General features: G+C 61.7%; 78 protein-coding genes, 3 tRNA genes, 3 rRNA genes and 4 pseudogenes (1 of these 88 running past the window's edge). 43 read left to right on the top strand and 45 right to left on the bottom strand.

The genetic code is table 11. The annotated features are described in order from the left end of the window. Positions 1–12: 12 nt before the first annotated feature. The gene (gene cpaB / locus ACLH0J_RS31310) at positions 13–945 is read right to left on the bottom strand and encodes a Flp pilus assembly protein CpaB (RefSeq protein WP_411390379.1); all 933 of its coding nucleotides are present in this window, start codon (positions 943–945) and stop codon (positions 13–15) included. 330 nt (positions 946–1,275) lie between these two features. On the opposite strand from cpaB, the gene ACLH0J_RS31305 reads away from it, so the two are divergent. After that, positions 1,276–1,473, top strand: coding sequence for a Flp family type IVb pilin (locus ACLH0J_RS31305; RefSeq protein ID WP_411390378.1), 198 nt, complete (start codon positions 1,276–1,278; stop codon positions 1,471–1,473). A gap of 49 nt (positions 1,474–1,522) precedes the next feature. Next, entirely contained in the window at positions 1,523–1,924 is a 402-nt protein-coding gene (locus ACLH0J_RS31300) for a response regulator (protein WP_411390377.1), read from the top strand. 29 nt (positions 1,925–1,953) lie between these two features. On the opposite strand, the gene ACLH0J_RS31295 is transcribed toward ACLH0J_RS31300, so the two are convergent. The 4 genes from ACLH0J_RS31295 to ACLH0J_RS31280 all read right to left on the bottom strand — a co-directional run bounded on the left by ACLH0J_RS31295 (position 1,954) and on the right by ACLH0J_RS31280 (position 7,535). Further along, positions 1,954–3,636, bottom strand: a complete 1,683-nt coding sequence (locus ACLH0J_RS31295; protein ID WP_411390376.1) for a ShlB/FhaC/HecB family hemolysin secretion/activation protein — start codon at positions 3,634–3,636, stop codon at positions 1,954–1,956. 183 nt (positions 3,637–3,819) lie between these two features. Then, positions 3,820–5,040, bottom strand: a complete 1,221-nt coding sequence (locus ACLH0J_RS31290) for a collagen-like triple helix repeat-containing protein (RefSeq protein WP_411390375.1) — start codon at positions 5,038–5,040, stop codon at positions 3,820–3,822. A gap of 300 nt (positions 5,041–5,340) precedes the next feature. Then, positions 5,341–6,189 (bottom strand): MaoC family dehydratase, encoded by an 849-nt coding sequence (locus ACLH0J_RS31285; protein WP_411390374.1) that lies wholly within the window; start codon positions 6,187–6,189, stop codon positions 5,341–5,343. Positions 6,190–6,191: 2 nt separating this feature from the next. Beyond that, a complete protein-coding gene (locus ACLH0J_RS31280) occupies positions 6,192–7,535 on the bottom strand; it encodes a 3-oxoacyl-ACP reductase (RefSeq protein WP_411390373.1) in 1,344 nt (447 codons plus the stop codon). Between the two features lie 103 nt (positions 7,536–7,638). Between ACLH0J_RS31280 and ACLH0J_RS31275 the strand changes: the two genes are divergently transcribed. Both ACLH0J_RS31275 and ACLH0J_RS31270 read left to right on the top strand, forming a co-directional pair. Beyond that, entirely contained in the window at positions 7,639–8,916 is a 1,278-nt protein-coding gene (locus ACLH0J_RS31275) for an acetyl-CoA C-acetyltransferase (protein WP_411390372.1), read from the top strand. Positions 8,917–9,050: 134 nt separating this feature from the next. Continuing rightward, positions 9,051–9,950 carry a PA4780 family RIO1-like protein kinase gene (locus tag ACLH0J_RS31270; RefSeq protein WP_010567652.1) on the top strand — a complete coding sequence of 300 codons (900 nt, stop codon included), beginning with the start codon at positions 9,051–9,053 and terminating at the stop codon, positions 9,948–9,950. 81 nt (positions 9,951–10,031) lie between these two features. Here the strand turns inward: ACLH0J_RS31270 and cueR are convergent, their stop codons facing one another. The 3 genes from cueR to ACLH0J_RS31255 all read right to left on the bottom strand — a co-directional run bounded on the left by cueR (position 10,032) and on the right by ACLH0J_RS31255 (position 13,081). Continuing rightward, positions 10,032–10,436, bottom strand: coding sequence for a Cu(I)-responsive transcriptional regulator (cueR, locus tag ACLH0J_RS31265; RefSeq protein WP_411390371.1), 405 nt, complete (start codon positions 10,434–10,436; stop codon positions 10,032–10,034). Continuing rightward, complete coding sequence (locus ACLH0J_RS31260) at positions 10,433–12,634, bottom strand: heavy metal translocating P-type ATPase (protein ID WP_411390370.1); 2,202 nt, start codon at positions 12,632–12,634, stop codon at positions 10,433–10,435. Before ACLH0J_RS31260 ends, cueR begins: the two co-directional genes overlap by 4 nt. Before the next feature lie 66 nt (positions 12,635–12,700). Further along, a complete protein-coding gene (locus ACLH0J_RS31255; protein WP_411390369.1) occupies positions 12,701–13,081 on the bottom strand; it encodes a hypothetical protein in 381 nt (126 codons plus the stop codon). A 148-nt stretch (positions 13,082–13,229) separates the two neighbouring features. Between ACLH0J_RS31255 and ACLH0J_RS31250 the strand changes: the two genes are divergently transcribed. Next, the gene (locus ACLH0J_RS31250) at positions 13,230–13,421 is read left to right on the top strand and encodes a heavy-metal-associated domain-containing protein (RefSeq protein WP_411390368.1); all 192 of its coding nucleotides are present in this window, start codon (positions 13,230–13,232) and stop codon (positions 13,419–13,421) included. An 85-nt stretch (positions 13,422–13,506) separates the two neighbouring features. Continuing rightward, positions 13,507–14,700, top strand: coding sequence for a multidrug effflux MFS transporter (locus ACLH0J_RS31245; protein ID WP_411390367.1), 1,194 nt, complete (start codon positions 13,507–13,509; stop codon positions 14,698–14,700). Between the two features lie 8 nt (positions 14,701–14,708). On the opposite strand, the gene ACLH0J_RS31240 is transcribed toward ACLH0J_RS31245, so the two are convergent. The 3 genes from ACLH0J_RS31240 to ACLH0J_RS31230 form a co-directional block, all read right to left on the bottom strand. Continuing rightward, positions 14,709–14,891, bottom strand: a complete 183-nt coding sequence (locus ACLH0J_RS31240; RefSeq protein WP_078835590.1) for a hypothetical protein — start codon at positions 14,889–14,891, stop codon at positions 14,709–14,711. 145 nt (positions 14,892–15,036) lie between these two features. Continuing rightward, complete coding sequence (locus ACLH0J_RS31235) at positions 15,037–16,050, bottom strand: zinc-binding alcohol dehydrogenase family protein (protein ID WP_411390366.1); 1,014 nt, start codon at positions 16,048–16,050, stop codon at positions 15,037–15,039. Positions 16,051–16,195: 145 nt separating this feature from the next. Beyond that, positions 16,196–16,489, bottom strand: a complete 294-nt coding sequence (locus ACLH0J_RS31230) for a putative quinol monooxygenase (protein WP_411390365.1) — start codon at positions 16,487–16,489, stop codon at positions 16,196–16,198. Positions 16,490–16,607: 118 nt separating this feature from the next. Here ACLH0J_RS31230 and ACLH0J_RS31225 point away from each other — a divergent pair, with 118 nt between their 5' ends. From ACLH0J_RS31225 to ACLH0J_RS31215, 3 genes are all read left to right on the top strand, one after another. Further along, positions 16,608–17,534, top strand: a complete 927-nt coding sequence (locus ACLH0J_RS31225; protein ID WP_411390364.1) for a LysR family transcriptional regulator — start codon at positions 16,608–16,610, stop codon at positions 17,532–17,534. Positions 17,535–17,671: 137 nt separating this feature from the next. Next, entirely contained in the window at positions 17,672–18,367 is a 696-nt protein-coding gene (locus ACLH0J_RS31220) for an ArsR/SmtB family transcription factor (protein ID WP_411390363.1), read from the top strand. Positions 18,368–18,484: 117 nt separating this feature from the next. Continuing rightward, positions 18,485–19,852 carry an MFS transporter gene (locus ACLH0J_RS31215; protein WP_411390362.1) on the top strand — a complete coding sequence of 456 codons (1,368 nt, stop codon included), beginning with the start codon at positions 18,485–18,487 and terminating at the stop codon, positions 19,850–19,852. 100 nt (positions 19,853–19,952) lie between these two features. On the opposite strand, the gene ACLH0J_RS31210 is transcribed toward ACLH0J_RS31215, so the two are convergent. Continuing rightward, positions 19,953–20,906: an adenosine deaminase gene (locus ACLH0J_RS31210; protein ID WP_321142506.1), complete on the bottom strand. Its 954-nt coding sequence runs from the start codon at positions 20,904–20,906 to the stop codon at positions 19,953–19,955. Positions 20,907–21,099: 193 nt separating this feature from the next. Between ACLH0J_RS31210 and ACLH0J_RS31205 the strand changes: the two genes are divergently transcribed. Continuing rightward, positions 21,100–22,191: a calcium:proton antiporter gene (locus ACLH0J_RS31205; RefSeq protein WP_411390361.1), complete on the top strand. Its 1,092-nt coding sequence runs from the start codon at positions 21,100–21,102 to the stop codon at positions 22,189–22,191. Here ACLH0J_RS31205 and ACLH0J_RS31200 read toward each other — a convergent pair whose 3' ends face one another. The 6 genes from ACLH0J_RS31200 to ACLH0J_RS31175 form a co-directional block, all read right to left on the bottom strand. Beyond that, positions 22,192–23,547: an 8-oxoguanine deaminase gene (locus tag ACLH0J_RS31200; RefSeq protein ID WP_411390360.1), complete on the bottom strand. Its 1,356-nt coding sequence runs from the start codon at positions 23,545–23,547 to the stop codon at positions 22,192–22,194. A 146-nt stretch (positions 23,548–23,693) separates the two neighbouring features. Next, positions 23,694–24,380, bottom strand: coding sequence for an SDR family oxidoreductase (locus tag ACLH0J_RS31195; RefSeq protein WP_411390359.1), 687 nt, complete (start codon positions 24,378–24,380; stop codon positions 23,694–23,696). Positions 24,381–24,436: 56 nt separating this feature from the next. After that, positions 24,437–25,018 (bottom strand): IMPACT family protein, encoded by a 582-nt coding sequence (locus ACLH0J_RS31190; protein ID WP_411390358.1) that lies wholly within the window; start codon positions 25,016–25,018, stop codon positions 24,437–24,439. 11 nt (positions 25,019–25,029) lie between these two features. Next, entirely contained in the window at positions 25,030–25,689 is a 660-nt protein-coding gene (locus ACLH0J_RS31185; RefSeq protein WP_010567635.1) for a TetR/AcrR family transcriptional regulator, read from the bottom strand. A gap of 87 nt (positions 25,690–25,776) precedes the next feature. Beyond that, a complete protein-coding gene (locus ACLH0J_RS31180) occupies positions 25,777–27,171 on the bottom strand; it encodes a uracil-xanthine permease family protein (RefSeq protein ID WP_411390357.1) in 1,395 nt (464 codons plus the stop codon). 88 nt (positions 27,172–27,259) lie between these two features. Beyond that, a complete protein-coding gene (locus tag ACLH0J_RS31175) occupies positions 27,260–28,180 on the bottom strand; it encodes a LysR family transcriptional regulator (protein ID WP_411390356.1) in 921 nt (306 codons plus the stop codon). Positions 28,181–28,305: 125 nt separating this feature from the next. Here ACLH0J_RS31175 and ACLH0J_RS31170 point away from each other — a divergent pair, with 125 nt between their 5' ends. The 10 genes from ACLH0J_RS31170 to ACLH0J_RS31125 all read left to right on the top strand — a co-directional run bounded on the left by ACLH0J_RS31170 (position 28,306) and on the right by ACLH0J_RS31125 (position 40,759). Then, on the top strand, positions 28,306–29,655 hold the full coding sequence (locus tag ACLH0J_RS31170; RefSeq protein ID WP_411390355.1) for an aspartate aminotransferase family protein: 1,350 nt from the start codon (positions 28,306–28,308) through the stop codon (positions 29,653–29,655). A gap of 39 nt (positions 29,656–29,694) precedes the next feature. Next, positions 29,695–31,188, top strand: a complete 1,494-nt coding sequence (locus tag ACLH0J_RS31165; protein WP_411390354.1) for a CoA-acylating methylmalonate-semialdehyde dehydrogenase — start codon at positions 29,695–29,697, stop codon at positions 31,186–31,188. Between the two features lie 628 nt (positions 31,189–31,816). Next, positions 31,817–33,353, top strand: a 16S ribosomal RNA gene (locus ACLH0J_RS31160). An 82-nt stretch (positions 33,354–33,435) separates the two neighbouring features. After that, positions 33,436–33,512: transfer RNA gene (locus ACLH0J_RS31155), tRNA-Ile, on the top strand. A 30-nt stretch (positions 33,513–33,542) separates the two neighbouring features. Continuing rightward, positions 33,543–33,618, top strand: a tRNA-Ala gene (locus tag ACLH0J_RS31150). A 247-nt stretch (positions 33,619–33,865) separates the two neighbouring features. Beyond that, positions 33,866–36,757 (top strand): 23S ribosomal RNA (locus ACLH0J_RS31145). Between the two features lie 151 nt (positions 36,758–36,908). After that, positions 36,909–37,024: ribosomal RNA gene (rrf, locus tag ACLH0J_RS31140) — 5S ribosomal RNA — on the top strand. Together the 16S, 23S and 5S rRNA genes with 2 tRNA genes alongside form the textbook arrangement of a ribosomal RNA operon. A gap of 169 nt (positions 37,025–37,193) precedes the next feature. Then, positions 37,194–37,853 (top strand): paraquat-inducible protein A, encoded by a 660-nt coding sequence (locus ACLH0J_RS31135; RefSeq protein ID WP_411390353.1) that lies wholly within the window; start codon positions 37,194–37,196, stop codon positions 37,851–37,853. Then, entirely contained in the window at positions 37,840–38,463 is a 624-nt protein-coding gene (locus ACLH0J_RS31130) for a paraquat-inducible protein A (protein WP_046384829.1), read from the top strand. The genes ACLH0J_RS31135 and ACLH0J_RS31130 overlap by 14 nt, the downstream gene beginning before the upstream one ends. Next, the gene (locus ACLH0J_RS31125; protein ID WP_411390352.1) at positions 38,456–40,759 is read left to right on the top strand and encodes an MlaD family protein; all 2,304 of its coding nucleotides are present in this window, start codon (positions 38,456–38,458) and stop codon (positions 40,757–40,759) included. The genes ACLH0J_RS31130 and ACLH0J_RS31125 overlap by 8 nt, the downstream gene beginning before the upstream one ends. A 92-nt stretch (positions 40,760–40,851) precedes the next feature. On the opposite strand, the gene mksF is transcribed toward ACLH0J_RS31125, so the two are convergent. From mksF to mksB, 3 genes are read right to left on the bottom strand one after another with little or no spacing between them, the layout of a single operon-like run. Next, a complete protein-coding gene (gene mksF, locus ACLH0J_RS31120) occupies positions 40,852–43,692 on the bottom strand; it encodes an Mks condensin complex protein MksF (RefSeq protein ID WP_411390351.1) in 2,841 nt (946 codons plus the stop codon). Continuing rightward, on the bottom strand, positions 43,689–44,396 hold the full coding sequence (gene mksE / locus ACLH0J_RS31115) for an Mks condensin complex protein MksE (RefSeq protein ID WP_411390350.1): 708 nt from the start codon (positions 44,394–44,396) through the stop codon (positions 43,689–43,691). Before mksE ends, mksF begins: the two co-directional genes overlap by 4 nt. Further along, a complete protein-coding gene (gene mksB / locus ACLH0J_RS31110) occupies positions 44,386–45,663 on the bottom strand; it encodes an Mks condensin complex protein MksB (RefSeq protein WP_411390349.1) in 1,278 nt (425 codons plus the stop codon). The genes mksE and mksB overlap by 11 nt, the downstream gene beginning before the upstream one ends. A gap of 187 nt (positions 45,664–45,850) precedes the next feature. Between mksB and ACLH0J_RS31105 the strand changes: the two genes are divergently transcribed. Together ACLH0J_RS31105 and rimI are read left to right on the top strand one after the other, a co-directional pair. Continuing rightward, positions 45,851–46,594, top strand: coding sequence for an energy transducer TonB (locus ACLH0J_RS31105; protein WP_411392918.1), 744 nt, complete (start codon positions 45,851–45,853; stop codon positions 46,592–46,594). Then, a complete protein-coding gene (gene rimI, locus ACLH0J_RS31100; RefSeq protein WP_010566758.1) occupies positions 46,587–47,039 on the top strand; it encodes a ribosomal protein S18-alanine N-acetyltransferase in 453 nt (150 codons plus the stop codon). The genes ACLH0J_RS31105 and rimI overlap by 8 nt, the downstream gene beginning before the upstream one ends. Positions 47,040–47,096: 57 nt before the next feature. Here rimI and ACLH0J_RS31095 read toward each other — a convergent pair whose 3' ends face one another. Then, positions 47,097–47,483, bottom strand: coding sequence for a serine kinase/phosphatase (locus ACLH0J_RS31095; protein WP_411390348.1), 387 nt, complete (start codon positions 47,481–47,483; stop codon positions 47,097–47,099). Positions 47,484–47,620: 137 nt separating this feature from the next. Here ACLH0J_RS31095 and can point away from each other — a divergent pair, with 137 nt between their 5' ends. Continuing rightward, the gene (gene can, locus ACLH0J_RS31090) at positions 47,621–48,265 is read left to right on the top strand and encodes a carbonate dehydratase (RefSeq protein ID WP_010566760.1); all 645 of its coding nucleotides are present in this window, start codon (positions 47,621–47,623) and stop codon (positions 48,263–48,265) included. On the opposite strand, the gene ACLH0J_RS31085 is transcribed toward can, so the two are convergent. The 5 genes from ACLH0J_RS31085 to ACLH0J_RS31065 all read right to left on the bottom strand — a co-directional run bounded on the left by ACLH0J_RS31085 (position 48,262) and on the right by ACLH0J_RS31065 (position 53,906). After that, entirely contained in the window at positions 48,262–48,786 is a 525-nt protein-coding gene (locus tag ACLH0J_RS31085) for an SET domain-containing protein-lysine N-methyltransferase (protein ID WP_411390347.1), read from the bottom strand. The two genes, can and ACLH0J_RS31085, sit on opposite strands and share 4 nt — an antisense overlap. Positions 48,787–48,932: 146 nt before the next feature. Beyond that, positions 48,933–50,102, bottom strand: coding sequence for a hypothetical protein (locus tag ACLH0J_RS31080; protein ID WP_411390346.1), 1,170 nt, complete (start codon positions 50,100–50,102; stop codon positions 48,933–48,935). A 122-nt stretch (positions 50,103–50,224) separates the two neighbouring features. Next, positions 50,225–51,925 carry an acid phosphatase gene (gene acpA, locus ACLH0J_RS31075; protein ID WP_411390345.1) on the bottom strand — a complete coding sequence of 567 codons (1,701 nt, stop codon included), beginning with the start codon at positions 51,923–51,925 and terminating at the stop codon, positions 50,225–50,227. A gap of 91 nt (positions 51,926–52,016) precedes the next feature. After that, positions 52,017–52,337, bottom strand: a complete 321-nt coding sequence (locus ACLH0J_RS31070; protein ID WP_010566764.1) for a hypothetical protein — start codon at positions 52,335–52,337, stop codon at positions 52,017–52,019. A gap of 150 nt (positions 52,338–52,487) precedes the next feature. Continuing rightward, on the bottom strand, positions 52,488–53,906 hold the full coding sequence (locus tag ACLH0J_RS31065; protein ID WP_411390344.1) for a short-chain fatty acid transporter: 1,419 nt from the start codon (positions 53,904–53,906) through the stop codon (positions 52,488–52,490). A 185-nt stretch (positions 53,907–54,091) separates the two neighbouring features. On the opposite strand from ACLH0J_RS31065, the gene ACLH0J_RS31060 reads away from it, so the two are divergent. The 3 genes and pseudogenes from ACLH0J_RS31060 (at position 54,092) to ACLH0J_RS31050 (ending at position 56,914) form a co-directional block, all read left to right on the top strand. Then, entirely contained in the window at positions 54,092–55,396 is a 1,305-nt protein-coding gene (locus ACLH0J_RS31060; protein WP_411390343.1) for an MFS transporter, read from the top strand. A gap of 201 nt (positions 55,397–55,597) precedes the next feature. Continuing rightward, positions 55,598–56,374, top strand: a pseudogene (locus ACLH0J_RS31055) (PAS domain-containing protein); the annotation flags it as partial. 108 nt (positions 56,375–56,482) lie between these two features. Continuing rightward, the gene (locus ACLH0J_RS31050) at positions 56,483–56,914 is read left to right on the top strand and encodes a methyl-accepting chemotaxis protein (RefSeq protein ID WP_411392917.1); all 432 of its coding nucleotides are present in this window, start codon (positions 56,483–56,485) and stop codon (positions 56,912–56,914) included. A gap of 29 nt (positions 56,915–56,943) precedes the next feature. On the opposite strand, the gene ACLH0J_RS31045 is transcribed toward ACLH0J_RS31050, so the two are convergent. Beyond that, on the bottom strand, positions 56,944–57,753 hold the full coding sequence (locus ACLH0J_RS31045) for an AraC family transcriptional regulator (RefSeq protein WP_411390342.1): 810 nt from the start codon (positions 57,751–57,753) through the stop codon (positions 56,944–56,946). 173 nt (positions 57,754–57,926) lie between these two features. Between ACLH0J_RS31045 and ddlA the strand changes: the two genes are divergently transcribed. Further along, the gene (gene ddlA, locus ACLH0J_RS31040) at positions 57,927–59,021 is read left to right on the top strand and encodes a D-alanine--D-alanine ligase (RefSeq protein ID WP_411390341.1); all 1,095 of its coding nucleotides are present in this window, start codon (positions 57,927–57,929) and stop codon (positions 59,019–59,021) included. 124 nt (positions 59,022–59,145) lie between these two features. On the opposite strand, the gene ACLH0J_RS31035 is transcribed toward ddlA, so the two are convergent. The 7 genes and pseudogenes from ACLH0J_RS31035 to ssuD form a co-directional block, all read right to left on the bottom strand. Beyond that, positions 59,146–60,975 (bottom strand): gamma-glutamyltransferase family protein, encoded by a 1,830-nt coding sequence (locus ACLH0J_RS31035; protein WP_411390340.1) that lies wholly within the window; start codon positions 60,973–60,975, stop codon positions 59,146–59,148. 36 nt (positions 60,976–61,011) lie between these two features. Beyond that, positions 61,012–61,791, bottom strand: coding sequence for a PhzF family phenazine biosynthesis protein (locus tag ACLH0J_RS31030; protein ID WP_411390339.1), 780 nt, complete (start codon positions 61,789–61,791; stop codon positions 61,012–61,014). Between the two features lie 172 nt (positions 61,792–61,963). Beyond that, the gene (locus ACLH0J_RS31025; RefSeq protein ID WP_411390338.1) at positions 61,964–63,229 is read right to left on the bottom strand and encodes an acyl-CoA dehydrogenase family protein; all 1,266 of its coding nucleotides are present in this window, start codon (positions 63,227–63,229) and stop codon (positions 61,964–61,966) included. Positions 63,230–63,260: 31 nt separating this feature from the next. Further along, a complete protein-coding gene (locus ACLH0J_RS31020) occupies positions 63,261–64,688 on the bottom strand; it encodes an LLM class flavin-dependent oxidoreductase (RefSeq protein ID WP_411390337.1) in 1,428 nt (475 codons plus the stop codon). A 198-nt stretch (positions 64,689–64,886) separates the two neighbouring features. Beyond that, positions 64,887–66,059 carry an acyl-CoA dehydrogenase family protein gene (locus tag ACLH0J_RS31015; protein ID WP_411390336.1) on the bottom strand — a complete coding sequence of 391 codons (1,173 nt, stop codon included), beginning with the start codon at positions 66,057–66,059 and terminating at the stop codon, positions 64,887–64,889. A gap of 70 nt (positions 66,060–66,129) precedes the next feature. Next, a complete protein-coding gene (locus ACLH0J_RS31010; RefSeq protein WP_411390335.1) occupies positions 66,130–66,975 on the bottom strand; it encodes an amidohydrolase family protein in 846 nt (281 codons plus the stop codon). Next, a pseudogene (gene ssuD / locus ACLH0J_RS31005) lies at positions 66,972–68,116 on the bottom strand (FMNH2-dependent alkanesulfonate monooxygenase). Before ssuD ends, ACLH0J_RS31010 begins: the two are co-directional and overlap by 4 nt. 461 nt (positions 68,117–68,577) lie before the next feature. Here ssuD and ACLH0J_RS31000 point away from each other — a divergent pair. After that, on the top strand, positions 68,578–69,930 hold the full coding sequence (locus ACLH0J_RS31000) for an OprD family porin (protein WP_411390334.1): 1,353 nt from the start codon (positions 68,578–68,580) through the stop codon (positions 69,928–69,930). An 83-nt stretch (positions 69,931–70,013) separates the two neighbouring features. On the opposite strand, the gene ACLH0J_RS30995 is transcribed toward ACLH0J_RS31000, so the two are convergent. Then, the gene (locus ACLH0J_RS30995; RefSeq protein ID WP_411390333.1) at positions 70,014–71,414 is read right to left on the bottom strand and encodes a PLP-dependent aminotransferase family protein; all 1,401 of its coding nucleotides are present in this window, start codon (positions 71,412–71,414) and stop codon (positions 70,014–70,016) included. 87 nt (positions 71,415–71,501) lie between these two features. Here ACLH0J_RS30995 and ACLH0J_RS30990 point away from each other — a divergent pair, with 87 nt between their 5' ends. From ACLH0J_RS30990 to ACLH0J_RS30980, 3 genes are read left to right on the top strand one after another with little or no spacing between them, the layout of a single operon-like run. Further along, positions 71,502–71,948, top strand: coding sequence for a GNAT family N-acetyltransferase (locus tag ACLH0J_RS30990; protein ID WP_411390332.1), 447 nt, complete (start codon positions 71,502–71,504; stop codon positions 71,946–71,948). Then, the gene (locus ACLH0J_RS30985; RefSeq protein ID WP_411390331.1) at positions 71,945–72,565 is read left to right on the top strand and encodes an FMN-dependent NADH-azoreductase; all 621 of its coding nucleotides are present in this window, start codon (positions 71,945–71,947) and stop codon (positions 72,563–72,565) included. The genes ACLH0J_RS30990 and ACLH0J_RS30985 overlap by 4 nt, the downstream gene beginning before the upstream one ends. 28 nt (positions 72,566–72,593) lie before the next feature. Continuing rightward, a complete protein-coding gene (locus ACLH0J_RS30980; RefSeq protein WP_411390330.1) occupies positions 72,594–73,025 on the top strand; it encodes a carboxymuconolactone decarboxylase family protein in 432 nt (143 codons plus the stop codon). A gap of 107 nt (positions 73,026–73,132) precedes the next feature. Here the strand turns inward: ACLH0J_RS30980 and ACLH0J_RS30975 are convergent, their stop codons facing one another. The 4 genes and pseudogenes from ACLH0J_RS30975 to ACLH0J_RS30960 all read right to left on the bottom strand — a co-directional run bounded on the left by ACLH0J_RS30975 (position 73,133) and on the right by ACLH0J_RS30960 (position 75,673). After that, positions 73,133–73,897, bottom strand: coding sequence for a methyl-accepting chemotaxis protein (locus ACLH0J_RS30975; RefSeq protein WP_411392916.1), 765 nt, complete (start codon positions 73,895–73,897; stop codon positions 73,133–73,135). Between the two features lie 93 nt (positions 73,898–73,990). Continuing rightward, a pseudogene (locus ACLH0J_RS30970) lies at positions 73,991–74,950 on the bottom strand (cache domain-containing protein); the annotation flags it as partial. Between the two features lie 241 nt (positions 74,951–75,191). Next, a tRNA-Met gene (locus tag ACLH0J_RS30965) sits at positions 75,192–75,268 on the bottom strand. 162 nt (positions 75,269–75,430) lie between these two features. Further along, positions 75,431–75,673: a DUF6124 family protein gene (locus ACLH0J_RS30960; RefSeq protein WP_411390329.1), complete on the bottom strand. Its 243-nt coding sequence runs from the start codon at positions 75,671–75,673 to the stop codon at positions 75,431–75,433. A 409-nt stretch (positions 75,674–76,082) separates the two neighbouring features. Between ACLH0J_RS30960 and ACLH0J_RS30955 the strand changes: the two genes are divergently transcribed. After that, complete coding sequence (locus ACLH0J_RS30955) at positions 76,083–77,279, top strand: MFS transporter (protein WP_411390328.1); 1,197 nt, start codon at positions 76,083–76,085, stop codon at positions 77,277–77,279. Positions 77,280–77,322: 43 nt separating this feature from the next. On the opposite strand, the gene ACLH0J_RS30950 is transcribed toward ACLH0J_RS30955, so the two are convergent. Further along, entirely contained in the window at positions 77,323–77,874 is a 552-nt protein-coding gene (locus ACLH0J_RS30950) for an RNA polymerase sigma factor (protein WP_411390327.1), read from the bottom strand. Positions 77,875–78,136: 262 nt separating this feature from the next. Here ACLH0J_RS30950 and sctW point away from each other — a divergent pair, with 262 nt between their 5' ends. The 11 genes and pseudogenes from sctW to sctU all read left to right on the top strand — a co-directional run bounded on the left by sctW (position 78,137) and on the right by sctU (position 88,273). Continuing rightward, on the top strand, positions 78,137–79,201 hold the full coding sequence (sctW, locus tag ACLH0J_RS30945; protein WP_411390326.1) for a type III secretion system gatekeeper subunit SctW: 1,065 nt from the start codon (positions 78,137–78,139) through the stop codon (positions 79,199–79,201). Continuing rightward, a complete protein-coding gene (gene sctV / locus ACLH0J_RS30940) occupies positions 79,198–81,291 on the top strand; it encodes a type III secretion system export apparatus subunit SctV (protein ID WP_411390325.1) in 2,094 nt (697 codons plus the stop codon). Before sctW ends, sctV begins: the two co-directional genes overlap by 4 nt. A 34-nt stretch (positions 81,292–81,325) precedes the next feature. Beyond that, positions 81,326–82,225 carry an FHA domain-containing protein gene (locus tag ACLH0J_RS30935; protein ID WP_411392915.1) on the top strand — a complete coding sequence of 300 codons (900 nt, stop codon included), beginning with the start codon at positions 81,326–81,328 and terminating at the stop codon, positions 82,223–82,225. Beyond that, positions 82,222–83,580: a FliI/YscN family ATPase gene (locus ACLH0J_RS30930; RefSeq protein WP_411390324.1), complete on the top strand. Its 1,359-nt coding sequence runs from the start codon at positions 82,222–82,224 to the stop codon at positions 83,578–83,580. The genes ACLH0J_RS30935 and ACLH0J_RS30930 overlap by 4 nt, the downstream gene beginning before the upstream one ends. Further along, positions 83,567–83,995, top strand: coding sequence for a type III secretion system stalk subunit SctO (sctO, locus tag ACLH0J_RS30925; protein ID WP_411390323.1), 429 nt, complete (start codon positions 83,567–83,569; stop codon positions 83,993–83,995). Before ACLH0J_RS30930 ends, sctO begins: the two co-directional genes overlap by 14 nt. Continuing rightward, a complete protein-coding gene (locus ACLH0J_RS30920) occupies positions 83,992–84,450 on the top strand; it encodes a type III secretion system HrpP C-terminal domain-containing protein (RefSeq protein ID WP_411390322.1) in 459 nt (152 codons plus the stop codon). Before sctO ends, ACLH0J_RS30920 begins: the two co-directional genes overlap by 4 nt. Then, positions 84,447–85,460, top strand: a complete 1,014-nt coding sequence (locus ACLH0J_RS30915) for a FliM/FliN family flagellar motor switch protein (RefSeq protein WP_411390321.1) — start codon at positions 84,447–84,449, stop codon at positions 85,458–85,460. The genes ACLH0J_RS30920 and ACLH0J_RS30915 overlap by 4 nt, the downstream gene beginning before the upstream one ends. Then, positions 85,457–86,110, top strand: a complete 654-nt coding sequence (gene sctR / locus ACLH0J_RS30910) for a type III secretion system export apparatus subunit SctR (protein ID WP_411390320.1) — start codon at positions 85,457–85,459, stop codon at positions 86,108–86,110. Before ACLH0J_RS30915 ends, sctR begins: the two co-directional genes overlap by 4 nt. Positions 86,111–86,117: 7 nt before the next feature. After that, the gene (sctS, locus tag ACLH0J_RS30905) at positions 86,118–86,381 is read left to right on the top strand and encodes a type III secretion system export apparatus subunit SctS (protein ID WP_010566799.1); all 264 of its coding nucleotides are present in this window, start codon (positions 86,118–86,120) and stop codon (positions 86,379–86,381) included. 10 nt (positions 86,382–86,391) lie between these two features. Then, positions 86,392–87,180 carry a type III secretion system export apparatus subunit SctT gene (sctT, locus tag ACLH0J_RS30900; RefSeq protein WP_411390319.1) on the top strand — a complete coding sequence of 263 codons (789 nt, stop codon included), beginning with the start codon at positions 86,392–86,394 and terminating at the stop codon, positions 87,178–87,180. Next, a pseudogene (gene sctU / locus ACLH0J_RS30895) lies at positions 87,177–88,273 on the top strand (type III secretion system export apparatus subunit SctU). Before sctT ends, sctU begins: the two are co-directional and overlap by 4 nt. On the opposite strand, the gene ACLH0J_RS30890 reads toward sctU, so the two are convergent. The 4 genes in view from ACLH0J_RS30890 to ACLH0J_RS30875 are tightly spaced (at most 14 nt apart) and all read right to left on the bottom strand, a layout consistent with a single transcriptional unit that may run on beyond the window. Continuing rightward, the gene (locus ACLH0J_RS30890; protein WP_411390318.1) at positions 88,274–88,624 is read right to left on the bottom strand and encodes a transcriptional regulator; all 351 of its coding nucleotides are present in this window, start codon (positions 88,622–88,624) and stop codon (positions 88,274–88,276) included. An 11-nt stretch (positions 88,625–88,635) separates the two neighbouring features. Then, on the bottom strand, positions 88,636–88,839 hold the full coding sequence (gene hrpT, locus ACLH0J_RS30885) for an HrpT family type III secretion system protein (protein WP_411390317.1): 204 nt from the start codon (positions 88,837–88,839) through the stop codon (positions 88,636–88,638). Further along, positions 88,836–90,971 carry a type III secretion system outer membrane ring subunit SctC gene (sctC, locus tag ACLH0J_RS30880; RefSeq protein WP_411390316.1) on the bottom strand — a complete coding sequence of 712 codons (2,136 nt, stop codon included), beginning with the start codon at positions 90,969–90,971 and terminating at the stop codon, positions 88,836–88,838. The genes hrpT and sctC overlap by 4 nt, the downstream gene beginning before the upstream one ends. 14 nt (positions 90,972–90,985) lie before the next feature. Continuing rightward, positions 90,986–91,218, bottom strand: partial view of a type III secretion protein gene (locus tag ACLH0J_RS30875; protein WP_411390315.1) — the 3' portion only. 160 nt of this gene lie beyond the right edge of the window; 233 of the gene's 393 nt are visible here — the last part of the coding sequence; the start codon falls outside the window, past its right edge — the gene reads right to left on this strand; the stop codon is at positions 90,986–90,988.

Raw genomic sequence — 91,218 nt, 5'->3', positions numbered from 1 at the left:
ATCCTTGCTCGATTACGGGGTTTGGGGCGCCGCCTGGGCGCCGCGAATCACTTCAATGCCACGTCGTACGCCAGGCTCGCCGCCGGCTGCCGCGAGTCTTTTCGGTGGGCCGATCAGGGCCAGTTGGGTGAATTGGTAGAGGTCGCGGTTGGTGCTTGCCAGTTTGTCCGGCGCCGCGTTTTCCCCGGCCCAGTAGCGGCTGAGCAATTGCTCCTCGGCGCTGCGTACGGCCAGGCGCAAGGTGCCGGCTTGAGCCGCGAGCATCAGGCGACTCAATAACGGTTCCGGCACCGCCAGCACCACGGTGCGCGCCGCAGCACGCCGCTGGGCGGCCTGGGCGCGTTCTTCGGCGGTGACGGGGGGCGGCACGGCCGGCTGGCCATCGTTGGCCAGGCCCATTTGGTCGCCGACGCTGAGCAGGCGCATGGCCGGGAGGACGACCTGGGCCGACTGTTCGGCATTGACCGCGTCCTGGCGCAGAAACAGCAGCACATCCACGTAATCGCCGGGGCTCAGCTGCCCGCCGGCGCCGATCACCTCGTCCACGGCGACGGCCAGCGCGCGTTCGCCAGGGCGGATCATGCGGGCCAGCGGGCCGCCGGCGCTGAAGCTGTCTTCGTTGAGCCAGGTGCCGGCGCCCAGCGTGCGCAGCGGCATGCGGCCGATGGCCTGGTCGAGTCGGGTCAGGCTGCCGGCGGGGACCGTGCGCAGTGTTTCCACCGCGAGGTCGGCGGCGGTGAGCGGGACGAACGCCGGGGCATCCTTGACCAGCACCACGACGGGTTGACGGCTCTGGTCTTCGACGGTGGCAACGGTGTTTGCAACGGAAACGACAGGTGCTGCGACAGGTTCCGTTGGGCGACTCAACACCAGCCCCCAATACCCGGCGATCAATGCCCCAATAAGCAGCACGCCCGCCAGGACCATGCTGATACGACTGTTCATGACGGCTCTCCCTTTCCCTGTTGCACTACGCATTCGTTTAATCCAAACGAATTAATCTGCAACTTGGCTGTAATGAACATCTAACGATTTGGCTATTGGACGGTAGCTCAGCTAGGACAAAATGCCATTACCTGCAAAAAATATAGCTAAACGAAAAAAGATACCCTTATAGATACGCCGGTTTTACGCGTTAACGTTGCGACTAATACTTTATGACTAATCAGTTCTTACAGTTGTGAGGCCGCGGTTTGTTGACAATGCTCAAGTCGCACGCCGCGATCACGTGCCAGAGCCGTGCCGGCTTTCCGTGGCGTTTTAGGGAGAAGTCTTATGTTCCTTGACCTGATGTTGAAACTGTATGTTCAGACACAACTATTCTTCAAACGCAAAGACGGTGCCTCGGGTATTGAATACGCCATTATTGTCGCGCTGGTTGCGCTTGTTATTGTCGGTGCCGGTACAGGGCTTGGAACCAAGATCAGTACAATCTTCACGAACATGGCTACCAAGATGCCGACCGGGACGTGATCCTAAGTTGGCGTAGCGATTACCGATACTTCCTCTTGCAGGGGCGGCCATGAGCGCATCGTCTTCACGTCAACAACTCTTATTGGTGGACGATGAAGAGGACGCTCTGATCGAACTTGCCGAATCCCTCACCCATGAGGGATTTGTCTGTTTCACCGCCAATTCCGTGACCTTCGCCCTGCAAGAATTGACACTTCACCCTGATATCGCCCTGGTCATCACCGACCTGCGCATGCCCGAGGAAAGCGGTATGTCCTTGATCACGCGCTTGCGCGAATACAGCTCATGCCCGCACCTGCCGGTGATGGTGATGTCGGGTCATGCCGAGATGGATGACGTCAGCGACATGCTGCGCCTGCAGGTGCTCGACCTGTTCCGCAAACCGATCTACCTGGTGCGGTTGATTGAAACGTTGAACCACCTTTTTCCCCGTGCAAAAAGCCACCTGTAGGCGCGAGCTCGCGCCGCCAGGTTTTTCAATCAGAGTTGATAACTGAAACTCAGCGTATAGCGCGCACGCCGGTTGAAATTGTCCAGCGCCACGTCGGACATCGGCTTGGCCGCTTCCAGGGCGACGTTGTAGTACTTGGCGTCGCCAAAACGCAGGCCCACGGCCGCCGACGACATGTCGTTGCCCTTGACCGGCAGGTCGTTGAACCAGGTCTTGGCGCGGTCGAACACCACATAGGGCTGCAGGATGCGCACCCAGTCGCCGGCGCGGTTGTAGCTGTAGTTGACCTCATAAGCCACGCCCCAGCCTTTGTCGCCCGAGCCCTGGTCGTCGGGGTAACCACGGCCGAAGTTCTGCCCGCCGAAGGTGGCGCGTTCGCTGTCGGGCAGGGTGGCATCGCTCCAGTACAGCGCGCCGGACAGCACGCCCTGCCAGTGCTCGAACAGACTGTTGCTCTGCACGCCGGACAGGCGCAGGCGCAAGAAATCGAGGTCCGGTTTGAGGCCGCCGAAGTCGCTGCGGGTTTTGGCGCCCAGGCCGTTGATGCCCTGGTACAGCCCGGCGCTGAGGATGCGCAGTTGGGTGGTGTCGGCCTTGCGCCAGTCGCCCTCGAACGCCACGGCGCGCAGGTCGGTTTCCAGCGTCAGGCGTTGTGGGAAACCGACCAGTTGGTAGCGGGTGGCCTGGTCGACGGCGTAGTAGCGCGCGCCGAGGTTCAACGACTCCGTGGGCGAGGCGATCAGCGGATGGCTGACGCCGATGGCATAGCGGTCGATTTGCTGGTGCGGCTTGAGTTCGAAACCGTCGCCCAGTTGCAGGTTGCTGCGCGGGTCGGCGCGGTAGCGTTCGCCCGACAACGCCAATTGGGTGCCCTCGGCATTGATGAACTGGCTGTAGGCTGCGCGGTAGTAGTGTTCTTTGTCCTCGCCGGGCGGGAACAGGCCGCTGACGCTCAGTTGTTCGCCCATGGCGGTCCATGAGTTGCTGGTGGCGGTCAGCAGCGCTTGGGTGCCGCCGCGGCTGGCTTCGTTCAGGCTCATGCTGGTGGTGAAGGGTTTGCGGCTGGCGCTGATGTGCATGCGGGTGCCGCCATCGGTGGTGCCGGGTGGCGGCACCTGGGCCTGCAAGGTCACGCCCGGGATGGCGCTCATCAGGGTGGTGTAGCGCTCGAAGGTCTTGCGCGTGAGTGGGCGTTCGGCCTGAAGTTTTGCCGCGAGTTTGTCGACGTAGGACGACACCGCGCCGATGTCGCCTTGCACCTGGTAATCGCGGATATAACCCTCGACCAGCACCACCTGCACCAGACCGTCTTCGAAGCGTTGTTGCGGCAGGAAGGCGTAGGACAGCAGGTAACCGTCTTGCTGGTAGCGCCGGGTGATGCTGCGGGTGGCTTCGATCAATTGCGCCAGGTTGGTTTCATGGCCGATCAGCGGCGCGAAAGCCTGGGCGACCTCCTTGAGTGGATACACCGTACCGCCGTCGATCTGCAGTTTGCGGATGGTCACTTGGGTGTCCATCTGCAACGGCTGCGCCTCGGTGGCAGCGGGCGCCGGCAGTTGGGTTTGCGGGGTGGCTGGTCGGTAGGCGTCGGCGGGCAGGTTGGGTACCGGCAGGTTGCGGATGGTGTCGTTGCTGTTGAGGAAGCTGGGAAGGGTATCGGCGTGGGCGTAAGCATTGAGGGTGAGCACTAACAACGGTGTCAAAGCGCGCATAGGACACTCCATGGTCAAAACTGCTGCAGCGTTTGGCTGGTTTTCGCCGGGCTCTGGGGCGCGGTTCGGGGGCTTTCGGGATCACTCATTGATCCCAAAAAAAGACGAGAGACTTAGTGGGTCTCTCGTCTCAACCAAGCGTAGGCGCTGTAGGGGAGGCCGTCTAACCGGCCAGGTGCAATTCTATTGTTTGCCGCTCAGGCCACCCAGCAGCCCGCCGAGCAGACCACCGTTTGCACTTGCCCCGGCACCGGCCGAAGCCCCGGCGCCGACGCTCAGGCCGCCAGCGAGCAAGCCACCGCCGGTGCTGGTGCCGCCGCTGACCAGGCCACCGACCGACGCCACGGTGTTACCGACTGCGCTCACCGTACCGCCCACGGCGTTGGTGATCGGGTTGGCATGGGTGCCGCTGATCTGACCGCCCAGGCTGCTGACGGCGCTGCCCACATTCGTCACCAAGCCGTTGACGGGCGCACCCAGGCCGACGGTTTGGGTCAGGTTGCTCACGCCGCTGGTGCCTGCACCGGGATCGACATAACCGCCGGCCTTGCCGACCGCGCTGCCTACACCGTTGAGTACATTGCCCACGGCGCCGGTCAGCGGGTTGCCGGTACCGCCGGTGCTGGCGACTTTATCGCCCAGGCCATCGACGGTAGCGCCGACTTTTTGCAGCAGGCCGCCGACCGGGGAGTCGAGGCCCGTGGTGGTGCCGACTTTACCGGTGGTGTTTTCCACCAGGGACACCACCGGCACCAGGACTTTCGCGCCCAGCGTATTCGTGACCGAACCCAGCGGGCCGGAGGTGCTCGCGGTGCTCAGGGTGTCGCCGAGCATGGTCACGGCATTGCCGACCTTGCCGACGACGTCGCCCACCACCGGTGCCGCCGTGCCCACTACCGGCACTTGCCCCAGCAGGGTGGCGACGTTGCTGCCGGTGACGGTTACGCCATCGCCCAGGTCGGCGACGCCGTTGGCCACGCCGGCGACGGTCTTGCCCAGGGCATTGCTGTCGGTACCCAGCGAGCCGAGGCCGTCCGACAGCCCGGTGCCGATGCGGCTGACCGCCGTGCCGGTAGCCGTCACCAGGCCATCAGCGGTTTCGCCGACGATCGGCAGGCTGCCCAGGGTCGTACCCAGGCTGCTGACGGTGCCACCGAGGTCGGTCACGGTGCTGCCGAGGGTATCGACCACATCGGCCGTGACCAGGGTGCTGGTGGTGCCGGTACCGCCGCCGGTACCGCCCGTGCCGCCACCGCCGGTGCTCCCGCCGGCTGCGGCGGTATCCGAGGAGGAGGAATCGCTACTGTGATGCCCGCCACCACCGCTGCTGCAACCGCCGAGCGTCAGTGCAATGGCCAGGGCCAGCGCGGTACTTGTTTTCCACAACACGACTTGAGTTTGCATGATTGAGTTCCTTGCACCTGTACAACCTGGGTTGTCTCAAACACTCGCTATTTCTTGGGATAGTGATGTGTTTGTCCGTGGGGCTATAACAGGCCTGGGTGCTCTTTCTCACAATGCTCTACTTGGTATTAACGATTTATATACAGCGCGGGTGTACCGGTTAAGTCATTAATACCAACGGTATAACGGTCGGATGTAGCAAGATATATATGCTTTATGAATCAAAAGCTTGAATAAAATAGCGGACGTTAAAACGTCCGCTATATCGTAGGGTGTATATATACAATTAATCAGTGTGTTTCAGGCGATCGGCCGCCATCGGCCGACCATATGTTCAATCTCCCCGGCGCCTTTCAACAGCCACTCACCGCTGGAACCGGCGGCGCTGGCCAATAACGTTACTTCACTGGGCAGGCGCACGGGCTTGCTGAATTCGACGTCTATTTCGATAGGGGCGGCAGGCAGGTGTTCGCCCAACGCGGCGAGGCTGCGCGCCGTGTTCCACAACCCGTGGGCGATGGCCTGGGGGAAGCCGAACAGCTTGGCGGTCAGGGCGCTGAGGTGGATGGGGTTGTAGTCGCCACTGACCCGCGCATAACGGCGGCCGATATCGGCGGGCGCCGTCCAGCGCGTCAGTTCGCGGACATGAGTGGGCGTGGGCAATGCCGCGTCAGTCGCTGCGCCTTCGAGCTTCACGCCGCGACACAGCATGCGGCTCTGCGCTTCCCACAGCAGGCCGAGGGCATCTTCGGCGGTGGTCACGATGTCAAAGGTCGCGCCCTTGTGATGGGGCTTGAGGTTCTGCGCGTGCACACTTATCCACAGGTGGCTGACACCGCCCAGAGGGCGATGGCGGCGGATGCGGTTGCTCAGGTGAATCAACCCCAGCAGCGGGAAGGGGAACGAGGGGTCAGTGAGCAACTGCATCTGCACACCGAACGCCAGGATGTGCGGATACGTCGCCGGCAGCAGGGGGCTGTCGGCAAACCCGCAGACCTTGCGATACGCCGCCACATCCCGCGGGTTGATGCTCACCTGACAGCGCAAGCCGTGGGCGGGCAAGGTGCTGCCGCTGATCTTGCGCTTGAGCGCCGCGCGCCAATACAGCGGCGGCAGAAACGGTGTTGTGTCTAAGGTTTGCCAGTGCATGCTTACGCTCCCAATAGACTTTGCCCACACACCCGCAGCGCTTGCCCGCTGACCGCACCGGAGCCCGGCTGGCCGAGCCAGGCCACGGCTTCGGCGACGTCCTGTGGCAAGCCGCCCTGGCCCAGGGAACTCATGCGCCGCCCGGCTTCGCGCAGGGCGAAGGGGATATGTGCGGTCATCTGGGTTTCGATAAACCCAGGAGCCACGGCGTTGATGCTGATGCCGCGCGCCTTGAGCAACGGTGCCCAGGCCTGGGCCAGGCCGATCAGCCCGGCCTTGCTCGCCGCGTAGTTGGTTTGCCCACGGTTGCCGGCGATTCCGCTGATGGAGGCCAGCAACACCACGCGCGCGTTGTCGTGCAGGGTGCCGCTGTCGAGCAGGGCCTTGGTCAGCACCTGCGGTGCGTTGAGGTTGACCGCGAGCACCGCGTCCCAGTATTCCGGGGTCATGTTGGCCAGGGTCTTGTCGCGGGTGATGCCGGCGTTGTGCACCAGGATGTCGAGGCCGTCGGGCAGTTGTTCGATGAGCTGGCTGGCAGCGTCTTCGGCGCAGATATCCAGTGCCACGGTGCGCGCACCCAGGCGCGCGGCCAGGGCGTCGAGGTCGGCCTTGGCCTGGGGCACGTCGAGCAGGATCACCTCGGCACCGTCGCGGGCGAGGGTTTCGGCGATGGACGCGCCGATGCCCCGGGCGGCGCCGGTCACCAGCGCCTTGCGCCCGGCCAGTGGGCGGGTCCAGTCCTCGACCGGCGTGGCGCAGGCGTCCAGGCGGATCACCTGGCCGCAGATGTAGGCACTTTTCGGCGACAGGAAAAACCGCAGCGCACCTTCCAGTTGGTCTTCGGCGCCGTCGCCGACGTAGAGCAATTGCAGGACGCCGCCGTTGCGCAGTTCTTTGGCCAGGGAGCGGCTGAAGCCTTCAAGGGCGCGCTGGGCGCTGGCGGCAAACGGGTCGTCGAGGCTTTCCGGGGCGCGGCCGAGGATCACCAGGTGCGCGCTGTTCTGCAGGTTTTTCAGCAGCGGCTGGAAAAATTCGCGCAGTTGCTTGAGTTGATCGGTGTGCCGCAGGTCGCTGGCGTCGAACACCACCGCCTTGAGCTTGGGGCCGTGGCCGGGAATCCAGGTCGAGGACTCGCAGCCGTACGTGTAGATGGCGTCGGTGAGCTTGTGGGCAAACGCCTGTACATGAGTTGTCAGCGTGCCACTACTCAACAGCAGCGCGCCTTCCACCGGGCGCAGGCGCCCGGCTTGCCAGCGTTCCAGGCGTACCGGTGACGGCAGGCCAAGGGCGGCGACCAGGCGATGGCCGAGGCTTGAGTTGGCGAAGTCGATATAACGGTCAGACATGGAACGCTCTCCGAAGGCTGGGGTTCAAAGGGTTGACCACCCCAGGGTAGCAGTCGTTCGACTAGGCTCAGATATCCAGCCCACAACAGACAGGGAGCTTTCCATGACTCAATTGCGCCGTGTAGCGATCATTGGCGGTAACCGCATTCCTTTCGCCCGCTCCAATGGCCCCTATGCCACCGCGAGCAATCAGGCGATGCTCACCGCCGCCCTGGAAGGCCTGATCGAACGCTACAACCTGCACGGCCTGCGCATGGGCGAGGTGGCCGCCGGCGCGGTGCTCAAGCATTCGCGCGACTTCAACCTGACCCGCGAATGTGTGCTGGGCTCGCGCCTGTCACCGCAAACCCCGGCCTACGACATTCAGCAGGCGTGCGGTACCGGGCTTGAGGCAGCGCTGCTGGTGGCCAACAAAATCGCCCTGGGCCAGATCGAATGCGGCATCGCTGGCGGCGTGGACACCACCTCCGACGCGCCGATCGGCGTGAATGAAGGCCTGCGCCAGATTCTGCTGCAGGCCAACCGCAGCAAGTCCATGGCGGATAAATTAAAACTCCTGTTACAACTTCGGCCCCATCACCTCAAACCTGAGCTGCCGCGCAACGGCGAGCCGCGTACCGGTCTGTCCATGGGCCAGCATTGCGAACGGATGGCCCAGACCTGGCAGATTCCCCGCGCCGAGCAAGACCAGTTGGCCCTGGAAAGCCATCAGAAAATGGCCGCCGCCTACGCCGAAGGCTGGCACAACGACCTGCTCACGCCGTTTCTGGGCCTGACCCGCGACAACAACCTGCGCCCCGACCTGACCCTGGAAAAACTCGCCGCGCTCAAGCCCGCCTTCGAGCGCAGCGAAAAGGGCACGCTCACCGCCGGCAACTCCACGCCGCTCACCGACGGTGCCTCCCTGGTGTTGCTGGGCAGCGAAGCCTGGGCCCGGGAACGCGGCCTGCCGATCCTGGCGTATTTGCGCGATGGCGAGGCGGCGGCGGTGGATTTCGTCAACGGCGCCGAAGGCCTGCTGATGGCGCCGGTGTATGCGGTGCCGCGCTTGCTGGCCAGGAATGGTCTGACGCTGCAGGATTTCGATTACTACGAGATCCACGAAGCGTTCGCTGCCCAGGTGTTGTGCACGCTCAAGGCGTGGGAGGATGCGGATTACTGCAAGACCCGCCTCGGGCTGGACGCGCCGCTGGGGTCCATCGACCGCAGCCGGCTCAATGTGAAGGGCAGCTCCCTGGCCGCCGGCCACCCGTTTGCCGCCACCGGCGGGCGCATCGTCGCCAACCTCGCCAAGTTGCTCGATGCGGCGGGCAAGGGGCGCGGGTTGATTTCGATCTGTGCGGCCGGCGGCCAAGGTGTCACTGCGATCATCGAGCGTTGATTGCCGGCGAAACTGGCATATTGGATGCATTCTTGAGTGGTCAGAGGTCGGTAGCCTCTCCCACCGGCGAGCCGATTGCCGTATAACGAGTGCCATACGCGTATTTGGTAATAAAGGACCCACAATAAAAGCTGATGAAGACTCCTAAACGCATTGAACCCCTGATCGAAGACGGTCTGGTCGACGAAGTGCTGCGCCCACTCATGAGTGGTAAAGAAGCAGCTGTTTATGTGGTGCGCTGCGGCAACGAATTGCGTTGCGCCAAGGTTTACAAGGAGGCGAATAAACGAAGTTTTCGTCAAGCGTCCGAATACCAGGAAGGCCGTAAGGTCCGTAACAGCCGCCAGGCCCGGGCCATGGCCAAGGGCTCCAAGTTCGGCAAGAAAGAAACCGAAGATGCCTGGCAGAACGCTGAAGTGGCGGCACTGTTCCGCCTGGCCGGTGCGGGCGTTCGCGTGCCTCAGCCGTACGACTTCCTCGAAGGCGTGCTGTTGATGGAACTGGTGGCCGACGAATACGGCGATGCGGCGCCGCGTCTGAATGACGTGACGCTGGAGCCGGACCAGGCGCGTGAATACCACGCCTTCCTGATTTCCCAGATCGTGCTGATGCTGTGTACCGGCCTGGTGCACGGTGACCTGTCCGAGTTCAACGTACTGCTCACGCCCACGGGCCCGGTGATCATCGACCTGCCCCAAGCGGTGGATGCGGCGGGCAACAACCACGCGTTCAGCATGCTGGAGCGGGATGTGGGCAACATGGCCTCCTACTTCGGGCGCTTTGCCCCGGAGTTGAAAAAGACCAAGTACGCCAAGGAAATGTGGGCCTTGTACGAAGCCGGCACCTTGCACCCGGCCAGCGTCCTGACCGGCGAGTTCGACGAGCCGGAAGAGTTGGCGGACGTGGGCGGTGTGATCCGCGAGATCGAAGCCGCGCGGCTGGATGAAGAGCGTCGCCAGGCGATTCGGGCGGCGGATGATGCGCCACCGAGCAAAACACCTGACGAGCCACCGCCGCCGCCGTGGATGCAGTGATCCCCCGGCAAGTGGCAATCTGAAAAGTGTGGGAGGGGGTAAGCCCCCTCCCACATTGGATTGTGTGTGCCGTCAGTTACATCATCCGGCGCAGCAGCTTCCGGACGCCAACTCCTTGAGAATCGGGCAGTCCGGGCGATGATCGCCCTGGCAGTGATCGACCAGGTCCTGCAAGGTATCGCGCAGTTGCCCCAGCTCCAGAATCTTTTGGTTCAACTCTTCTATGTGCTGGCGCGCCAAGGCCTTCACATCGGCGCTGGCGCGGTGCCGGTCCTGCCACAACGTCAGCAGCTTGCCGACTTCTTCCAATGAAAACCCCAGGTCCCGCGAGCGTTTGATGAACGCCAGGGTGTGCAAGTCGTCGTCACCGTACACGCGATAGCCGCTGTCGGCGCGATGGGCGGCTTTGAGCAGACCGATGGATTCGTAGTAGCGAATCATCTTCGCGCTCAACCCGCTGTGGCGGGCGGCCTGGCCGATGTTCATGGGTGTCGATCCTCCAGATCCTTGGGTTTCCAGGTTTTCAACAGCAGCGCATTGCTCACCACGCTGACGCTGGACAAGGCCATGGCCGCGCCGGCGAGGACCGGGTTGAGCAGGCCGAACGCCGCGAGGGGAATGCCGATCAGGTTATACACAAAGGCCCAGAACAGGTTCTGGCGGATTTTGGCGTAGGTCTTGCGGCTGATTTCCAGGGCGGCGGGCACCAGGCGTGGGTCGCCGCGCATCAGGGTGATGCCGGCCGCGTGCATCGCCACGTCGGTGCCGCCCCCCATGGCGATACCGATATCGGCAGCGGCCAGGGCCGGGGCGTCGTTGATGCCGTCGCCGACCATCGCCACCACGCCGGTTTTTTTCAGCTCGGCGACGGTGGCGGCTTTTTCGGCGGGCAGCACTTCGGCGTGCACATCGTCGATGCCCAGCGCCTCGGCGACCACGCGTGCGCTACCGCGATTGTCGCCGGTAAGCAAATGGCTGCTGATGTGCTGCGCCTTGAGCTGCTGCACGGCCTCGAGCGCACCGGGCTTGAGGGTGTCTCCGAAGGCGAACAGTCCCAGCACGCGCGGCTGCGCACCTTGTTCGATCAACCAGGACAAGGTCCGGCCTTCGGCTTCCCAGGCGGTGGCGGAGTTGGCCAGGTCGCCTTCGCTCAGGCCGCTTTCTGCCAGCAGACGGCGGTTGCCCAGGGCGAGCGCCTGGCCATCAAGCGTGCCGGCAATGCCGCGTCCGGTCAGGGACTGGCTGGCGCTCACATCCGCGACGCTCAGCCCTTGCTCGGCGCAGGCATCCAGCACGGCCTTGGCCAGCGGATGTTCGCTGCCGCGCTGCAAGGCGCCGGCTTGTTGCAGCACGTGGGATTCATTGCCGTCCACTGCGGCCAGATGGGCGATTTTCGGCGTGCCGGAGGTGAGGGTGCCGGTTTTGTCGAACACCACGACGCTGACGGCATGGGCACGTTCCAGGGCGTCGGCGTCCTTGATCAGAATGCCATGGCGCGCGGCGACGCCGGTGCCGGCCATGATCGCGGTCGGTGTGGCCAGGCCCAGGGCACATGGGCAGGCGATCACCAGCACGGCGACCGCATTGATGATCGCGGTCTCCAGCGCGGCGCCATAGAGCCACCAGCCCAGCAGCGTGATCACTGCCAGCACCAGCACCGTCGGCACGAACACCTGGCTGACTTTATCCACCAGTTTCTGGATCGGCGCCTTGGCCGCCTGGGCGTCTTCCACCAGGCGGATGATTCGCGCCAGCACGCTTTCCGCGCCCAGGGCCAGGGTGCGCACCAGCAGGCGGCCTTCACCGTTGATGGCGCCGCCGGTGACCTTGTCGCCCGGTTGTTTCGGTACCGGCAGGCTTTCGCCGCTGATCAGCGCTTCGTCGGCATGGCTTTGGCCGTCCACCACTTCCCCGTCCACCGGGAAGCGTTCGCCGGGTTTGACCAGCACCTGGTCGCCGAGCTGCAGCGCGCTGATGGCGACGTCTTCTTCGCGGCCGTCGACCACGCGAACCGCCCGCTCCGGCCGCAAGGCTTCCAGGGCCCGGATGGCGCTGGCGGTCTGGCGTTTGGCGCGGCTTTCCAGGTATTTGCCGAGCAGCACCAGGGCGATCACCACCGCCGAGGCTTCGAAGTACAGATGGGGCATGCTGCCCGCCGGGGCGGTGAGCCATTCGTAAATACTCAGGCCGTAGCCGGCGCTGGTGCCGATGGCCACCAGCAGGTCCATATTGCCGGCGCCGGCGCGCACAGCTTTCCAGGCGGCGATATAGAAGCGTGCACCGAAGATGAATTGCACTGGTGTCGCCAGGGCGAATTGCACCCAGGCGGGCAGCATCCAGTGCACGCCGAAGGGTTGTGCCAGCATCGGCAGCACCAGCGGCAACGCGAGCAGAATGGCCAGCAGCAGCGCCCAGCGTTCGTGGTGCAGGTGCTGGGCCTGACTGGCCTCGGTGGCCGTTTCGCTCTGGGGCAGGGTGGCGGTGTAGCCGGCCTTGTCGACGGCGGCGATCAGCACGGCGGGGTCCATCTGGCCGAGCACTTCGATGTGGGCGCGCTCGTTGGCCAGGTTCACGCTGACGCTTTGCACCCCCGGCACCTTGCCCAGCGCGCGCTCGACCCGTCCGGCGCAGCTGGCGCAGGTCATGCCGCCGATGGGCAGGTCAAAGGTGGTGGTTCCATTCATGGGGCAGTCCTCCTGAAGACGTTGCCCCTAGGATCAACCTTGACCTGTGGGGAAGGTCAAGCGTCTTTAGTATCCCAATGCCGCAGGCTTGAGGTACATGCCTTCCGGGCCTTGGGCGATGCGTAATTTGCGCACGTCACCGACCTTCAACGTAATGTTCTGCGCGGGGGGCGCCAGCAGGCTCGGCAGGCAGCCCGGCGCTTGCCCGGGCAACAGTTTCAGGCGCAGAGACACATTGCCCGCCGGCAAGTTGAACGAGGTGGCTTGTTCCTGGAACAGCCGGCCCGACAACTGGTCATTGATGTACAGGCCGATCTCGCAATTGGTCGGCACTTCCAGGCGTTCCCGGGAAATGATCAGCACTGCATAGTCTTCTGCGGCCTGGGCCGGGGGCGCAGCGGCAGACAAGCACATCAGGCCGACAAGGCCAAAAAACGACCAGCGCATGGCGAATGCTCCGTGGTTCACATCTAAGAAAGGCCCAAGCTTGGCCGACGTTGCCGCCGAATACCAGCCCGGCAGAGATTCTTGGAACTTGACCTTGCCATCGTGGCAAGGTCGACACTGCGTCCAACCTCATCAAAGGAGTCATGTCATGCAAGTATTCAGCGTTGAAGGAATGACCTGCGGCCACTGCGTCAAGGCCGTGACCCAGGCGATAAAGAGCCAGGACCCGGCGGCCGAAGTGACGGTGGACCTCGCGGCCAAGCAAGTCAGCGTGCAAAGCCAGCTCAGCCACGAAGTGATCGCCGGGTTGATCCGCGAAGAGGGCTACAGCGTCGTCTGAATTTTAATAGATAGCGAGCTAACTTAATGTTCAAGGCACTCAAGCGCGGCTAGACTGTTCGGCTGCCGACACACTTGGGTGCCTGATGAACCTCCGCATACTCCTGATTCTGGGTGCCTTGAGCGCCTTCGCGCCGCTGGCGATCGATTTTTACCTGCCGGGCTTTCCGGCCATGGCCACGGCGTTTGCCACCGATGAAAAGCACATCCAACTGACCCTGGCGGTGTATTTCGGTGGCCTGGCCATCGGTCAATTGATCTACGGCCCGCTCGCCGACCGGTTTGGCCGACGCGGGCCGCTGCTCAGCGGCGTCACCCTGTTTACATTGGCGTCCTTTGCCTGTGCCTTTGCACCGTCCCTGGAATGGCTGATCGCTGCGCGCTTCGTGCAGGCCCTGGGCGGCTGCGCGGGCATGGTGATTTCCCGGGCGGTGGTCAGCGACAAATGTGATGCGGTGGGCTCGGCCAAGGTCTATTCGCAATTGATGCTGGTGACCGGCCTGGCACCGATCCTCGCGCCGTTGGCGGGCGGGTTGATGGTCGGGTTGTGGGGCTGGCAGTCGATCTTCCTGACGCTTTCGCTGTTCAGCGTGATGGCCGCCGTCGCTGTGGCGGTCGGTTTGCCGGAAACCTTCCCGGCCCATCAGCCACGTCAGCCGTTGTCCGGGTCGCTGCGCCGCTATGGCGCGTTGTTGTCCGACCGGGTTTACCTCGGCTATGCCTTGACCGGCGGTATTTCGATTGCCGGGATGTTTGCCTACATCGCCGGTTCGCCCTTTGTATTTATCAAACTGTACGGCGTACCCGCCGAGCATTACGGCTGGTTGTTCGGCTCCAACGCTGCGGGATTCATTCTGGTGGCGCAGGTCAATGCGCGCTTGCTGGCCCGGCGCGGTCCGGCGTTTTTGCTGTCGCGCACGGTGTGGGTCTACCTGCTGGCGGCGTTGGCGCTGTTGGGCATTGCCGCTTTGCGCACCGAGGCTTTGTGGCCGTTGTTGGTGCCGCTGTTTATCTGCATCGCCAGCCTGGGCTGTATTTTGCCCAACACCTCGGCCTGTGCCATGAGCGGGCAGGGCGCGCGGGCCGGCAGCGCTTCGGCGTTGCTCGGCTGCATTCAGTTTGGCGTGGCGGCGGGCGCGGCATCGTTGGTGGGCGTGCTGCACGACGGCACCGCCATGCCGATGGCCATGGTCATCTGCTTGTGCGGTGTGTTGGCGGTGACGATTGCGATGGCGACCCAGCGCCTGCAACGGGCGAGGGCCGCGCAGGCGCAGGTCTGAGGTGCGGGTCAGCCAGCGGCGGAGCGTTGCTGGCTGATCGGAAAGCGGTGAGGGGCCTGGATCCGGGCTTGCAGGGTCTCGGCGAACTCGCGGGCCTCGGCCTCGGTGCGGAAGGTGAACGCGTCCTTATTGAGACGGACCTGCCATTTATGGCCGGGGGATTTTGCTAACGCTTTTATCAGGATTTTCATTGCTGACTTCCTCACGTAAAAGAATCGTGGCAAAGGCCGCCAATATAAACCCGAATACGCTCACAAATATGACAGAGGTCAACTCTCGGACTAATGGCGCCGTCCATCAATCGGATGAATAACAGACGGCACCGATGCGGCCCCTTCAGAAGCCTTCCAACACGATTTTGCCCTTGGCCTTGCCGCTTTCCAGCAGCGCATGGGCACGGCGCAGGTTCGCCGCGTTGATCACGCCGAAGTGCTCGCCCACCGTGGTTTCCAGGATGCCGGCGTCTATCAGCTCGGCCACGCGGTTGAGCAGGTTGTGTTGCTCGATCATGTCCGGCGTCTCGAACATCGAGCGGGTGTACATGAACTCCCAATGCAGCGACAGGCTCTTGCGCTTGAGTTTGCTCACGTCCAGCGCCTTGGGATCGTCGATCAGCGCCAGCTTGCCCTGGGGTTGCAGGGCTTCCACCAGTTGATCCAGGTGATGCTCGGTCTGGGTCAGGCTGGCGACGTGGGTCACGTGCGGATGGCCAGCGGTTTTCAGCGCTTCGCTCAGCGGCTGGCTATGGTCGATCACCAAGTCAGCGCCGAGGGCCTTGGCCCACGCCTGGGTCTCCGGGCGCGAGGCGGTGCCGATGACTTTCAATGCGGTGAGCTGGCGAGCCAGTTGGGTCAGGATCGAACCCACGCCACCGGCGGCGCCGACGATCAGCAGGCTCTGGCCTTGATCTTCTTTACCTTCACGCACCTGCAGGCGCTCGAACAACAATTCCCAGGCGGTGATGGCTGTCAGCGGTAAGGCGGCGGCGTCGGCGAAACCCAGGCTCTTGGGCATATGGCCGACGATGCGCTCGTCCACGGTGTGCAACTCACTGTTGCCGCCCGGACGCACCAGCGAGCCGGCGTAGAACACCTTGTCGCCGGCCTTGAACAGCGTCACTTCGCTGCCGACGGCCTTGACCACGCCCGCCACGTCCCAGCCCAGCACCTTGGCGGCGCCGTTTTCCGGGGCGACGTTCTGGCGCACCTTGGTGTCTACCGGGTTGACCGAGATGGCTTTGACTTCCACCAGCAGATCGCGCGGGCCGGCGACGGGGGCTGGCAGTTCGATGTCTTGCAGCGCGTTTGGATCGGTGATCGGCAGTGATGCGTAGTAGGCGATGGCTTTCATGGTGTCTCCGGGAAAATACGCTGATTGACTGTAGGAGCGAGCTTGCTCGCGAAAATCGTTAACGATGACGCAGTGTCTCTATGGCGAATCGCGGTGCTCTTGAGTTGTTCGCGAGCAAGCTCGCTCCTACAGAAAAATGGGGCGGTCAGGCGAGAAACTTCAGGCGCTTGAGTTCAAAGTGTTCGATCACATCGGCAGCCTTGGTGCGGAAACTCTGGATATGCGCGCTCTGGTCATGGGCGGCCAGTGCGGCGTCGTCGGCCCAGCGTTCGAGCATGTAGAAGGTCTCGGGGTGTTGCAGGTCCTGGTGCAGGTCGTATTGCTCGCAACCGGCTTCCAGGCGCGTCGGCGCCAGCAGGCCACGCAGCAAAGGTTCGAGGATGGCCTGTTGGCCGGGCTTGGCGATCAGCGTGGCGATGACGTTAAAAGCAGTGGACATGTTCAACTCCAGACACGTGATGAGCGGGATGGGCAGATGATTGGCTATTTCTCTTGCAGATAAAAGCGGCTAAAACAGCAGTCTGTTTCAATAAAATTTTGATAATGGGTAGGAATGCATGCTGCGCTTTGATGATTTGCAGTTGTTTGTGCGTGCGGCCGACCTGGGCAGCCTGTCGGCGGCGGCGCGGGGGATGGACCTGTCCCCGGCGGTGGCCAGTGCGGCGCTTAAACGCATCGAACAGCAACTGGGCGCGCGCTTGCTGGCGCGTTCGACCCGCAGCCTGCGGTTAACCGCCGAGGGCGAGGGTTTCCTCGAATATGCCCGCGCGGCGCTCAGTTCCCTGGATGAAGGACGGCGCTTGTTGGCCAGTGGCCAGGATCACGTCAGCGGGGTCCTGCAACTGTCCGCACCTTCGGATTTCGGCCGCAACCAACTGCTGCCGTGGCTGGATGAGTTCCAGCGTGAGTACCCCCAACTCAGCGTGCGTCTGCTATTGGGCGATCGCATTGCCGATCTGTTCCGCCAACCGGTGGACATCGCCCTGCGCTACGGCGAGCCCGAAGATTCCAGCCTGATCGCGCTGCCCGTCGCGCCGCAGAATGTGCGTGTGCTGTGTGCCGCGCCCAGCTATCTCGCACGCCACGGCGAGCCCCGACACTTGGAGCAACTGGCCCAGCACAATTGCCTGCTGTACATGCTCGGCAGCCGGGTTCATGACCATTGGAGTTTCCATGACGGCAAACGCGACGTCAGCCTGACGGTCAGCGGTGACCGCTTCAGCGACGATGCCGATGTGGTGCGGCGCTGGGCGGTGGCGGGCGTGGGCATTGCCTATAAATCCTGGCTGGATGTGAGCGCCGATGTGCTGGCCGGACGCTTGCGCGTGATCCTGCCGGAGTTGCGTGGCGAGCGGACACCGCTGAATCTGTTGTGCGCCCACCGTGCGCAACTGAGTAAACCCATCAATCTACTGCGGGAAATGCTCGTGTCCCGCTGTGCGACTTTGACCGCTCAGTGGCCGGATCGAGCAAGCTTTACGTAATAGCCTCCATCACATAAGGAAATTTCACTCAAAACCTGTCCCTATCTGTGCTGTCAGACGCCGCGGAACCGGCGGCGTGCGCACCTATACTTTGGCGCCAACAGCAGCAGACAAATGATTTAACAGGGAGTGAACAGATGGAACAGGCACCTTGCATCAGTCAAATCGCCAGCTTGCTCGCCGATCCCAAACGCACCGCCATGCTCTGGGCATTGATGGACGGCTCGGCCAAGTCCTCGGCGGAATTGGCCGCGCTCGCCGAGCTGTCGCCCGCGTCGGCCAATGCGCACCTGGCGCGGCTGACCGGCAGCGGTTTGCTGCGGGTCGAGGCCCGGCGTGGCACACGGGTGTTTCGGATGGCGGCGGCCGATGTCAGCACCGCCATCGACGCCTTGGCCAGCACCACATTGGCCAGTGCGGTACGCAGCGCCCCCAATGCCTCGGCGGTGGCCCTGGTGGCGCCGCCGCAGTTGCGCCGCGCCCGGCTGTGCCAGGGCCACCTTGGCGGCGAGCTGGCGGCGGGCCTGTATCAGCGAATGATGTCGGCGGGCTGGGTCGAACGTTGTGACCCGCGCATCGACGTCACCCCCAAAGGCGCACGACAGCTGGCGAACCTGGGCATTTTTACCCAGGCACTGGCGTCGCCGGTGGTGTGTGATTGTTCCGACTGGAGCCAGCAGCAACCGCACCTGGGGGGCGCGCTGGGGGCGGGGTTGTTGCAACTGTTCTTACAGTTGAACTGGGTCAGCATCCACAACGAGTCCCGCGCCTTGCTGGTCAGCGATACCGGGCTGGAGGAAATCGGCCGGTTGGCGGCATCGGACGCGCCCTAGCCGCCGATTTGCCGGTAGGCGCGTCGTTTAGAGTTTCAGTCGGGTCGCATCCAGCAATAACCCGGAAAACCCATGCCGCACACTCGATGAGGGGATTTTTCACAGAGGGGATGCGGCATGGGTAGGCAAGGCTATAGCGCAGCGGAACGGCTTGAACGGTTGCCCATCAGCGGCTATCACCGTGTGATCTTTATCATCATTGCCCTGGCGTTTTTCTTCGACTCCATGGACCTGGCCATGATGACGTTCCTGTTGGGCTCGATCAAAACCGAGTTCGGCCTGAGTTCGGCCCAGGCCGGGTTGCTCGCCAGTTCGAGTTTTTTCGGCATGGTGGTGGGCGCGTCGTTGTCCGGGATGCTCGCCGACCGCTTCGGTCGCAAGCCGGTGTTCCAGTGGAGCATCGTGTTATGGGGACTCGCCAGCTACCTGTGCTCCACGGCGCAAACTGTGGAAACGCTGACGCTGTTTCGCATCCTGTTGGGCATCGGCATGGGCATGGAATTTCCGATAGCGCAGTCGATGCTGTCGGAGTTGATTCCCGCCAACAAGCGCGGGCGCTATATCGCCTTGATGGACGGATTCTGGCCCCTGGGCTTTGTGGCGGCGGGTGTGCTGTCTTACTTTTTGTTGCCGGTGATTGGCTGGCGCGACATCTTCCTGGTGTTGGCGGTGCCGGCGGTGTTTGTGCTGGCGATCCGCTTTTTCATCCCGGAGTCGCCACGCTGGTTGGAACAGGCGGGCCGGCATGAAACGGCGGACACGGTGTTGTCGGGCATCGAGCAGAAAGTCCGCGACTCGCTGGGCCGGGCCGATTTGCCGGAACCGATCCGCCTGCCTCGGGTGCAGACCACGCCGGGAGATTTTTTCTCGGCGTTCAAGCAGTTGTGGTCGGTGCAATATCGCCAGCGCACGATGATGATCTGGAGCGTGTGGTTCTTCGCGTTGCTCGGCTTTTATGGGCTCACTTCCTGGCTGAGCGCCTTGCTGCAGCAGTCGGGTTTTGCGGTGACCCAATCGGTGTATTACACGGTGATCATTTCCCTGGGCGGGATTCCGGGCTTCCTGATGGCGGCGTGGCTGGTGGAACGCTGGGGGCGTAAACCGGTGTGCGTCGTGACCTTGCTGGGCGGCGGGGTGATGGCGTTTCTGTATGGGCAGAGTGCTGTGTTCGGCGGCAATGTCGGTCTGCTGATTACCTCTGGCCTGCTGATGCAGTTCTTTTTGTTTGGCATGTGGGCGGTGCTGTACACCTACACACCGGAGCTGTACCCCACCTCGGCGCGGGCGACGGGCTCGGGGTTTGCCTCGGCGATTGGCCGGGTCGGCTCGCTGCTCGGGCCGATGGTGACCGGGCTGGTGTTTCCGATTACCGGGCAGGGCGGGGTGTTTGCCCTAGGCGCGCTGTGTTTTGCCGTGGCGGCGCTGGTGGTGTGGGTGTTCGGGATGGAAACGAAGGGCAAGACGCTGGAAGAGTTGAGTTCCTAACAAATGTGGGAACGGGCTTGCTCGCGATTGCGGTGGCTCAGTCAAATATTTAGCGACTGACACCGCGCAATCGCGAGCAAGCCCGCTCCCACATTTTCAGTTACGGCTTGACCAGTCGCGCATCCAGGCTGTTTTGCGCCAGGCGTTTGGCCTGGTCCTGGGTCATGCCCAGGGCGGTGTACAGCGCATGGAAGTTTTCGGTGACGTAGCCGCCGAAGTACGCCGGGTCATCCGAGTTCACCGTCACCTTCACGCCACGCTCGAGCATGTCGAGGATGTTGTGCTGGGCCATGTCGTCGAACACACACAGCTTGGTGTTGGACAACGGGCACACGGTCAGCGGGATCTGCTCGTCGATGATGCGCTGCATCAGGCGCTCGTCTTCGATGGCGCGTACGCCATGGTCGATGCGCTGGACTTTCAGCAGGTCAATGGCTTCCCAGATGTACTCGGGCGGGCCTTCTTCGCCGGCGTGGGCCACGGTGAGGAAGCCTTCGTGACGGGCACGATCGAACACGCGCTGGAACTTACTCGGCGGGTGCCCCATTTCCGAACTGTCCAGGCCCACGGCCACGAACGCATCACGGAACGGTAGCGCCTGGTCGAGGGTCTTCTCGGCTTCGGCTTCGCTCAGGTGGCGCAGGAAACTGAGGATCAAACCGCTGGTGATGCCCAGTTGCTGCTCGCCATCTTTGAGTGCGGCGGCGATGCCGTTGAGCACCACTTCGAACGGCACGCCACGGTCGGTGTGGGTTTGCGGGTCGAAGAAGGGTTCGGTGTGGATCACGTTCTGTTCTTTGCAGCGCAGCAGGTAGGCCCAGGTCAGGTCGTAGAAATCCTGGGAGGTGCGCAGCACGTCGGCGCCTTGGTAATACAGGTCGAGAAACTCTTGCAGGTTGTTGAAGGCGTAGGCCTTGCGCAGGGTTTCGACGTCGTTCCACGGCAGCGCGATCTTGTTGCGCTCGGCCAGCGCGAACAGCAACTCAGGCTCCAGCGAGCCCTCCAGGTGCAGGTGCAGTTCCGCCTTGGGCAGGGCGTTGAGCCAGTCGTACATGTCTAAAATCTCATCAGGTGCAATGGCGGCATTCTACAGGCCATGGCTGAAATATTTGGCAAAACCTGACCAGCAGGAGAGGATTCACTTTATTCACGCAAGCGCTGTGTGAACTAAGGTGTAACGAAACGTTAGCAGCGCAACGCAGTCTGTACCCCATCACTGACTGATTCACCGTTTGATAAGGCCCGGAATGCTCACTTCCCTCAAGCAAGAAAAATACATGCTACTGGCGCTGATTGCCGCCATCGTCGCCTACCCGCTGGAACACTGGATGCTGCACAGCGGGCAATCGGTGGCGCTGCTGGCCGGTTTGGCGCTGATCGGCTTTATCGTGATGGCTTCCATGCGTGTCGCCCATCATGCCGAGCAACTGGCAGAAAAAGTCGGCGACCCCTACGGCACCATGATCCTGACCCTGGCCGCCGTGCTGGTGGAGGTGGTGATCCTGGCGATCATGATGAGCAACGAGGCGTCGCCCACCTTGGTGCGCGACACCATCTACTCGGCGGTGATGCTCGACATCAACGGCATCCTCGGCCTGGCCGCGCTGATGGGCGGCATCAAGCATGGTGAACAGTCCTACAACGATGATTCGGCGCGCACCTACAGCGTGATGATCCTCACCGCGATGGGGGTGTCGATGGTGGTGCCGGAATTTATCCCCAAAGCCGATTGGAAAATTTACTCGGCCTTCACCATCGGCGCGATGGTGGTGCTCTACACCTTGTTCCTGAGGATGCAGGTGGGGCCCCACAGTTACTTCTTCAGCTACCGCTACCCGGAAAAACGCCGCAAGAAACTACCGGAAGACGAGATCGAGCCGCCGGTGAACCTGGCGTTCTCCGTCGGTACGTTGGTGTTTGGCGTGATTGTGATCGGTGCGCTGGCCGAGGTGATGTCCAAGACCCTCGACCTGGGACTGGAAGGTACAGGCGCGCCGCCGGTGGTCACGGCGATTGTGGTGGCAGCCATTTCCGCGGCGCCGGAGATTCTGACCGCCTTGCGCGCGGCCCTGGCCAACCGCATGCAGTCGGTGGTCAACATCGCGCTGGGTGCCTCGTTATCGACGGTGATTCTGACGGTGCCGGTGATGGAAGCCATGGCGCTTTACACCGGCCAGCCGTTTCAGATGGCAATGACACCGGTGCAGACCGTCATGGTGCTCATCACGTTGATCGTCAGCGCGATCAACCTCAACGATGGCGAAACCAACGCCATCGAAGGGATGACCCATTTCGTGCTGTTTGCGACGTTTATCATGCTGTCGCTGCTGGGGGTGTAGTCAGCCGGCGATCAACTGTCGCGCGGCCTGGCTGTGATCGGCGATCAAGCCTTTGAGGTCCAGGCCTTCAACCTGACCGTCAATCACGCGCCATGTGCCGCCGATCATCACCCGATCAGCCCGGTCCGCGCCGCACAGCAGCAGTGCGGCAATCGGATCATGGCTGCCGGAGAAGCGCAGTTCATCGAGTTTGAACAGCGCCAGATCAGCCTGTTTGCCTACGGCCAATTCGCCGATATCCGTACGCCCGAGTAACTGTGCCGACCCCCGGGTCGCCCAGCCCAGTACCCCTTCGGGGGTGATTTTTTCCGCGCCATAGCGCAGGCGCTGGATATACAGGGCCTGGCGCGTTTCGAGAATCATGTTCGACGCATCGTTGGAGGCCGAACCGTCGACGCCGAGGCCGATCGGTGCGCCAGCGGCGAGCAGGTCCAGGGTCGGGCAGATACCGGAAGCCAGGCGCATGTTCGAGCTTGGGCAATGGCAGATACCGGTGCCGGCGGCGCCCAGGCGTGCAATTTCATCCGGGTTGAAGTGAATGCCATGGGCCAGCCAGGTACGTGGGCCGAGCCAGCCAACGCTGTCGAGGTAGTCCACGGTGCGCAGGCCGAAGCGTTGCAGGCAGAAGTCTTCTTCGTCGAGGGTTTCCGCCAGATGGGTGTGCAGGCGCACGTCGAGGCTGTTGGCCAGTTCGGCGCTGGCTTGCATGATCTGCGGCGTGACGGAAAACGGCGAGCAGGGCGCCAGGGCAATCTGGATCTGCGCGCCGTCGCCGCGCTGGTGGTATTCGCGGATCAGGCGTTGGCTGTCGTCGAGGATTACCTGGCCTTGTTGCACGGTCTGCTGCGGTGGCAGGCCGCCGTCCGCTTCGCCCAGGCTCATCGAACCGCGGGTGAGCATGGCGCGCATGCCCAGTTCGCGCACGCATTGCACCTGCATATCAATCGCCTGTTCCAACCCATCGGGGAACAAATAGTGGTGATCGGCCGCCGTGGTGCAACCCGAGAGCAACAGTTCGGCCAGTGCGACTTTGGTGGCCAGGGCGAGTTTTTCCGGGGTGAGCCGTGCCCACACCGGGTACAGGGTTTTCAGCCAGGGGAATAAGGGTTGGTTGACCACCGGCGCCCAGGCGCGGGTCAGGGTTTGGTAGAAATGATGGTGGGTGTTGATCAGGCCGGGAAGGACGACATGCTCGCGAGCATCGAACACCTCGGCGCAAGGCTGTGCGGGTACTTGCCCCAGGGCCAGCACTTCGGCGATCACACCGTCTTGCAGCACCAGGCCGCCACGGGCATCGAGGCCGTTGGCAGTGAAAATCGCGAGAGGGGTTTTTAACCAGATACGGGTCGCAGGCATGGGCCGGCTCCTCTGAATGATGGGTTCAGGTTTGCCAGCTCAGTGTTGCCCTGTCTGCTGATCCAGGGTCGCCGGTGAGGGCGAGGTGCGCAGTCTACGCGCGGAGCGTTATCGACGGCAATCGGCCGATAACGCTCCTGTGGGCCTTACCAGGCGATGGTGTTGCCTTTGTAGTCGATGAAGTGATGGCCGCCCTTGCCGGTATAGGCATTCACCTGGTCCACCAGGCCGCGCACGCTGGTCTCGACATCAATGTGGGCGTTTTCGCCGCCCATGTCGGTCTTCACCCAGCCAGGGTGCAGCGACAACACGGTGGGTTTGTGGTCGCCGAGTTGGTTGATGAAGCTGTTGGTCATGGAGTTGAGCGCGGCCTTGCTCGCTTTGTACAGCGCCAGGTCGGAGCCGTCGGGAATGGTCACGCTGCCCAGTACCGAACTCATGAAGGCCAGCACGCCGCTATCCTTGCGGATCTGCCCGACAAAACGCTGGGCCAGGTTGATCGGTGCCACGGCGTTGGTGAAGAACAGTTGGCCGACTTCGGCCAGGGTGGCGTGGCCGGGCTCTTGATTGGCCGGGCCCTTGACGCCTGCGTTGACGAACAGCAGGTCGAAGGTGCGCGCCTTGAGACGCTGGCTCAGGGCGATCACGGCTTGCTGATCGTCCATGTCGAGTTTCTCGATCTGCACCGGGCCCACGGCCTTGAGGGCGTCGGCCTTGCTCGGATCACGCACGGTGGCGGTCACTTCCCAGCCGTCCTTGAGCAATTGCTTGACCAGGCCAAGGCCCAGCCCGCGTGAGGCGCCGATGATCAGAGCGGTTTTTGGCGTAGACATGAAGGGCTTCCTTTGACATCGCGGTTCAGGGAATTCGGTGGACAACAGTAGCAGCTTCAACGTTGCAGCAGGATGCGCCCGCGGCTCAAGTCGGCGAGCTGGGTTTGCAGGGTCTGGATCTGGGCTTCGCCCATCGCCAGTTGCAGCTCCACACCGTTGGCGGTGAAGTTTTCCTCGACGACCAGCCCGCCGTGTTCGGCCACGCGCAGTTTGACCAGGTTCAATTCGGAGAACCCGCAGGCGCAGCTCAGCGGCACGCGGCTGATCAGCTCGATGCGCTCCGCGGTTTGCAGGCATTTATTCGCGCCACCCCCATACGCGCGCGCGAGACCGCCGGTGCCCAGTTGGATACCGCCGTACCAGCGAATGATCAGCACGGCGACCTGATCAAAACCTTGTGCCTCGATGGCCGCAAGGATCGGCCGCCCAGCGGTACCGCCGGGTTCGCCGTCGTCACTGCTGCGGTATTGATCGCCAAGTTTCCAGGCCCAGCAGTTGTGCGTGGCGTTCAGGTCGCTGTGCTGCTCGAAGAACGCCTGGGCTTCCTGCGGGCTGGTGATCGGTGCCGCGAGGGTAATAAAGCGGCTTTTGCGTATTTCTTCACGAAATTCGCAAAGGCCTGTGAGCGTGAAAGGCATAAGTCGTGTCTTCAGTAGGCTGGCTTGATGCCACAGCCCTTGAGAATGATGTGGATCAGGTTGGTGCCGGCATCGTCCATGTCCTGCTTGGTCAGCTTGGTGCGACCGGTGACGCGGCAGATCTGGGTGGCAAAGTCTGCGTAGTGCTGGGTACTGCCCCATAACAGGAAGATCAGGTGCACGGGGTCGATGGGGTCCATCTTGCCGGCGTCGATCCAGGCCTGGAACACCGCCGCCCGGCCGCTGAACCAGGCGCGATAATCCTGGCTGAAATATTCGGTGAGGCATTCGCCGCCGCTGATGATCTCCATGGCGAATATCCGCGAGGCCTGGGGCTGGCGCCGCGAGAACTCCATCTTGGTACGGATATAGCGGGTCAGCGCTTCGGCCGGGTCATCCTCGGCGGTCAGCGCGTTGAAGGTACTGTCCCACAACTCCAGGATATTGCTGAGCACGGCGATATACAGGCCCAGCTTGTTGGTGAAGTAGTAGTGCAAGTTGGCCTTCGGCAGCCCGGCACTGGCGGCGATGGTGTTCATGCTGGTGCCTTTGTAGCCATGACGCGCGAACTCATCTTCAGCAGCCTGGAGAATCGCCTGTTCGTTCTTTTGACGAATGCGGCTGGCGGGCTTACCGGCGTGGATGCTGTGGGCAGGAACTTCGAGGCTCATGGAGGTTTCCGTGCTGATCGATAGAGACGACGTGTGCACAGATTACTCACCCTCAAGCCTCAGACAAGTCCTGATGCAATAAAACCGTCAAAGCGGTTCCAGTGTGTCGCTCTCCGGCGCGTGCTTTGCCGCCGTGGCGGTCACTTTGGCTTCCGGTAACAGGAGGCACAACGCAATCGCAGTCAACCCGCCGCTGGTGATGGCCGAGTCGAACAGGTTCTGCACCAGGGTTGGCATCAAATGCAACAAATTGGGCTGTGCGGCGATGCCCAGGCCCACGCCAAACGATGTCGCGATGATCAGCATGCTGCGTCGGTCCAACGGCACCTGGGCGAGGATGCGCACGCCGGCGGCGGCCACGCTGCCGAACATCACCAGGGTCGCGCCGCCCAATACCGGTTTGGGGATTTGCTGCAGCACCGCGCCAATCAGAGGGAACAGGCCCAGGCAAAACAGCACCACGCTGATATACAGGCCGACGTAACGGCTGGCCACGCCGGTGAGTTGGATCACGCCGTTGTTCTGGGCAAAGGTGGTATTGGGAAAGGCGCTGAAGGTGGCGGCGATCATGCAACTGACGCCATCGCCCAGCACGCCGCCCTTGAGCCGACTTATATAAGAAGGGCCGCTGATGGGCTGGCGGGCGATCATGCAGTTGGCGGTGAGATCGCCCACGGTTTCGATGCTGCTGATCAGATAAATCAGCGCGATCGGCAGGAAAGCGCTCCAGTCGAAGTTGAAACCGAAGCGGAAGGGGATTGGCACGCTGATCAACGGCAAGTCGGGCAGGGCGTGGGGCACCAGTTTGCCGCTGAACCAGGCCGCGAGGCTGCCGAGGGCCAGGCCGATGATGATCGCCGAGAGGCGCACCCACGGTGTGTTGGAGCGGTTGAGCAGAATAATCGTCAGGACCACGAACACGCCCAGTGCCAGGTTGATGGGCGCGCCGAAGTCAGGGGCGTTGAAGCCGCCGCCCAGATCGGTGATGCCCACTTTGATCAGGCTGATACCGATCAGGGTAATCACAATCCCGGTCACCAGCGGTGTGATCACCCGGCGCAGTTGGCCGATAAAGCGGCTCAGCACGATTTGCACCGCGGCACCGAAAAAGCACACGCCGAAGATCATCGCCATGATGTCCTCAGGGCTGCCGCCGCGTTGCTTCACCAGGAAACCCGCCGACAGCACCGCACCGAGAAACGCGAAGCTGGTGCCTTGCAGGCAGATCATCCCTGCGCCGATACCAAACGGCCTACGCGCCTGGATGAACGTGCCGACGCCGGACACCATCAGCGCCATGCTGATCAGGTAGGGCAAATGGGCGGTGAGGCCCAGGGTGGAACCGATGATCAGCGGCGGGGTGATGATGCCGACGAACGCGGCCAGCACATGTTGCAGTGCGGCCAGCAGTGCCGGGGCGGGTTTGGGGCGGTCGTTGAGGCCATAGATCAGGTCGCTGGGGCTGGAGGATTCTGGTGGCATGGTGGGCAAACTCGAGGCGGACGGTTCTAGGTCCCCGTGTCCTTGCAAAAAGCTGTCCAGTTGCTCAGCTTTTTGCGCAAGGCCCGAGTTAGCGCGTTGCCGCCAGGCTTTCCAGGAAGCTTTCCAGCACCAAATGAGGGCGACGGCCCTTGCGCGTGACCGATGCCAGGCTTAAATCGTAAAAACGCGTAGCCGATTTCAGAGCACGTAGTCGGCCTTGTTGTACCCACAGGCTGGCGTAGTGATCGGGCAAGTAGCCGATATAGCGGCCGGTTAGGATCAGGAAGGCCATGCCTTCGCGGTCCGAAGCGCTGGCGGTGCAATTGAGTGCCTGGTAATGGGCCTGGATCTCGGCGGGCAATCGAAAGGTCGGGGCGATCGCGTCCTGGGCGTTGATGCGCTCGTCGTCCAGTTGCTTGTCGTCGGCATAAAACAGCGGGTGGCCAACCGCGCAATAGAGCAACGAGCGTTCGCTGTACAGCGGTTGGTACTCAAGCCCGGACAGGGCGCTGGCCTGAGGCACTACGCCGACATGCAGGCGGCCGTCGAGTACACCTTGTTCGACTTCGTTGGGGGCGATCATGCGGATCTGGATCTGCACGTCCGGACCACGCTCCTTCAATTGGGCCAGGGCATGGGTGATGCGCATGTGGGGCAGGGTGACCAGGTTGTCGGTCAGGCCAATGATCAACTCGCCGCGCAAATGCTGGTGCAGGCCGTTTACCTCAGTGCGGAAACTTTCCAGCGCACTTAATAGTTGCAGTGCCGATTGATAGACCTCGCGGCCTTCTTCGGTGAGGGAGAAACCGGCACGGCCCCGTTGGCACAGGCGCAGGCCCAAGCGTTGTTCAAGGTCGCTCATCTGCTGGCTGATGGCCGAGCGGCCGATGCCTAGTACGGTTTCCGCCGCGGAGAAGCCACCGCATTCCACGACGCTGCGAAAGATGCGCAACAGGCGGATATCGAAGTCGCTGACTTGGGCCAGGGGATCGTGTCGACGGCTGCTCATAGTTTAGTGAAGGCCTGACTGAAGGTTAGAAGAGTTGGATTTCATCGACTTTATCCCCGTGGCAATTTAGCTGCAAGAACGCTTTTCAATCCCGACGCTGCCTTTTGCCCTGCGAGGTTTTGCTGATGAACATGCCCGAAAACGCCCCATCGTCCCTGGCCAGCCAACTGAAGTTGGACGCTCACTGGATGCCTTACACCGCCAACCGTAACTTCCAGCGCGACCCGCGCCTGATCGTGGCCGCCGAAGGCAGTTGGTTGACCGATGACAAGGGCCGCAAGGTCTATGATTCGTTGTCGGGGTTGTGGACGTGCGGCGCCGGGCACACGCGCAAGGAAATCCAGGAAGCGGTTGCCAAACAATTGGGCACCTTGGACTACTCCCCAGGCTTCCAATATGGTCATCCGTTGTCCTTCCAACTGGCGGAAAAGATTACCGACTTGACCCCGGGCAACCTGAACCACGTATTTTTCACCGACTCCGGCTCCGAGTGCGCCGATACAGCGGTGAAAATGGTGCGTGCCTACTGGCGTCTGAAAGGCCAGGCCACCAAGACCAAGATGATCGGCCGCGCCCGTGGGTATCACGGTGTGAACATCGCCGGCACCAGCCTGGGCGGCGTCAACGGCAACCGTAAGATGTTTGGGCAGGCGATGATGGACGTTGATCATCTGCCTCACACCTTGCTGGCAAGTAATGCTTTCTCCCGTGGTATGCCGGAGCAGGGCGGTATCGCGTTGGCCGATGAGCTGCTCAAGCTGATCGAACTGCATGATGCCTCGAACATCGCCGCTGTATTTGTCGAGCCAATGGCCGGCTCCGCAGGCGTACTGGTGCCGCCACAGGGCTACCTCAAGCGTCTGCGTGAAATCTGCGACCAGCACAACATCCTGTTGGTATTCGACGAAGTGATCACCGGTTTCGGCCGCACCGGTTCGATGTTCGGTGCCGACAGCTTCGGTGTGACGCCGGACCTGATGTGCATCGCCAAGCAAGTCACCAACGGCGCGATCCCAATGGGCGCGGTGATTGCCAGCAGCGAGATCTATCAGACCTTCATGAACCAGGCGACGCCTGAGTACGCGGTGGAATTCCCCCACGGCTACACCTACTCGGCGCATCCGGTGGCTTGCGCGGCGGGCTTGGCTGCATTGGACCTGTTGCAGAAGGAAAACCTGGTGCAGAGCGTAGCCGAAATCGCCCCGCACTTTGAGAATGTGCTGCACGGTGTGAAGGGCAGCAAGAACGTGATCGACATCCGTAACTACGGCCTGGCTGGTGCGATCCAGATTGCCCCGCGTGATGGTGATGCGATCGTACGTCCATTCGAGGCCGGTATGGCTTTGTGGAAGGCCGGGTTCTATGTGCGCTTCGGCGGCGACACCCTGCAGTTCGGGCCAACCTTCAACAGCAAGCCGCAGGACCTGGATCGTCTGTTCGACGCGGTCGGCGAAGTGCTGAACAAGATCGACTGATTTCTCCTTCTATATAGAACAATTTTTCAGGAGCCCTGCATGAGCCTCATCCAGCATTTGATCAACGGCCAGTTGGTCAGCGAGTCCGGTCGTACTGCCGATGTGTACAACCCATCCACCGGCCAGGTGATCCACCAGGTGCCGCTGGCCAGTCGTGAGACCATTCAGAGTGCGATTGACTCGGCCAAGGCTGCGTTTCCGGCATGGCGTAATACCCCGGCGGCCAGGCGCGCTCAGGTAATGTTCCGCTTCAAGCAATTGCTGGAGCAGAACGAAGCGCGTATCTCGCAGTTGATCAGCGAAGAGCACGGCAAGACGCTCGAAGACGCGGCCGGCGAACTCAAGCGCGGGATCGAGAACGTGGAATACGCGTGCTCGGCACCGGAGATTCTCAAAGGCGAGTACAGCCGCAACGTGGGGCCGAACATTGATGCCTGGTCGGACTTTCAGCCATTGGGCGTAGTGGCGGGTATTACCCCGTTCAATTTCCCGGCGATGGTACCGCTGTGGATGTACCCGCTGGCGATCGTCTGCGGTAACTGCTTCATCCTCAAACCGTCGGAGCGCGATCCGAGTTCGACGCTGCTGATTGCGCAACTGCTGCAGGAAGCGGGTCTGCCTAAAGGCGTGCTGAGCGTGGTGCACGGCGACAAAGGCGCGGTGGATGCATTGATCGAAGCGCCTGAAGTCAAAGCGCTGAGCTTTGTGGGCTCGACGCCGATTGCCGAGTACATCTATGCCGAGGCGACCAAGCGCGGTAAACGCGTGCAGGCGCTGGGCGGAGCGAAGAACCATGCGGTGTTGATGCCGGATGCCGATCTGGATAACGCGGTCAGTGCGCTGATGGGCGCGGCCTATGGTTCCTGCGGTGAGCGTTGCATGGCGATCTCGGTTGCCGTGTGCGTGGGTGATCAGGTGGCGGATGCGTTGATTGCCAAGCTGGTGCCGCAGATCAAGGCGTTGAAGATTGGCGCAGGCACCACCTGTGGGCTAGACATGGGTCCCTTGGTGACAGGGCAGGCGCGCGACAAAGTCAGCGGCTACATCGAAGACGGTGTGGCTTCCGGTGCGGAGCTGGTGGTTGATGGTCGAGGGCTGAGCATTGCCGGGCACGAAGAAGGCTTCTTCCTGGGCGGCAGCTTGTTCGACCGTGTTACGCCTGAGATGCGCATCTATAAGGAAGAGATCTTCGGGCCAGTGCTGTGTGTCGTGCGAGTGAACAGCCTGGAAGCGGCGATGCAACTGATCAACGATCATGAATACGGCAACGGCACCTGCATTTTCACCCGTGACGGTGAGGCGGCGCGTTTGTTCTGTGATGAGATTGAAGTGGGCATGGTTGGCGTGAACGTTCCACTGCCGGTACCGGTGGCGTACCACAGCTTCGGTGGTTGGAAGCGCTCGCTGTTTGGCGACTTGCATGCCTATGGGCCGGATGGGGTGCGTTTCTATACCCGGCGCAAGGCAATCACCCAGCGCTGGCCGCAACGGGCCAGCCATGAAGCGTCGCAGTTCGCGTTTCCCAGCTTGTAAGGTTGAATGAACAAAAGCCGGCCCCTAGGGGCCGGCTTTTGTATTTTAGAGCCCCTTTTGACTGATATGACAGAAATGTGAAAAAAGGAGTTGACGGCAGATTCTGGAAGTCTATAATTCGCCCCACTTCCGGCGCAGTCGAAACGGAAAACTCCTTGGTAAACAAAGAGTTATGCAAGATTCGACAGCGACCTGCTTCAGTTCATCGAAGCCCAGAAGGAGTTGGTAGGGCAGCGTAGTTTGGCTCTATTAACGTTTCGATCCTCTCGGTCGAAAGCGGAGAAAAAGAGGTGTTGACAGCAGCGTGTAACGCTGTAGAATTCGCCTCCCGCTAACGAGAGATCGGAAGCGCAAGTGGTTGAAGTTGTTGAGGAAGCCCTCGAAAACTTCTGAAAATAATCACTTGACAGCAAATGAGGCTGCTGTAGAATGCGCGCCTCGGTTGAGACGAAAGATCTTAACCAACCGCTCTTTAACAACTGAGTCAAGCAATTCGTGTGGGTGCTTGTGGAGTCAGACTGATAGTCAACAAGATTATCAGCATCGCAAGTTACTCCGCGAGAAATCAAAGATGTAACCAACGATTGCTGAGCCAAGTTTAGGGTTTCTTAAAAACCCAAAGATGTTTGAACTGAAGAGTTTGATCATGGCTCAGATTGAACGCTGGCGGCAGGCCTAACACATGCAAGTCGAGCGGTAGAGAGAAGCTTGCTTCTCTTGAGAGCGGCGGACGGGTGAGTAATGCCTAGGAATCTGCCTGGTAGTGGGGGATAACGTTCGGAAACGGACGCTAATACCGCATACGTCCTACGGGAGAAAGCAGGGGACCTTCGGGCCTTGCGCTATCAGATGAGCCTAGGTCGGATTAGCTAGTTGGTGGGGTAATGGCTCACCAAGGCGACGATCCGTAACTGGTCTGAGAGGATGATCAGTCACACTGGAACTGAGACACGGTCCAGACTCCTACGGGAGGCAGCAGTGGGGAATATTGGACAATGGGCGAAAGCCTGATCCAGCCATGCCGCGTGTGTGAAGAAGGTCTTCGGATTGTAAAGCACTTTAAGTTGGGAGGAAGGGCAGTTACCTAATACGTGATTGTTTTGACGTTACCGACAGAATAAGCACCGGCTAACTCTGTGCCAGCAGCCGCGGTAATACAGAGGGTGCAAGCGTTAATCGGAATTACTGGGCGTAAAGCGCGCGTAGGTGGTTTGTTAAGTTGGATGTGAAATCCCCGGGCTCAACCTGGGAACTGCATTCAAAACTGACTGACTAGAGTATGGTAGAGGGTGGTGGAATTTCCTGTGTAGCGGTGAAATGCGTAGATATAGGAAGGAACACCAGTGGCGAAGGCGACCACCTGGACTAATACTGACACTGAGGTGCGAAAGCGTGGGGAGCAAACAGGATTAGATACCCTGGTAGTCCACGCCGTAAACGATGTCAACTAGCCGTTGGGAGCCTTGAGCTCTTAGTGGCGCAGCTAACGCATTAAGTTGACCGCCTGGGGAGTACGGCCGCAAGGTTAAAACTCAAATGAATTGACGGGGGCCCGCACAAGCGGTGGAGCATGTGGTTTAATTCGAAGCAACGCGAAGAACCTTACCAGGCCTTGACATCCAATGAACTTTCTAGAGATAGATTGGTGCCTTCGGGAACATTGAGACAGGTGCTGCATGGCTGTCGTCAGCTCGTGTCGTGAGATGTTGGGTTAAGTCCCGTAACGAGCGCAACCCTTGTCCTTAGTTACCAGCACGTTATGGTGGGCACTCTAAGGAGACTGCCGGTGACAAACCGGAGGAAGGTGGGGATGACGTCAAGTCATCATGGCCCTTACGGCCTGGGCTACACACGTGCTACAATGGTCGGTACAGAGGGTTGCCAAGCCGCGAGGTGGAGCTAATCCCAGAAAACCGATCGTAGTCCGGATCGCAGTCTGCAACTCGACTGCGTGAAGTCGGAATCGCTAGTAATCGCGAATCAGAATGTCGCGGTGAATACGTTCCCGGGCCTTGTACACACCGCCCGTCACACCATGGGAGTGGGTTGCACCAGAAGTAGCTAGTCTAACCCTCGGGAGGACGGTTACCACGGTGTGATTCATGACTGGGGTGAAGTCGTAACAAGGTAGCCGTAGGGGAACCTGCGGCTGGATCACCTCCTTAATCGACGACATCAGCTGATCCATAAGTTCCCACACGAATTGCTTGATTCATTGAAGAAGACGATAAGAAGCAGCCCGAAATTGGGTCTGTAGCTCAGTTGGTTAGAGCGCACCCCTGATAAGGGTGAGGTCGGCAGTTCGAATCTGCCCAGACCCACCAATTTTGTGTGGGAAACGCCTGTAGAAATACGGGGCCATAGCTCAGCTGGGAGAGCGCCTGCCTTGCACGCAGGAGGTCAACGGTTCGATCCCGTTTGGCTCCACCACTACTGCTTCTGGAAGTTGAAAGCTTAGAAATGAGCATTCCATCGTGATGATGGTGAATGTTGATTTCTAGTCTTTGATTAGATCGTTCTTTAAAAATTTGGGTATGTGATAGAAAGATAGACTGAACGTTACTTTCACTGGTAACGGATCAGGCTAAGGTAAAATTTGTGAGTTCTCTTAATTGAGAGTATCGAATTTTCGGCGAATGTCGTCTTCACAGTATAACCAGATTGCTTGGGGTTATATGGTCAAGTGAAGAAGCGCATACGGTGGATGCCTTGGCAGTCAGAGGCGATGAAAGACGTGGTAGCCTGCGAAAAGCTTCGGGGAGTCGGCAAACAGACTTTGATCCGGAGATGTCTGAATGGGGGAACCCAGCCATCATAAGATGGTTACCTTACACTGAATACATAGGTGTAAGGGGCGAACCAGGGGAACTGAAACATCTAAGTACCCTGAGGAAAAGAAATCAACCGAGATTCCCTTAGTAGTGGCGAGCGAACGGGGACTAGCCCTTAAGTGGCTTTGAGATTAGCGGAACGCTCTGGAAAGTGCGGCCATAGTGGGTGATAGCCCTGTACGCGAAAATCTCTTAGTCATGAAATCGAGTAGGACGGAGCACGAGAAACTTTGTCTGAATATGGGGGGACCATCCTCCAAGGCTAAATACTACTGACTGACCGATAGTGAACTAGTACCGTGAGGGAAAGGCGAAAAGAACCCCGGAGAGGGGAGTGAAATAGATCCTGAAACCGTATGCGTACAAGCAGTGGGAGCAGACTTTGTTCTGTGACTGCGTACCTTTTGTATAATGGGTCAGCGACTTATTTTCAGTGGCGAGCTTAACCGAATAGGGGAGGCGTAGCGAAAGCGAGTCTTAATAGGGCGTCTAGTCGCTGGGAATAGACCCGAAACCGGGCGATCTATCCATGGGCAGGTTGAAGGTTGGGTAACACTAACTGGAGGACCGAACCGACTACCGTTGAAAAGTTAGCGGATGACCTGTGGATCGGAGTGAAAGGCTAATCAAGCTCGGAGATAGCTGGTTCTCCTCGAAAGCTATTTAGGTAGCGCCTCATGTATCACTGTAGGGGGTAGAGCACTGTTTCGGCTAGGGGGTCATCCCGACTTACCAAACCGATGCAAACTCCGAATACCTACAAGTGCCGAGCATGGGAGACACACGGCGGGTGCTAACGTCCGTCGTGAAAAGGGAAACAACCCAGACCGTCAGCTAAGGTCCCAAAGTTATGGTTAAGTGGGAAACGATGTGGGAAGGCTTAGACAGCTAGGAGGTTGGCTTAGAAGCAGCCACCCTTTAAAGAAAGCGTAATAGCTCACTAGTCGAGTCGGCCTGCGCGGAAGATGTAACGGGGCTCAAACCATACACCGAAGCTACGGGTATCACTTAGGTGATGCGGTAGAGGAGCGTTCTGTAAGCCTGTGAAGGTGAGTTGAGAAGCTTGCTGGAGGTATCAGAAGTGCGAATGCTGACATGAGTAACGATAATGGGTGTGAAAAACACCCACGCCGAAAGACCAAGGTTTCCTGCGCAACGTTAATCGACGCAGGGTTAGTCGGTCCCTAAGGCGAGGCTGAAAAGCGTAGTCGATGGAAAACAGGTTAATATTCCTGTACTTCTGGTTATTGCGATGGAGGGACGGAGAAGGCTAGGCCAGCTTGGCGTTGGTTGTCCAAGTTTAAGGTGGTAGGCTGAGATCTTAGGTAAATCCGGGATCTTAAGGCCGAGAGCTGATGACGAGTTATCTTTTAGATGACGAAGTGGTTGATGCCATGCTTCCAAGAAAAGCTTCTAAGCTTCAGGTAACCAGGAACCGTACCCCAAACCGACACAGGTGGTTGGGTAGAGAATACCAAGGCGCTTGAGAGAACTCGGGTGAAGGAACTAGGCAAAATGGCACCGTAACTTCGGGAGAAGGTGCGCCGGTGAGGGTGAAGGACTTGCTCCGTAAGCCCATGCCGGTCGAAGATACCAGGCCGCTGCGACTGTTTATTAAAAACACAGCACTCTGCAAACACGAAAGTGGACGTATAGGGTGTGACGCCTGCCCGGTGCCGGAAGGTTAATTGATGGGGTTAGCTAACGCGAAGCTCTTGATCGAAGCCCCGGTAAACGGCGGCCGTAACTATAACGGTCCTAAGGTAGCGAAATTCCTTGTCGGGTAAGTTCCGACCTGCACGAATGGCGTAACGATGGCGGCGCTGTCTCCACCCGAGACTCAGTGAAATTGAAATCGCTGTGAAGATGCAGTGTATCCGCGGCTAGACGGAAAGACCCCGTGAACCTTTACTATAGCTTTGCACTGGACTTTGAATTTGCTTGTGTAGGATAGGTGGGAGGCTTTGAAGCGTGGACGCCAGTTCGCGTGGAGCCAACCTTGAAATACCACCCTGGCAACTTTGAGGTTCTAACTCAGGTCCGTTATCCGGATCGAGGACAGTGTATGGTGGGTAGTTTGACTGGGGCGGTCTCCTCCTAAAGAGTAACGGAGGAGTACGAAGGTGCGCTCAGACCGGTCGGAAATCGGTCGTAGAGTATAAAGGCAAAAGCGCGCTTGACTGCGAGACAGACACGTCGAGCAGGTACGAAAGTAGGTCTTAGTGATCCGGTGGTTCTGTATGGAAGGGCCATCGCTCAACGGATAAAAGGTACTCCGGGGATAACAGGCTGATACCGCCCAAGAGTTCATATCGACGGCGGTGTTTGGCACCTCGATGTCGGCTCATCACATCCTGGGGCTGAAGCCGGTCCCAAGGGTATGGCTGTTCGCCATTTAAAGTGGTACGCGAGCTGGGTTTAGAACGTCGTGAGACAGTTCGGTCCCTATCTGCCGTGGACGTTTGAGATTTGAGAGGGGCTGCTCCTAGTACGAGAGGACCGGAGTGGACGAACCTCTGGTGTTCCGGTTGTCACGCCAGTGGCATTGCCGGGTAGCTATGTTCGGAATAGATAACCGCTGAAAGCATCTAAGCGGGAAACTAGCCTCAAGATGAGATCTCACTGGGACCTTGAGTCCCCTGAAGGGCCGTCGAAGACTACGACGTTGATAGGTTGGGTGTGTAAGCGCTGTGAGGCGTTGAGCTAACCAATACTAATTGCCCGTGAGGCTTGACCATATAACACCCAAGCAATTTGCGTCGAAAGGCCAGATTGCGGTGTGTGAAGACGAAATGAACCGAAAGTTCGAATCTCACAAAACACCGATTGCTATCACGTACCCAATTTGCTGAAGCGAGGCCATCAGGTCACGAGTCAGTACCCGAATTTCTTGACGACCATAGAGCATTGGAACCACCTGATCCCATCCCGAACTCAGTAGTGAAACGATGCATCGCCGATGGTAGTGTGGGGTTTCCCCATGTGAGAGTAGGTCATTGTCAAGATTAAATTCCGAAACCCCTGTTTGCTTACGCAGACAGGGGTTTTGTTTTGGGCGTTCGGAAAGTACGAAGAGGCTCGCACCCACTCGGTACTGGACAAAATTACGCAGTTATTTCTGAACCAGACTACTAGAATAGGCACCTAACCTTTTTTAGCGTCCGAGCCCTTTCTATGCCCGATCCGGTTGATGCCCCCAAGGTGTCGGATTTATCCCTGGACGACCTGGTGGCATGTCATGAGTGCGATTTATTGATGCGCAAACCTGTGCTCGCCCTCGGCGAAAAAGCCCAGTGTCCGCGCTGCGGTTACGAGCTGTACGCGCATCGCCACAACGTCGTCGAACGAAGCCTCGCCTTAGTCTTGGCAGCGCTATTGTTGTACATCCCCGCGAACTTTTTGCCCATCATGCAGCTCAATCTACTCGGACAGTCCTCAGAGGACACCGTGTGGACCGGCGTCGTCGGCCTGTTCGACACCGGCATGCGGGGCGTCGCCGCCGTTGTGTTCCTGTGCAGCATGGGTATTCCCCTGCTCAAGTTGCTCTGCCAATTGGCGGTGCTGCTCAGCATTCGCTGGAACATCGGCCGCAGTTACGGGCTGCTGCTCTACCGCATATACCATCACCTGAAAGATTGGGGGATGTTGGAGGTTTACCTGATGGGCGTCCTGGTGGCGATCGTAAAGCTCGCCGACATGGCTTCCATCACTATTGGCCTGGGTCTGGTCTGCTTCGTCAGCCTATTAATGGTTCAGGTTCTGCTTGAGGTGGTGATGTCGCCCCACCAGATCTGGCAATCACTGTCAGGAGAGGATGATCATGCGGGCGATTGATGCAGGCATTCTGATTTGTACCGAATGCCACGAACTGAACAAACAAGAACCGGACACCGATGAGCAAACATGCACCCGCTGCGGCGCGCTGGTCCATGCGCGTCGCCCCAACAGCCTGACGCGCACCTGGGCTTTGCTGATCACCGCTGCGATTCTTTATATCCCGGCCAACCTGCTACCGATTATGACTGTCAATTCCCTCGGCCAGGGCGATCCCAGTACCATCATGTCCGGCGTGATCCAACTGGTGCAGCACGGCATGTTCCCCATCGCCGCCGTGGTGTTTATCGCGAGCATCCTGGTGCCGACGTTCAAGCTCGTAGGTATTGGTTTGCTACTGTTCTCGGTGCAACGTCACCAACCGCTGTCCGCGCAACAACGGATTATCATGTACCGCTTTATCGAATTCATCGGCCGCTGGTCCATGCTGGATATCTTCGTGATCGCCATCCTGGTGGCGGTTGTAAACTTTGGACGGCTTGCCAGTGTCGAGGCCAACCTCGGCGCGGCGGCGTTCGCCAGTGTGGTGATCTTGACGATGCTTGCCGCAGTAACTTTTGATCCCCGACTGATTTGGGATAACACGGAGTCGGACGACGACCATGAGTGATTTGCCTAAAGCTAAAACCCGACCGGCTTCTAACTGGTCGGCTATTTGGGTGTTGCCCCTGATTGCCTTGATTATCGGCGGTTGGCTAGGGTGGCGTGCCTATTCCCAGCAGGGCATCGAGATCCAGGTGCGCTTTGAGAGCGGCGAAGGCATCCAGGCCAACAAGACCGAAGTGGTCTATAAAGGTATGCCCGTGGGCAAGGTCAAGACCCTGGCCCTGGACGACGAGGGCAACAATCGCGGGGTGATTGCGACCATCGAGATGGACAAGGACGTCGAACAGTACCTCAAGACCAACACCCGCTTCTGGTTGGTAAAGCCTAGCGTCAGCCTGGCGGGCATCACCGGCTTGGAAACCCTGGTGTCGGGTAACTATATCGCCGCCAGCCCGGGCGACGGTGAGTCCACACGCAAATTCAAGGCGCTGTCCGAAGAGCCACCCTTGTCCGATGCCAAGCCCGGTCTTCATCTGACCATCAAGGCCGATCGACTCGGCTCGTTGAACCGTGGCAGCCCCGTGTTCTACAAGCAAATTCAGGTCGGGCAGGTCAAAAGCTACCTGCTCTCAGAGGACCAGAGCACCGTCGAGATCAAGGTCTATATCGAACCGACCTACGCCAGCCTGGTGCGCAAACACACACGTTTCTGGAACGCCAGCGGCATCAGCATCGACGCCAACCTCTCCGGCGTGAAGGTGCGCAGCGAATCTCTTTCCAGCATCGTCGCGGGTGGTATCGCCTTTGCCACGCCGGAAAATCGCAAAGACAGCCCGCCGACCGATCCGAGCCTGCCGTTCCGTTTATATGAAGATTTCGACGCCGCCGCGGCCGGTATCAAGGTCAAGGTCAAACTGACCGACTTCGAAGGCCTGCAAGCTGGACGGACGCCGGTCATGTACAAAGGCATTCAGGTCGGTAGCTTGAAAACCTTGAAGATCGATCCCGACCTGTCCAGCGCCAACGCCGAGCTTACCCTCGACCCGTTGGCCGAAGATTACCTGGTGCAGGACACCCAGTTCTGGGTGGTCAAGCCTTCCATTTCTCTGGCCGGTATCACTGGGCTTGAGGCGTTGGTCAAAGGTAACTACATCGCCGTCCGCCCTGGTGACAAAGGCAGCGCGCCGCAACGCGAATACGTCGCCCGTGCCAAGGCGCCGCCGCTGGATCTGCGTTCCCCCGGCCTGCACATGGTGCTGTTCACCGACAACCTCGGCTCCCTGGATGTGGGCAGCCCGGTCCTCTACAAACAGGTCAAAGTCGGTTCGGTGCAGAGCTATCAGTTCTCGCGCAAGAACAAGCAATTGGTGATCGGCGTTCATATCGAGAAGGAATACGAAAACCTGGTCAACGGTTCGACACGTTTCTGGAATGCCAGCGGCGTCACGCTCACTGGCGGACTTACCGGTGGTATTCAGGTCAAAAGCGAATCCTTGGCCAGCCTGATGTCTGGTGGTATTGCCTTTGAAACCCCTGAGCCGAACGTGCCGTTGAAAAAACGTATACCGCGGTTCCGGCTCTTCGCCGATCGCGAGGCCGCCAATCAACACGGCACCCTGGTGACCATCAAGGTCGACCGCGCCGATGGTATGCGTCCGGGCACGCCGGTGCGCTTCAAGGGCCTGGATGTGGGCAAGATCGAGAGCGTCGACCTCAGTGCCGACCTGCAGTCGGTGTTGCTCAGTGCACGCATCACCCAAGTGGCGGACCGTATCGCCCGCGTCGGCAGCCAGTTCTGGGTGGTCAAGCCTGAGTTGGGGCTGATGAAAACCTCAAACCTTGAAACCTTGGTCACCGGGCAATACATCGAGGTGCAGCCGGCCGCGAAAAATGCAGCGCCGCAAAAAAGCTTTGTCGCCCTGGACCAGCCGCCCGAGGCCGTTCGCCAAGAGGCGGGCTTGAGCCTGGTACTGAGCGCTGCACGCCGTGGTTCGCTGAAGGAAGGCGTGCCGGTGACCTACCGTGAAGTCACTGTCGGCAAAGTCACCGGCTACGAACTGGGCCAGACCGCCGACCGCGTGCTGATCCACATCCTGATCGAACCTAAATACGCACCTTTGGTACGCAGCGGCAGTCGCTTCTGGAACACCAGCGGCTTTGGTCTCGACTTCGGCCTGTTCAAAGGCGCAACGGTGCGCACCGAATCCCTGGAAACCCTGGTCGCGGGCGGTATCGCCTTCGCCACGCCAGACGGCGAGCGCATGGGCAGCGCCGCACGGCCGCAGCAAACCTTTCCGTTGTTCGACAAGTTCGAAGACGAATGGCTGACCTGGGCGCCGAAGATTCAACTGGGCAAGTAGACCGAGGCCCTAAAGAGCACTACAACTCCCCCGCTCACAAAAAAGGCCGCGATCCATAAGATCGCGGCCTTTTTGCATTTCAGCGCAGGGCGTCAGACTTCATCCAGCTCCGGCTCATCCGCCTGCACGTTCACCGTCGCCTTCACCACATCGTGGCGACGGATGTACTTCCAGTCCGCCTCATCGATATAGATCCCGTTCGGCCCGCTACCGCCTTCCAGGTCGATGGCCACCTGGGCAGACACCTGCGGTTTCACACTGGCCAGGATCGGCACGAAGCCCAGTTGCAAACTGGTTTCCAGCAATGCCGCCTGGTTCTTCTCGTCGATATCGGCCGCTTCGTCGAGGTAGTACGGCAAGCGCACACGCCCGGCCTGGTCGCGGTCCATCAAGTGCAGCAACAAATACATGTTGGTCAGCGCCTTGATGGTCATGGTGGTGCCGTTGGACGCCGCGCCATCGATGTCGGTGTGAATCACCGGCTGACCGTGCACCTTGGTGATCTCGAACGCCAGCTCGAACAAGTCCTTGAGGCCCAACTGGTTGTGGTTGGCCGCCACCAGGCGCGCCAGGTATTCCTTGGCCTCTTCGTTCTTGTTGTCCTGCTCGGCGCTTTGGCTCAAGTCGAACACCGACAGCGTTTCGCCTTCTTCGTACTGACCGGCGCTGTGGATGATCTGGTCGATATGCTTGAGCGCTTCCTTGTTCGGCGCCAGCACGATGCGGAAACTCTGAAGGTTGGACACCTGGCGCTTGTTGATCTCGCGGTTGAACAGGGCCAGTTGGTGTTCCAGGCTGTCGTAGTCGCTGCGGATATTGCGCAGGGTCCGCGCGATATCGGTGACCGCCGCGCGGCGCGCCTTGCCCAGGGTCAGGGCTTCGTCGGTGCGGTGAGCATAGGCGTTGATCAGCAGTTGCAGGCGCCGCTCCACGTCATCCTCGCTGTCGAACTTGGCCACGCCCTTGAGGCGTACCTGGGCGTACAGCGCTTCGATCTGGCCATCAGCGCGCAGCAAGCCTTGCCAGCTGTCCTGATAGTCATTGAGCAGCGGCAGCAGGTTGTCCATGGAATCGTCGACCGGGTCCATGAACGGCGTGCCGAATGGCAAATCCGCCGGCAGCAACTGGCGACGGCGCAACGCGTCATCCAGGGTGCGCTGCTTGGCTTCCATGTCGCCGATCTGCCGGCCCACCAGTTGCAGCTTGGCCGACAGTTGCTGGACGCGTTCGGTGAATGCATCGCTGGAGCGTTTTAACTCGTCCTGGGCCGCTTCCATCTGCGCCAACTGCTCGAGTTTCTCGCCTTCTTCGGCGCTCAGGGTTTGCGCGCGGCGGAAATCTTCCAGGGCCTTTTGCGCGTCCAGCACCTGTTGATACAGCGCTTCGGTCTGGGTCTTGCTCGCGGCGCGGTCAGAGGCGACCGCCTGCTGCGTCTTGAGCTGCTTGAGTTCTTTTTCCAGGCGTTCCTTCTGGTCGCGCAACGCCGCGCGATCCGCCAGGGCCTGCAAGGCCGGTGGCTCGATGTGGGAGATGTCGATGGACAGCCCCGGCACTTCAAAGCGTTCGCCTTTGAAGCCATCGAGGATCTGCTCCAGGGATTTGACCCACTGGCCGTCCTCGTCCAAGGTGATGCCATGCTCGCCCAACGGCAGGCTGAACAACGAACTGTTGAACAGGCGCATCAGACGCTCGACATCCTGCTGTGAGAATTCTTCGCGCAGTTTGGCGTAGCTGTTGTTGTCTGCGTGATCGAGCTGTTGCTTGACCGACTTCAAGCGTTTTTCCAGCTCGCGCAGACGCTCGTCCAGGTCCTCGGCGCTGAACTGCCGCGACTGCGCCAGGGCACCCGCCAGTTCATCGTGAGCATCCTTGGCCGCCAGCAATTGTTGTTCCAGTACCCTGACGTCATCCACCAGCGCAAAGCGATGCTTGAGCACCGACAACTCGCCCAGCCAACGCTGGATGCCGCTGATTTCGCGCTCCAGGCGCATCAGTTCCTGGGTGCCGCCACGCTGGTCGTTCTGCAGCGCGTCCTGCTCGTTACGATAGTGCTCGGCCTGGAGGGTCAGTTCTTCCTTGCGCGCACTGGCGTAGTCCGACCAGGTGCCCAGCAGCGAATCCAGCAGCGGCGACAGGCGATGCAACTTGCCGCGCAACACATCACGCAAGCGAACGCCATTGGCCAGCGCTTCAACCAACGGCCCGGCGGCGACCAGCGAGTTGTAGTCCTGCTCCATGCGCCGTACATCACGGAAGGCTTCTTCGCACGCGGCGATGTAATCCACGCTACCGGAACGCAGGCTGTGTTCGAACGCATCGAGGAACAGTTGCTTGAGCTTGGCCGCGGTGATCTCGCGCATGTGCAGCAGGTTGATAAACAACGCGCGGAAGGTCTTCAGGCTCTGTTCGCTGGTGGAACGCAGTGGGATCAGCGTCAGGTCCAGCGGGATCGACGTGTGGCCGCCCACCAGCAAGCGGCGCAGTTCATCGGGCTTGAGTTCGTAGGCTTTCAGGCCCTCGCGCTCCAGGTTGGTGAACAGCTCTTTCTGGCGCAGGCAGGTGTCGTTTTTCTGGTAGTGGGCCAGGTCGAGCTTGCCGGCGTAGGCAAAGAACTGGTGACCGAAACCACCGCCAGGGCCGCGTCCGACCACACCGATCACATGCGGGCCGTGGGGCAGGGAGACTTCCACGAGGATGTAACTGGTGTCGGTGGCGAAGTAGAAGCGCCGCGATTGTTCCAGGGTGTACTTGCCGAAACTCATGTCCGACATGCGCGCCAGGATCGGGAACTGCAAGGCGTTGATCGACGCCGACTTACCCAGGTTGTTCGCGCCGTACACCGACAGCGGCTCTTCGAGCGGGAACAAACCCAGGCTGTAGCCGGCGGTATTCAATAGGGCGAAGCGGCGGATGCCGTAGCGTTCCTTGCTCATGCGTCGGTCTCCTGTTCTTCGGCAATGGCGCGGGCCAGGGCGTCTTCTTCGCTGTCTTCGGCAAAGTCGCTCAAGTCGAGCGGGTCGTCGGTCTTGAGCAGTTTTTCATCGCTGTCTTCGTCGATGATCACCGGTGCCGGCAGCGGCAATACGCTGTGCACGCTGGCCGCGAGGTCGCGGTCCTGCTGCACCGACAGGCACACATCGAGGAAGCGGTGCATCGGCGGCAGGAAGCGATAGATGCCGTTGTCTTCACTGGCAAAGCCCAGTTGGGTCATGCGGCGCATGATTTTTTCTTCGAGTTCTTCCTGGGTCTGCACTTCGGCCTGGATAAACAGGTCGCGGTACTTTTCCAGCAAGGACGGCAGTTCATCGCGGCCGAGGCTACCGCCGTCGAGCACGGCAATCGGGTCGCGGCCCTGGTCGGCCAGGTGCTCGACAATGATGAAGGTAAAGAGTGCCAGGCGCTGCGCGGTCTTGTTCACCTGCGCGCTGGCGATGGCCGAATCCGGCACGAAATAGTAGAAGCCCCGCGTATCGCACACCAGCTCAAAGCCCAGGGCCTTGAACAGCGTGCGGTATTGGTCCTGGAAGTTCGACAGTTGTGCGTACAGCTCCGGGTCGCGGCGACTGACGTGGTAACCCTTGAACAGCTCGCGAAAGATCGGCGCCAACTGGGACAGTTCGGATAGATCAAGATGCATAAGGAGTACTCGCAGAATGCTCGGCGGCGTCGGTGTCGGCCGGGAGCAGGGCGAATGAGCGCAGGCTGACCTGGTGCTCGTGTGTGTGGTAATCGCGGCGTTCCAGGCGCTCGCGCTTGAAGCGTTTCTCCCGGGACAGGCGCGAGAACCAGTACAGCAATTCGTCGGTGGCGCCGTCCGGTTCCTGCTCCAGCAGCCAGGTCATCAGGTCCGGCATCGGCAGCGCGTCTTCGCAGCGTTCGAGCATTTCCTTGACCGTGCGCGGTGCGCGCTGGGCTTCGCCTTTATGGGATTTGTGCGCCTTGGGGAAACGTGCCGGTTTCGGCTCGAAGTTCGCCAGGGCATATACATAGGCCTCGACCTGACTGGCACTGCCGAGAAAGGTGCTTTGCGGCCGGGTGAACATCGGCATCGCGGCTTGCGGCACCGCGTCCAGGCCCTTACGGCGAATGGCCGACAAGGCCAGCGCCGCGCCACGGGTTACGGCGTTGTGCCGGCGCGCTTCTTCGCGCAGCGGCAACAGTAATTCGCGGGCGTGACGCAGGGTCAATTGGGCGCTGGTCTGCATTTCGAGGATGCGTGCGTGGGTGCGTAGCAGCATGTCGTCGTCGACCAGATGGCCGAGGCGCTGTTGCTCGGTGAGCAGGCGCAGCAGCACGTTCTCGACCTTGCGCACGCCTTGCTCGAAGGCGCCGTCGGCGTTCACCAGTTGGATCATCGGTTCGACGTATTCGTCCCAGGTCGCGAGCACTTCGGCGTAGCGCTGGCGCAACGGGATCTGGCGGTCGCTGGTCTTGGCGCGGTCGGCCACGGCGGCGAGTGCTTGTTCGTCGTTGGCGAGTTTTTTCAGCACGTCGCGTACACGCATGTCCAACAAGCGCAGTTGCCGGGCCAGGTCGTGGCCGTCACGGATGTCGAAGGCGTCCTGGATATAACCGGCCAGGCGCTCGAGGTGGCGCAGGTAGGCTTCGATTTCCAGACACAGGCCAAGCCGGTGCTCCTTGCGAAGATAGGCGAGGAAGTCGTGGATCTGCGCATTGAGCTCGAATCGGTTCGGGCTCTTGGCGACAGGCACCAGGATATCCAGGCGAATCCACACGTCCAGCAGGCTGGTGATGTCCTGGGGCGTGCTGTCCAGTTGTTGGGCGGCCAGTTGCGCGCGCAGTTCGCCCAGGCTCAGGGTGCCTTGGTCGAAGTGTTCGCACAGTGGCTCAAGTAAGGCCCAGTGTTCGGCGAGGGCGCGCAGGACGCGCTTGGGTTCGATCATGGGAATGGCCGGCTGGTTGGCGATTAAAAGTCGCGATTGTACTGCATCGGGCCCGGGATTTATCCACAGCCGGTCAGTGCGCAGTGGGCGATTGTTACCGAACAGCGGTAGAATCCCCGCTCTTTACTTATCCACAAGTGGCCGAGCTGTGCTTATCGAGTCCCGACGTCGCGCTTACTTGACCGCCATGCAGGTGGTCAACTGGCTGCCCCGCACCGAACTGCCGTTTGCCGCCCCGTCGCGGCCCGAGTTGCTGCAGGCACTCGAGCCCGATGAGGCGTTCGAGACATCGGGCGAAGAGGCCGCCGCACCCGTGGCGGTGGTCAAGCCGGAGCCGCCGGTGCGGCCGGTGGTGGAACGCGCCAAGGTCGAGGTGCCACGCCCGTCGACGATGGCCAAGCCGGTGGTGGCCGAAGAGGCTGCCCCGGTGGTCAAGGCGCCTGTCGTCCCGCCTCCACGGTTTGCCCTGCAACTGCTGCGGGCCGGGCGCTGCCTGTTGCTGGTGGAATTACCCACCGGCGAACGCTTCCAGACCCGCGACCCGGCCTACATGCTGCTCAAGGACATGCTGCGCGCCGCCGGCCTGCCCGACAGCCCGCAAATCGTCGGCGACCCGGTGCGCTGGCCGCTGCTGGTGCGCGGCACCATGGACCAGGGCCCGGACGCGGCGCGGGATTTTGTCCAAGGCTTTGTGTCGGCGCGCCTGGAAGACGAACCCTGCGTGTGCCTGTGGCTGATCGGCCTGCCCGCCGTGCGCTTTGCCGGCGAGGCCAATGCCGAGGCCTGGTACCGCGAGCTGCAGGTCGAAGGCCTGGGTTCGGTGTGGGCCCTGCCGGGCCTGGAATTATTAATGGAAGAGCCACAGCGTAAGGCTGATGTCTGGCAAGCCATGCGCCGGCTGATGGCGCGCTGGAAAACAACTGATGAGTGAGGCTTTATCCTTCCGCCCGATGATCGAGGCCGACCTCGACGCTGTGCTGAAAATCGAATACGCGGCGTACAGTCACCCCTGGACCCGTGGGATTTTTCTCGATGGGCTGGGCAAGTACCAGATCTGGCTGATGTTCGAAGGCGAGCAGCAGGTAGGCCATGGCGTGGTGCAGATCATCCTCGACGAAGCGCATTTGCTGAACATCACGGTGAAGCCGGAAAACCAAGGCCGCGGTTTGGGCCTGGCGCTGCTGGAGCACCTGATGTCCCGGGCCTATGCCGCCAGTGCGCGGGAATGCTTCCTCGAAGTGCGCGACAGTAATGCCGGTGCGTTCCGTCTGTACGAGCGTTACGGTTTCAATGAGATCGGTCGTCGGCGCGATTACTACCCGGCCGTCGGTGGGCGCGAAGATGCGGTCGTCATGGCCTGCACGCTCGTCGATTAAACGCCCAACCCATGTGGGAGGGAGCAACCCCCCTCCCACATTTGTCTCTACGGTGGCTCAGCGATTGCCGTCGACAGGGTCGAGGTCGGCCAATTCGGCTTCATCCCACCCATTGCCGCCGCCAATCTCGTCTTCATCGACGATGCTCAGTTCCCAATCAGCCTGTTCGCCTTCACCGGCTTCCTGGGCATCGCGCGCGCCATCTTCACGGATCAGTGTCTCCGGGCTCATGTCATCGTCGGTCGAAGCGCCGGTCATCCCAGCTTCGCGCGCCCGTTCGTCAGGCGTCAGGTGCTTGCGCTCGCGCGGGGATATCTCATTGCCGATTTCCGCCGTCGGCTCCTCTTTGTTGAAGTCCAACTCACGCATGGAGCCCATGCGGTCCTCGTTGTCGTCAATCGGTTCCGGCTGTGTAGCGCCGTACGGACGTCGTGATTCAGTCATGGCCAATCCTCATACTGTGGGGCTTATAGTGTGTTGACACGCACGGCGGCCTAAAGATTCATGCTAATCGTCGCCTGGCGTGACCCGGACGGGCGGTCGTCTGTCAAAGCTGGGCATCATTCCTGAGGCTTTCCCTGATGAACGAACTACAAGACCTGCTTGATAACAACGAACGCTGGGCGGATGCGATCAAACAGGAAGATCCCGAATTCTTCGCCAAGCTCGCCCGCCAGCAGACTCCTGAGTACCTGTGGATCGGTTGTTCCGACGCCCGGGTACCGGCCAATGAGATCGTCGGCATGCTGCCCGGCGATCTGTTCGTACACCGCAACGTGGCCAACGTGGTGCTGCACACTGACCTCAATTGCCTGTCGGTGATCCAGTACGCGGTCGATGTGCTCAAGGTCAAACACATCCTCGTCACCGGCCACTATGGCTGCGGCGGCGTGCGCGCTTCGATGCAGGACCGGCAGTTCGGGTTGATCGACGGCTGGTTGCGCACCATCCGCGACCTCTACTACGAAAACCGCGACCTGCTGGCCCAGTTGCCGACCGAAGAAGAACGCGTCGACCGCCTGTGCGAGCTGAACGTGATTCAGCAGGTGGCCAACGTCGGTCACACCAGCATCGTGCAGAACGCCTGGCACCGTGGGCAGAGCCTGTCGGTCCATGGCTGCATCTATGGCATCAAGGATGGTCGCTGGAAGAGCCTGAACACCACCATCAGTGGTTTTGAGCAACTGCCGCCGCAGTATCGCCTGCGTCCGCTGGGCGAAGCCTAAGGGCACTCGGGGTTGCGCTGCTGTTCAAGGAAGCGCAGCCCCTCGGCATTGATCTGTTCCTTGCGACCTTTGATCCAGCCCCGGCAATCGGGCGCGCCACAGTGGCAGGCAAATTGGCGGGGCAGGATGTCGTCGGTGTCGGCGAAATCGAGGGTCAGCCAGCTACCGGCGGTAATCGCCTCCACGGTCCAGACTTCCAGGTAATGGATGTCGAAATACACATTCGGGCTACATGAATGGCGCAGCAGGCCGCAGAACCAGCGGTCGTACAGATGAATGCGCGAAGAGATCTGGAAGGTGTGCTGGCGCCGCTCGCCCAGGGCGTAGCCCGACACCTTGGCAATGCGCGTTCGGCTGTCGAAGGCGACGCGGGCTTTGATTCCCGTCGGCGTGCCGTTGCGGTTGCGCACCACTTGAAACTGGCGGGGCGAAGGGTAGCCGCGCTCTAACAGCGATGTCGCAAAGGGGTAGAGGCAGTCATTGGCAGCAGTTTTAGCCTTGTCCATGGCTTGAGTTTTCATCACTCTTCTTGGTTGGGCTGCATCGACTTGCGGGTGGTGTCTGACTACCAGTCTTGCAGCGGATGGCCCGCTTCAAGACTCGCTGAAGATTGAACCGATTTCTACTGTCAGAGTTGACAGTAGAAATCGGGTTTTTTTTGTGCGCGCTACAGCAGCGGAGTGCTGGTCGTCGGGGTTGGGAGGGCGTTTTTCAGGGCTTTGAGCTGAGTCTTGATTGTCGGGGTGGCGCATTTGGCATTCGCCTGTTCCGGGGGCAGGCCGCGCACCGAGGTGAAGAACAACTCACAGGTCTGCTCTTTGCGCGTGACCTGCCAGGTGTTCATACAGGCTTTGAGCAGTACATTCGGATCGCTCGCGGGCTTCTGGCCCATCCCGGCCTGCCAGCAGGCGGCGCTCAAATCCTGGCCCATCACTTTCAGGCCGGCTTCGTCGGCTTTCTGTTCGTCGCCGTCATAGCTATCGGGGTTGGCCGCGTACCAGATGTAACTTGGGTGATTGGCGCCCAGGACCGATACGGTTTTACCCGCCTGCGGGCTGATTTTCGCCAGGCCCAGCACCGCTACGGGTTGCCCGTATTGTTGCTGGATCCAACTGCGCACCGGTGCGCCGAACGCGACCATCGGCAACGCGCCGTTGGCGTGCTGACTCAGCTCCGCGACCATGCGCGTCTGGTAGTCGGTGAAGTAGCTGTAGACGTTCTCCAAGTCCTTGCCGGCGTTGGACGGCGCGGCGATGGGGGCGATATCGATGATGGTCTGGAAGGCCGGGGTTTCGGTGGCTGGCACGCCATTGTCGGTGAGCAGGCTGGCCCAGCGATCGGTGGTCGCCGATTCCAGGTAATCCTGGGCCTGGGTCAGCGAATAATCCGGCGGGAAGTGCAGCAGCTCGATGCTTTTGCGGTTTTCAAGGGCCATGCCCAGCGGCAGGAACAGGTACCAGTTGTACGCCCATTTGCCGTCGCTGTTGAGCCGGCTGGCGCCCTGGTAGGCCAGGTCGGCGGTATTGAGCAGCGTCGTCAGCGGCGTGCCGTAGCTGTCCGGTACGCCGCTGAACGTCGCCGCGACCTGGTCGTCATGGACCTTGACGCTGACCCTGGCCCGGCTGTAGCCATCGCGTTGCAGGCTCTGGTTCAGGTAATGCTCGACGGTCTGCTCCAGCGTCCATGGACGAAAGCAGATCACGTTGCAGTTGTTGGGGTAAGCGAACAACCGGGTCACCCGTTGCGTGCTACCCAGCGGTACGTCGATGTCGGCGTGTACGACCGCGCTGGCCATCAGTGCGGCCAGGGTGAAGGACAGCCTGGTCGGTTTAAACATAGTGGTTTCCTTGTCAACGAAAGCCCATCTGTGCGGGGGTGAAAGCCCACCCCCACACAGTAGCGGCTGACCGCGCAAACCGCGTGCTAAATCGTCGGGCGTGTCGCTATTGGATAAGCGTTCTACACGTTGAATTGCAAGGTGTTGCTCAAATCCCCCATGGGTTTCTGGCCACGGGCGATCATTGCGTCGTCGCGCTGCTTGAGGCCGTCCAGTGTCTCCAACTGGAAGACCCGCGTGATCAGCCGCAGGATCGACGCGGTGTCGTACACCGTATGGTCCACCGTGCCTTTGCGCGCGAACGGCGACACCACGATTGCCGGCACCCGCGTGCCAGGGCCCCAGCGGTCGCCCTTGGGCGGCGCCACGTGGTCCCACCAGCCGCCGTTTTCGTCGACGGTCACCACTACCACCATGTTTTTCCACTGCGGGCTTTCCTGCAGCACCTTCAGGGCGCGGGTGATATGGCGATCACCGGAAGCCACATCGGCATAGCCCGCGTGCATGTTCAGGTTGCCTTGGGGCTTGTAGAAGGTCACGGCCGGCAACTTGCCTGCCTGGGCGTCGGCGAAGAATTTGTTGGTGCCGGGTTCTTCACCCAAACCGCCATCGCGCAGGCGCTTGTCGCGTTCGGTACGGTTTTCAGGACCCTGCTGCTTGAAGTAGTTGAACGGCTGGTGGTGGTACTGGAAGTTCGGGATCTTGGGAATGCCGTCCGAATCCTTGAACTGCTCCAGCGTTGCCTGCCACGCGCCGGCATACCAGGCCCAGTCGATGTTCTTTTTCGACAGCTTGTCGCCGATGTGCTCGTGGGTTTGCGGCACCAGCACGTTGGGCAGGTCGGGCTTGGCGTAATCGGGGTTTTCCGGGTCGCGAATCCAGGTCGGCCAGTAGGGCGGGGCCAGGGTGTTCACGGCGTAGCCGTCGGGGGTCAGCGCGCTGGGACCGAACTGCGGCGGGCCGGTCATGGCGCTGGCGGGGGATTTGTCCAGCGGCTTGAGGCGCGGGTCGGTGGGGTCATCGCTCTGCAGCGTGGCGATCTGCGCCTTGGCCACCGATTGCGCGGCATTCGGATAAACCGGCGCAGTGGCGCTGATCAGGTATTGATGGTTAAGGAACGAGCCGCCAAACGCACCCTGGAAGAAGTTATCGCAGAGCACGAACGCCTTGGCTACGTCCCACAAGCGCAGGGAATAACGACTCTGGGCGTAATGCCCCATCACCAGGCCGCCGGAGTCCGCCCAGGCGACGAAACCGTCGTTCTTGCCGCCGTTGATCTGCATCTGGTTCTGGTAGAACACGTGCCACAAGTCGCGGGTGACCAGGCTCAGGGGCAGGTCCTCGGCATTCGGGCCCTTGAGGGCGAATGGCGCGTTGGGCAGGTTTTCCTGGAATTGCACGGCGTTGGGGTAGGTCACCCCGTCCACGCTTTGCGGGCCGACCTGCAACACGCCACCCCAGACCGGGGGCAGGCTGGTCAATACGCTACCGTCGCGGTTGCGCTGTTGACAGTCGGCGGCGGATAACGCCGACAGCGGCTTCTCCACGCCGGGGAAATCGGCAAACAGGTTGTTGAAACTGCGGTTCTCGGCGTAGATCACCACCACGGTTTTCACCTGGTCGTGCAAGGCCTTGTCCAGTTCCTGCGGCGTGAGTGGCCGAGCCTGCGGCTTGCCCGGTGCGTCACGGGTATCGCCACAGGCACCCAACGTCGCGCCTACCCCCAGCACCGCCGCGCCCCCGAGGAAACGTCGCCGGCTGGTATCGACCGGCGGTGGGGTGACGGAATCGGCGGAAGGGCGGTCTTCGTGCTCGTCGCTCATTGCGGGGAGTCCTTGGCGAAATGTTGCAAGATATTTCGCAGGACGTTAGCAATGCAATATGACGGAACGAAGACAGGTTTTTTTCAGCCGATCACAACAGCCGCAGGGCCAATTGGCTGCCGGCGCGCAAGTACTCCACCTGCGCCGTCACGGCATCCTTGACGATGGCTTCGCCCGTGTCGGTCAGCCTGGCTTTCTTTGCGTCGATGACACTGGTCTGCAGCAGTTGCATGGCCACATCCATGGCTTTCTGAAACGCAGTCACATTGTTGTGCTGGCCAAACTCCTGGATGACCGCATTCATGCGGCGATCGGCGTCATCACGCAGGGCCTTGTACTCCCCGAAGGAGACGGTGTCGTCCTGGTAAATATCATTGAGCAACTCTTCCAGCGATTTGGATAAAGGGGTCATCGGATTTTCCTTGGTGTGTGAGGCGTCATCCGAATCAGGTTAACCAAAGGCGCTGGCGGGAGGAGTCAGGGCTTGGCATCGTTTTGAGTGGGACAAGCCCATGCGTTTTATCGGAAAAGCGGCTTTCAGCTCGTCGCTTCCATCCATACGTTAAGGCATCACCGGCGGCCAATACGTCAACGTCGTCCCCAACGCCCAGAGCAGGAACAGCACCAGCGGCGTGTGCACCAGCAACTGCACGAACGAAAACCCGATCAAGTCCCGCGCCTTCAGCCCCAGCACCCCCAGCAGCGGCAGCATGTAGAACGGGTTGATCAGGTTCGGCAGCGCCTCGGCGGCGTTGTAGATCTGCACGGCCCAGCCCAGGTGGTATTGCAGGTCATTGGCCACTTGCATCACGTAGGGCGCTTCGATGATCCACTTGCCGCCGCCCGACGGGATGAAGAAACCCAGCACCGCCGAGTACACGCCCATCAGCAGCGCGTAGGTGTCGTGGGAGGCGATGGAGGTGAAGAAGGTCGAGATGTGGTGCGCCAGGGTCTGGCCGTCGCCGCCCTTGACCACGGTCATCAGCGCGGCGATCGAGCCGTACAGCGGGAACTGGATCAGCACGCCGGTGGTGGTCGGCACGGCGCGGGCCACGGCGTCGAGGAAGCTGCGCGGGCGCCAGTGCAGCAGGGCACCGACCATGATGAACAGGAAGTTGTAGGTGTTCAGCCCCGAGATCGCGCTGATCGCCGGCTTGGTCGAGAACTCGTGGAACAGCCAGCCGGCCGCCAGCAACGCCAGCAGGATGGTCAGCAGCGGGCTGTGCTCCAGCCATTCGCCCGGACGGGTCGGTGCTTGCGGCTTGGGCAGGTTGAACGCCGGGTCGACGCCGCAGGCCTGGGCATCGCGGGCGCTGTTCGGGCCGGGCGCGGTGGCGTAGGCGATGATCAGCGACACCACGATCAGCGCCAGCAACAGCACGCCCGATTGCCACAGGAAGATGGTCTCGGTGAACGGGATCATCCCGGTGATCGACAGGATCGACGGCGGCAGGCTGGCCGGGTTGGCCTGCAACTGCGCGGCCGACGACGACAGCCCCAACGCCCATACCGCACCGAGGCCCAGATAGGCCGCAGCGCCGGCAGCGCGGTAGTCCATGCGCAAGTCGGTGCGCCGCGCCAATGCGCGCACCAGCAACCCGCCGAACACCAGGGACAGGCCCCAGTTGAGCAACGAGGCAACCATGGAAATCAACGCCACCCAGGCCACGGCCGAGCGGCCGTTCTTCGGGATGCGCGCCAGGCGGTCGATCAGTTTCACCGCCGGCGGCGAGCTGGCGACCACGTAACCGCCGATCACCACGAAGGCCATCTGCATGGTGAACGGGATCAGGCTCCAGAACCCATCGCCAAAGGCCTTGGCGGCTTCACCCGGCGCGGCACCCATGCCCAGGGTCGCCACGGCGACGATAATCACGGCGAGGGCGGCGAACACCCAGGAGTCGGGGAACCAGCGCTCGGCAAAGTTGGAACAACGCAGGGCAAATCGGGCATAGCGGCTTTCTTCGATAGCATCGGCCACGAGTCATACCTCTTGTATTTATTATGGAGTTGACAATTTTTCGGCATGTTCCGCTACGGCCATTGATATGGGAATGCAGTTATCTTCATCGATCCATGAGGAAAACAAATATATCTGCTGCGATTGCCATCATCCGGCTCAGCTCATAACCTGCACGCCATTTTGTTTGCCTGCCGAGCTCCGTCATGACTGCCACCTCTGTTCCACAGGCGCAGCACTTTTCCCGCGCCGACTACAAAACCCTGGGCCTGGCCGCCCTGGGCGGTGCCCTGGAAATCTACGACTTCATTATTTTCGTATTCTTCGCGCTGACCCTCAGCCAACTGTTTTTCCCCCCGGAAATGCCCGAGTGGCTGCGCCTGCTGCAAAGCTTCGGCATCTTCGTCACTGGCTACCTGGCGCGGCCGCTGGGCGGCATCCTGATGGCGCATTTTGCCGATCACCTGGGACGCAAGCGCGTGTTCAGCCTGAGCATCCTGATGATGGCCTTGCCTTGCCTGCTGATCGGGATCATGCCGACCTACGCGCAAATCGGCTATTTCGCACCGCTGATCCTGCTGGTGCTGCGTGTGCTGCAAGGCGCGGCAGTGGGCGGCGAAGTGCCCAGCGCCTGGACCTTCGTCGCCGAACACGCACCGCCCCACCACCGGGGTTATGCCCTGGGTTTCCTGCAGGCCGGCCTGACCTTCGGCTACCTGCTCGGCGCCCTCACCGCCACGCTGCTGGCCCAGGTGTTCAGCCCCGCGGAAATCCTCGACTACGCCTGGCGTTTCCCCTTCCTGCTCGGCGGTGTGTTCGGCGTCATCGGGGTGTGGCTGCGCCGCTGGCTCAGCGAAACCCCGGTATTCCTGGAAATGCAGGCCCGTCGCCAGGCCGCCGCCGAACTGCCCTTGCGCACCGTACTGCGCGACCATCGCGCCGTGTTGCTGCCGGCGATGATTCTCACCTGCGTGCTCACCTCGGCGGTGGTGGTCCTCGTCGTCATCACCCCGACCATGATGCAGCAAACCTTCGGCATGAGCCCCAGCCACACCTTCGCCTTGAGTGCCCTGGGCATCGTCTTTCTGAACATCGGCTGCGTCCTGGCCGGCCTGCTGGTGGACCGCATCGGCGCCTGGCGCGCGGTGCTGGTCTACAGCCTGTTGCTGCCGGTGGGCATTGCGATCCTGTACGCCAGCCTGATCAACGGCGGCCTCTGGCTGGGCGCGGCGTACGCGGTGGCGGGCTTGAGTTGCGGCGTAGTGGGCGCGGTGCCATCGGTGATGGTCGGCCTGTTTCCGGCACCGGTGCGAGTGTCGGGGATTTCGTTCACCTACAACATCGCCTATGCGCTGTGGGCGAGCACCACACCGCTGATGCTGATCGCGCTGATGCCGACCCGGCCATGGATTTGCGTGGGTTATTGCGTGGTGATGGGCGCGGTGGGGGTGGGGAGTGTGGTGGTGTTTGGCAAGCGCCATGGGGTAGACGCTGTTACAAGTGGCACCTAAGGCCATCGGTATTGGTACCATTTCTATAGTCAGTTCCACCTCCGATCTGCACGTAGCAGCTCATGACTCAGACGGCCTTTATCAACCCCTCCCTTGACCGCTGCAAAAAAGAACGGGCCCCGGCGTGGACGGCTCTTCAGAAACCGCCTGGCGCGCCGATGACGTTCAAATCCGTTCTTTTCTCATGATCATCGGTGCCCCATGTTCAACACCCGTTTGAAGCAGGAGCTGGCGGCTCTTCGCGAAGAGTTGTCCAGCTTGCAACAGGTCAAGGAAAGCCTGGAAAGCGAAATGCTGTGCCTGACGCTGGACGTCGAAGGCCGGGTGGAGTGGGCGAACGCCAACTTTCTACAGGAACTGGTTTACCCGATGACCGGCCTTCTGGGGCGCCCCATCGAAGACCTGGTACCGGCCCACGTGCGCCAGGACCCCTTTCAACTGCGTTTCAAGAACGCCCTGATGCGCGGCGAACACTACGTCGGCGCCGTGCGCCTGATGCGTGGCAATGGCAAGGAAGCGTGGCTGCGTTCGATCGTGCAACCGGTGCGCAGCTCGGACGGGCGCCTCAAGCATTTTTCGATTTTCTCCAGCGACCTCACCCGCACCATCGAGGCGTCGCGCGAGCACGAAAACCTGATCACCGCGCTGGTGCGCTCCACGGCCGTGATCGAGTTCGACCTGGAGGGCCACGTGCTCACCGCAAACGACCGGTTCCTCAACAGCATGGGTTACACCCTGGCGCAGATCCAGGGCAAACATCACCGCATGTTCTGTGAACCGGAGGACTACAACAGCGCCGAATACCAGCAGTTCTGGAAGCGTTTGAACGCCGGTGAGTTTGTCGCGGCGCGCTTCAAGCGCGTGGACAGCCATGGCCATGCGGTGTGGCTGGAAGCGACCTATAACCCTGTACTCGATGCCAATGATCGGCTGTACAAAGTGGTCAAGTTCGCCACGGTGATCACCGACCAGGTCATCCGCGAACAGGCAATTGCCGAGGCCGCCAATATTGCCTACAGCACCTCCCTGCACACCGACAGCAGTGCCCAGCGCGGTACCACGGTGGTGACCCAGGCGGTCGACGTGATGCGCGACCTGGCCCAGCATATGCAACAGGCCGGCGAGGGCATCGAGGCGCTGAACGCCCAGTCCCAGGTGATCGGCACCATCGTCAAGACCATCAGCGGCATCGCCGAACAAACCAACCTGCTGGCGCTCAACGCCGCCATCGAAGCGGCGCGGGCCGGTGAACAGGGGCGTGGCTTCGCGGTGGTGGCCGATGAAGTGCGGCAGTTGGCATCGCGTACCAGCAAAGCCACCGAGGAAATCGTCGGCGTGGTGCGTCAGAACCAGGACATGGCCCGCGATGCCGTCAGCCTGATGACCGACGGTCGCTCCCAGGCCGAGCAAGGCCTGACCCTGGCGGCCGAAGCGGGCACGGTGATCATCGAAATCCAGGACGGCGCGCAGAAGGTGGTCAGCGCGGTGGGGCAGTTCGCCAACCAGCTGTCGAACTGACCTGTAGGGCGGCTGCAGCCGCCCCCTTTTCAGCGCCCGAGCATCTTCACCCAGCGCGACGGCGGCATGCCGTAGGTGCTGCGAAATTGTCGGGTCATATGGCTCTGGTCGGTAAAACCGGCGGTCAGCGCCGCGTCCACCAGTGATTGGCCCTGGGCCAGCAGGCTGCGCACCAGGTCCAGGCGGCGCATGGTCAGGTAACGGTAGGGGCTGGTGCCGAACAACAAACGAAAATCCCGCGATAACGCCCAGCGGTCGCGGCCGGCGTGGTCGGCGATTTCATCCAGGGTGATGCTGCGGCCCAGGGCGCTGTGGATAAATTCCCGGGAGCGCTCGGCGGCCAGGTAATCGAAGGTCTTGCGGCTGATGATCGCGCCCGCGGCGTTGTTCAGCGCGTGGGCCAGGTCGAACATCGCGTCCTGTTCCTGCAACGGGTCGATGGGGTGATCGAGGTTTTGCAGCAGCACTTCGCTGGCGCGGAACAGCCTCGGATCGGTGGATAACCCCTTGGGGATAAACGGCAATGGCTTGCCGCCGAGGATCTGCTGGATCAGCGACGGCTCCACGTAAATCATCCGGTACTTGAAGCCCTCGTCGCTGCCCGCATGGCCGTCGTGGGTTTCATCGGGGTGAAGCACCATGGTCGTGCCGGGCACGCTGTGGATCATGTCGCCGCGATAGTGAAAACTCTGCACGCCCGACAACGTGCGCCCGATGGCGTAGGTATCGTGGCGATGCGGGTCGAAGGCGAAACCGGCGAAGTACGCCTCGATACGATCAAGGCCGCTGGCGTGCGGGGCGCGGTGCAGCCAGTCGAGCGTGGGGGTGGGTTTGCCCATGGTGGGTTGTCACACAGAGAGGTGGAAACACGTTAACCCAGTCTGGAGCCGTTGTCGTGCCGGGGTCTTGTACGATTGTGCAGGCGCTCGCTACTGGGCGTTCGGCGCGTGCGGGTAGTAAATCGCTGACCGCCCGTGGTAAGAAGCCTTACGTTCAACAGTGAGGCCAGGTCATGAGCAAGGTGCGCGTAGGGATTATTTTTGGTGGCCGTTCGGCCGAACATGAGGTCTCGTTGCAGTCGGCGCGCAATATTGTCGACGCGCTCGACCGCACCCGCTTCGAGCCGGTGCTGATCGGCATCGACAAGGCCGGCCACTGGCATCTCAACGACACGTCGAACTTCCTGATCAACCAGGAAAACCCGGCCCTTATCGCGCTCAACCAGTCCAACCGCGAACTGGCGGTGGTGCCCGGCAAGGCCAGCCAGCAAGTGGTGGAGACCTCCGGCCAGGGCCTGTTGCAACACATCGACGTGATCTTCCCCATCGTCCACGGCACCCTCGGCGAAGACGGCTGCCTGCAAGGCCTGCTGCGCATGGCGGACCTGCCTTTCGTCGGCTCCGACGTGCTGGGTTCGGCGGTGTGCATGGACAAGGACGTCAGCAAGCGCCTGCTGCGCGACGCCGGGATTGCCGTCACGCCGTTTATCACCCTCAACCGTCGCAACGCGGCGCGCACCTCGTTCGACAGCGCGGTGAACACGCTCGGCCTGCCGATGTTCGTCAAACCCGCCAACCAGGGTTCTTCGGTGGGCGTGAGCAAAGTGAGCGACGAAGCCGAGTACCTCGCCGCCGTCGAACTGGCCCTGGGTTTCGACGAAAAAGTGCTGCTGGAATCCGCCGTCCGGGGCCGCGAGATCGAATGCGCCGTGCTGGGCAACGACAACCCCATCGCCAGCGGTTGTGGCGAGATTGTGGTGAGCAGCGGCTTCTATTCCTACGACAGCAAATACATCGACGAACAGGCCGCCCAGGTGGTGGTGCCGGCGGATATCAGTGTTGAAGCCAGCGAGCGCATCCGCCATCTGGCCATCGAAGCCTTCGAGGTATTGGGCTGCGCCGGGTTGGCGCGGGTCGATGTATTCCTCACCGAGGACGGTGAAGTGCTGATCAACGAAATCAACTCATTGCCCGGCTTCACCCGCATCAGCATGTACCCCAAGCTGTGGCAGGCGGCGGGCATGAGTTACAGCGAGTTGGTCAGCCGCTTGATCGAGTTGGCGTTGGAGCGGCATGCGGGGCGCAAGGGGCTTAAGATCAGTCGCTGATCATCAGCCAATGGCCAGTAACGCCATCAGGCGTTACTGAGGACTTCCCGGAAGACATCCGGTCTTGCTTTTTTCATTGCTCTGTACGAGCGATCCATAAGCGCAACAACGTCCCTCCGTTACATCAATCCCCTAACGCCTCACCCTCCCGCCGTGGGTCGGCGCCGCCGCTCAGCGTCACCTTGCCCTGCGCATCCTGCGTGCGAACGATGGCCTGGATGCCGCTGGTCATGTCGATCTCGCTCAGCGCGTGGCCCTTGTCCCTGAGCGCTTGTTTCAATGCCGGGCTGAACAGGCCGGCTTCCAGTTCGGTCGCGCCATTGCGGCTGCCGAAGTTGGGCAGGCTGATGGCGGCCTGTGGGTCGAGTTGCCAGTCGAGCATCGCCACCAGGGACTTGCTCACGTACTCGATGATCTGCGAGCCGCCCGGTGAGCCGAGCGCGGCGAGCAGTTCGCCGCTCTGGCGGTCGAACACCAGCGTCGGCGCCATGGCTGAGCGCGGGCGTTTGCCCGGTTGTACCCGGTTGGCCACCGGTTGGCCGTGTTCTTCGGGAATGAACGAGAAGTCGGTCAACTGGTTGTTGAGCACAAAGCCCTGGACCATCAGGTGGGCGCCGAAGGCGGACTCCACCGTGGTGGTCATCGACACCGCGCCGCCCTGGTCGTCCACCGCCACCACTTGCGAGGTGGAGATGCGCAACGGCGAGCGGTCCGGCGCGTACGCCACTTGAATACCCGCCGGCTGGCCCGGCTTGGCGACGCCCAGGCTGCGCTCGCCAATCAACGCGGCGCGCGTGGCCAGGTAATCCGCTGCGACCAGGCCGGCGACCGGCACCGGCACGAAGTCGGCATCGGCCACGTATAACGCGCGGTCGGCAAAGGCCAGGCGGCCGGCTTCGGCGATCAGGTGAACGGCCTCGGGCGTGGGTTCGAGGCCGGCGGCGGAGGCGCTCTTGACCGGTGTCATGGGCGCGATGGCCAGGCGCGGATCGCGGATTTGCAGGGCTTGCAATGTGCCGAGGATCTGCGCGATGGCAATCCCGCCCGACGACGGCGGCGGCATGCCGCACACGGTCCACTGCTTGTAGTCGCTGCACAGTGGCGTGCGCGGCTTGGCGGTGTAGCCGGCAAGGTCTGCCACGGACAGGCTGCCCGCATTGCGATGGCCCTGGACCTTGCGCGCGATCTCATCGGCAATCGGCCCGTGGTACAGCGCGTCCGCACCTTCCTTGGCGATGCGTTTGAACACGTTGGCCAGCGTCGGGTTTTTCAGCAAGGTGCCGGTGGCCTTGGCGGTGCCATCGGCGTTCAGAAAGTACGCTGCCATGTCCGGCGAACGAGGGATATGACGGTCGGCCGCGATCAGCGCATGCAGGCGCGGGGAAATCGCGAAGCCCTGTTCCGACAGGCGGATCGCCGGTTCGAACAACGTGGCCCAGGGCAAGTGCCCGGTCTGCTTGTGCGCCATCTCCAACGCGCGCAACACCCCCGGCGTGCCCACCGAGCGCCCGCCAATCTGCGCCGCGCTGAACGCCATCGGCTGACCGTCCGCCTTGAGGAACAGGCGCGGCGTCGCCCCCGCCGGCGCGGTTTCGCGGCCGTCATACGCGTGCACCTGTTTGCCGTCCCACAGCAGGATGAACGCGCCGCCGCCAATCCCCGACGACTGTGGCTCCACCAGGGTCAGCACCGCCTGCATGGCAATCGCCGCATCAATGGCCGAACCGCCCTGGCGCAACATCTCCCGCCCGGCCTCGGCTGCCAGCGGGTTGGCGGCCGCGGCCATATGGCGCTCGGCGTGACGGGGACGCAGGTCGGCGCGATAGCCCGAACCCAACTCCGGCGCCGCTGGCTGTTCGGCGACGGACGTGTTGCAGGCCGCCAGGGCAAGGGCGGCGGCAATCACTGACAGGTGAAGACGGGCAATCGAAAACACGCGCTGAACTCCGTTCATTTTGAGAATGATCTGTTGTTCGTGGGAGGCTGCGTTTTACAGGTAGATCGAGCCTTGCATATACAGCACGGCCTTGCCCGACATAATCACCCGGTCGCCCTTGAGCACGCAGCGCAACTGGCCCTTGCGCGCGCCGCCCTGCTCGGCGGTCAGGCTGGTTTTGCCCAGGCGCTCGGCCCAGAACGGCGCCAGCGAGGTGTGAGCCGAACCGGTGACCGGGTCTTCATTGACCCCCACATTCGGGCCGAACCAGCGGGAAATGAAATCGAACCGCGTGCTCTTGGCCGTCACTGCAATCCCGCGTTTGGGCAGGCCCTTGAGCCGGGCGAAATCCGGCGTGAGCGCAGCGACCTGGGCCTCATCGTCGAGCACCACGAGGTAGTCATCGGTGCCGAATACCTCGGCGCGTTCGATCCCCAATGCGCTCAACAGCCCGGCCGGCGGCTCGCAGGGTTGTGGGGTTTTCGCCGGGAAATCCATCGCCAGCTCATCGCCCACGCGGGTGACCCGAAGCTCGCCGCTGCGGGTGGCAAACCGCAACACGTCAGGCGCATCCGCCAACGCATGAATCAACACCCACGCGGCCGCGAGCGTGGCATGGCCGCACAGGTCGACTTCGACGGTGGGGGTGAACCAGCGCAACTCGTAGAAATCGCCACGGGGCACGAAGTAGGCGGTTTCGGACAGGTTGTTTTCGGCGGCGATGTTTTGCAGTTGCTCGTCGCTCAGCCATTCGGTCAATGGGCAGACCGCTGCGGGGTTGCCGCCGAAGGGGTGTTGGCTGAAGGCGTCGACTTGGTAGATGTCCAGTTTCACCGTGGGGCACTCCATGTAGGGGGGAGGCTGGACACTAACAGCGGGTTCCGGGGAGCGTCAAAATACAGATGGAGTGTTTTTTCGCGCGCATGCAGGTTGCCAGGCGTGGCGGCGCTTTTTCGGGCGCGCAAAAAAATGCCCCGGCAGGCCGGGGCATGTTCAGGGCGCGGTGTTACGCGGTCTGTGGCTCTTTTTCGGCACGGGCGGGTTGGTTGCCGCCGCCGATCTGCCAGACGTAGGGCGGTTCGGTGCCGTTGATTTCCCAGTCGCCGATGATCCGCTCTTTGTAGATCAACGGATTGTGCGAGGCAGCGGTGCGCGCATTGCGCCAGTGCCGGTCGAGTTGCAGGCCGGTGCGGGCGGCGGAGGCGCCCAAGGCGTTGAACAGGTCGCTGGTGGCGCGCAGCACCAGGTCGGCAATCACCACTTGTGCTTGGGCCGACTCCAGCTCCGCGGCGATATTGGCCTCGCGTTCGGCCTGCTCATCCTTGGCAAAATGCGCCAGGTAAGCGCGTTGCGAAGCCTGTGCGGCGCGCAGGGCTGCGGCTTCGGCGGTGTAGACCTGCGCCGAGGCCTTGCCGACCACCTGCTGCACCTGAGCATCGTCACGCACCGCCGCCGCATTGCCATGGCTGAACACCCGGGCGCGAACGCGGACCTGTTGGGCCACTTCGCGCACGGCCGCCTGCCCCGAACCGACCAGCACGGCCAGCAGGGTCAGTTGGTAAAACGCGGTTTGGTATTTAAACCGCGTGGAGAAGTCGATCAGGTGATCGTCCTCGACCACGGCGTTTTCAAACACCGACGTGCCGCTGCCGGTGGTGCGCTGACCGAAGCCATCCCAGTCGTCGCTCTGACGCACGCCCGGTTGCTTGACGCGGACCGCCGCGATCACGTCGGCACCGGTGTCGTCCCGTTGGGCATACAGGTCGATCCAGTCGGCGAACAGGCTGCCGGTGCTGTAGAACTTGGTGCCGTTGGCGACCCATTGCTCGCCCTGGCGGCTGATGCGGGTGATCACCTGGCCGATCTTCACGTCGCCGACTTCGGTCCAGGCGTTGCCGACCAGTTCGCCGGCCACAAACCGCTCGAACCAGGCGTTCTGCGGGCTGAATGCCTGGGCGTTGAGGCGGTCTTCGACAAACGCAAAATGCCCGCGCAGGGCTTGTGTCACGTTGGAGTCGGCGGCGGCCAGTTCAATCAACAGTTGGAACAGTTGCGGCAGCGAGGCGCCGGCGCCGCCGAATTCGAGCGGGACACGCACGGCGCCGAACCCGGCTTCTTTCAGCCATTGGATCGGTTCGAACGGTAGCGTGCGGGTGCGTTCGCGCTCGATCGCGCCCTCGGCAATACGGGTAAAGATCGGCCGAAAACGCGCGGCGAGCGCTTCGTAATCGGTGCCGACAGACAGTGTGTTCAGCGTGGCAAAACTGGACATGGAAGGGCTTCCTCTTCTGCGCGAATAAGCGTCAAGTCAGGTCAGAAAATTTGGACGGTTTGGTGTGATCGGTGGCGTTGGCCCCGGCTTTGAACGCACCGCGATAACGCGCGGCCGGATGGTCGTCGGCGGCGTAGGACGACGTGCCGTCGAGGAGGTTCTCGCGCAGGGTGTTGCCCTCATAGGCGGTGCGCACCCGGCCCCGGCGTTGCAGTTCCGGCACGATGAACTCGACCAGGTCCTCGAACGTGCCTGGGGTGATGGCATAGGCCAGGTTGAAACCGTCGATACCGCCGACGTCCACCCAGCGCTCCATCTCGTCGGCCACGGTTTTCGGGCCGCCCACCAACACCGGGCCCAGGCCGCCGATGCTGCGGTGTTTGATGATGTCGCGCGGCGTCCACTTGCGGTCGGGGTCGGCGGTGGCGAGCAGTTCCAGCACCGAGCGGATGCTGTCGTTGTCGATCGCTTCCAGGGGTTGGTCCGGGTCGTACTCGGAAAAGTCGATGCCGGTCCAGCCGCCGTAAAACGACAACATGCCTTCGCCGTTGGCATAGCTCAGGTAGTCGCGGTATTTGGCTTGCGCGGCTTCATCGCTTTCACCGGTGATCACCGTCAACAGCGTGAACACCTTGACCGAATCGCGGCTGCGGCCGGCGGCCACGGCGCGGTTGCGGATGTCATCGGACACCTCGCGCGCCTGCTCGGCGGTGGCCGGGCTGATGAACACCCCTTCGGCGTGCTTGGCGGCAAAGGCGCGGCCACGGCTGGAAGCGCCCGCCTGGAAAATCACCGGGGTGCGCTGTGGCGACGGCTCCGACAGATGAATGCCCGGCACATCGTAGTATTTGCCCTTGTGCCCGATCGGATGGACTTTGCTCGGGTCGGTGAAAATCCCGCGCTCACGGTCGCGCAGCACCGCGTCTTCATCCCAGGAGCCTTCCCACAGCTTGTAGGTCACGTCCAGGAATTCGTCGGCGATGTCGTAGCGTTCATCGTGGGAAATCTGCTGCTTGAGGCCCAGGTTGACCGCCGCGCTGTTCAGGTACGAGGTCACCACGTTCCAGGCCACGCGGCCTTTGGTCAGGTGATCGAGGGTCGAGAATTTTCGCGCCAGGGCGTAGGGCTGTTCGTAGGTCAGCGCCGAGGTCACGCCAAAGCCCAAGTGTTTGGTCACGGCGGCCATGGCCGGCACTTGAAAGAACGGATCGTTGACCGGCACCTGATCGGCGTCGAGCAGGGAGGTTTCCACCGAGCCGCGATAGATGTCGTAGACGCCCACCACGTCGGCGATAAAGACCGAGTCGAAATAGCCGCGCTCAAGCAGTTTGGCCAGGTCGATCCAGTAATCGAGGTCTTTGTATTTCCATGCCTGGCTGTCCGGATGACGCCAGGTGCCTGCGGCCTGATGGCTCACGCAGGTCATTTCGAACGCATTGAGGATAATGCGAGAGGCCATAGTCGATTAACTCCAGTTGTCTTGGTTCATGGGGCACGCAGGGCGGTTCGATGCTGGTTTTTGGAGTGATTGCATGGTTCATGCCGAGCGCTAAAGGCCTGTAATTCATGGGTTTTTGGCGGTTCTCGGGGCGGTCGCCTATTGCTGGAGCAACACTTTGTTGTTCCGCTGAACGCTGGCGAACACTCGGCGCGCGTGTCAGGAATAGAAGCTCGGTGTCGGCGGTTTCTGCTTCAGGGCCCACTCGCCGAGTTCGCGGATGCGGTAGTCCACCGGGTCGTGCAAGGTTTGGGTCCTCAGGTTGCGCCAGTAGCGATCGAAGCGCCGCGAGGCTTGGGTGGCGCGGGCGCCTGTCACTTCAAACAGCCTTGAACTCAGGTCCAGGCCCACCCGCGTGGCATGCACCTTGGCGCTGCCGATGGCCAGGGCCAGGTTCGCGCGCTCCTCGGCGCGCAGTTGTTCGCCGGTGTTCCAGGCCTTGTCGAACAACGCATTGGCCCGTTCGGCGAGGGCGCGCACCGCTTCCAGGCCGGCCCAGAACTCGCCGTAATGGGCCAGCACATACGGGTCGTCGACGGCCTGGTCGACCTCGGACTTGAACCAGGGGCGTGCTTCGTGGGTGGTGTAGTGCTGGGCCTGCTCGAAGGCGCCTTCGGCAATGCCGAGGAACAGATTGACGAACGTCAGTTGCGCCAGCAGCGGTCGCAGCCCGGAAAACACCGTGCTCAGCGGGCCCGGGTCCAGCAGCAGTTCATCGTCGGCCACCTGCACGCGTTCGAAACGGGCGCTACCGCTGTCGGTCTGGCGTTGGCCCATATTGTCCCAGTCGTTGAGCAGGGTAATACCGGCGCGGTCGGTGGGGATGGCGGCGATCAGCAGTTTGCCTGCGCCGTTGTCCTCCAGCGCCGAGGCGATCAGGCGGTCGGAGTCGCTGGCTCCGGAGCAAAAGCTTTTCATCCCGGTAAACTCGCGCCCGCCGTCCACGCGCGTGGCCACGGTGCGGGTGTCCAGCGGGTTGAGGGCGTTGCCCCAGAACCAACGCTGGCGGACAGTCTGTTCCAGCCACGGCTGCCACTGATCGGGCCGCGAGAACAGGCGCACGGTGGCGAGCATCAAGTGTTGGAAACCAAACACATGGGCCATCGAACTGTCGACCTTGGCGAACTCGCGCACGATGTTCAGGGTGTCGCTCCAACTGGCGCCGAGGCCGCCGAATTCACGGGGAATACTCAGGGTCAGCAGGCCGCTGTCGCGCAGGGCGTCACGCTCGCGTTTCGGCGTGCCGCCGCGTACGTCGCGCTCGACAGCCGTCGTGGCCCAGTCGGCCGCCAGGCGGCGGGCGATCTGCACAGGATCGTTGGGGGTGGTCACAGGGGAACTCCTTGAAAGGGAAAACAGCGCCGGGCCGCCCTGGGTGGCCCGGCGAGTAGCGCGGCGTGTTCTACAACCCGAACAGGCGGGCGGCATTGCCATAGAGGACGTTGTCGAGCACCGCGGGTTTGAAACCCAGGCGCTGGACATCCTCGATGGATTGGCGAATCGGGCGGAACGGATAGGACGAGCCGAACAGCAACTGTTCGGCCAGAAAGCCGTTGGCCGCTTGCACGTAGGCCTCGCTGCCGGGCTGGAACAGGTACATGTCCGGCACCAGGTAGATGTTCGGGTAGCGAAAGGCCACGCCCAGCGCTTGTTGCACGTTGGGCCAGTAGCCGTGGTAGCAGACGATCGACAACTGCGGGAACGCGCGGGCGACGCTGGCCAGGCGTTCGGGGTTGTTGAAGGCAGGGTCGGGAGTGGTCGGCCCGCTCATCAGAAACAGCGGAATGCCGCGTGCCTGCAAATGCGCGTAGATCGGCCAGTACAGCGGGTCATCCGCGTGTCTGGCCGGTTCGCCGAACCCTGGCTCCAGGTCGATCCCGGCCAGGCCCAGCGTTGAGATGGCGCGCTCGATCTCGTCCAGCGCGCCGTCGATGCCTTGCAGTGCCGGGTCGATGCTGGCGATGCCGAGCAACTCGTCGTGGTCACGCACGATGCTGTGAATCAGGTCGTTGGGCAGATGCTGGCTGGGGGTGTGACGCCCGACCACCACCGCCCGGCTCAACCCGGCGTCGCGGACCTCATCGAGAAAGCCCTGGGCGGTGCGCGAGCGGGCGAAGTGTTCGTCGTCGCCGCGCGTGCCGACCCGCCGGTTCAGCCAGCGCGCGGTGGCGGTTTCGGCGCTGCCTGGGGTGGCGCCGAAAAAGTCGTGCAGGTACGCCGGACGGCAGCGCATATCAATCACGTTCATGCCGTGGCCTCGTGCTTGACCGGTGCCTTGCCGGCCCGCACGTCGAACGCGCCGCCGGTGAGAACCTGGTCGCGGACCGTCACAGGCTGTTTGCCCAGCAGCGGGAACACCAGTTCGGCAAAGCGGAACGCTTCTTCCAGGTGCGGGTAGCCGGACAGTACGAAGCGGTCTACGCCGAGGTCGGCATATTCCTGCAGGCGCTTGGCCACAGTCTCGGGGTCGCCCACCAACGCCGTGCCGGCACCGCCGCGCACCAGGCCGACACCTGCCCACAGGTTGGGCGAGACTTCGAGCTTGTCGCGCTGTCCGCCATGCAGGGCGGCCATTCGGCGCTGGCCTTCGGAGTCCATCCTGGCGTAGTTCTTCTGCGCGTCGGCGATGACATCGTCGTCGAGGTGGCTGATCAGTTCTTCGGCGGCGGCCCAGGCCTGTTCGTTGGTTTCACGCACGATCACATGCAGGCGCACGCCGAAGTGCACCGTGCGGCCGTATTTCTTCGCGCGCTCGCGCACGTCGGCGATCTTCGCGGCCACGTCCGCCGGCGGCTCGCCCCAGGTCAGGTAGGCGTCGACCTGTTGGGCCGCCAGTTCATGGGCCGCCGGGACGAGCCGCCAAAATACAGGGGCGGGTGCGGTTGCTGCACGGGCTGGAAGAAGTTCTGCGCGCCTTCCACGTGCACGTGCTTGCCGGTGAAATTCACCACCTCGCCACTGAGCAGCCGACGCCACACGGTGAGGAACTCGCCGGCGGCTTCGTAGCGTTGGTCGTGGTCGAGGAAAATACCGTCGGCGGCCAACTCGGTGGCATCGCCGCCGGGCACCACATTGAGCAGCAGGCGACCGTTGCTGGCCTGGTCCAGCGTCGCTGCCTGACGGGCCGACGCGGTGGGGTTGCCCAGGGAGGTGCGCAGCGCCACCAGCAACTTCAGGCGATGGGTGACCGGCACCAAACTGGCGGCGGTAATCCACGGGTCCAGGCAACTGCTGCCGGTGGGAATCAACACCCCGTCATAGCCCAGGCTCTCGGCAGCGACCGCGATCTGCTGCATGTACTTGTTGGTGGCCGGGCGGCCGCTGTCGGAGCGGCCCAGGTAACGGGTGTCGCCGGACGTGGGCAGAAACCAAAAGATATCAAGACTCATCAATACGCTCCTCGCTGCAAAAATAAGAAGCCCGCTTCCATGGGCAGGAAAGAAGGCGACAGGGTGTGCAACGCAGGGCCGGCACGGCGCTTCATAGAGACGCTTGTTTAAACAAGTCTGTGGCTGGGGCCGATGGTTCTAGAGGAGCAAGCATCGTACCAATCCACCAACGTATTGATTTATAAGGTGATTACTTGTTTTGGCGCGGCGATGACTGTCGCTGGAAGCGGGTAAGTGTTGAAACGCTGTTGCTGGGCGAACAGTTATGGGCAAGGCGAGAAGTGTTCGCCGGGCAACATGGAGTCTGCAAAGTGCTGATTAGTGCGTGCGATAACGCGGCGTAAATTTCGCATAACTTATTGATATATATTAATTTATTTAATTGGCATGGTTTTCGGATTGTCGAGGGCGGATTCGCGTTTTTTGCATCCCACCTTCCTTAATAACTTGAAGAGAACAACATGCGTAAAGTGGCTGCTTTATCTGCCTTGTGTGCCGTTATCACGCCCGGTTACTCCTGGGCTGCCGATGAAAAAAGTGAAAATGGATTTATCGAAGACAGTCATCTGAACATTCTCAACCGGGACTTCTACTTCAGTCAGGACTTCCGCAATGGCAGCAGTGCAGTCAATCCGCACACCGGCGCGCGCCAGAGCCGCCGGGCAGAATGGGCCCATGCGGTCATCGGCCGTTTTGAATCCGGCTTCACCCAGGGCACCGTGGGTTTCGGCGTGGATGCTTACGGGCAGTTCGGGGTCAAGCTCGACGGCGGTGATGGCGTGGTGGGCAACGGTGTCGGCGGGCCGGGGTTGATTCCACGTAAAGGCGATAACAACGGCGAGCCCAAGGACCAGTGGGGCAAGGCCGGTGGGGCGGTCAAAGTGCGGGCGTTCGATACGGTGGTCAAATACGGCGACGTCTCCCCGACCAGCCCGGTGCTGCATGCCGGCGACATTCGCCTGTTGCCTCAAACCCTGACCGGCCTGATCTTCGATAACACCTCCATCGAAGGCTTGAAGATTGAGGGCGGCAAACTCACCGCGTCCAGCGATCGCAGCGGCGTCAATCACAGTGGTGACCTGGGAACGGTGTACGGCGGTCGCTTGAGCGGGGCGGATAATGTCCAGTACATCGGCGCCGACTATCGCTTCAACGACAACTGGCGCTTCAAGCTGCACACCAGCCGCCTGGATAACGTCTGGAACCAATCGTTCGCACGGGTCGACTTCCAGCAAACACTCACGGACACCATCGGTTGGGACACGGGGCTCAACTACTACCGCACCCGTGATACCGGCAGCGCCTTGCTGGGCAAAATCGATAACGACAGCTGGAGTACCCACCTGGGGCTGAATGTCGGATTCAACCGTTTTGTGGTGGCCTACGAGCAAGTGCGCGGTGACTCTCCGTTCGACTATGTGTGGAACACCTACGACCTGGAACTCGACAACGCCTCCCAATGGTCGGACTTCAACAACCCCAACGAACGCTCCTGGCAGGCCAGCTATACCTACAACTTTGCAGGCCTTGGCTTTCCGGGGCTCAGCCTCACGGGCCGTTACCTGCGCGGCGACAACATCGATGGCACGCGGGCAACGGGCGGCTACACGGCTTTCAACAGCGTCAGCGACGGCAAGCATTGGGAGCGCAACATCTGGGCAAGCTACATCGTGCAGAGCGGCCCGGCCAAAGACTTGAAGCTCAACGTGCTTCAAGCGACGCACCGTGTGGGGGGCGACTTCGGTAACTACGAGTCCAACGTCGACGAACTGCGAGTCATCGTCGAATACCCGCTGGACTTGCGCATGCTGTAACAGCGCCGACCCTCGAGAGGATGGCGGCAGGTGGGCGTTTTCCCAGGGAGGGGAGAACGTGACGTGTTGAGCCGCTCACCGCCCTAGATGATCTTCGCCAAGCGAAGCGCCAGCGCCGACGCCTGTTCGGCACTGACGACGTTCGTGAAGCCAAGAACCAGGCCGTGTCTCGGCGTGCCGTCCAGGTACCACTGTGACAGCGGTTCGACGGCGATACCAACGGCCCGGGCACGTTGAGCGAGCTCGATATCATCACCGTCGCGTAGCCCCGCCACCAGGTGCATGCCGCTCGCCTGAGGGTTGATCAGCAGACGTTCGCCGAATTGTTGGTGCAGCGCATCGACCAGCCACTGACGACGGCGTGCGTAGAGGCTTCGCATTTTCTTTAAATGCCGCGCAAAGTGACCCTCGTTGAGGAAGGCGGCGACGGTCGCCTGAAGTACCTGCGGGCAGTGGTTATGCAAACGATCCGCCTGACGGGCGAACGCGTCGCTCTGTTCGGGCGGCACAACGAGATAGGCCAGGCGCAGGCCCGGAAACAGCACCTTGCTGAAGGTTCCGGTGTAAAGCACGCGGCCCTGCTGGTCTAGGCTCTTGAGGGCTGGCAAGGGTTTACCCTGATAGCGGTACTCGCTGTCGTAATCGTCCTCGATGATCCAGCTACCGTGGCGGTTGGCCCACGCCAGTAGCGCCAACCGCCGTGGCAGTGACAGCGACACCCCCAGCGGGCTCTGGTGGGTCGGCGTGACCACGGCGAAGCGGGCCTCCGGAGAACGGGCAATGCCTTGCGCGACGTCCAGGCCTTGGTCATCCACTGGCACCGGCACCAACTGTGCGCCGGCTTCCAGAAGGGCGTTCCTGGCCATGAAGTAGCCGGGTTCTTCCAGCCAGCACGTATCGCCCTGGTGCATCAGCGTGTGGCTAATCAGGTCCAGGCACGCGCGATAGCCCGCGCACACGAAAACCTGCTCCGGGTGACAGGTGATACCCCGCGAAATCCCCAGGTAGGTCGCAATGGCCGCGCGCAAGGGCGCATGGCCTCGCGGATCCGGGTAGACGAGCCCCTCGATGCCGGCCTGCCGCAGCTGACGGCCCGCCAATCGCGTCCAGAGCTTGCGGGGAAAGGCATCCAGCGCGGGCAGGCCCATTTGCAGGGCTAGCGGCAGCGTTCCGGAATGGGTGCTTTGGTACGCCGTCGCAGCCACGGGGGCGCGAAGTATGGGGGAGGCAACGGGCGTCAGTTGCGGTGTGACAACCGTCCCGGCGGCCCCGCGCGCGATCAGGTAGCCCTCGCCTATCAGTAACTGGTAGGCCGCTTCCACTGTGCCGCGCGCCAGGTTCAGCTCCGCCGCCAGCGCGCGAATGGCAGGTACCCGATCTCCCGGGCGCAGACGGCCGTCGGCAATCGATTCACGAAATCGTTGATAAAGCTGGCGATAGATCGGAGCCGGTTGGCTGCGGTCCAGTTTGAAGGGCGAGATCATGACCTAGTCGTTTATGCACTTTTAGGCCCTGTAGCTTAAGCCATTGCGGCCCTAAGGTGAGCTATCTCTCTACCGCGGACGACGCACGTGACTTACACACTTCAACACCTCGATGACAAGGAGGCTTTTCAGGCCAGTTTCGACCTGATGCGCGCCTTGCGGCCGCATGTCGCCAACCCGGCGACTTATGCGGCGCAACTGGTTCGGCAGACTGAGCAGGGCTACCGCTTACTGGCCGCGTGGGACGGTGAGCACATGGTCGGCCTGGCCGGTTACCGCGAGCTGGAAAACCTGCTCTACGGGCGTTTCATCTACGTCGATGATCTCGTGGTCAGCCCCGACCTTCGGCGCAGCGGCCTGGGGGCACGGCTGTTGACCGCGGTTCGCGAGGAGGCCGTGCAGCGCGGTTGCGATCATTTCGTGTTGGATACCGGCCTGCATATGTCATTGGCCCAGCGCTTCTATTTTCGTCAGGGGTTGCTGGCCCGTGGCATGCACTTCACCCAGAGCCTGCGGGCAGAAGGTTTGGTATGAACAATGTCCTGTTGATCAATGCCAGCCCGCATGGGCAGGTCTCCCATGCGAGCCAGTTGACACTTGAGTTAGTGGCATCCCTACGGCAGCGGTATCCGACGCTCGAACTGGTCGAGCGTGACTTGGGCGCGCATCCGTTGCCACCGCTCAGCAGGGAGTACGCCCGTGCCCTGACCACTGCCACGCCGTTCGATTCGCCAGCGTTCGAGGTCTCCGAAGCATTGATCGGCGAGTTGGAGCGCAGCGATGTCTTGTTCATTGCCACCCCGATGCACAACTTTACCGTTCCCGCCGCGCTCAAGCTGTGGATCGACTACGTCCTGCGCATTCACCGGACATTCAGTTCAAGCCCCGAGGGCAAGGCCGGTCTCTTGAACGACCGTCCCGTTTACGTGTTGGTCGGCTCCGGTGGCTTTCACCTGGGCGAGCGGGCACGGCAAGCGAATTTTCTAACGCCTTACCTGCGCCACGTGCTTAACACCCTCGGCCTGTTCGATCTGCACTTCACCTATCTGCAGGGCTTGGTGTTCGGTGAAGAGGCCGTCCGTGCAGCGGTCGAAGATAGCCGTACCCGACTGTCACTGGAACCGCTGTTCAACAACCTCGTTTGCGGCTGATCCCTTTTTTCAACACAGGAGTTTCACCATGAGCCAACTCAGACTGCCGTTTCCCTCCCTGTCGCCTGCGGCCTACCAAGGCCTGCTTGCCACCAACACCGCACTGGCCGCGGGCCCGCTGGGCTTGCCGCTGCTTGAACTGGTGTATTTGCGTATCTCGCAGATCAACGGCTGTGCTTTCTGCCTGGGCAAGCATTCGCAGACCCTGCGCGAATGTGAGGTGCCGCAAGAGAAGCTGGATTGCCTCGCAGGCTGGCGAATCAGCGAACTGTTCAACGACCGCGAGCGCGCCGCCCTGGCATGGGTCGAGACGCTCACCTACATCAGCGAGAAGGGTGCGCCAGACGAGTTATACGAGCCTTTGAAAGCACACTTCTGCGATGCCGAGATTTCCGACCTGACGTTGGCAGCGGCCTTGATGAATGCCTTTAACCGGCTGGCGGTGGGGATGAAGCTCTAAGCGCGAGGTGACCGTCGCTTCGCCGCGTAACCAATGGGTGAGGTGCGCAATGGCAGAGACAAGAAAGCCCGCATACAGCGGGCTTCTTGGACGGCGCCAGGGATAGGTTAAATACGGAAACTACCCACCAGATGCTTCAGCCGTGCCGCCTGCTGTTCCAGGTCGGCGCAGGCGCGCAGGGTCGATTGCAGGTTTTCCACGCCTTCCTGATTGAGCGTGTTGATCTCGGTGATGTCCATGTTGATCGCCTCCACCACTGAGGTCTGTTCCTCGGTGGCGGTGGCGACCGACTGGTTCATGCCGTCGATCTCGCCGATGCGCTGGGTCACGCTGTTCAAGCGTTCGCCGACCAGGTTGGCGATTTCCACGCTGTCGAGGCTGTGGCGCTGACTTTCGCTCATGGTGCTGACCGACTCACGGGCGCCGACTTGCAGCTCATCAATCATCTTCTGCACCTGTTGTGCCGATTCCTGGGTGCGGTGGGCCAGGTTGCGCACTTCGTCGGCGACCACCGCAAAGCCACGCCCGGCTTCCCCGGCGCGGGCCGCTTCGATAGCGGCGTTGAGCGCCAGCAGGTTGGTTTGCTGGGAGATGCTCGTGATCACTTCGAGGATCTGCCCGATATTCACGGTTTTGTTGTTCAGCGATTCGATATTCGTACTGGATGCGCTGAGCATTTCCGACAGCTGATTCATGGCCCCGATGTTGCGCTCGACCACTTGCTGACCCTGCTCGGCCAGACTTCGCGCGTCGCTGGCCTCGTGCGAGGCCTGTGCTGCATTGCGGGCGATTTCCTGGGCGGCAGCCCCCAGTTCGTTGATGGCAGCGGCGACACTGTTGGTGCGATTGGCTTGCTCGTCGGAATTGACCATCGACGAGTTGGACGCGCTGACCACCCGCAGGGCGACCTCGTTGACCTGCTCGGTGGCCGAGGACACTTCGCGGATCGACGTATGAATGCGTTCCACGAACCGATTGAACGCATTGCCCAGGGTACCGAACTCGTCGTGGGTATGGATGTCCAGGCGTTTGGTGAGGTCACCTTCGCCATTGGCGATGTCCTCCATGGCGCGGGTCATGATGTGCAGCGGTTGCAGCAGCATCCGGATCAACAAACTCAGCAGGATGATGATGATCGTTACCGCAACGATGGTGGCAATCACCGCCGAATAGCGGAATTTGCTCAGCATCGCGTAAGCCTTGTCTTTATCGACGGAGAGACCGATGTACCAGTTGGCGGAAGGCAGGCCTTTGATCGGTGTGAAGGTCAGCAAGCGGGCTTGCCCATTGGTCTGGACCTCGGTCAGCTCGCCGGAAAGTTTCGGTGTGTTTGTCGGAAACAAATCCGAAAGCGACTTCATGACCAGGTCTTTATCCGGATGGACCAGGATCTTGCCTTGATCGTTGACCAGGAAGGCATACCCCATGCCGCCAAAATTCAGCGAGTTGATGAGTTCCACCAGGCCATCCAGTTCCAGGTCGCCGCCGACGGCACCGATGGTGCTGGACACCTTGCTGATGATGCTGATGACCATCTTGCCGGTGGTCATATCAATATACGGCTCAGTCAGTATCACGCCGTTGGCGTTCATACCGTCCTTGTACCAGGGGCGGGCACGCGGGTCATAGCCATCGGGCATCTTGGCGTTCGGATGAACACTGAAACCGCCGTCGACTTTGCCCAGGTAGACGGTGAGGAAATTTGAGGTCAGGACGTTCTCATCCATCAGCGTGTCGGCATTGGCCGGCACCCTGGCAATGTTCTGCGCCAGGTTTTTCACCAAATTGATTCGCCCCTCCAGCAGGTTGCGGATATTGGTGGAGGTCGAATCACCCATTTCAGTCAAATAGTTTTCCAGGCTGGTACGCGTGGCATTGCGTTGTAGATAGTCGTTGTAGAGCGTGAAGAGGGTGAAGGCGAGCATCACTATCAGTGACACGGCCAAAAGAATTTTGTGACTGAAACGAAGGGTTTTATTCATGGCGTATTGAGTTCACTAGGTCTTTTGCGAGGACTGTCGAAGGGTATCGGCTGTAGCGGCATAAACCTTGAGATGTAAAACGCCTGTTTAACCGCGCCGAAGGCTGATCTAGAGGGGTTGATGGCGGGGCTTTTCTGCGGGCATAAAAAAACGGCCTACCTTTCGGTAAGCCGTTTTTAGTACTTGGTGGCTACACAGGGACTTGAACCCCGGACCCCAGCATTATGAATGCTATGCTCTAACCAACTGAGCTATGTAGCCAAGTGGCGCGCATTATTCGCGTAGAACGGGAATGCGTCAAGCGTTTATTTTGAATTTTTATCTACGCTTTCAACTGTTTAACCCGGACGGCCGGATTGGGCGACGAGTGGTGGGCGATTCACGTGGGGGGTGAAGTGCCTCACCACAGGGGGTTGCCGGCGGTTAGGACGGGCGCGGGTGCATGCAGTCGATCGAGCGGTCGATCACGGTCTTGGCCATTTCCAGCAGGTGCCACACGGCGTGGATCTTGGCGCGGTCGTGGGGTTGCAGGTGGTCGCCGCAGTCGAGGGCGGTGGCGGCGGCGCTGTGGATCAGTTGGGCGATGTAGAGTTGGGCGTCTTCGAAGCTGAGGTGTTCGTTGACGGTCAGGCAGTCTGCGGGTGGATCGGGAAGTGCTTTGGTCATGGTGTAACTCCTGATTAAGTCAGAAGCCGACCTTGTCGCGACTAAACGATAGGTGGCGGCTGTACGCAGGTTAGTCGACCGGCTAATCAGGAAAATCCGGCGCACCCGAAGGTGCCCTGCGCACAGCCACCATAAAACTTCATGGAGGAACATGCGCCTGATTAAGAGTCCGGGCGACTAAACCCGATCACTGAATCTCAGCGACGGACCGAAGACTAGCCACCCATTCCGACAGGCACAAGGCGCCGGGGATTGTCTAGGAAACGTCCTGCAATTTAAAGCGATTCACCCTGCTGGCCTTTTACAAAGCATGTCGTTAGCTCCCTAACGGGATAGCCTTTTCCTACCCCAAGGTGGCACATTGTCGCACCTGCCCCTGTGCATTCTCCCGCTGTACGGAAACCGCCTTATGTCTCTTGGTAACTCCCCCTCTGCCGGGCAAACCAGCCCGCTGGTCATGCGCGTCATCGGCGCGGTGGCGCTGGCGCATTTGATCAATGACTTGATCCAGGCGGTGCTGCCGTCGATCTACCCGATGCTCAAGGCCAGCTATGGCCTGACGTTCACCCAGGTCGGGCTGATTACCCTGACTTTCCAGCTCACCGCGTCGCTGTTGCAGCCGTGGGTGGGGTATTACACCGATCGCCATCCCCAGCCATTCCTGTTGCCGTGCGGAATGATCTGCACCCTGGCGGGGATTTTGATGATGTCTCAGGTCGGCAGTTTCCCGCTGATCTTGCTGGCGGCAGGGCTGATCGGCATCGGCTCCTCGACCTTTCACCCGGAAGCGTCCCGCGTGGCGCGGCTGGCGTCCGGTGGGCGCTATGGCCTGGCGCAGTCGACATTCCAGGTCGGCGGCAATGCCGGTTCTGCGTTCGGGCCGTTGCTGGCGGCGGCGATCATTATTCCGTTCGGCCAGGGCAATGTGGCGTGGTTCGGATTGTTTGCGGTGTTCGCATTGGCGGTGCTGTATGCCATCAGCCGTTGGTACCGCAACCACCTCAGCCTGTTCAAGCTCAAGGCCGGGCAGGCGGCGACCCATGGCTTGTCGAAACAACGTGTGATGAGTGCGTTGGTGGTGTTGGGGTTGTTGGTGTTTTCCAAGTATTTCTACATGGCGAGCATCACCAGTTACTTCACGTTCTACCTGATCGAGAAGTTCGACCTGTCGGTGGCCAGTTCCCAGTTGCACCTGTTTTTGTTCCTCGGCGCGGTGGCGGCGGGGACGTTTTTTGGCGGGCCGATCGGCGACAGGATCGGCCGTAAGGCGGTGATCTGGTTTTCGATCCTCGGCGCTGCGCCCTTCACCTTGTTGATGCCCCACGTGGACCTGTTCTGGACCAGTGTGCTCAGCGTGATCATCGGCTTCGTACTGGCCTCGGCATTTTCGGCGATTGTGGTGTACGCGCAGGAGTTGGTGCCGGGCAATGTGGGGATGATCGCCGGGGTGTTCTTCGGGTTGATGTTCGGCTTTGGCGGGATCGGCGCGGCGCTGCTGGGGCACCTGGCGGATGTTCATGGCATCGAGTACGTGTACACGCTGTGTTCGTTCTTGCCGTTGTTCGGGCTGCTGGCGATTTTCCTGCCGCGTACCCGAAAAGCCTGATCGCGTTGGGCAGATATCCCTGCCGCCCAACACGAAGTCTTTGTTACGGGTAACGCGAGGTGTGGGTGGCGCGTTTGAGTTGTTCGCGCGCGCGCGACAGGCGTGAGCGAACGGTGCCGATTGGAATGTCCAGCACGTCGGCCGTGTCCTGGTAGCTGCCGTCGGTTTCCAGTGAGGCATACAGGGTTTTGCGCATTTCCGTGGGCAGGTGGTCAATCGCGCTCAAGGTGTTTTCCAGGCGGCGGTTGACCTCGAACTCCCAGTCCAGGTTGTGCTGTTCTTCCTGGCCATGCCACAGCGATTCATCGAATTCGCAATGCACCGGTTTGGCGTACATGCGCCGGAAGTGATTGCGGATCAGGTTTTGCGCGATGCCGCACATCCAGGTGCTGAGCGTGGCGGTGCCGCTGAAACGCTCGCGGCTACGCCAGGCTTCCAGGTAGGTCAATTGCAAAATGTCATCCGCATCTTCCGGGTTGAGCACGCGCTTGTGAATGAAGCGGCGGAGCTTTTTTTGCTGGTCGTCTGTCAGGTGGAGCATGAATTGAGGCGAGCTGCCAACGAGGTGAGCTAAAGCTTCAATAGGGATATTCATGATTTTTTCCTTTGGGTAGACGCAGTCGAAACGTGTCGACTGCAGCCCTTTAGCACTGCCTGTGCCAAGCGGAAAAAACCAAATAACTTATTGATTAATATAAATAAATATCTTGAATTGAAGCGTTTTTGCGCAACTGTTTGCACGGAAAAACCGTGGCTTGTGCAAGTTTTTTCAAATTTGCCGATATGGCGGTTTTCGATGGAACCGTTGGGGCATGTCCTGCCACACAGGGAAACACTATTCCTGTACGGGCCTGTCCATGAAAGTCGAATCCACTCCCGATGTGCAAACGATCCCGCGCCTGGATCTACCGATCGTTGGCCATCCTCCTGCGCCTGTGTCCGCGAAGGGCGCTGACGAGCTCGCGCACCTGTTCAACCAGGAAGTGGAGGCCAACAATCGAACCCTGAGCCAGCGCAACATGGGGGTGCGCGTGCCGCCAACCGAGCAGTTGGCGCAACTCTACGATCAGTTAGGCCATCCGGCCCAGGCGACCCTGGCCGCAATCTCGCGTCGAATCCGTCTGCAACTGCTGCAGCACCCCAGTGTCGACAAAGTGCTCGACCTTGTCGGCGGCGACCCGGCGCGTGCGTTCGTGGTGCTCAAGTACGTGGCGGCCCAGGCGGACGCTGAAGTGCGTCCGTCCGAGGCGGCGCTGGCGCGCGATGCCATTGCGCGGCTGGAGACACGTTTCAAAGGCGAAATCCAGGCGGGCCTGAACATCGCCGTGGCGTTGCAGATCGCCGGTGTCGACCCACAGGAACGCCAGGCGCTGCGTGCGCTGTACTACGCCAGCGTGGTGACGCGCCAATCCCTGGCAACGATGATGCAGGCGCTGCTGGGGATCTACGGCGGCGAGCGTTTTTCCGAGGGGCTCAAGGTCATGCGCAAAGCCTTGGCGGACGATATCGCGGCCATGGTGTCGTCCATGCCCACGCCCCTGTTGCGCACCTTGCTGCTGGGCTTGCAAGGCTGCGGGCAGTTGAGCGCGGTGTTGGCCGGCTGCCATGCGTTGATCCTGCGCCTGGGCGTCGAGCATGACGGCGTGACCCTGCTGCAGCGCCTGCTGGGCTACGCCGGCAGCGGGATCGCAGCCGCTGAAATCCTGCGGCTGGGGGACGACCTGGGTGGCGGCGATATCGTCCGCCAACTGGTGGCCCTCAACGCGCTGTACCCGCTGATCCAGCAGTTGCCCCTGGCCTTGTGGCCCGACAGCCGAGTCCGTGACGAAACCCTGCGCGCCTTCCGGGTGGTGATGGATGAGCTTGACCGCATCCAGCGCGGCCCCAGCCGTTTTGCCGGTGAGCCGAGGAGCGCTCCGTGACCGCGCTGTCGGCCATCAATGGTGTATTGCTCAAAGTGGCACAGCGCGCCGAAGTGCTCGGCGCTGTGGTGGTCATGGCCATCGTGTTTATCTTTATCGTGCCGCTGCCCACCTGGCTGGTGGATATCCTGATCGCGCTGAATATCTGTATTTCGTGCCTGTTGATCGTGCTGGCGCTGTACTTGCCGGGGCCTTTGGCGTTCTCGTCGTTTCCGTCGATTCTGTTGTTGACCACCATGTTTCGCCTGGCGCTGTCGATTGCGACCACGCGCCTGATCCTGCTGGAGCAGGACGCCGGCGACATCGTCGAGGCCTTCGGCAATTTCGTGGTGGGCGGCAACCTGGCGGTGGGGATGGTGATCTTCCTGATCCTGACCCTGGTCAACTTCCTGGTGATTACCAAGGGTTCGGAGCGGGTTGCCGAGGTGGCGGCGCGGTTCAGCCTGGATGCGATGCCGGGCAAGCAGATGTCCATCGACAGCGATCTGCGTGCCGGCCTGATCGACGGGACCCAAGCGCGGGACAAACGCGACCAGCTGTCCCGTGAAAGCCAATTGTTCGGCGCCATGGACGGGGCCATGAAGTTCGTCAAGGGCGACGCCATCGCCGGCCTGATCATCGTCGTGGTCAACCTGCTGGGCGGTTTTTCCACCGGTATGTTCCAGCACGGCCTGAGTGCTTCCGATTCGATGGCGTTGTATTCGGTGCTGACCATCGGCGATGGCCTGATCGCGCAGATTCCAGCGCTGCTGATTTCCCTGACGGCCGGCATGATCATCACCCGCGTGGCGCCGGACGGGCGCCGGGGCATCAGTAACATGGGCGCCGAAATTGCCCGGCAAATGACCAGCGAGCCCAAGAGCTGGGTGATTGCCTCGGTGGGGATGCTCGCTTTCGCGATTGTCCCTGGCATGCCGACCGGGGTGTTTGTCTTGATCTCGCTGATCACCGGCTCCGTGGGTTATTACCTGCTGCGCCAGCGTCAACGCCAGGCGCAGCCGGCCGCGCAAACCACCGAGGCGGTGCGCCCCGAGGAAAACGGCAGCGAGGACTTGCGCGGCTTCGATCCGTCGCGGCCCTACCTGTTGCAGTTCCCCCCGGCGCTGCGCGGCACGCCTGAGGTGACGGACCTGATCCACGGTATTCGCCAGGCGCGCAATGCGCTGGTGGCCAATATCGGCTTGACCTTGCCGCCGTTCGAAGTCGAACTCGATGACACGCTGGCCTCCGATGAAATGCGCTTTTGTGTGCATGAAGTGCCGATGGTCAAGGCGTCGGTGGTCAACCGCCTGGCCGTCGAGCGCCAGGCGCTGAGCGTGGAACCTGCGGACGGGATACCGGGCCTGGCGGAACGCGACGAACAGGATTGGATCTGGCTGGCGCCGGATGATCCCTTGCTCGATGACCTGCAACTGGAGCGCTTCAGTGCGACGAGCCTGATCCTGGAACGCATGAAGCAGGCGATGATGCTCAGCGGGCCGCAGTTCCTGGGGATTCAGGAGAGCAAGTCGATCCTCAGTTGGCTGGAGCACAACCAGCCGGAACTGGTGCAGGAACTGCAGCGCATCATGCCGCTGTCGCGTTTCTCGGCGGTGTTGCAACGCCTGGCCAGTGAAGGCGTGCCGCTGCGTGCGGTGCGGTTGATCGTCGAGTCACTGATCGAGTACGGCCAGCATGAGCGTGAGCCCGAAGCGCTGGCCGATTACGCGCGCATCGCCCTCAAGGCGCAGATCTACCATCAGTACAGCGAGGCCGACGGCCTGCACGCCTGGCTGCTGTCGCCGCACACCGAAAACATTTTGCGCGAGGCCCTGCGCCAGACCCAGACCGGTGTGTTCTTCGCCCTGGACGACGAGCACAGCGCTGCGTTGATCAACCTGCTCAATCAAGCCTTTGCGTTACGGGCCAAGTACAAAAGCGTGCTGTTGGTGGCGCAAGACCTGCGCAGCCCCTTGCGCACCCTGCTGCTGGAGGAGTTCAACCATGTGCCGGTGCTGTCGTTCGCCGAGCTGGGCAGCACGTCGAAGGTCAAGGTCTTGGGGCGCATCGACGTGGGCCAGGACGAGCTGATGCGTGGTGCGGTGGCATGAGTATCGGGCCATGGCCGACGTGGAGGGACGGGTGATGTTTGAGCTACGGGTGCTGGACGGATTGCGCCAGGGTGCGGCGTTGCCGTTGTTCGGGGAGCAGTGGAGCATCGGTGCTCACCCCGACGCCGACTTGGTGCTGAACGATCCAGGGATCGCCGAGCACCATGCGCGGCTGCGCTTGCGCGGCGCCGACTGGTCGGTGCAGGCCGAGGCGGGACTGCTGCGCGGCGCCGAGGGGCAGGTGCTTGCACAGATCGCGAACCTGGCGTTGAGCGTGCCGTTCTCCGTCGGGGGTGTGCGCCTGTGCGTCACCCTGGCTGATCAGCCATGGCCCCAGGTCACGGTGTCCTCCGCGCCTGCGCTGCCGGCGGCGACCGAAGCGTCGCGGGCGCTGAAGTTATCAGCCATCTCCCACACGCAGCAAAAGCGTTTGATCAGTCTGGCGTTGGTGGTGGCGGTGATCGTCGCGGTGGTAGGCATGGCCCCGACCGGGGAGCACGAGGCGCAGGCGTCCTTGATGCCGCCCGTGGTGCGCAAGCAGGAACTGGCCTCACCGTTCGAGGTGCGCCAGCAGTTGCTCAAGATGCTCGGCGAGCGTGAGTTGAGCCCACGGGTCAGCTTGCAGGTGATCAATGGCCAGGTCGCGCTCAACGGGGACGTGTCCCAGGAGGATGTGGAGCTGGTGGCGCGCATGCTCAGCCGTTTCGGCGAGCAGTTCGACAGCGCGGTGCCGGTGATCAGCCGTGTGCGCGTGCGTGACGGGGCGCTGCCCTTTCGGATTGTGCAGATCGTCGGCGGGCCGAACGGTCATGTGGTCTTGGATGAAGGCAGCCGACTGTTCGTGGGCGACGAAATCGAAGGGCTGCGACTGGTGCAGATCGACAACAACAAAGTGGTGTTCGATGGCGTGCAGCGCTATGAGGTGCGCTGGTGAGCGCGCCCTTGCACGCGCGTCTCGACGCCTGGCAGCAGCAACAGACGCAGTCGCTCAACCGCTTTGCGCCGGTGACCATGCGCGGTCGCATCCAGCGGGTCAACGGCATGCTGCTGCAGTGCCGGCTGCCCCAGGCACGTATCGGTGACTTGTGCCAGGTGGAGCGCAATCCGGGCGACTTCATGCTCGCCGAGATCATCGGCTTCGATCAGCAGGATGCGGTGCTCAGTGCCCTGGGCAACCTGGAGGGTGTGCGCGTCGGTGCCGGGGTGGAACGCCTTGGGGTGTCGCATCGGGTGCAGGTCAGCGAGGCGCTGTTGGGCCAGGTGCTCGACGGCTTCGGGCGACCGATTGCGGGGCAGGGGCCCAGTGCGTTTGTCGAGGCGGACTTGCCGGAGACCAGCGCGGTGTTGTGCGAGGCGCCGTTGCCCACCGAACGACCGCGGATCAACCGTGCGCTGGCCACCGGCGTGCGTTCGATCGACGGCCTGCTCACCCTTGGCGAAGGCCAGCGTGTGGGGCTGTTCGCCGGCGCCGGCTGCGGCAAGACCACCTTGTTGGCCGAGATCGCCCGTAACGTGGAGTGCGATGTCATCGTGTTCGGCCTGATCGGCGAACGGGGGCGGGAGCTGCGTGAGTTTCTCGACCATGAGCTGGATGAGCAACTGCGCGCCAAGGCGGTGCTGGTGTGCGCCACGTCCGACCGCTCCAGCATGGAACGCGCACGCGCCGCGTTCACGGCCACGGCACTGGCCGAAGGTTTTCGGCGCAAGGGCCAGCGGGTGCTGCTGCTGATCGACTCGCTGACGCGTTTCGCCAGGGCCCAGCGCGAAATCGGCCTGGCCGCCGGCGAACCCCTGGGGCGCGGTGGCCTGCCGCCGTCGGTGTACAGCCTGCTGCCGCGCCTGGTGGAACGCGCCGGGTTGACCCGCGAGGGCGTGATCACGGCGATCTACACGGTGCTGATCGAACAGGACTCGATGAACGATCCGGTGGCCGATGAGGTGCGCTCGCTGCTCGACGGCCATATCGTGCTGTCGCGCAAATTGGCCGAGCGCGGGCACTATCCGGCCGTGGATGTGCTGGCCAGCCTGTCGCGGATTCTGAGTAACGTCGCCGTGCCGGAAGACATCCAGGCTGGCACGGCGTTGCGGCGTTTGTTGTCGGCATACCAGCAGATCGAACTGATGCTCAAGCTGGGCGAATACCAACCCGGCAGCGATGCCCTCACCGACCTGGCCGTGGACAGCCGCCAGGCGGTCGATGGTTTTCTGCGCCAGGACCTGCGGGAGCCGACGCCCCTGGAAACGACCCTGGAGCAACTCAAGGAGCTGACGACCCATGTCCCTTTCTGATGGTCGGCTCAACGAGGTTGAGACGTTGCGACGCCTGCGCAGGCATCGGGCCGACCGCGCCGAACGCGCCCTGCGTGAAGCCCAGCGCGCCCAGCAGACCCTGCTCGCGCATATCCAGCAGGCCCAGGACGCGCTTGAGCAGACGCAGCAGGAAGAAGCCCAACAAAGTGCGCAATTGCTCAGCCGCCACCAGGGCCAGGTGTTGAGCCTGCAGGCCCTGAAATCCTGGAGCGCACAGGAGCGCTCCTTGTCGGCCAGTACCCAGCGCGACAAGGGCCGGCTGCAAGCCTTGCAAGGCCAGCGCGAAGAAAAGGAACGCCGCATCGGCAGTGCTCAACGGCAGGTCACCGAGTGCCTGCGGCAAGTGGAAAAACTTCACGAGTTATCTCTTCTATTGGCTCAGGAGCCGACATGACCCAGGTTTCGAATACCCCCACTGAGCCACCACGCCCACGTGAGTCGCGGGAGGACCGTGAGCCCTCCACGGCTGGCGTCGTGGTCTGGGAGCAAGGGCGATTGTTCGCCCGGTTGTTTACCGATAGCGGCGAAGACACGGGGACGCGTGGTTCCTTGTCGGGCGCCAGGGCGGCCAGCGGTGCGGCCATGATCGAGGCGCTTGCCGAGCAACTGGCGCCGCGCATCCAGGCCACTGCGCAGTGGCCGCTGCAGGCGGTGCTGTACCTGCCGCGCCTGGGCCGGATCAACGCCAGCGTGCGCCGTGAGCAGGGCGCGTGGGCGATCGAACTGGACGCCGAGCACGACGCGACGGCGCGTTGGCTCAGTGGCGTGCGGCAACCGTGCGAGGACCGATTGGCCGGCGCGCTGGGGCAGCCCGTCAGTCTGTTGCTGCCCACTGTCGGCTGCGCATGATCATGCCGCTGCTGACATTGCCGTTGATCAAGGGCGACACGGTGGCCGCACGCCGTCGGCTCGGCCGTGGGCTGTGCCTGGCGTTTCAGGTGGCCGGGCAGGGCGGGGAACTGCACCTCGAACCGGGACGTGCCCCTGCTGGCGCCGAGGCGTTGTGCTTCGACACCGTGTGCGGCGTGCTGGCGTTCGCCGAGGCGGGGCCCTTGCTCAGTCTGCTGGGCGAATGCCCGGTGACATTGGCCCAGGCCGGCAACGACCCTGAGTCGTGGTTCTGGGGCTTGTTCCAGTATCACCTGAGCGCCGAGGTGAAAACGCTGCTGGGCTATGTGCGACTACTCAAGACCGAACGCCCCAAAGGCTTTGGCTGCCGGGTCAGCGTGACCCTGGGCGCGTCCCGCGCCAGTGGCTATGTGTGGCTGAGCCCCGAGAGCTTCCTGGCGTTGTGCGATGCCGGTGCGTGGCGCGCCACCGCCGCGCCGATGCCGGCGCCGTTTCAACTGGCTATTGCCGTGACCCTGGGGCGTTTGCAGTTGCCGATGGCGCAGGCGCGCAGCCTGCGGGCCGGCGATGTGCTGGTGCTTGAGCACAGTTTTTTCAACGCCCAGGGCCATGGCTATCTCCAGGTTGGCAAACAGCGGCTGCGCGGGGGTATCGAGGATGACACCGGACCGTTGTGCATGACCCTAACTTCTATCGAGGACACGTCTGTGGACGAAGATTTTGCAACCCCTTCCTACTCGGGTTATGAGGAGGATGAACCGGTAATGGATGTATTCGGCCACGAGCCGTTCGATGAGTTGAGCATGACGCTGAGCGTGCGCTGCGGCACGCTGAACCTGACGTTGGGCGAACTGCGCAACCTGGCGCCCGGTGCGGTGCTGGGGGTTGCCGGCTATGCGCCGGGCATGGCCGGTCTGTATTACGGCGAGCGACCGATCGGGCAGGGCCAGTTGGTGGAAGTCGACGGGCGCCTGGGTTTGCAATTGTCCCGCGTGATGTTCGGCCGATGACGCTGCAGGGTATCGACCCCCTCATTCTCGCGGTATTCCTCGGCGCGCTGTCGCTGATGCCCATGCTGTTGATCATCTGCACTTCGTTTTTGAAGATCGTCATTGTGCTGATGATTACCCGCAACGCCCTCGGTGTGCAGCAGGTGCCGCCGAGCATGGCCATCAACGGCATCGCCCTGGCGGCGACGCTGTTCATCATGGCGCCGGTGGGGTACGAGATCGCCGCGAGCGTCAAGGCTTCGCCCCTGGACATGAGCAACGTGCAGACGTTTCTGCAGACGGGCAATGAGGCCATCCAACCGTTGCGGGCGTTCATGCTGCGCAACGTCGACCCGGATGTGCTGACGCACCTGCTGGAAAACACCGCGCGCCTGTGGCCGGCGGAAATGGCGCAGGAGGTGCAGCGCGAAGACCTGATCCTGCTGATCCCGGCGTTCGTGCTCTCGCAATTGCAGGCGGGGTTCGAGATCGGGTTTCTGATCTACATCCCCTTTATCGTCATCGACCTGATTGTCTCCAACCTGCTGTTGGCGCTGGGCATGCAAATGGTCTCGCCGATGACCATTTCCCTGCCGCTCAAGTTGCTGTTGTTCGTACTGGTGTCCGGCTGGTCACGGCTGCTCGACAGCCTGTTCCTTTCCTATCTCTGAGGGGCGTATGGAACCGATCGTGCTGTTCAAGCAGGGCATGTTGCTGGTGGTGGTGCTGTCGGCGCCGCCGTTGATCGTGGCGGTGGTGGTGGGGGTGCTGACGTCCCTGGTGCAGGCGCTGATGCAGGTCCAGGACCAGACGCTGCCCTTTGGCATCAAGCTGGTGGCGGTGGGGATCACGCTGATCCTGACGGGGCGCTGGATTGGTGTGGAGTTGATTCAACTGATCAACCTGACATTCGACATGATCGGCCGCTCGGCCCTGAACTGAGGCCTCGCCTGTGCTGCTTTATCTCGACTACCTGCCCAGCCTGATGCTCGGCATGGCGCGTATCTACCCCTGCGCCATACTGGTGGCGGCGTTCTGTTTCCAACACATCCGCGGCATGCCTCGGCACACCATTGTGATGGTCATGGCGCTGCTGCCGGCGCCGGGTATCCATGCGGCGTTGGCGGGCCACGACTACTCAGCGCTGATGCTCGCTGCCCTGGCGCTCAAGGAGTTGGCGCTGGGGTTGCTGCTGGGCGTGCTGTTGTCGATGCCGTTCTGGATGTTCGAGTCGGTGGGCGCGTTGCTGGACAACCAGCGCGGCGCCTTGGCCGGTGGCCAGCTCAACCCTTCGCTGGGGCCGGATGCGACGCCGATCGGGCACCTGTTCAAGCAGTTGGCGATCTTTCTGCTGATGGCCAGCCTCGGCTTGGGCGCGTTGACCCAAGTGATCTGGGACAGTTACCTGATCTGGCCGCCCACCGTCTGGTTTCCGCTGCCGGCCACCAACGGGTTCAGCGTCTTTATCGGCCTGCTGGGCGATACCTTCATGCACATGATGCTGTACGCCGCGCCCTTTATCGGGGTGCTGCTGTTGCTGGAATTCGGCATCGCGCTGCTGGGGGTCTACAGTCAGCAACTGCAGGTGAGCACACTGGCGCCGCCGGTCAAGAGCCTGGCGGGTATCGGCATTCTGTTGCTGTACTTCGCGTTGTTGCAGGACCTGATCGTCGGGCGCATGGGCCAATTGGGCGACCTTAGACATTCCCTCGGGCTGCTGTTCAAGGCGGCGCTGCCATGAGTGATTCGGGGGAAAAAAAGCACCCGGCGTCGGCCAAGAAACTGCGTGACCAGCGCAAGAAAGGCCAGGTCGCCCAGAGCCAGGATGTGGGCAAGTTACTGGTGCTGACGGCAATCAGTGAGATCGCCCTGTTCACCGCGCAGAGCAGCCTGCAACGCTTCCAGCAAATGCTGGTGTTGCCGATGTCACGCTTGGACCAGCCCTTTGCACGGGCGCTGGAAGAGGTGCTGATCGACGGCCTGGTGGTGTTTTTCTCGTTCTCCCTGTTGATGGTCGGGGTGGCGGTGGCCATGAAGCTGATCAGCAGTTGGATGCAGTTCGGCCTGCTGTTCGCGCCGGAAGCCCTGAAGCTCGATTTCAATCGCCTCAACCCGGTCAGCCAGCTCAAGCAGATGTTTTCTGCTCAGTCGCTGATGAACCTACTGATGAGCCTCGCCAAAGCTTTACTGATTGGGCTGATCCTGTACGTGGTGATCCGCCCCAACCTGGGCACGTTGATCAACCTGGCGACCAGCGATTTGCAGAGCTATGTGCTGGCACTGATCGAACTGTTCCGGTATCTGCTGCATGCGTGTCTTGGGCTGTTGCTGGTGCTGGCGCTGATCGACTTCACCTTGCAGAAACACTTCTTCGCCAAGCGCATGCGCATGACCCAGGTCGAGGTCGTCAAAGAGTACAAGGACATGGAGGGCGACCCCCATGTGAAGGGCCAGCGGCGTGCGCTGGCCCAGCAATTGGCCCAGGAAGAACCCAAGGTCAAGCTGCCGAAGTTGGAAGAGGCCGACATGCTGGTGGTCAACCCGACGCACTTTGCAGTGGCCCTGTATTACCGCCCTGGCCAGACGCCATTGCCGCTGCTGGTGGGCAAAGGCACTGACGCCGAGGCCCGCCTATTGATCCGGCGGGCGAAGGCGGCAGCGGTGCCGGTGATCCAGTGCGTGTGGCTGGCCCGCACGCTGTATACGAAAAACCTGGGCGCCAGCATCCCGCGTGAAACCCTGCAGGCCGTGGCGCTGATCTACCGTACTTTGCGCGAGCTCGACGATGAGGCCAAGCGCGAAACCTGGAATTGCCGGAACTCGAGCGCCGCTGATCAGCGGCTGGTGCGGGCATCCAGGGCGGTGAGGTCGGCCAGGGACAGCAGGCGGCTGAGGGTTCTGTCGAGTGCTCCATGGGCGGCCGGCAGCGCGTGCCAGATCACCAGTGCGCCCTGGGCGTCGAGGTAGGCAAAGCAGCCATCGAACGCCACGGCCTGCTCGAAGCGCCGCTCCAGTACCCGTTGCAATTGCCCGGTTTGCAGTGCTTCGCGGGCGACGTGCAAGGCCAACCCCGGTTGCTGGCCGGCCTGCTGAGCGCACACCTTGATACCGGGCGCGAGGGGCAGGTGAGCGGCGGTGCCGCTCACCAGGCTGTCCAGAAACACCTGGCGTTGATCGTCGGGCATTGCCTCCAGGCTCATCGTTCCAGCGATACCGTCTGGTAGTCCGCCCGTTCCCCGGCGGGGCCCGGCTCGGCGCGCATCTGCGGTGGCCACCAGATCACCAGGGTGTTTGCGCTCGATTGCGGGCGTGAGCAGGAGTCGCCTTTGCAAGTGGGGGTGCAGCCGGCGACGAGCAACGCCGCGCCGATCAGGGTGACGCACAATAAGCGCTGTTTCATGGTGTGGCCTTCAGAGCGGGAGTGATCAAGGAGGGGCGGGGTACGCTGAGGTGTTCATCCTTCACCACCGGGCGCATGGCGATAAACACTTCGGCTTCTTCACCCGGCTTGAGCCAGGCGCGCGGCCACACGCTGACGGCCAGGGTCTGCGAGTTGCTGCATTCTTTTTCGTCGATACGTACGTTGCGCTTGAACTGGTTGCGCAAGACCACTACCGCCACGTTGTACTCCGGGCCGGCATACCATTGGCTGCGTTCGGTGTTCAGCGCGAGCAGGTCGCGGGTGCTGCACAAGGTCTCCAGCCCCAACGGCATCGGCGCGGCCTTGAAGGCCTTGGGCACTTCGCCGCTGACCAGGTGCGCCAGGGTGCTGGTGATGTCGCTGCGTTTGATCACCGGCTGGTGAGGGGCGTAGCGGCGTGCCAAGGGTGCCAGGGCGGCTTGCAATTCAACCTGGTCGGCCTGGGGCAAGTAGCGCGACGGGTCGGCCTGGTCACCGATGACGCGCGGGGTGAGGATGAACAGGCGTTCACGCCGGTTGTTCTGGCGCTCGGTGGAGGAAAACAGCGCTTTACCCAGCAGCGGAATATCGCCGAGCAGCGGCACCTTGCTGTGCTTGTCGCTGCTTTCGGTGACGTGGAAGCCACCCACCACCAGCGAGCGTTTTTCCGCCATCACCGCTTGGGTGCTGACCTTGCCTCGGCGCACATCCAGGTTGCCGGGGGTGGGGTCGGTTTCGTCGAAGTTGCCGTCTTCAATGTCCACCACCAAGTGAATCTGGTGGCTGCCACGGCTGGTGATGACTCGGGGCACGACCTGGAAACTGGTGCCCACGGTGACCGGCAAGATGGTCGCGTTCTCGTGGCCGGGGGTCAGGAACTGGGTGCGGTTGAAGTCGATCACCGCCGGCTGGTTTTCCAGGGTGAGCACCGACGGGTTGGAGACCATGGTCGCCAGCCCCTTGGCTTCCAGTGCGCGTATGTCGGCGTAGAACCGTTCGCGGTGTTCGATCGACAACTGCGACGACGTGCCCGGCGCGACATTGGCGCCGCCACGGAAGCGGCTGTTCTGAAACCCCCAGTTCACCCCGAACTCGCGCAATTGTGTGCGCTCGATATCGAGAATGATCGCGTCGATCTCCACCAGCTTGCGCGCCACATCGAGTTGGGCGATCAACTCGCGGTACATGGCCTGGCGTTCCGGCAGGTCGTAGATCAGCACCGAGTTATTGCGCACATCGGCTTCGACGCGAATGCGGCTGGTGGGCGCCGGCGCGCGTGGGGTCAGCGCGGGGCCCATGTCCAGTGGCCCGCCGTGGGGGGCCGAGCCGAGCATCTGCCCCAGCAACGGGTTGTTCAAGCGTGGCACGTTCGGCGTGAGCGGCGCCGGCTGTGAGGCGGGCCGCTGGCTGAGCCCCGACAGGGCCGAGGCGGCACGGGGCTCCAGCAAGCCGCGCAGAATACTGGCGACTCCCGGCACCGCGAGTTTCTCGCCGCGATAATCGACCTGGCGGTCGGCGGCGTTGGCGAACTTCAGTGGGAAGCTCAGCACGCTCTGTTTTTCATCCGGCGAACGGCGTTGGCTGCTGAACTGCTTGATCTGCTCGATGTAACGTCGCGGGCCCGAGACGAGTACCACGCCATCTTCGGGCAGCTCACCCCAGCCGAAACGGCTGTCGAGCAGGCCGATATCGGTCAGGGCCTGCTTGAGGTCGGCAATGGTCTCGGAAGACACCTCCAGGCGCGCCGACTCTTGCTGGTCCAGGGTGCTGATGTAGAGGGTGTTGTTGTACAGGTACCACTGGAAACGATGCTCTACCCCTAATCTGTCGAGCAATGACTGCGGGGTATTGGCGCGTATCTTGCCATTGACGTTGCCTTCCAGCAGGCCCTCGACATGCAGCTGTGTGCCAAAGGTCTGGGCGAAGTCTTCGAGCACTTCGCGCAGGGGCTTGTGTTCAGCCTCATAGGCGTAGGCGGTGTTTTTCCATTCGGCCGGGATGGCGGCCAAGGTGTTTCCCACGGGCATCAGTAGGCAGGAAAACAGCAGCATGTTGCGCCAATGCGGGCGTTGGGATGAAGGGCCAGGCGAATCGAGGCGCAAGCGGCTGCGCTTGTGGATCTTGTTATTCATGGGCAGTGCTCTGGTTAGTACGACAGTGAACGTAGCGAGGTGGGTTTGAGGTGCTCGGTCTGGGGTGCCAGCCGCGCGAAAGTGGCGCGCCAGGTGTCGCGTTGGTTGAGCAGGGTTTCGAGGCAACCGAGCACATAGGCTTCGCCCTGTCCGCCCCGCACGTTTTGAATCAGCCACAGCGCGCCGCTGTCGGCTTTCTGGGCCAGTGCGCCGTGGAAATGATTCAGGCTGGCGGCCCCCAGGCGCA

The organism is Pseudomonas sp. MPB23, from assembly GCF_046605395.1.
Taxonomy (GTDB): domain Bacteria; phylum Pseudomonadota; class Gammaproteobacteria; order Pseudomonadales; family Pseudomonadaceae; genus Aquipseudomonas.
Note: the sequence above shows the minus strand (reverse complement) of the source record. Positions and strands in the feature narration are given on the sequence as shown.

Excerpts from the sequence above, each read along its gene's own strand:
- sctW (WP_411390326.1), top strand. The coding sequence starts at position 78,137 with ATGAAAGTCGAATCCACTCCCGATGTGCAAACGATCCCGCGCCTGGAT.
- ACLH0J_RS31300 (WP_411390377.1), top strand. The coding sequence starts at position 1,523 with ATGAGCGCATCGTCTTCACGTCAACAACTCTTATTGGTGGACGATGAA.
- ACLH0J_RS31245 (WP_411390367.1), top strand. The coding sequence starts at position 13,507 with ATGAACCTCCGCATACTCCTGATTCTGGGTGCCTTGAGCGCCTTCGCG.
- ACLH0J_RS30985 (WP_411390331.1), top strand. The coding sequence starts at position 71,945 with ATGAACAATGTCCTGTTGATCAATGCCAGCCCGCATGGGCAGGTCTCC.
- ACLH0J_RS30960 (WP_411390329.1), bottom strand. The coding sequence starts at position 75,673 with ATGACCAAAGCACTTCCCGATCCACCCGCAGACTGCCTGACCGTCAAC.
- ACLH0J_RS31220 (WP_411390363.1), top strand. The coding sequence starts at position 17,672 with ATGGAACAGGCACCTTGCATCAGTCAAATCGCCAGCTTGCTCGCCGAT.
- ACLH0J_RS31095 (WP_411390348.1), bottom strand. The coding sequence starts at position 47,483 with ATGACTGAATCACGACGTCCGTACGGCGCTACACAGCCGGAACCGATT.
- ACLH0J_RS31165 (WP_411390354.1), top strand. The coding sequence starts at position 29,695 with ATGAGCCTCATCCAGCATTTGATCAACGGCCAGTTGGTCAGCGAGTCC.
- ACLH0J_RS31175 (WP_411390356.1), bottom strand. The coding sequence starts at position 28,180 with ATGAGCAGCCGTCGACACGATCCCCTGGCCCAAGTCAGCGACTTCGAT.
- ACLH0J_RS30915 (WP_411390321.1), top strand. The coding sequence starts at position 84,447 with ATGATCATGCCGCTGCTGACATTGCCGTTGATCAAGGGCGACACGGTG.
- ACLH0J_RS31295 (WP_411390376.1), bottom strand. The coding sequence starts at position 3,636 with ATGCGCGCTTTGACACCGTTGTTAGTGCTCACCCTCAATGCTTACGCC.
- ACLH0J_RS31305 (WP_411390378.1), top strand. The coding sequence starts at position 1,276 with ATGTTCCTTGACCTGATGTTGAAACTGTATGTTCAGACACAACTATTC.
- mksF (WP_411390351.1), bottom strand. The coding sequence starts at position 43,692 with ATGAGCAAGGAACGCTACGGCATCCGCCGCTTCGCCCTATTGAATACC.
- ACLH0J_RS30955 (WP_411390328.1), top strand. The coding sequence starts at position 76,083 with ATGTCTCTTGGTAACTCCCCCTCTGCCGGGCAAACCAGCCCGCTGGTC.
- ACLH0J_RS31045 (WP_411390342.1), bottom strand. The coding sequence starts at position 57,753 with ATGGGCAAACCCACCCCCACGCTCGACTGGCTGCACCGCGCCCCGCAC.
- ACLH0J_RS31240 (WP_078835590.1), bottom strand. The coding sequence starts at position 14,891 with ATGAAAATCCTGATAAAAGCGTTAGCAAAATCCCCCGGCCATAAATGG.
- ACLH0J_RS31195 (WP_411390359.1), bottom strand. The coding sequence starts at position 24,380 with ATGTCTACGCCAAAAACCGCTCTGATCATCGGCGCCTCACGCGGGCTG.
- sctS (WP_010566799.1), top strand. The coding sequence starts at position 86,118 with ATGGAACCGATCGTGCTGTTCAAGCAGGGCATGTTGCTGGTGGTGGTG.
- ACLH0J_RS31225 (WP_411390364.1), top strand. The coding sequence starts at position 16,608 with ATGCTGCGCTTTGATGATTTGCAGTTGTTTGTGCGTGCGGCCGACCTG.
- ACLH0J_RS31000 (WP_411390334.1), top strand. The coding sequence starts at position 68,578 with ATGCGTAAAGTGGCTGCTTTATCTGCCTTGTGTGCCGTTATCACGCCC.
- ACLH0J_RS30980 (WP_411390330.1), top strand. The coding sequence starts at position 72,594 with ATGAGCCAACTCAGACTGCCGTTTCCCTCCCTGTCGCCTGCGGCCTAC.
- ACLH0J_RS31105 (WP_411392918.1), top strand. The coding sequence starts at position 45,851 with ATGCAGGTGGTCAACTGGCTGCCCCGCACCGAACTGCCGTTTGCCGCC.
- ACLH0J_RS31215 (WP_411390362.1), top strand. The coding sequence starts at position 18,485 with ATGGGTAGGCAAGGCTATAGCGCAGCGGAACGGCTTGAACGGTTGCCC.
- ACLH0J_RS31025 (WP_411390338.1), bottom strand. The coding sequence starts at position 63,229 with ATGTCCAGTTTTGCCACGCTGAACACACTGTCTGTCGGCACCGATTAC.
- ACLH0J_RS31085 (WP_411390347.1), bottom strand. The coding sequence starts at position 48,786 with ATGAAAACTCAAGCCATGGACAAGGCTAAAACTGCTGCCAATGACTGC.
- rimI (WP_010566758.1), top strand. The coding sequence starts at position 46,587 with ATGAGTGAGGCTTTATCCTTCCGCCCGATGATCGAGGCCGACCTCGAC.
- acpA (WP_411390345.1), bottom strand. The coding sequence starts at position 51,925 with ATGAGCGACGAGCACGAAGACCGCCCTTCCGCCGATTCCGTCACCCCA.
- mksB (WP_411390349.1), bottom strand. The coding sequence starts at position 45,663 with ATGATCGAACCCAAGCGCGTCCTGCGCGCCCTCGCCGAACACTGGGCC.
- cpaB (WP_411390379.1), bottom strand. The coding sequence starts at position 945 with ATGAACAGTCGTATCAGCATGGTCCTGGCGGGCGTGCTGCTTATTGGG.
- ACLH0J_RS31230 (WP_411390365.1), bottom strand. The coding sequence starts at position 16,489 with ATGTCCACTGCTTTTAACGTCATCGCCACGCTGATCGCCAAGCCCGGC.
- ACLH0J_RS31285 (WP_411390374.1), bottom strand. The coding sequence starts at position 6,189 with ATGCACTGGCAAACCTTAGACACAACACCGTTTCTGCCGCCGCTGTAT.
- ACLH0J_RS31010 (WP_411390335.1), bottom strand. The coding sequence starts at position 66,975 with ATGAACGTGATTGATATGCGCTGCCGTCCGGCGTACCTGCACGACTTT.
- ACLH0J_RS31290 (WP_411390375.1), bottom strand. The coding sequence starts at position 5,040 with ATGCAAACTCAAGTCGTGTTGTGGAAAACAAGTACCGCGCTGGCCCTG.
- mksE (WP_411390350.1), bottom strand. The coding sequence starts at position 44,396 with ATGCATCTTGATCTATCCGAACTGTCCCAGTTGGCGCCGATCTTTCGC.
- ACLH0J_RS31260 (WP_411390370.1), bottom strand. The coding sequence starts at position 12,634 with ATGAATGGAACCACCACCTTTGACCTGCCCATCGGCGGCATGACCTGC.
- ACLH0J_RS30950 (WP_411390327.1), bottom strand. The coding sequence starts at position 77,874 with ATGAATATCCCTATTGAAGCTTTAGCTCACCTCGTTGGCAGCTCGCCT.
- ACLH0J_RS31200 (WP_411390360.1), bottom strand. The coding sequence starts at position 23,547 with ATGCCTGCGACCCGTATCTGGTTAAAAACCCCTCTCGCGATTTTCACT.
- ACLH0J_RS31205 (WP_411390361.1), top strand. The coding sequence starts at position 21,100 with ATGCTCACTTCCCTCAAGCAAGAAAAATACATGCTACTGGCGCTGATT.
- ACLH0J_RS31210 (WP_321142506.1), bottom strand. The coding sequence starts at position 20,906 with ATGTACGACTGGCTCAACGCCCTGCCCAAGGCGGAACTGCACCTGCAC.
- ddlA (WP_411390341.1), top strand. The coding sequence starts at position 57,927 with ATGAGCAAGGTGCGCGTAGGGATTATTTTTGGTGGCCGTTCGGCCGAA.
- ACLH0J_RS30935 (WP_411392915.1), top strand. The coding sequence starts at position 81,326 with ATGTTTGAGCTACGGGTGCTGGACGGATTGCGCCAGGGTGCGGCGTTG.
- ACLH0J_RS31250 (WP_411390368.1), top strand. The coding sequence starts at position 13,230 with ATGCAAGTATTCAGCGTTGAAGGAATGACCTGCGGCCACTGCGTCAAG.
- ACLH0J_RS31235 (WP_411390366.1), bottom strand. The coding sequence starts at position 16,050 with ATGAAAGCCATCGCCTACTACGCATCACTGCCGATCACCGATCCAAAC.
- sctO (WP_411390323.1), top strand. The coding sequence starts at position 83,567 with ATGTCCCTTTCTGATGGTCGGCTCAACGAGGTTGAGACGTTGCGACGC.
- ACLH0J_RS31190 (WP_411390358.1), bottom strand. The coding sequence starts at position 25,018 with ATGCCTTTCACGCTCACAGGCCTTTGCGAATTTCGTGAAGAAATACGC.
- ACLH0J_RS31050 (WP_411392917.1), top strand. The coding sequence starts at position 56,483 with ATGCGCGACCTGGCCCAGCATATGCAACAGGCCGGCGAGGGCATCGAG.
- hrpT (WP_411390317.1), bottom strand. The coding sequence starts at position 88,839 with ATGAAACAGCGCTTATTGTGCGTCACCCTGATCGGCGCGGCGTTGCTC.
- ACLH0J_RS30995 (WP_411390333.1), bottom strand. The coding sequence starts at position 71,414 with ATGATCTCGCCCTTCAAACTGGACCGCAGCCAACCGGCTCCGATCTAT.
- ACLH0J_RS30975 (WP_411392916.1), bottom strand. The coding sequence starts at position 73,897 with ATGGTCAATTCCGACGAGCAAGCCAATCGCACCAACAGTGTCGCCGCT.
- can (WP_010566760.1), top strand. The coding sequence starts at position 47,621 with ATGAACGAACTACAAGACCTGCTTGATAACAACGAACGCTGGGCGGAT.
- sctC (WP_411390316.1), bottom strand. The coding sequence starts at position 90,971 with ATGAATAACAAGATCCACAAGCGCAGCCGCTTGCGCCTCGATTCGCCT.
- ACLH0J_RS31180 (WP_411390357.1), bottom strand. The coding sequence starts at position 27,171 with ATGCCACCAGAATCCTCCAGCCCCAGCGACCTGATCTATGGCCTCAAC.
- ACLH0J_RS31035 (WP_411390340.1), bottom strand. The coding sequence starts at position 60,975 with ATGAACGGAGTTCAGCGCGTGTTTTCGATTGCCCGTCTTCACCTGTCA.
- ACLH0J_RS31255 (WP_411390369.1), bottom strand. The coding sequence starts at position 13,081 with ATGCGCTGGTCGTTTTTTGGCCTTGTCGGCCTGATGTGCTTGTCTGCC.
- ACLH0J_RS31275 (WP_411390372.1), top strand. The coding sequence starts at position 7,639 with ATGACTCAATTGCGCCGTGTAGCGATCATTGGCGGTAACCGCATTCCT.
- ACLH0J_RS31135 (WP_411390353.1), top strand. The coding sequence starts at position 37,194 with ATGCCCGATCCGGTTGATGCCCCCAAGGTGTCGGATTTATCCCTGGAC.
- ACLH0J_RS31020 (WP_411390337.1), bottom strand. The coding sequence starts at position 64,688 with ATGGCCTCTCGCATTATCCTCAATGCGTTCGAAATGACCTGCGTGAGC.
- ACLH0J_RS31280 (WP_411390373.1), bottom strand. The coding sequence starts at position 7,535 with ATGTCTGACCGTTATATCGACTTCGCCAACTCAAGCCTCGGCCATCGC.
- ACLH0J_RS31060 (WP_411390343.1), top strand. The coding sequence starts at position 54,092 with ATGACTGCCACCTCTGTTCCACAGGCGCAGCACTTTTCCCGCGCCGAC.
- ACLH0J_RS31070 (WP_010566764.1), bottom strand. The coding sequence starts at position 52,337 with ATGACCCCTTTATCCAAATCGCTGGAAGAGTTGCTCAATGATATTTAC.
- ACLH0J_RS30890 (WP_411390318.1), bottom strand. The coding sequence starts at position 88,624 with ATGCCCGACGATCAACGCCAGGTGTTTCTGGACAGCCTGGTGAGCGGC.
- cueR (WP_411390371.1), bottom strand. The coding sequence starts at position 10,436 with ATGAACATCGGCCAGGCCGCCCGCCACAGCGGGTTGAGCGCGAAGATG.
- ACLH0J_RS31130 (WP_046384829.1), top strand. The coding sequence starts at position 37,840 with ATGCGGGCGATTGATGCAGGCATTCTGATTTGTACCGAATGCCACGAA.
- ACLH0J_RS31270 (WP_010567652.1), top strand. The coding sequence starts at position 9,051 with ATGAAGACTCCTAAACGCATTGAACCCCTGATCGAAGACGGTCTGGTC.
- ACLH0J_RS31125 (WP_411390352.1), top strand. The coding sequence starts at position 38,456 with ATGAGTGATTTGCCTAAAGCTAAAACCCGACCGGCTTCTAACTGGTCG.
- sctR (WP_411390320.1), top strand. The coding sequence starts at position 85,457 with ATGACGCTGCAGGGTATCGACCCCCTCATTCTCGCGGTATTCCTCGGC.
- ACLH0J_RS30920 (WP_411390322.1), top strand. The coding sequence starts at position 83,992 with ATGACCCAGGTTTCGAATACCCCCACTGAGCCACCACGCCCACGTGAG.
- ACLH0J_RS31170 (WP_411390355.1), top strand. The coding sequence starts at position 28,306 with ATGAACATGCCCGAAAACGCCCCATCGTCCCTGGCCAGCCAACTGAAG.
- ACLH0J_RS31080 (WP_411390346.1), bottom strand. The coding sequence starts at position 50,102 with ATGTTTAAACCGACCAGGCTGTCCTTCACCCTGGCCGCACTGATGGCC.
- ACLH0J_RS31185 (WP_010567635.1), bottom strand. The coding sequence starts at position 25,689 with ATGAGCCTCGAAGTTCCTGCCCACAGCATCCACGCCGGTAAGCCCGCC.